Here is a 108,975-nt window from a genome sequence, read left to right as displayed (position 1 = left end):
CAGGGGATTGAGGACCATACCATTTACTTGATTAACGACATTGGTCAATATGAAATTTTAAATGAAGATTTAAGTGGTTTGGAAGCCGCCGAAACCATTCGGGAGGTGCCGACCGAGCTAGAGGCTATTGTCGATCAGATGGACGCCTTGACTAAGTCGCTGGGCATTGCGGAATTGCCGCAACCATGGCTGCCTCCACTTGCGGAGCGGATGACCTTGGAAGAAATTCGTCCCCTATCCTTTGAGCAGGCTTGGCAGGAGAAGAAGCAAAGCGTTTCTATCCTCCTTGGGGTGGCGGATATTCCTCAGGAACAAAAGCAGGAGCCGGTGTCAATTAACCTGACCAAGGACGGCAATGTCCTGCTTTACGGGGCACCCGGGACAGGAAAGACCACCTTCCTACAAAGCGTGGCCATGGACTTGGCCCGCAACTACTCGCCTGAAGAGGTGGTGCTTTACCTCCTTGACTTTGGGACCAATGGACTGGCCCCACTGGGAAGCCTGCCGCATGTGGCAGACCTCATGCTTCTGGACCAGGGAGAAAAGATTGCCAAGTTTGTGCGGATTTTAGAACAAGAATTAGCTAAACGCAAGAAACTCCTATCGGACTACGGTGTGGGGACCATGGAGCTTTACCGCCAGACCAGTGGCAAGGAAGAGCCGACCTTGGTGATTCTCTTGGATAGCTTTGAGGCCATGCGGGATGAAGCCTTTGAGCCGGCCCTTCAGAGCCTGCTTATGCGGGTCTCTCGTGAGGGACTTTCTATCGGGGTCCATCTAGTCATGACGGCTGGTCGCCAAAGCAACCTAAGAGCGACCCTCTACAGCAACTTCAAGCACCAGCTGACCCTCAAGCAAAATGATAGCAGTGAGGTCCGCTCGATTGTGGGCTCCACCCCACTTGCGACGACCATGGAAGATATCAAGGGTCGGGCACTCATGAAGCGCCATGAAGTGGATGTGGTTCAGTTTGCCTTGCCGGTTGCTGGACACAATGATATCCAGGTGGTCGAAAACCTACGAACCGAAGCCCAGACCATGCGGGAAGCTTGGCAGGTCAGTCGCCCAAGCGCCATTCCAATGGTACCGGAGGAGTTGGAGGCGTCCGCCTTTTACCAAATGCCGGCTGTCAAGGAAGCCTATGCGGCAGGTCAGTTGCCATTGGGTCTGGATATGGAGACTGTCGAGACAGTGACTTGGCAAGTGGCTAAGGGCAATCTCCTTTATCTGACCGATAAGGAAAGCCAGATGACCAGCTTTATGGAACAAATTGCCAAAAGTCAACATAAATTGGTTGTCCTGGCCCCTCGGCTGCATAGCTTAAGTAAGCAAGAGGGAATGGAATTGGTCAGTGGTGAGGAGGCCGTTGCCAATATGATTGAAGCCTTGGCTCAACGAGTGGAAGAACGCTTGACTGAGCGCAAGAGCCAACATGATTTGACCTTGCTGGTCTATGACTGGGGAAGCCTAGCAGACGAATTGGACGCCAATAGTATCAGTAGCTTGACCTTTATCTTGGATAAGGGCCGCCGGGCTGGTTATCATGCCATCATCATGAGTGACCTCTCCTTGGGTCGCCGAATTGATAGTATGTCCAAGCTTCTCAAGACCTACAAGTATGGTCTATCTGCGGTTCGCTTTAGCGACCAGACAGTTCTCTCACCGATTAACAAACCACTCCGCGAACAACCGCTGGAAAGTCAGGTCCACTACTATATTGAAGACAATATCGCATCTAAGATAAAAGTCATTATGGAATAAAGGAAGGAAGAAGATGGTAAAAAAAGCAGAAGTTCAGGGCAAAATTAACGCTGTGAACGCCAAACTAACAGCTGCCAATGCAAAGCTTGAGGCTTTGACAAGTGCTCACAGCACCCTATCGGGAACCAATACATCTATTGAATATGTGTTGAAAAGCCATGAAAATATCAAGGCAACTTATCATTTAGCAGGAACTCCTTATCTAAAAGAAACAGAAGATGAAAAGGAAAATTTAACAACAACTACTGCTCAGTTTGATACCCAAAAAACAACCGTATTGGAGCAGTTGCAGACTAAGATTAACCAAATTAGAATTCAAATTGCTGGCTACAATGACCAGCTTAAATGGTTGAGTTTAGATTTACGTTATGCGGAGGATTAAGCAATGGGAGATACGATTAAAATAAAAAACATACCTGGAATTTCTGATGCAGGTACGGCTATCAAAAACTTCGCCGACTCTGTCGAAGCAGCAGGAAATGAAACACAGCGCTCCTTTGCGGCTAAGACTCACGGAGCAGAAATGGAGGCGCTGAATGCTTTTTTAGAAAAGCTCAATCAACTCCAAAGTCAAGTGTTAGACCAAGCACCTGAGGCACTCCGTTCCTATGCGACCTTAGTTTCCAATCTCTCAGATAGCTTGAAAGGAGCAGGCTTTAATGTAAAAGCCTGGACTAGTGCCAGTGGGGTGGAAACCGTTAAGTCTAAATTGACCGGTGAACAGGCGACCAAAATTAGTGATGTGAAGAAGTCCTTGCAGGATGCCTTGAATACAGCTACAGCACTTTTAGAAATAGATGATGTAAATCTTGATGGCATAGTCACAGCAGCGGAGTCTGCCTTGCAGGATGAGTCAAATACTCGTCAACGTATCCACGATAGTGTTCAAAGCGCCCATGATAGTTTTGAGTCAGGCCTCAATGATGTGATTGCCCAATTACAAACTTTGAAAGCCCAAACCGAAGCTGCCCAAGGGTTGACCTTGGTTTCCGCTAAAGTCATTCTCAACAGTATCCGAAGTGGGGTTTTATCTGCGGATAAACTGTATTATTTGGATGTTATCAGAAATGAAGCCGATGCCAAGATGATTAGTGTGATTATCAGTGAGGGAGAGGATAAGAAGAAGTTCTTTGAGAAAATAGCTCAAACGCCAGTGAATGATGTTAATAAGCCTGTTATGGTCATTTTGGCTCAGAGAGTCTATCAAGAGATTGTCAATGCAGAGAACGGGGATGGTGAACTCCCTAATGTCGAAGCCTTTATGAATATGGTAGGGCAGCATGACAAAGGTTATGTGAATATCTATGCGGCCAAACTATCAGCTGCGACCGACGACATTGTCAAAGGGCTCTCTGCCCAGGCGGAGGGGCTCTATCCTCCAATGCCTGGAGCAGGCTCTAGTCCAGAGGCTTATAAAGCTTGGTACCAGCAGATAACTAGTAAGGAAAATCAACTTGCCCTTAGCACCCTTAATCGCATTATCCAGCGCTATGGGAAGTTAAACACTCTCTATCAATATATGACGACGAGCCAGTTCGGGCCTCAGACAACTACTTTACGAGTACCGAATATGAATGGTGGTTATCACGATGAGACCTATACTACCTCTTATGCACTTCTTAAAAAAGGGAGTTTAAAGTTAGTTGGCAACGAACTTTCTTTTACCCAGCTAAGTCGATATGGAGCAAGTTCTACAGATGTCAGTGCCAAGCATTATAATAATGTTAGTGATATAAAAAATGCGAGTAATTTGAAAGAACTAGAAGACTTTAGGAATAAGAAGGAGAATTTGTGGGCAGAGAAGGCTTATAACATCGGAAAAAGTTTCATCAAAGACCCAGCCCTTAATGCTTTAATTGGCATTGTAGAGACTTCTATTCAGTCAGATGATCAGGGACAGGCTACGCTTGATATAATCAAAGAGGGAGCAGGTCTATCGGATGACAAGTACTCTAAACTCGCAGGTAATACTGTCGGGATTGGAAAAAATATTTTGGATTACTTTGTCGAGTCCAATGAGCTGGATAAGAAGATTGAAGCTAAGGAATTAGAAGTTCAATCCAATGTGACCGATGCCGGTGGTTATACCATTGATAAGGAGGGCAAAGTAGACAGTTCGACCTATACTCCAAACTACGATTTAGGGGCCCACTTAAGAACCAAGGATTTGGAGGACAATGGACTGCGTGGAGATATCTATCGTCAGGCTTATATGGATAGTCAGTCTACGAACGTAGATAAAAGATTTGAAGAGGCTGAGAAAGAATTACGAAAATTTGATAATGAAATGAAAGCATACAAGGATTGGAAGAATGCACCAGAGGGCTACACAAAGAAAATCCATAACTTTTTCGCCGGTAGCAGCAAGGATAGTCTAGCCGATATTGGCTATGACAACTATAGTAAGGTAATTGGCGATATGATAGGGAAAGATAGTAATCCAAACTATCCAGCAGGATTAGATGAACACTATACCAATGATAGTCGTAGCTCCTTTGATAAATTTCTATTTGGTAGAGGGAAGAACTAGGGGGGAAGGTATGAAGATAAATAAGAGTTTCATCATTCGGATTTCAGTTATCCTCCTTCTCCTTCTCCTTACACTTGTTGGTTTCTATTTGTATCAAATCTCAAACAAGGTGACCTACTATATTCGAAAAAAGGATGACATCAAAAAGGTCTATCAGCCCCTAGATAAGGAAGGCAAGTATGTATTGTATGATCCGAAGGTTTCTTCGGAAGGTTATGGGCATGATGGAGATCTAGGTGGACGCTATGTAGCTAGTATTGAGGGAAAATTTGAAAGAGAAGTTGGTGGAAAAGAAGTACAGTCTCATACCCAACGTAAGGGGGAATACTATCATCTTGTTCTTTATGATTTAGATAAAAATTATCAGGAAAGCAAGGTTGACCTCTACCAGCTCTTTCGAGACCAAGCCCCGGACTATGTCCCGTCCGCCTATTATCGAATGGTCTATTATAAGAATCAAGAATATGCTTGGTTAGGAGGCAAGAAAATTAGTGGTCAACAGGTAACAAAGACAAGAAAAAACTTTTTTTATAATTTAAAGACCAAGAAGTTAGAGGCTGCACCAGAAAAGTTTAAAGCCTATAAAGCAAATGTTTCTTTTTCTCCCTTGCGGTATCCTCTAAATTGGACAACCTTTAACAAAGTCGTTAACAAAGCCGTCGGAGAGGGAATCTATACTTTAGGCGGAACTGTTGAAGCATCTGATTACAAAGGGAGTGTCCTCAATACCAATGTTAATCTCTTTGCGGACTACCCTGAGCTTGAAACTAAACTCAAGGAGGACTGGGTTTTATATCCTCGTCCAGACCGGGTATCTGAGGAAGAGTGGGCCAATCAGTTACTTTATTGGTTTGCGCCCAAGGGAGAGGAAGTCTTAGAGGTGTATGGAGTGTTACGAAATTCAGAGAAAGGGGGAGACCCTATTGTTACAGACACTCCGATTCGCAGTTATCAGGACTACCAAGCCTGGCTTAAAGCTCATCCGGAGCTTACAAAATAGAAAGTTCACCAAATAAATTAAAAATACTAAAGAAAGGGAGAACCTTATGTCAAGAAAACGTATTACCCCCGAGAAAATGAAAGGGGTTAAAGCCTCCTTTAAGGCGGTAGGAGAAAATCTGAAGGATAACGCTTCAGACTTGATTGACTCCAGCGCGACAGAGAGCTTTTCAACGGCCACAAAAGAGGCCAAGGAACTTAGTCAAACTTTAGAATCGACAGTGGATTCTTTGGACCAGTTCCTCAATAGTATGGCCGATGAAATTCAGACCATGGACGCGGAACTGGCTCGCAATATCAAATATACCATGCCTCATGTTATCTCGGAGGCAGACAAACGAGCTAATGCCAAGCGCTTCGCTCAAAAACAAGTTGATTTAGATAAACAACGGCTACCCTAGGAAGATTTCCTAGTCAAAGACAGAAAGTTTTTAAAACTTTCTGTCTTTTTCTACTTTAGGTCGGCTTATATCTTTAGGAGTAGAGGCCTAGTCTTAGTCACTTAGCTGTCCGCCTCATCAAGCCAAGTAAAAACCCACACTGCAAATGTCCTAAAAATGGTGGTTTGTCGTGTGGGTTTTAGCTTATTCTTCTAATTCTGGAAAGAGTTTGGCCAGGATTTTTGGAGTCAAGGCTTGGCCAGGTCCTTGGGCGCAGTAGGTGTGCATGTACATGGAGGGGTTGAAGTTAAGCTCGATACAGGTGGAGTGAGGTTCCTCTTTGCTGGCAGCGAGGCTACTATCGGGAATGATAAGGTCAACCCCGCAGGCCCAAACCTTCATGGCCTGAGCCATTTGGGCAGCTAGTTCCTTATAGGAAGGGTGCATATCCTCGGTCACATCGACCGAGTCGCCACCGGTTGAGATATTGGAGTTGCCTCGCAGGTAAACAGTGACTCCCTTTTCTAGGACATCCTCTGCTTGATAGCCCTGCTGTTGGAGCATGAGTTGCTCGATTGGCCCGAGCTGAATTTTTTCCAAGGGAGAGCGGTGGTCGCTCCCCCTAAGGGGATTGGCATTTTTTTGCTCAACCAGTTCTCTGATGGTCTTTTGACCGTCTCCCTGGACATTGGCTGCTAGGCGCAGTAGGACTGCTTCACACTTTCCATCTAGGATAAAGAAACGGTATTCGGTCCCAGGGATAAATTCCTCAACCAGGACAGAGCTATCCTCAGAAAAGGCCAATTCCAAGGCTTTTTGATAGGCTTCATAGCTAGCAGCTTCTTGGAAAATTGAAATTCCCAGGCCAAAGTTGGTAGACTTGGGCTTGACAACGATAGCTTGGTCCTTGATTCTAGAGAAGTAGGCAAGGGCTGGACCTAACTGGCTAAATTCGGCCCCTTGGGGAACGCGAAAGCCTGCTGCAGCTAAGATTTTCTTGGTTACGGTTTTATTGGCCATGGCTAGGGGCATGACGTAATCGTCCTTGGAGGTCATATTGCCGTTTTTGACATACTCGATATGGTCCTTGTGCCAGAGTTTGAGGAACTGGTCCTCCTCGTCCAGAATTTCAAAGGAAAGTCCCTTTTGAATGACATCAAAGAGTAGCATCTGGGTGGAAAGCTCCATTCCCTCATAGCCCTTTAGGGCATAGGGGGCTTGCCAGGCATAGTCATGATAGACCTGGGCTTGCTTTTGGCCAAAGGCTTGGAGGGACTGGTTGTCGATATGGGGGAGGAGTTTGCCAGCCAGGGTCTCTCTAGGGTCTTGCAGGGCCCTTTTGATTTGCTGGACTAGGTCCTGGTAGTAGCTATCTAGCTGGAAATGCTGGATCAGCTGGTCCAGGGCAGTGATAAGTGGTTGGGCCTGGGCTTGCTCTGGTAGGGGAGAGAGGGGGTGACTGAGGGCAACCTGGTTATTGATTTGCTGGGCTTGGGTCAAGTCTTCTGTGACGGTCTCCTCTGAATCATCTAGCCAGAGCAGGGCCAAGAGGAGCAGGTGGACGCTATCCAAAGTCTCTTGGTTTATGCCCAAAGCCTCAAAGGGATTGAGGTCAAAAGAGCGAAATTCGAGGTAGGTCACTCCCTGACTGAGGTAGTCGCGATTTTTCTTTTGTCCCCGAAAGCGGACAGGGGCATAGCATTCCTTCTCGGCAATCAACCTTTCCTGCTGGACATAGTTTTCAATGCTAGTGATATAGGCCTCTAGTGAAGTATAGGGGAAGTGGAGGTCGCTCTCATTGACATAGCCTAGCTGACTATTGCGAAAAGAGCGGACGGGCTGGGAAATATCGCTAGTTAAAAAGCCTGCTTCAGCCAGAGGGGCTGCTCCGTAGAGGTAGGTAAAGAGCCAGCGGTAGCGAAGGAAGTTGCGGGCCAGTTTGAGGTAAAGCTGGTTTTTGAACTGGCTAAAATCGGTCTCCTGGCTCTGCTCAAAGATTTGCTGGAGCAGGTCTGCTCCCAGGCCGAAATTATAGTGGATACCCGAGATGGCTTGAAGTTTCTTGCCGTATTTTTGGGCCAGATAGTGGCGGTAGTTAAGCTCAAATTCATCATCGAGCTGGGCGATTTGGATATCTTTTTCTTCCAGTTTTGGTGGCATGGACAAGGGCCAAATTTGTTCGTCTGGCTCTAGGCTACGCTGGCTAACATCGGTAATGGCTCCCAGGATTCGCAGGGCTTCCTTGCTGGAAGTGGTGGCGGGCGTGATAAATTCTAGTTGTTGCTCGCTAAAGTCGGTCTGAATGTAGGGGTGAAAGTTGCGGGAGCCTAGATTGCGAGGATGCTGGCTTTGGGTCAGCTGACCGTCTCTTTTTACTCGTAGGCCCTCGCGCTCTAGCCCAAAACTAGCTTCTAAAATGGGAGCTGTCTTGGCTAGTTTTTGTAGTAGTTGGTTGGTTGTCATGCTTAATCCCCAGTCTCTTGTAGTCTTTGACTATAAGTCTATTATAAAAAGGGCCGGAAAACAAATTTTCGCTACGTTTATCAAGGATTTCCGAACGTTTTCATCTTTAATAAATTCATTTAAGCGGAAAAACAGATATTTTTAACTCATTTAGCTTTTTTGTAATCATTTTCTTAGCCAGCCCAGGGTAGCACCTTGAAAAAAAGCTAAAATTCTCTTATAATAGAAGGTGAGATATGCCCGCAGGTGAGAGTCCTGCCACCCAATAGTCGTTGGAGTTAGCCCTCCTTCTTGTGGCCTCTTTAGCCTTAGCAGAAGGGGGGACTTGAAAGTCAGCCTAGCTGTGACTGCTATTTACAGAAAGGAAGAGCGGAAGGCTCAGATAAAATCATGACATCAGTAGTTGTTGTAGGAACCCAGTGGGGAGATGAAGGTAAGGGGAAGATTACCGACTTTCTCTCAGCCAATGCAGAAGTAATTGCCCGTTATCAAGGGGGAGATAATGCTGGTCATACCATCGTGATTGATGGCAAGACCTATAAGTTGCACCTGATTCCATCAGGAATTTTCTTTCCAGAGAAGATTTCAATCATCGGAAATGGAATGGTGGTCAATCCTAAGTCCTTGGTCAAGGAGTTGGATTATCTTCATGCAGAAGGAGTTAGCACGCAAAATCTGCGGATTTCTGACCGGGCCCATATTATCCTGCCCTATCACATCAAGCTTGACCAACTGCAAGAAGAGTCCAAGGGGGCCAATAAGATTGGGACCACTATTAAGGGAATCGGCCCAGCCTATATGGACAAGGCTGCCCGAGTGGGGATCCGAATTGCTGATCTTTTGGACAAGGAGATTTTCCGGGAACGCTTGGAGCGTAACTTAGCAGAGAAAAACCGGCTCTTTGAGAAAATGTATGAGTGCGAGGCCATTGACTTTGAAGAAATTTTTGAGGAATACTATACCTATGGGCAAAGGATTAAGGACTATGTGACTGATACTTCTGTTATCCTCAATGATGCCCTAGACCAGGGCAAAAGGGTCCTCTTTGAAGGAGCCCAAGGGGTCATGCTGGATATTGACCAGGGAACCTATCCTTTTGTAACCTCTTCAAACCCTGTGGCTGGAGGGGTCACTATCGGATCAGGTGTCGGTCCAAGTAAGATAAATAAGGTCGTCGGAGTCTGCAAGGCCTACACTAGTCGGGTCGGAGATGGACCTTTCCCGACCGAACTCTTTGATGCAGTCGGAGATCAAATCCGCGATATTGGCCATGAATACGGAACGACTACCGGTCGTCCCCGGAGGGTTGGCTGGTTTGACTCGGTCGTGATGCGTCACAGCCGTCGGGTTTCCGGTATCACCAACCTTTCTCTCAATTCGATTGACGTCCTAACAGGACTGGACACAGTAAAGATTTGCGTGGCCTATGATTTGGACGGGGAGCGGATTGACCACTATCCAGCTAGCCTCGAGCAGCTCAAACGTTGCCGGCCCATCTATGAAGAACTACCGGGCTGGTCAGAGGACATTACTGGCGTTCGGAGCCTAGAAGATCTGCCAGAAAATGCTCGCAACTATATCCGCCGAGTATCAGAACTAGTAGGTGTTCGCATTTCTACCTTCTCGGTCGGACCGGGCCGCGAACAAACCAATATTCTGGAGAGTGTGTGGGGTTAAAAAGAGTCTGACGGCTCTTTTTAAGCTGTGGATAAGAAGTTACGCTGTAGCTTGTTCATGTCTAATAAAAATTTTCAAGTCGTTGATTCTTCAATGGCTTTTTTATTGGAAATTTTTTATAATGGTTATAGTAAATAGAAAAGAGGGGTATGGAGTAAAATGACGGAATTCGATAAAATGTCACGGAGTGAACAAGAACGAATTATGATTGTAGAGATTATTCAGCATTTAAAGGAGTTAGGAGGATATGCTACAAAAAACGAACTAATGAATTCTATAAGATTAGCAAATAATGGGATTTCTGAGGCTTTCTTTGATGAAGTTAAAATCTCAGGAAGAAGCGGAAATGAATACCATCCCAGTCACTACGTATTTAACTTTGCAATAAAAAATCTAATCCTTTTAGGTTATGTCAACAAACCAAGGCTTGCAAATTTTGAATTAACAGATTTAGGACGGAAAGTAAACTTATCTGCAGATTTTGGCAAGCAAGTACAATTTGAGGCAAGACCGCTATGGAAAAGCGTAAAAAATGCAAACAATAAGTCGAATGGAGCAGTACAAGAAGTTATTTCTGAAATGAAGGACGATAAAGAGGCGGACTGGCGCATTCAATTATCGAATGCTTTGAAGGCTATGTCCCCTGAGAAATTTGAGGAGTTTTCTCGGGCGCTTGTTAAGGAAATGGGAGTGAAAATTGATAATAAAATTGGGGTAAGCTACACCAACGATGGTGGTTTGGATGGTTTTGGATATATCACTAGTAAAGATGACTTTCGAACAAATAGAGTGGCAATTCAAGCAAAAAGATGGGAGAGAAATATTCAGGCACCAGAAATTGATAAGTTTAGGGGAGCTATGGACAAACATAATGCGGAATATGGAATTTTTATCACTACTTCTGATTTTAGTAAGGGAGCAGTGGAAGCGTCTCGTCTTGGAACACGTGTAATTACTCTTATCAATGGTGATGATATTTGTGATTTAGTGGCGCGCTACAAGTTACATGTTAGAGAAGTTGTGACTTATGAGCTAGGTGATTTTTATCAATCAGAAAATAAATAAATATGAATTACACACAAGAAGAAAAAGAAGCCTTTATGCGTGAGGCCCTGCGTGAGGCGGAGCTTGCCCTTAGTCACGATGAGATTCCCATTGGTTGCGTCCTTGTCAAGGACGGCCAGATTATCGGGCGGGGCCACAATGCGCGTGAGGAGCTGGAGCGGGCGGTCATGCATGCAGAGATTATGGCTATTGAGGAGGCCAATGCACATGAAAAGAGCTGGCGCTTGCTGGATACGACCCTTTTTGTCACCATTGAGCCCTGTGTCATGTGTAGCGGTGCTATCGGCCTAGCTCGCATTCCTCAGGTTATTTATGGGGCTAAAAATCAAAAGTTCGGGGCGGCAGGTAGTCTCTATGACATTTTGACCGACGAGCGGCTCAATCACCGGGTCCAGGTCGAATCAGGAGTTTTAGAGGAAGACTGTGCCAAAATCATGCAAGATTTTTTCCGTCAGCGGAGGAAGAAAAAATGAAAAACAGGACCAAGCACATCTTACTAGCAGCTTGCTTTTTGCTTTTAAGTTTAGTATTTGCCTTGTTTTTAGTCAAAAATATTCCCTTTCAAACCTGGGCCTTTGAGCGTCATCAAAATCTCTTGAGCTGGTATATCCGGCCTATTTTGATTGTGCCAATCATCTACTTTTCCTATAAGAGGCAGCTAGTCGGAATCACAGCTAGCATTTTTGCCCTCTTTACCAGCATGATTTGGTTTCCAGTGCCCAGCCAAACTCCGACCTTGGTCGAGGAGTTTTTGACCTATGAACGCCAGTTTCTGCAGGCGACTTGGAGTATTAAAGAATATCTTTTTACCTTTCTGGTCGTCAGCTTTTTTATCCTAATCGTGAGGGCAGCTTGGCTCCATAGCTGGAAGTTGGTCGGCTTGATTTTGATTGCGACGGCCTTTCTGAAAATGCTTTGGTCTTACTTGGATAGTGGCTCGGCAGGCTTGACCATTGTCTTGCCAGCAAGCTTGGGCCTCATCTTTTGCTTACTGGCCCTAGCTTTTTTGAAAAGGAAAAAATAAGGCTTGGCTTCCCTTCTATTTTATGTTATAATAAATATTGGAGCAACAGTTCTGCGTGAAGTGGGTCAGGGGAGGAATCCAGCAGCCCTAAGCGAGTGTGGATTGTGTGCTCTTTTTTTGTTTGTCGACCTAAAAATTATAGGAAGTATTTGCCCTCTAAAAAGCTTTTTGGATTCAAATTTAGTCAAAAGTATTTGTAAGCGTTTTTAAATGTAAAATTACTTGCTAAAAAGACTCTAAAGCGTTATCATAAGAGGTAAGAAAAAACGGAGGATAAAAAATGACCCATATTAAATTTGATTATTCAAAAGTCTTGGATAAATTTGTCGCCCCTCAAGAGGTAGACTTTATGCAGGCCCAAGTAACGGTAGCTGATGAGCTCTTACGCCAGGGAACAGGAGCTGGTAGCGATTTTCGTGGTTGGTTGGACTTGCCAGAAAACTACGATAAGGAAGAATTTGCCCGTATCCTAAAGGCGGCAGAAGAAATCAAGGAAACTAGCGATGTCTTGGTGGTTATCGGTATCGGTGGTTCTTACCTAGGAGCCAAGGCAGCGATTGACTTTTTGAACAACCACTTTGTCAACTTGCAAACCAAAGAAGAGCGCAAGGCGCCACAAATTTTGTACGCTGGAAACTCTATCTCCTCTACTTATCTAGCCGATCTAGTGGACTATGTAGCTGACAAGGACTTCTCAGTCAATGTTATTTCCAAATCAGGAACCACTACCGAACCAGCTATTGCCTTTCGTGTCTTTAAGGAACTCCTGATTAAAAAATATGGAGTAGAAGAAGCCAACAAGCGCATCTATGCGACAACTGACCGAGTGAAGGGAGCTGTTAAGGTCGAGGCTGACGCTAATGGTTGGCAAACCTTTGTAGTTCCAGATGATGTCGGTGGACGTTTCTCCGTCTTGACAGCTGTTGGACTCTTGCCAATCGCCGCTTCTGGTGCAGACATCAAGGCTCTGATGGAAGGAGCTAATGCAGCGCGTAAGGACTATACTTCTGATAAGATTTCTGAAAACGAGGCCTACCAATATGCGGCGATCCGCAATGTCCTCTACCGTAAGGGTTATGCGACTGAAATTCTGGTCAACTATGAGCCATCTCTTCAATACTTCTCTGAATGGTGGAAGCAGCTGGCAGGGGAGTCAGAAGGAAAAGACCAAAAAGGAATCTATCCGACTTCTGCTAACTTCTCAACTGACTTGCACTCCTTGGGTCAATTTATCCAAGAAGGGGCTCGGATTATGTTTGAAACAGTTGTCCGGGTTGACAAGCCACGTAAGAATATCCTGATTCCTGAATTTGAGGAGGACCTGGACGGTCTTGGTTACATCCAAGGCAAGGATGTCGACTTTGTCAATAAAAAGGCAACTGACGGTGTACTTCTAGCCCATACTGATGGAGATGTGCCAAATATGTTTGTCACTCTGCCTGAGCAAGACGCCTATACCTTGGGCTACACTATCTACTTCTTTGAACTAGCGATTGCGATTTCTGGCTACCTCAATGCAATCAATCCATTTGACCAGCCAGGTGTAGAGGCCTACAAGAAAAATATGTTTGCCCTGCTTGGCAAACCAGGCTTTGAAGATTTGAGCAAGGAACTCAATGCTCGCCTATAAGCCAGGCTGGCCTGGAAGTTTGATAAGGTAAAGAGATTTGCCATTAGAAATACTTTGTCTTTTATAAAGTGATAAGATAATAAAAGCGAACAAGTTAGAATTCTGGTCGACAGAAGACTAATCTTGTTCGCTTTTTATAGTTGGTTAGCTTGTTGTTTTAGCTTTTTTAAATTTATATAGAAGTTAAAATTTATTCATAAAACGCTGTATTTTTTCGAGGTTTTATAATATAATAATATTATAAAAATTAAAGGAGATTTTTATGAAGAAGAAAATACGTGATGAAAAAGGAAATGTCTATGTGCAGAAAAAACCTTTTTACAAAAAATGGTGGGTTCTTGCCCTCCTAGCTCTATTTGTGGTATCGGGGGTGAAAGCTATCATTAGCCCAAGCTCAGTAGAAAAGTCAACAGTTGCTTCGTCTTCTGAGCAAACGAGTGTTTCAACTACTTCATCTACTAGTACGAGCTCTAGTGAGTCAACTGTAAGTAGCAGTAGCAGATCACAAGAAGAGCAAGTAGATGAGGGGACCGCTTTTACACCTCAAGATGTATCGGATGCTACTATTGAATCAATCAGAACATATGGTGATTATCTGATAATGTATAAGATGATTATAGAGGATTACTATGCTCAATATGAAGCTGCTATAAAAGATACTGTTTTATATGACCAAGCAACATTTGAAAGTACAAAGAAACAATATGATGAAGCCTTTGCGCAACAAGAAAAACAATATGGAGCAATGAAAAATAAACGACTTATCGGGAAGGCTGATTTAGTCCAATTTTTAAAAGAATACCGTGATGAATTAAAAAAATTCGTTGAAGAAATGAAAACAACTATTCAATAAGAATGTAAAAAGCCCCTAGGGGCTTTTTCTATTAGCATAAAATATCAAACTTATAAACATTTTATAATGCAATGTACTGTTAAGGAATAGCTGTATATTCTACTAAATCGAATATACTTAGTTTAACTCAATTTATTGCAAGTGCTAAAAATTAAATAGTATCCTCAGTTACTTCTGACTGGTAAAACGTCCTCTCGCCTAGACTTGCTCAGCTAGTTCTAGTTGATAGAGGCCCCGCACAGCATTGCAGGCATAGACTTGCTCGGCCTGGGCTAGGTCCTCTAGCTGGAGGATTTTTTCTTGGACTTGGCCTTTTTGAAGGAGGCTTTGGCGATAGATACCGTCCAGGAGGCCTAGCTCCACTGGCGGGGTATAGAGCTTGCCGTCCAGTTTTAAGATGAGGTTACCGATAGAGGTTTCTAGAAGCTGGCCTTGGGAATTATAGTAAATCTGCTCCTGCTCGCCCAGGCTTAAGTGGGGCCGGTGGCTGGTCTTGAAGTAGGTGAAGGGGCTAGCTAGCTCCTTTTTTTGCTGGACCAGACGGGCTTGTTGAAAGGTCTTGCTCAAGGCTTTGAGTGGAGCCAGTTCAAACTGGAAGTCGCCTTTTTTGTCCAGGGATATTTTAAGGCGCTGGTTCTCCTTGTCTTGAACGCTTTTTAATAATTCTTTCAGTTCTTCTTCTAATTTTTTCTGGTCAAAGGGAAAGGCGAAGTAGCGAGCGGCTTCTTCTAGGCGCTTGAGGTGCTGTTGGTAAAAGCTTAGTTGGCCCTGACTGACCTTGCCAGTGGTAAAGAGCTGAAATTGGGGATTGGTCCGATAGAGGACGGCAGCTTTTTGCTGGGCTTCTTGGTACTCTGATTGCCAGTTGCTGTCCCAGGTAATGCCCCCACCCGCCCCATAAATGGCTTGATTTTGGTGGATTTGGAGGGTACGGATGGCTACATTGAAGATTCGCTCCCCGCTAGGTAGGCAAAGGCCAATCGTTCCACAGTAGAGGCCCCGGGCCTGGGGCTCGAGCTGTTTGATGATAGCCATGGTTGAGATTTTAGGAGCCCCGGTAATCGAGCCGCAGGGAAAGAGGGCCTGAAAGATTTGTCTTAGCTTACAGTCGGCTTCAATTTCTCCCCTAATGGTGGAGGTCATCTGCCAGACGGTGGAATATTGTTCGACCTGACAGAGTTTTTGGACTTGGACACTTCCCAGGCGACAGATCCGATTCATATCATTGCGGAGCAAATCGACAATCATCATATTCTCTGCCCGATTTTTGCTGTCTTGGGCCAGCCAGTCAGCCAGTTCTAAATCCTCCTTGGTCCTAAGGCCTCGGGCAACAGTCCCCTTCATGGGTCGGGTTATCAATTGCTGGTCTTGGGTCTTGAAAAAGAGTTCTGGACTGATGGACAGGACAGCAAAATCATCGTGCTCAATGTAGGCATTATAGGCTGCATTTTGCTCGACAACCAAGCGGTTATAAAGGGCCCAGTAGTCTCCCTCGACCTGCTCACTTAGTTGCAGGGTATAGTTGACCTGGTAGGTATTGCCCTGGCGGATTTCTTGGTGAATTTTGGCGATGGCTGCTTCATAGGCCTGGGCGCTGATTGTGCTCTGCCAATCCTCTGCTAGGTAGACTGGCTCATAGCTTAAGGGAATCTCGGTTACTTGGGCTTCCAGGTGAACAGTGAAGTAGGCTAGATATTCCGCAGTGAGTGGTCCTTGGTGGACCTGAAATTTTTCTTCAAAGGCAGCTCCAGCTTCATAGCTTAGATAGCCTACTACATAGTAGCCGGCCTTTTGATAACAATCAACTTGGTCCAGGATAGGTTGGATCTGGCTAGGCTTTCGGGTCTTTAATTCCTTGATGGGCTGGGTAAAAATATAGCGTTGCCCTAGCTCTTTAAAATCAATAACTGTTTTCTTGTGCATAAGTCTAGTATAGCATAAAATGCTTGAGGCCAGGACTGGAAGCGCTTAAAAATAGAGACAAAATAGCTCGTTTTTGGTAGAATAAAGAAAAAGATGGGAGGTCTTTATGTTAACAAAAGTAGAAATGCGCAATACTGCTAGAGAATTGCAGGAGAACTACCGCCGTTTGAACTATTCAGAGGAGCGGGTCTTGGCTGATTTGGGCTTGTCGGCAGAGGATTTAGAGCGGGTCCTATCCATGCGCCACCCCAAGCCGAGTCATGTCTGGATGCTTAGGGAGTATCTGGAGGATATGTTGCTTGAGGAAGGGCAGGAGGTCTATCCTTTCAGCAAGCTAGCCGACCCCAGTGTCAATCTCTGGTATGACTATGAACGTCCCTGGCGCAAGAGCAAGGCAGATTAGCTAGATAAGGAATCTTTCAAGTCTCTTGCTACTGGCTTTAGGAAAGCAGTTTTTCTTTCGAGGCTAGTCTGATAAGGCAAGTTTTACTTATATTTATACGCAAACCTCGAGACTGGGAGACAGTCGGATTAAGACTGTTTTCCTAGCTTACGAGTATAAGACAGGCGTGAAATCGATATTTTGAACTGCACTCCAAAAGTTGGACAAGCAAAATCTAACTTTGGGGTGCAGTCCAGTTTTACACTAGGATTTCAGGCCTTTTACTTTAGCTGGGAGTGATTTCTCAGCCCCTTTGTTCAAGTTTTGAGGTCTTAGCTAGACTGCTAGCTGCTGGAGCCAGGAGCGCTTGAGTGGGGCTTTCTAAATTGACCCTAGGGGGCTTTTGTGGTAGAATAAGTCCTTGTTATCCCTAGTTTTTAAGGCTGGGGACCTTAGTTTATAGAATGTAGGAAGTATGATGAGAAACTTATTTAAGAGCCAGTATGGACTGGTATTTTTTGCGGCCTTGTGCTTGGCTGGAGTCCTTTATCTGGGTCAGATTTGGGCTGGAATCAATCACTTGATGACGGTCTTTTCTCCTATTCTTTTAGGAGGGGCCATGGCCTTTGTCTTTAATGTGCCCATGCGCAATATTGAGAATTTTCTCCAAAAGCGAAAACTTTTCAAGGGTTTGGAGCGGACCCTGGCCATTCTGCTCGTCCTAATCTGCTTTAGTCTGATTGTGGCGGGAACTTTAGCCATCGTTATCCCGACCCTATCTACAGCGGTGGCTTCTCTGTCTAAGACTATTAATCAGTTCCTGCCCCAGTTTAACCAGTGGTTGGCAAAGATGGGTATCTTCAAGGCGGCCCAGCTCAATAAACTAACTACCCAGCTCAACCAGAGCGGGATGGTCAATAAGGGAGTTCAACTTTTGGCTAGCTTGACAGGCAATATCGGCTCTGTCTTTGGCAACTTTTTTACAGTGATTATGGCAGTCTTTATCATGTTTTCCATGCTGGGAAGCAAGGAATTTTTGATGGAGACGACAACGCGAATCATGCGGATTTGCCTGCCTGATAAGCTGACAGACTACCTGCGCTATGCTGGCTCTGTTGCTGTTGATACCTATAATAATTTCCTGATGGGCCAAATCATGGAGGCCTTTATTGTCGGTCTGCTGGTCTTTCTATCCTACAGTTTGACTGGCTTGCCCTATGCGGCTATGATTGGGGTCCTGGCTGGGATTCTCTCCTTTATTCCCTATATTGGTCCCTTTACGGCCTGTGGTTTGGGAGCTATCTTTATCTTTACTCAAAGTCCAGTCAAGGCCCTGATTTCTATATTGGTCTTTCAGTTGATTCAGCTGGTGGAGGGCAATCTGATTTATCCAAGAGTAGTCGGCTCTTCTGTCGGTCTACCGGTCCTCTTTACCCTATCAGCCGCCCTTATAGGGGGCAACCTCTTCGGTCTGGTCGGGATGATTTTCTTTACCCCTCTCTTTGCGGTCATCTATCGCTTGACCAAGGAGTTTGTTAAATCTAGAGAAGCAAAAGAGGGGACTGGGGCAGAAGTCATTTCTAAAAAGGAATAGTTCCCAATCTCAATCTCGCAAGGAGTTTTAAAGAGAGTTGACAAGTTTTTATAAGTATTTAAGGGTTGGAGCCTGGCTCTGGCCCTTAGTTTTTATATATAGGGGGTTATAGGTTGGACTTATAAGAGTCTAACCTATTTATTTTGCTCTTTTCGGCTAGACTAGGCGAGGCCTGCTTTCGCGGGGTATAGTCTGGGGCTATAACTTAATCATCAAAATTCCAATTATACAGGGCGGCATTTTTCTGTTAAGATATAGGCAAGTAAAAATTGGAGGAAGAATATGACAACGACAATTATTGGTTTCCCACGTTTGGGTGAGTTTCGTGAATTGAAATTTACAACGGAAAAATACTTTAGAAATGAGCTTTCTGAGGCAGAACTTTTAGAAGAAGCCAAGGCTTTGCGAAGCAAGCACTGGCAAATCCTCAAGGATAAGGGTCTGACCGAGATTCCTAGCAATGACTTTTCCCATTACGATAATGTGCTCGATGCAGCCTTTCTCTTTAATGTAGTTCCTCAAGAGGTTCAAGATTTGGAACTCAGTGATTTGGGCCGGTATTTTGCCCTGGCGCGTGGTTACCAAGGGGACAAGGGTGACGTGAGAGCTTGGCCGATGAAGAAATGGTTTAATACCAACTACCACTATATTGTCCCTAAGTTTGAAAAGGGGACCCAGGTCAAGGTCGCAAGCCAGAAGATTTTTGATGAGTTTAGTCAGGCCAAAGAGCTAGGTATCTTGACTCGGCCGGTCTTAGTAGGTCCCTTTACCCTCTTGCAGCTATCAGACTTTGAAGAGGGTCTTGAGCCAGCTGACTTTCTGGAAGACTTGGTCTCAGCCTATCAAGCAGTCTTTGCTCGGTTGGCAGAGCTGGGTGCCAAGAAGATTCAGCTAGATGAGCCGAGCCTGGTCAAGGACCTATCAGCCCAAGAAAAGGAACTCTTTTTGGGTCTTTACCAAAGACTTTTGGCGGACAAAAAGGGTCTTCAAGTCCTGCTAGCAACCTATTTCGGTGATGTACGGGACATCTATCAAGATTTGATTGCCCTGCCTGTGGATGCCCTGGGCTTGGACTTTGTCGAGGGAAAGAAGACCCTGGACTTGGTTAAGTCTGGTTTTCCAGAGGATAAGACCCTCTATGCTGGAATTGTCAATGGTAAAAATATCTGGCGCAATAACTATGCCAAAAGCCTGGCTATTTTAGAGCAAATTCCGACAGACAAGCTTGTCCTTTCAAGCTCTTGCTCCCTCCTCCATGTTCCTTTTACAACTGCTAATGAGGACTTTGGTCAAGACATTTTAGAGCACTTTGCCTTTGCGGTTGAGAAATTAGATGAGCTGCGCGACCTGGAGGCTATTCGTCAGGGAGAAGAGGAGCTCTTGGAGGCCAATCAAGCCCTCTTTGCCAAGGAAAGGGTCGGTCAAAATAAAGAGCTGGCTCAACGCCTGGCAGGTTTGACAGAAAAAGATTACACTCGCCTGCCAGCATTTGCTGAGCGGGAGCAGATTCAGGCTCAAGCCCTCAAACTACCTCTTCTGCCTACTACAACTATCGGTTCTTTCCCGCAAACTAAGGAAGTCCGGAGCCAACGCTTGGCCTTTCGTAAGGGGGAGCTATCCCAAGAAGCCTATGATCAATTTTTGGCCCAGCAGATTGATGATTGGATCAAATGGCAGGAAGCAGTTGGTTTTGATGTGCTGGTTCATGGAGAATTTGAACGCAATGACATGGTAGAGTACTTCGGTCAAAATCTATCAGGCTACCTCTTCTCCAAGAATGGTTGGGTCCAATCCTACGGTTTACGGGGAGTTAAGCCACCGATTATCTGGGGGGATGTAACCCGACTAAATCCGATTACGGTCAAGTGGTCCAGCTATGCCCAAAGTCAAACGAAAAAGCCAGTCAAGGGTATGCTGACAGGGCCGGTTACTATTTTAAACTGGTCCTTCCCAAGAGAGGATATTTCCATTAAGGATTCAACCCTGCAAATCGCCCTAGCTATTAAGGACGAAGTCTTGGACCTAGAAGCAGCTGGAATTAAGATTATCCAGATTGATGAGGCGGCCCTACGGGAGAAACTGCCCCTACGGCGCAGTGACTGGTATGAGGATTATCTGGACTGGGCTATTCCGGCCTTCCGCTTGGTTCACTCTAGTGTAGCAGCGGATACCCAGATTCATACCCACATGTGTTACAGCGAATTTACTGATATTATCCCGGCTATTGATAATATGGATGCGGATGTCATCTCCTTTGAGGCTAGTCGCTCTAATCTAGTAATCCTAGATGAACTCAAGGCCAAAAACTTCCAAACCCAGGTTGGTCCTGGTGTCTACGATATCCACTCTCCACGAGTACCCGCAGCAGGCGAGATTGACCAGACTATTGCAGCCATTTTAGCCAAGGTTCCAAGTCAAAAGGTTTGGATCAACCCTGACTGCGGTCTCAAAACTCGGGGAATTAAAGAAACAAGAGAAAGTTTAGTCCGTTTGGTAGAAGCGGCTCAAGCAGCAAGAAAGGAACTATAAGTCATGGTCTATAACCCTAGTCTCTCCTTTGAAGTTTTTCCTCCTAATCCGGCAGTAGGCAATGAAAAGATTTTCCAGACTTTGAGGGAAATGCAGGACCTTGCACCCCACTTCATCAGTGTGACTGCGAGTAACAGTAAGTTCAATATTGAAGAGACGACGGTGCGACTGACGGACTTTATTCGCAATGATTTGGCGGTGCCCACCATTGCCCACCTTCCTGCCATTTATCTGACCAAGAAGATGGTTTCCTCTATCCTGCAGGCCCTGGATAGGGCAGATGTGCATAAGATTTTGGCCCTGCGGGGGGATAGAATCCCAGACTTAGCGCCCAAGGGAGACTTCCGCTATGCCACAGACTTGATTGAATTTATCAGAGAGGAGGCCCCTCATTTTGAGCTGATTGGGGCCTGCTACCCTGAAGGTCATCCAGACTCGGCTAGCCAAATCGAGGATATTCAATATCTTAAGAAAAAGGTAGATGCAGGCTGTTCCAGCTTGATTACCCAGCTCTTCTTTGACAATGAACGTTTCTACGATTTTCAGGAAAAGTGTATCCTAGCAGGGATTGATGTTCCCATCTATGCGGGGATTATGCCCATCATCAACCGTAATCAGGCTCTCCGGCTCTTGCGGACCTGCGAAAATACCCATCTCCCTAGAAAGTTTCGGACTATTTTGGATAAGTATGAGCATGATTCAGAGTCCCTACGAGCAGCAGGCTTGGCCTATGCGGTAGATCAGATTGTCGACCTAGTGGCCCAGGATGTGGCCGGTGTTCACCTTTATACTATGAACGATGCAGCCACTGCCTATCATATCTACAAGGCTACCTATCCTCTCTTTCACGACCAGGGAGCTGTTCTCGGCCACTAGGAGCCCGGACGGTCAGCCTTTATAAGCAAAGAAAAAGTTCTCCTCGGAGGACTTTTTTGTGTAGGATAGTATCAGGATTGGCCAGTATTCTATTGGAAAGGCGGGGAGGTCCATTATATAATAGGGTTAAAAGAAGAGGGGGACAGAAATCACTTCTGAAAGGGTTGAGGTAGAAGCTAAAAGGCTAACGCATTTTGCTCTTTTAGCCAAAGACTTTTAGAGGCTCGAGCTTTTTTCAGCCCCTGCTTGAAAGGAGAAAGAGATGCGCAAGAAACTGATTTTTCTAGATGTAGATGGGACCCTGGTTGACTATGAAAATCGCCTGCCGACATCAGCCATCAAGGCCATTCAGCAGGCCCGACAAAGAGGGCATTATGTTTATGTTTGTACGGGTCGCAGTCGGGCAGAAATGCCCCAGAAGATATGGGATATTGGCCTGGACGGCATGATTGGTGGTAATGGTTCTTATCTGGAACATCATGGGAAGGTAATCCATCATCAGGTCATTCCCTTGGATCTGGAGAAGAAGGTAGTAGACTGGCTTCAGGAGCGAGGCTTGGAGTTTTACCTGGAGAGTAATGAGGGCCTTTTTGCTAGTCCAAATTTTCGGGAAGCAGCCCGTCCAGTCTTGAGGGCTTATGTCAGAGGTAAGGGGCTCAGTCAAAAGGAAGCAGAGAATTTGGAGGCTGAGGATGCCCTCCATGGTCTGGTCTACGGGGCAGAGCTTTATCGTTCTGACCTCAATAAAATCAGCTTTATTCTTCATAGCTACCAAGACCATTTGGATTCAAAGTCGGCCTTTCCCGAGCTTAAGGCGGGCACTTGGGGCGGTCGTGGCGAACAGGCCCTTTTTGGCGACTTGGGGATTAAAGGCATGGACAAAGCCCAGGCTATTGAACTTTTGCTTGACTATCTAGGTGAGGAGCGGACGGACACCATTGCCTTTGGTGATGCCAAGATTGATATTCCCATGCTGGATTATTGTGAGGTCGGGGTGGCCATGGGCAATGGCGGAGCGGAAATTCTAGCTATGGCCGATATGATTACCGACGATGTCGAAGCGGACGGGTTATATAAGGCCTTTGAAAAATTAGGGCTGATTTAAAAAAAGGAGAAAACAGATGACAAAAAGACTCTATCTCATGCGGCACGGGGAAACCCGCTTTAATGTTCAAAAACGAATTCAAGGCGCTTCAGATTCTCCTTTGACAGAGTTAGGAATTGAACAAGCCAAAATGGCAAGGAAGTTTTTTGAAAATCAAGGAATAAAATTTGATAGAATTTATTCTTCTACTCAAGAACGAGCTTGCGACACAGCCGAAATTGTTTCAGGGCGAAGGGATTATATTCGATTAAAAGGTTTAAAAGAATGGGATTTTGGTGCTTTTGAAGCCCAGAGTGAATATTTAAATCCTCCCCTTGATTTGGAGCACATCGGGACAGCATACGGGGATTATTTTGTAACCTATGGTGGAGAAGGAGCCAGACAAGTTCGTCATCGTATGATAATGACAGTGGAAGAAATTATCAGTCAGGCAACTGAAGGTGAAACTATTCTTGCAGTAACTCACGGTGCTGCTATTTCTCAGTATTTTCGGGAAGTTTTAGCCGTTTATCCGGATAATTTGACTACTCCAAATTGTTCAATTTTCAACTTTATCTTTGACGGAGGAAAGGTTAGTATGCCTTTGGTTTATGACCCAATCAATGATAAGATACTTTACAAGGAGGAAGACTAGTGGTAAAAAAACTCTATCTCATGCGGCACGGGCAAACACTTTTTAATCTGCGCCACAAGATTCAGGGCTGGTGCGATGCGCCCTTGACTGATTTCGGGATGTATCAGGCCCAGGTGGCGGGGGCTTATTTTAAAAAAGCAGGGATTGTCTTGGATGATGCCTATAGTTCAACTTCTGAGCGGGCCTGCGATACCTTGGAAATCGTGACCGAGGGGAAAGTCCCCTACCAGCGGGTCAAGGGGTTGAAAGAATGGAATTTTGGCACCTTTGAGGGCGAGAGCGAGGATTTAAACCCGCCTCTTCCTTACGGGGATTTCTTTGTAGCTTATGGTGGCGAAAGCCAAGAAGAGCTGATTGAGCGGATTAGGACGACTATTTTTGATTTGATGGTGAATAGCCCAGGCAAGCAGGTCTTGATGGTCTCTCATGGTGGTTCTCTGGGCAATTTTGCTCGTGCCTGGAAAAAGAACTGGGAGCTGACTAGTTTTGGTCGGATGTCCAATTGTTGTATTCTGGTTTTCCGTTTTGAAAACGAGGAATTTTACTTGGAAGAAGTTGTTGAGCATGATTTTTCTGATTGGAGGGGCAAGCAATGATTCATTTATACCTTATGCGGCATGGCCAGACCTATCTCAATCAAGACCGGAGGGTCCAGGGCTCCTATGACTCTCCCTTGACGGATTTGGGCCAAAAACAGGCTAGAAAGGCTAGAGCCTATTTTCTCAAAGCGGGAGTTAGCTTTGATTTGGTTCTTTCTTCTAGTCAAGAGCGGGCTTGTGACACAGCTGAAATCGTATCTGAAAAGAGGGACTACCTTCGATTAAAGGGGCTTAAGGAGATGAACTTTGGCTCTTTTGAGGGAAAGGAAGAGAAGCTCCTTCCAAAATTTCGGCCGGGAGCTATTTCTTTTGAGGATCTCTTGGTGCCCTATGGTGGAGAGTCCATTGAGCAGGTGGGGGCGCGTGTGAGCCAGACCTTGGAGGAGCTGCTGCTAGCTGGTCCGTCTGACCAGACCGTTCTAGCAGTCTCTCATGGGGCAGCCATGTGGGCCTTTATCTTAAATCAGGGCCTGAGTATCCCAGCTTCTAGCCGCTTTGGCAATCTTGCCATCTGCCACTTGACCTATGAGCAGGGGAAGTTTGACTTGTTGGAGGTCATTGACCCCCTCAGCTAATTAGGGAAATAAATAGAAAGGGGGTTCCCAAACAAAAAGTCCATGGTCAAAGTGTTTTTTAGCTATTTTTCACCTATAATCCTTTGACTTTAGAGTTCTTTCTGTGGTAAAATATCTATTGATGGTTTAAGCTTTCTTTAAGCCTAACTATACAAATATAAAATAATAAAAGGAGTCAAAAGAATGAAAAAATGGCTAGGCCTATTTTTTACCTTTCTTTTTCTAGCAACGGCTAGTCTTTTTCTCTTTCATAAGCCTGTCCAGGCCCAGGAGCTGAAAAAGGCGATTACAGATGTCAAAGTCTGGGACGTTAACAATGGAAGAGAAGCGACCAAGAAGGACGATTCTTATCAACTCACCCAGGGAGTCAACTATAAGTTTGATCTTTCCTTTGATTTAAAGGAATATGATAACAAGATGAAGGACGGGGATACCTTTAAGTTTACCATTCCTGCTCCCTTCACCGTCGCAGCTGACCAATTTGAGTTGGTCGATAAGGCCACCAATATCCCTATCGGTGATGTTGTCACTGTTACAAATGGCGCCGAAAAGGGAGCTGTGGTCACAGTTACTCTGAAAAATCTAAAGAAATATGCTGATGCCAAAAATGCTAGCAGCGTAGAAGACGTCAAGGGAAGTTTTTATATCGGCTTTGTGGCCAACAAAATCGGTAATAATCAAGAGATAACCTTTAAGGACGACGAAACTAGCACACCAATGAAGCAGAAAATAACAGTGGCTGAGCGCAAGGCAAGCGACTATTCTGGTAGCATTGGCATTGAAAACTTGGCTAAAATTGGTGGAGTTTTATCAAAAACTTCTTATAATTCAGATGCCTTAGGCAAGTCTGGCACCTACCTCCACCCTTGGCATGTGCGGCTGAACGCTCGCCAGGAAACCTATAATAGCCCTCTGGTACTGAAGGATACTATCTCCAATGAAGGTGGTCCGATGCAGTATATCCCAGAGACCGTCAAGGTGGTAGCCGGTTACTATAATCCAGCTTCCTTTGGGATGACCAAGCCTAAGACCTTAGAGGCAGGTAAGGATTATACGATTACCTATAACTCATCTTATACCACCTTTGAGCTAACAATCACTAATCCAGCCTCTATCATGGCTGATAATGGCAAGCCAGCAGCCTTCTCTGTTTACTATAGCACCACCTCGCCAACAGATGGAACGACTGTCGGCAATAGTGTTTCTGTCTCAAATGATGGCAATAAGATTCCAAGTCGGGTAGGCCATCCAGGTACGGATATTTTGGTCAACCGCTCAAGTAAGGTCACAGATGGAGGAACTATCTCGATTGATACCACCCAGCGTCTGGTCCTCTATAAGCGTGATGAACTAACTGGGAAAGTGCTGGCTGGGGCAATCTTTAAGGTAACTACACCTAGCGGTCAGGAAGTTACCCTGCCAGCTACAGACAGCGACGGCCGGACCATGTCCGAGCAATTTTCAGCTGAAGAAATCGCCAAGGGTGACTTTACAGTAACTGAAGTCACAGCTCCTAAGGGCTACAAGAAGTTAGATGCCCCAATTACTGTGACTGTTAAAAAAGAAGGAACTATCCGAATTATCAATAATGACAAGGCCCAAGAGACAGATATTTCTGTCAAAAAGGTCTGGGAGGATGCAGATAATAAGGAAGGCCTAAGACCTGAGAGTGTGACTGTTAAGTTGCTGGCTAATGGTGCAGCAACCGATAAGACCCTAACTCTGAACCAAGATAATAACTGGCAGGCTGACTTTACCCAACTAGCTATCAATGATGACAATGGTCAGGCTATCCAGTACACTGTGGCTGAGGATACAGTAGCCAATTATGAGCCAGCAGTTATCAGTGGTGACCAAGAGAATGGCTACACCATCACCAACAAGCGGACTCCAGAAACCTTAACCGTAGCTGGGACCAAGACTTGGGACGATGCTAATAACCAAGATGGCAAGCGACCAGAGAAAATCACTGTCAACCTCTTGGAAAACGGTCAAAAACTGGACAGCAAAGAAGTAACAGCGGCCGACAACTGGGCCTACAGCTTTGACAATCTGCCTAAGTATAAGGCTGGTAAGGAAGTTAGCTATACTATTGATGAAGATGAGGTGGCAGGCTATACCAAGGAAGTCAAGGGCAATGACCTGACCAACCACTACCAACCAGAGACCCTAACCATAAGTGGAACCAAGACCTGGGATGATGCTAACAACCAAGACGGTAAACGTCCGGAAAAAATCACCGTCAACCTCTTGGAAAACGGTCAAAAACTGGGTAGCAAAGAAGTCACAGCAGCTGACAACTGGACCTACAGTTTTGACAATCTGCCTAAGTATAAGGCCGGTCAAGAAGTGACCTATAGCCTAACAGAAGAGCCTATCCCAGGCTATGAAGTCAAGGTCGATGGTTACAATATCACCAACACCCATACACCAGAAACCGTGGATATTGAGGTGAGCAAGAACTGGGATGACGCCAATAACCAGGACGGTATTCGCCCAAGTGAAATTGAAGTATCCCTGATTGCGGATGGTGATAAAGATAAGGCTGTTGATACAAAGAAAATCACAGCTGACGCTAATGGTAAGTGGACTGCTAAATTTGAGAAGGTGCCTAAGTACAAGGACGGAAAAGAAATCAAGTATAGTCTGATTGAAAAGGGTGTTGCCAACTACACCAGCAAGATTGAGGACTTCACCCTTACCAATAGCTACAAGCCAGCGACAGTTGATTATAAGGTTACCAAGAAGTGGGACGATGCCAACAACCAAGACGGCAAACGCCCAGACAAGATTAAGGTTCACCTCTATAAGACTGTCGGAAACGTAGAAAGTCTAGTTGAAAGTCGAGAGCTAAGCGCAGCAAACAAGACAGATGATAATACTTGGGAAACCAACTTTACCAACCTGCCGAAGAATGAAGCAGGAAAAGAAATCAGCTACTCTGTCAAGGAAGATGCGGTTGATGGCTACACTAGCAATATCCAAGGTAGTGAAATCACCAATAGCTACACTCCAGAGATGATTACTATTTCTGGTAAGAAGGTTTGGGACGACGCCAATAACCAAGATGGCAAGCGCCCAAGCAAGATTACTGTCGTCATCAAAAATGCTAGCAATGAGGTTGAACGCATCGAGGTTGCACCAGATGCAGCAGGAGCTTGGTCCTTCACTTCCAAACCATTACCTAAGTACGCTAATGGAAAAGAAATTGATTATCAAGTAACAGAAGAAGCAGTACTTGAATATGATAAGACAGACATTAGCTTGACAGATACAGATAGTCAAGGTAATAAGCAATACACCATTACCAACAAGCGGACTCCTGCAAAGAAGACTGTTTCAGGTAGCAAGACCTGGGTCGATGACGACAACAAGGACGGCAAGCGGCCAAGTCAAGTCACTATCCACCTCTTGAAGGATGGCAAGGACACTGGCAAGACAGCGACCCTGTCTGCTGCTAATGGTTGGAAGTATGAATTTACCGACCTAGACAGCTATGAAAATGGGAAAGAAATTGTCTACAGCATTTCAGAAGATCCGATTGAAGGTTATGAAAACAAGATTGAAGGTTTCAACACTCGCAGTGTTCGTCTTTCTGCAAGCAAGTCAGATAAAAAAGCTGACCAGTCTTCAGCAAACGATGGAAACGATCCAGAGGTCGATGCCTCTACAGGTAGAGGAAGTGGCAGTCAAAAACGGATTCTACCGAGAACCGGTCAAGCTTGGTCCGGCCTCTTAGAAATGGTGGGACTTGTCCTAGCCCTAGGAAGTGCGACCTACTACTTTAAGAAGAAACAAGCCTAAGCGAATAAGATAGAGACCTTGGTCTCTATCTTTTCTTATTTTGTGGTAAAATAAGAAAAGAATAAAAGGAGCTTATCACTATAGAAGAATTAAAATTAGTTCAGCCGAGCTTGGCCTTTGAGCAGCAATTATTGACTTATAAGGCTGCCTTTTCTGAGGAGCATTTGTATGGTGGCTGTGATTTGGCAAAATATGATGATATGCTTGATTGGTTGCGTCATACTGAGCGCCTTTCAAACAAGGAGACTTGCGATAAGGGCTCTTCTCCATCCTCTACTTTTCTCTGTATCCGTCAAAGTGACCAGAAAATAGTTGGTATTTGTAATATCCGTCACGACCTTAATCAAGATTTTTTTCTTAATATTGCAGGGCATATCGGCTACTCTATTTGTCCCAGCGAGCGGGGGAAGGGCTATGGGCAACAGCAACTAGCTTTGGCCTTGCAAGAAGCCAAAAAACTTGGTCTTAATAAGGTACTTGTGACTTGCGCTGATTGGAATAAAGGCTCGGAAAGAACGATTCTTGCTAATGGTGGAATCTATGAAGATAGTAGACTTAATAAGAAGGACGGTTTCTACATGAAGCGCTATTGGATAGAAAACAACTAAAGACCAAAGAGGCCTAGCTTGTATAGCTAGGCCTTTAATTTATATTTCATCCTCCTCCCAAACACTGCGGGTGAAGAGAATAGATAGGAGGGTCAGACCTGCAAAGGCGAGGCCTGCATAGAGATAGACTTGGTCCAGTGTGGTGGAACGGCCCGAGAGATTGACAATGCCTCTGAAAAGGACACCTGCGCTGAAAATAGCGACAGCAGAGTTCCAGAGATTGAGGCTGAGCCGTGAGAGATTGGGAATTATTTTCATGATGAGAAGGAGCCCCAGCCCCCCGATAAGGGTCACGCTAAAGAGCCAGTGCATGTAAACGGAGGTTTCTCCAAAGCTGAAATGCTCGTAGATACGGCTAAAGGCAAAGAAGAAGATGGTGACTAGGCTATAAGTGATGGCTGTTTTTTTCAAGCGTTTTTTTCTTGGATTAGTAACCGATGTAGACAATGTCGCTCACCGCCCTTTCTGATATATTTCCGTTGGTTGTTGGTTTATTGATAACTTTACCATTGAAGTAGAGGGTGGACGAGCCGCCGCCATCGAGATTATAGGCGGTTTTGACCCCATAAGATTGCATGACCTCAGCTAGCTGATAGAGAGAGAGGCCCTTGCTTTCAGAGGTTCGTCCATCTGAAACAACGATGATATAGTGGTTTTCATCAATGATACCAATGGCCGTCCGAGGGTTGGAGGCCATGGACTGGCCGACCTCAGAATTTTCTGAGACACTAATTTTGCCATTTTCTACCAGAGAGGGGCCAAAAGCTAGCAGATTGACTACCCCTTGCTTGACTAAATCCTCGGCGCTGGTTTGGTTTTCATAGACGATGCCAAAGCTCCCGTCCTTGTAGATGGCCAAATCTCCATTGTCGGCGTCTTCGCGAATGCTATTCCGATAAATTTGGCCATTGCGGATGACATAGCCTGTCCTATTGGCGCCATAGTAGTCGCCGTTGATGGCTAAAATGGCGCTATTGTTGGCTGCGGTGACCGAGGTTTTGGCGGTGACATTGTTGCCGTAGGTGTTTTGGGCCAGGGCTGTTTTGAGGTATTCAGGCGAAGAGACCGTGACATCTGCCACATAGACCTGGGTATTTGCCACCGTTTTTTCGGTCAAGTTAATAGAAATGTTGTCGTCCTTGTAGCTGTTGTCGCTCCTGCTAGCATTCTGGGCCGCCTGACTAGCCTTGCTTGAAGTCTGGCTGGCTGTTTGGCTACTAGTGACCTTGGAAATAGTTTCTGAAATGACAAAGGTCTTAAGGAGGGAGTAGCTAAAGGAAGCCAGAAGCAAGCAGCCAAAGACAGAGGCGTAGGCATAGGGTTTTCTAAAAAATTTCATGTAAATAAATCAATCCTTTCTAAGGGGAAATCTTAGCAAAATCCACTTGTCTCTTAAACGACTAGGATTTTGTTGCTAGTCCCTCCTTGTCTATGCTTTTACTTCCTGCTTGCTGCTTTTAAAGATGATTTTCTTTTGAACCAGCCAGGAAAGCGAGAAAAGGAGGAGGCTGACTAGAACCTTGGTCACTAGTAAATCAAGACCAAAGAGACTGTAAAAAATGCGGATAAGAAGGGTGTCGAGGATAAAGAGACCCAGGGCTAGACCCAGGTAGCCTGTTCCCGTCTTTATCAGGCTGTCCTCATTTTTAAAGACCATTTTTTTATTGGTCCAGTAATTAAAACTGGAGCTGACTAGTCTGGCTGTACTATTGGCCAGTAAAATTTTGAGACTGCTAGGAGCGGTTCCCATGAGAAAAAGGACCAGGGCATAGACCAGATAGTCAACCACAAAGCTGCTAAGAGAAGCTAGGGCAAAACGAAAGATATCCTTGTAAATCAGGAGACCGTCTCTTAGGGGGCGGAAGTGAGAGGCTTGATTATCATTGATATAAATGGTTTCAATGGGGACCTCGCGAATCGGATAGACCTTGGCGGCCCTCAGTAGCATATTCATTTCATACTCATAACGTTGCCCCTCGATTTCTAGTAGAAAGGGGAGTAGATTGCTGGTGAAGGCTCTTAGGCCCGTCTGGGTATCAGAGAGGGCTAGACCCGTCTGTTGCTTAAAGACCAGACGGGTGAGCTGGTTGCCAAAGCGGCTCCGCAAGGGGACCTTGCCAGAAAAGGCACGGACTCCTAGGACTAATTCCTGGGGATGCTTGCGAGCACTCTCGGCCACGCGCAAGATGTCGGTTAGCTGGTGCTGACCGTCTGCATCAGCAGTTACAATAACCCCATATTGACCGATTAAGTGGAGATAGTCAAAGGCCGTTTTGAGGGCTTGACCCTTGCCCTGATTTTCTCGGTGTTCAAGGAGGGTAGCGAAAAATTGAGCTTCTTCAAAGATGGGCCGGGAGGCTGGCGAACTTCCGTCGTTGACCAGGATAATCTGAAAGTCAGTCTCTTGCCTAATTTTTTTTAATAGATGGATGAGATTTAAGTCGGGCTCATAGGCCGGGATTACGATATAGTCCATATCCATACCTCTTTCTTAGATAGTTTGTAGAAAAGTTATAGATAGTATAAAGACAGGAGCTTAAAGCTAACTGATATCAGCTTTGTTTAAGAAAAAGTTTGGCTTTCTTTAAGAAAAGCTGGAGCAATGAAGTCCTATTTTTAAGTCCTAGAAGGGGGATTTTAGCCCTCTTGAAAACCCATAGTTCAAAGCTACTTCAAGTAAATTTAGAAAACTGGTTAAGGAAGGATCTTAACAAAGGGTGCCTCCTTTTTATTGCTGCTAGACTAGGGCACCCTTTTTAAGTTCAGGTTTTGAGCATGACAAAAACCCTGACTGGTCTGCAAGCAAGTCAGGGTTAGGGCAGTTTGATATAAGTTAGCCCTTATTTTTTAAGAGCTGAATCTGGGCCTCAAAGCTAGCTGAGGGAGCTTCGAGGCAGATTTCTTTTTGACTAAAAGGATGGATGAAGCGAAGTCGGTGGGCATGAAGCATAAGGCGGGGCCCCTTATGGGGATTGTAGAGGGGGTCTCCGACTAGGGGGTGGTCATGGTGGGCCAGGTGGACTCGGATTTGGTGGGTCCGGCCGGTTTCCAACTGACACTTAAGCAGGGCTTGGTGGGGAAAGTTTTTCAAGCGACTAACCCGGGTCAGGGCCCTTTTTCCTTGTTTGGGGTCAACCCGTCTTTTCCTGCGGTCGTGGCGGTCGCGGCCAATCGGTTCTCTAAAAATTGCTTCCCTTTGCTGGAAGGCTTGCTCGACTAGGGCCCAGTATTCCCGCTTGATTTGTCGTTTTTCCAAGAGGCGGTTGAGAACAGGCAGGACAAAGGGATTTTTGGCAAAGAGAACAGCCCCGCTGGTCTCCTTATCCAAACGGTGGACCACATAGCAGGTCTGGCCGACATAGGCCGAAACATGATTGAGCAGGGCCAGCTCGGTCGGTTGGTTGGCATGGGTTTTCATCCCCTCGGGCTTATTGACGACAATCAGGTGCTGGTCTTGATAGAGCTCCTCTACCAGATTAGCTTCTCCTAAGAGTAGGTCCTTGTCTGGATAGTCCTGGTCGTCGAAAAAGAGGGTCAGTTCATCGCCCGGCTGGACTAGACTTTGCCAGTTGACCTCTTTTTGATTGACCCAGAGGTGTTTTTTAGTGCGCAGAAAGTGACGAATCTTTCTAGGGATCAGAAAATAGTCCTCCAGCAGCCTCTTAACGGTCATGCTTGGCAGGGACTCAGGTAGGATAAAGCTAAATTTCATACTGCTATTGTAGCAAAAAAGTTGCCAAGTGAAAATACAAACTCGGACTTAAGACGGATTTTTCGAGTTTTGCCCAAAATAAGAGGGGAAAAACAGGTCCTTTCTTGTCTGGATAAATAGAAGGTGATAAAATAGGGTTATGAAGAAAGTAAATGAAATTTTTGAAAAACTCATCAATCATTTTAAGAAGGACGAGTCCAAGCGAGGCAATCGCGATCAGGAAGACAATGAACAGGCGTCTGGTTTGAGTCGGACTGGTAAGAAGCACAAGCCAGTCTCCCAGCACCCATTTCGTCGCTTCTGGCGCAAGTATCATCTGACTAAGATTTTCCTGATTATCGGGTTGACCTTTAGTCTGATTACTGGTGCCTATCTCTTTTATGTGGCCAAGACCACCAATGTCAATGATTTGAAAAACGCCCTCAAGGCCAAGACCCTAATCTATGATAAGGACAACAATGAGGCAGGCAGTCTGTCCGGCCAGAAAGGGACCTATGTCGAGCTGGATGCCATTAGTAAGGATTTACAAAATGCCGTCATTGCGACAGAGGATCGGACCTTCTATAAGAATAGCGGAATCAACTATGGTCGCTTTATCATGGCCATCTTGACCGCCGGCCGTTCAGGAGGGGGGTCGACCATCACCCAGCAGCTGGCCAAGAATGCCTACCTATCTCAGGATCAGACTATTGAGCGTAAGGCCAAGGAGTTCTTTCTAGCCTTAGAGCTGACCAAGAAGTACAGCAAGGACGAGATTCTCACCATGTACCTCAATAATTCCTATTTTGGAAATGGGGTCTGGGGGGTCGAGGATGCCAGCAAGAAGTACTTCGGAGTTTCGGCCAACCAGCTGTCGCTGGACCAGGCCGCTACTCTAGCCGGTATGCTAAAGGGACCCGAACTCTATAATCCCCTGGCCTCGGTTGAAAATGCCACCAATCGCCGCAATACCGTCCTCCAAAATATGGTGGCGGCTGGCTATATTGAGCAAGGGGCAGCCGACCAGGCTGCTACCGTGGGCTTGGGTGGCCAACTCATAGATGCCTATGCCGGTAAGTCTGAAGACTATCGCTATCCTTCCTACTTTGATGCCCTTATCAATGAAGCCATCAACGATTATGGCTTGAGCGAGGAAGAAATCGTCAATAATGGCTACAAAATCTATACCGAGCTGGACCAAAATTACCAGGCCAGCCTACAAGTTATCTACGATAATGATAGCCTCTTTCCAGTATCAGAAGCGGACGGAACCTCGGCAGAGTCTGCTAGTGTAGCCCTGGATCCTAAGACAGGTGGCGTCAGGGCCCTGGTCGGGCGCATCAATAGTGATGAGGACTCCAGCTTTAGAACCTTCAACTATGCGACCCAGTCAGCCCGCAGTCCAGGTTCTACAATCAAACCTCTGATTGCCTATAGCCCGGCCGTTGCCGCAGGCTGGTCTACGGATAAGGAGCTGGATAATACGACGACGACCTATGGGGGGTATACTGTCAACAACTATGGCAATATCCAGAGCGCTCCTCAGGTCCCTATGTATCAGGCCCTGGCTGACTCGCTCAATATCCCAGCAGTTGCCACTGTAAATGAAATTGGCCTCAATAAAGCCTTTGAATATGGCCAAAAATTCGGCCTTAATATGGACAAGGTTGATAAGAGTCTGGGTGTCTCTCTAGGTGGAGGGGTCACAACCAATCCCCTGGAGATGGCTCAGGCCTACTCCACCTTTGCTAATGGTGGTGTCATGAACGATGCCCACCTGATTACTAAGATTGAAAATGCTTCAGGCCAGGTCGTCAAGACCCATAAGGCTACTTCTAGTCGGGTCCTCAGCCAGTCGGTGACCAACAAGATGAACAGCATGATGTTGGGAACCTTTACCAACGGGACCGGGATTTATGCGGCTCCTTACGGCTATACCATGGCCGGTAAGACCGGGACTACTGAGACCGACTTTAACCCAGATGTATCAGGAGACCAATGGGTCATCGGTTACACCCCAGATGTGGTGATTAGCCAGTGGTTAGGTTTTCCCAAGACCGATGAAAATCACTATCTGACAGGAACTAGTGCCAATGAAGCTTCGGCTATTTTCCGAACGGTGGCCAATAGTATCCTGCCTTATACGGAAGGTTCGACCTTCTCTGACAAAAACTCCTATGCCCAAAACGGCATTGCTCCGGTCGATGTCTATGGGACAGAAGAGACCAAAGAAGAGTCTCAGGAAAATTCAGATGTCCTCAAGGACATTCAGGACAAGGCGAAAAATTTGGTTGATCAAGCCAAGGACGCCATAGATCAGGCTGATATTCCAGGCAAGGCCAAAAACCTTTGGGATACAGTCAAGAGCTGGTTTGGTGGTTAGGACTGGCTGATTGATAGCTAAAAGGGGAAAGAAGGAGGTTCTGATGTTAAAAAACAGAAAACTACTACTTTCAATGCTCGGGGCTATCTTGCTCTATGCGATTATCCAGCTAGCTAGCCTGCCCCAGTTAAGCCAAGCAGCAGCGGGCATCAAACTACCCGAAAGCGCCTGGTTGGGCTATGATAAGGACTATATCTTGGCCTTTCTGACCCAGTTGGGAGCTGCCGGGCGCAGCTACTATCTCTACATCCAGCTGCCTCTGGACACCCTTTTCCCTCTGACTTTAGCCTATATGAGTTTAGAGGTCTTTAGGACCTACTTGCCCGGCAAGACCTATCTTTCGCTTTTACCAATCCTGGCTTTTTCAGCAGACTATTTGGAAAATGGAGGCCTTCTCCACTGCCTCCTCTCCTTTCCCAACCTTTCTCAAACAGTGGTCGGCCTGGCTAGTGTAGCCAGCGTCATCAAACATCTGACCCTGACTTTACTCTTGCTTTTGGTTTTGTTTGTCCTAGGAAAGACTTTCTTTCGCTTCCTTTTTCTCAGGTCGGATACTTAGGGAAGGAATTTCTAGCAAGTAAGTCTTGTAATATCCCACGTTTCTTGTTATAATATGAAAGATGGAGGCGTTATGGCATTAAAAAAAGCAAGTCTGGCGTGTGCGGTTTGTGGTTCGAGAAACTATTCAATAAAACTAAGTAGCACTCCAAAACCTAAACGCCTGGAAGTTAATAAGTATTGTAAGCATTGTGGCAAGTACACAGTGCATAAAGAAACCAGATAGGAGATTCTTGTGAAGTTTATTAGAGACACCTTTAAGGTCTTGAAAGATACAACTTGGCCAACAAAAAAACAAAGTTGGGTCGATTTTATTTCTGTTTTGGAATATACTGCCTTCTTTGTTGTCATTATCTATGTCTTTGACCTACTTGTATCAAGTGGCCTTGTTCGCTTACTAAATATTTTTTAAAGAGAGCCCAAGGGCTAGTGAGAAGAGCAGTTTTCCTGCTCTTTTTCTGTGAAAAAGACTTGAAATATCTTGGCTTTCTCCATTTTTATGGTATAATGGAGCTAGGAAAACTAAAAGCCCCAAGGCTTTTTTATTATGAAAGGACCAACTCATGGACAGTTTTGACAAAGGCTGGTTTGTGCTACAAACCTACTCAGGTTATGAAAATAAAGTAAAAGAAAATCTCTTGCAGCGGGCCCAAACCTATAATATGCTGGAAAATATCCTGCGCGTGGAAATTCCGACCCAGACCGTACAGGTAGAGAAAAATGGTAAGAAAAAAGAGGTTGAGGAAAATCGCTTCCCCGGTTATGTCCTGGTAGAGATGGTCATGACCGACGAGGCTTGGTTTGTTGTCCGGAACACTCCTAACGTTACAGGTTTTGTCGGCTCTCACGGAAACCGCTCCAAACCAACCCCCCTCTTGGAGGAGGAAATTCGAGCTATTCTTATCTCTATGGGTCAAACTGTTCAAGAGTTTGACATCAATGTCAAGGTCGGTGATACCGTGCGGATTATCGACGGGGCCTTTAAAGACTATACAGGTAAGATTACCGAAATCGATAATGGCAAGGTCAAGATGATGATTTCCATGTTTGGAAACGACACTATTGCCGAGGTAAATCTCAGCCAGATTGCGGAGTTATAAAAAATATCGCTTAGCCCCAAGGTTAAGCGATATTTTTATGGAAAATTTCTGATTAAATATTAGCAGCTGGCTTTTATTCTTGGGCAGTTGCCAACTCTGCTGGTGTCAGAAGCTTAGCGACTGTGTCTTTGCGGAAGAGGACATGATATTCTTCGCCAGCTTCATTGACCCAAGACATTGAAGTAGAGGCACTGGTTAGGCTGACAGTGTGCGGGCGCCCAAGCTTGTTGAGCACATTTTGGGCCTTGTCTCCTGCTTTGACATTAGCCACCTCGTTGGTGTTTGTTGTAAAATCATCGAAACGAAGGGCGGCTTGTTTGGCCGAATTTGTATCGGTAAATTGAACGATGATGGTGGCAGTTGGTGATTGCCAAGTATAGACGCGGTTTTGCTCGTCTGCATGAAGCGGGCTACCAAATTTATTGACGATTTCATCATAGCTGGTGGCCGAATCTGTCTTTAGGGAACCTTGCTCATCTTTGAGTAGTTGGGGGCTAACAACTTTAATGGTCTTAAAGGACTCCCATTCAGGGACGCCGGCTGTATCTGGAACTAGATTTAGGGAGGAGGCGTCATCGCCCATATTCTTAAATGTTTCTAGAATTTTTTTGCGATTTTCAGCCTTTGTCTTTTCATCTACCTCCGAAGAAGAACTAGACGATGAAGATTGGCTAGCTTTTGAGGAACTAGAGCTCTTGCTGGTTGAAGAAGATGGCTTAGTGGCTGTCTTGTTTTTGGCCTGTGAGCAGGCCGCTAGACTAAGACTGGCTAAAAGAACTAGGCAGATACTAGTAAATTTTTTCATAATGAGAACTCCTTTTATTGGCTTATTTTTAGCTAAAAAAGCCCCAAAGGGCTTTTGCTCTATTATTCAAGGCGGTAGACGGATTTGAACCGACGATCAAGCTTTTGCAGAGCCGTGCCTTACCACTTGGCTATACCGCCGCAACGTTTACTATTGTACCCTAAAAAAAGCTTTTCGTCAAGAGGAGAGGCAAAGAGGCTCCTTTATTTTTTGGTCAAAATTTTTTATAAGAAGAAGGAGACTTGCTTGAAAAATCAAGAAAACTCCGTCTAGGTTCTTGTCAAAGCGGCTAAAATTTGATACAATAAAGATTGTCGTGTGAACGGCAAATACTCATTTTAGATGAATTGTGGAATGGTTGCCTACGGGTTGTTCTGCAAGCTGAAATCTAGAAGAGGAAAAAAACAAAAAGGAGACATTACTCATGGCAGTAATTTCAATGAAACAACTTCTTGAGGCTGGTGTTCACTTCGGTCACCAAACTCGTCGCTGGAACCCTAAGATGGCTAAGTACATCTTTACAGAACGTAACGGTATCCACGTTATCGACCTTCAACAAACTGTAAAATACGCAGACCAAGCTTACGACTTTATTCGTGATGCTGCTGCAAACGATGCAGTTATTCTCTTTGTTGGTACTAAAAAGCAAGCTGCTGAAGCTGTTAAGGACGAAGCAGAACGTGCAGGTCAATACTACATCAACCACCGTTGGTTGGGTGGAACTCTTACTAACTGGGAAACTATCCAAAAACGTGTTCGTCGTTTGAAAGAAATCAAACGCATGGAAGAAGAAGGAATTTTTGATGTTCTTCCTAAGAAAGAAGTAGCGCTTCTTAACAAGCAACGCGCTCGTCTTGAAAAATTCTTGGGTGGTATTGAAGAAATGCCTCGCATACCAGATGTGATGTATGTTGTTGACCCACATAAAGAGCAAATCGCTGTTAAGGAAGCTAAGAAACTTGGTATTCCAGTGGTTGCTATGGTTGATACAAATACTGACCCAGACGATATCGATGTAATCATCCCAGCTAACGATGACGCTATCCGCGCAGTTAAGTTGATCACTGCGAAAATGGCTGACGCGATTATCGAAGGCCGTCAAGGTGAAGACTCTGTTGAAGCAGTAGAAGCAGAACTTGCTGCAAACGAAGGCCAAGCAGAATCAATCGAAGAAATCGTTGAAGTTGTAGAAGGTTCAAACGAAGACTAAGTAATGAGGACGTGAAAAAAACGCCTGAAAATTAGGAAGCTCGACGAAGAATCCATGATTCTAGGAGAGATTATCTATTTTCCAAGTTTTTAGTCCGAATACAATTCTAAGTAATGAGACGTCAAAAACGTCTAAAAAGTAACATTAAATAAGTAAAAAATCCTAAAGGGCAGGGCTCAGCCCGTCCTTTTTTAAAAACTTTGGAGGAAATCTAAGATGGCAGAAATTACAGCTAAGCTTGTAAAAGAATTGCGCGAAAAATCAGGTGCTGGTGTCATGGACGCTAAGAAGGCCTTGGTTGAAGTAGACGGAGATATCGAAAAAGCGATTGAATTGCTTCGTGAAAAAGGGATGGCTAAGGCAGCTAAAAAGGCAGACCGTGTCGCTGCTGAAGGTTTGACTGGTGTTTATGTAGACGGTAATGTTGCTGCTGTGGTAGAAGTAAACGCTGAAACAGACTTCGTGGCTAAAAACGCTCAATTCGTTGAATTAGTAAATACAACTGCTAAAGTAGTAGCAGAAGGTAAGCCAGCTAATAACGAAGAAGCGCTAGCTTTGACTATGCCTTCAGGTGAAACCTTGGAAGCGGCTTATGTTTCTGCAACTGCAACTATCGGTGAAAAAATCTCTTTCCGCCGTTTTGCAGTGATTGAAAAGGCAGATAACCAACATTTTGGTGCCTACCAACATAATGGAGGCCGTATCGGTGTTGTTTCTGTGATTGATGGTGGAGATGATGCCCTTGCTAAGCAAATTTCTATGCACGTTGCCGCTATGAAACCAACTGTCTTGTCTTACAAAGAGTTGGACGAGCAATTTGTCAAGGATGAGTTGGCTCAACTCAACCACGTTATCGATCAAGACAATGAAAGCCGGGCTATGGTTGGTAAACCAGCTCTTCCCCACTTGAAATTTGGTTCAAAAGCTCAATTGTCAGACGAGGTAATCGCTCAAGCAGAAGCGGACATCAAGGCAGATCTTGCTGCCGAAGGTAAGCCAGAAAAAATCTGGGACAAGATTATCCCAGGAAAAATGGACCGCTTTATGCTTGACAACACTAAAGTTGACCAAGCTTACACACTTCTTGCTCAAGTCTACATCATGGACGATAGCAAGACTGTTGAAGCTTATCTCGAATCAGTTAATGCTTCAGTAGTTGAGTTTGTTCGCTTTGAAGTAGGTGAAGGTATTGAAAAAGCAGCCAACGACTTTGAATCAGAAGTAGCCGCAACAATGGCTGCAGCACTTAATAACTAAGATAAGAATAACACAAGAAATCGATAATCAGTCGATTTCTTTTTTTGATAATAGCTAGGCTCTTGTTGGAAGAGGATTCTTGCGAGTTTTGCTTGCCAGGAAAAATAAGGCAGACTTATTGGAGGAGGGGAAAGGAATTGCTCTGGAATTTCCCTGACTAAATGGTCTTTTTTCCTTTTAAAAAAGCTGATTTTTCGGTATAATATTAGTCAAAGATAGTCAATGTCAGAAAGGATTGCCATGGGTATTAAAAACACATCGGATAGTATAGAAGAATACATCAAGGCGATTTTGGCCCAGTCAGGTATTGCAGAGTTAAAGAGAAGTGAGCTTGCGGATGTTTTTCAGGTGGTGCCAAGTCAGATTAACTATGTGATTAAGACTCGTTTTACTGAAAGTCGAGGCTATATTGTCGAGAGTAAGCGGGGAGGCGGAGGCTATATCCGGATTGGCAAGGTGACCTTCTCCAACAAGCACCAGATGCTCTGTGATTTGCTAGACAATCTAGGAGAGCGAATCAGCCAGCAGGTCTTTGCGGATCTTATTCAGCTTTTATTTGACGAGAATTTGATGACAGAGCGTGAGGGCAACCTTTTTTTGGCTACAACTAGCGACCAGGTCTTGGGGCAGGATGCTCCTTATTTACGGGCCAATATTTTGAGAAAATTACTACAACAACTGGATAGAAAAGGATAAAGAAGATGAAACATTCAAAAGCACTAATAGAGAGTCTAGAAGCAGCCCAACTTTTGGCTGGTCATTTTGAGACCTCCTATTTAGAATCTTGGCACTTGCTGATTGCTATGGCCAATAATCCCTATAGCGTGGCAGGTTCTGTCTTAAATGACTATCCTTTGGAAGTAGATGATTTTGAAGTGGCAGCCTTTCATATCACAGGTAAGGCCTATCAAAAAGAAGGACACTTTGATATTTTACCCTTTTCCCACCGTTTGGAAGAGCTCTTTGCCAGGGCTGGGGCGATGGCTGAAGCAACTCATGCCAAGAAACTAGGAACCGAGCACCTGCTTTTGGCCATGATTCTTGATAGAGGGACTCTAGCTGCTCGCATCTTAGAATTTACTGGCTTTAGCTATGAGGACAAGGAAGGGGTTACCCGAATTGCCGATTTACGGAAAAACCTAGAACATAGGGCGGGTTGGGGCAAGGAAGAGCTAAAGGCCCTGCGCAATCTCAATAAGAATACGGCGGCAGCCAAGCAAACTATGGCTAATATGATGGGCATGCCGGCTTCGACCAGTGGAGGTCTAGAGGACTATACCCGGGACTTGACTGAATTGGCTCGTAGTGGCCAGCTTGAGCCGGTCATTGGTCGGGAACAAGAAATTTCTCGGATGCTCCAAATCTTAAGTCGTAAGACCAAGAATAATCCAGTCCTAGTCGGCGATGCTGGGGTCGGAAAGACCGCCCTAGCTTTAGGCTTGGCCCAAAGAGTGGCTAGCGGTGATGTGCCGGGCGAACTAGCCAGGATGCGGGTATTGGAGTTGGATTTGATGAATGTGGTAGCTGGGACTCGTTTCAGGGGAGACTTTGAGGAGCGGATGAACAATATCATCAATGATATTGAAGAGGACGGGCATGTCATTCTCTTCATCGATGAATTGCATACCATTATGGGCTCTGGTTCGGGTATCGATTCTACGCTGGATGCTGCTAATATCCTCAAACCGGCCCTAGCTCGTGGAACTCTAAGGACGGTTGGGGCTACCACCCAGGAAGAGTACCAAAAGCATATCGAAAGAGATGCAGCCCTTTCTCGTCGCTTTGCTAAGATTAGCATTGAAGAACCCAGTGTTAGTGATAGTATCTTGATTTTACAGGGGCTCAAGGAGAGCTATGAACAGCACCATAAGGTTAAAATTAGTGACCATGCTATCGAAACAGCTGTTAAGTATGCCCACCGCTATTTAACCAGCAAGCAGTTACCAGACTCGGCTATCGATCTTTTGGATGAGGCCAGTGCTACTGTGCAAAATAAAAATCCAGAAACCTATATTGAAAAAGATCTGAGCCCGGCAGATGAGGCCTTGATGGCGGGGCAATTTGGTCGAGTAGCTAGTCTCTTGGCCAAGGAAGAAAAGACTCCTAGCTTCAAACTAAAGGTAGAAGCAGGGGATATTCTGACCACTCTCAGTCGCCTATCTGGCATTCCTGTCCAAAAGCTTAGCCAGACAGATGCCAAGAAGTATCTGAACTTGGAGAAGGAGCTCCACAAGCGGGTGATTGGGCAAGACCAGGCCATTTCAGCTATTAGCCGGGCAATTCGGCGCAACCAATCTGGTATTCGGACCAGCAAGCGGCCGATTGGTTCCTTTATGTTTTTGGGGCCTACCGGAGTCGGTAAGACCGAGCTGGCCAAGGCCTTGGCCCAGGTCCTTTTCGATGATGAGTCTGCCTTGATTCGCTTTGATATGAGCGAGTATATGGAGAAATTTGCTGCCTCCCGTCTAAATGGAGCCCCTCCGGGCTATGTGGGCTATGAAGAAGGGGGAGAGTTGACCGAGAAGGTGCGCAACAAACCTTATTCCGTCCTGCTTTTTGATGAGGTGGAAAAGGCTCACCCAGATATTTTCAATGTTCTCTTGCAGGTCTTGGATGACGGTGTCTTGACGGATAGCAAGGGGCGTAAGGTTGACTTCTCTAATACCATCATCATTATGACCAGCAATCTAGGTGCAACTAGCCTGCGTGATGACAAGACGGTTGGTTTTGGGGCCAAGGATTTGCGCTTTGACCATGAAAATATGGAAAAACGCATCCTGGAAGAATTGAAGAAAGCCTACCGACCAGAATTTATCAATCGGATTGATGAAAAGGTGGTCTTCCATAGCTTAACTAGCGAAAATATGCAAGAGGTTGTGAAAATCATGGTACAGCCACTGGTTGCTAGCTTGGCTGAGCAAGGAATTGAACTTAAGTTCCAAACTAGTGCCCTCAAATGGCTGGCCCAGGCTGGCTACGATCCAGAAATGGGGGCAAGACCCTTGCGCAGATTGATTCAGACAGAGGTGGAAGACAGGCTGGCTGAACTCCTTCTTTCAGGTGAACTCAAGCCAGAAAGTCAATTAAAAATCGGCCTAAAAGCTGGTCAATTAAGCTTTAAACAAGCAGACCTAGTCCAGGCCTAGGACCCTTAAAATATAACAGTAAAACCAATCCTTGAAGGGATTGGTTTTTAGTCTGTCTCGCTTGCAAGGTCCTGAGACAGTCACTTTCTTTAGACGGATAATTATGATTAGAAAATATTTTTATATTTTTTTATAAAAACCCTTGACAAAATAAATTTATAGTTTATAATAAAAACATAGAGCATTTATAAAAAACAATAAAAAGGTGGAAATAAAATGAAGAAAGAAATTGCGGTTGTCTTTGGAACCTTTGCTCCCCTACATCAGGGGCATATTGACTTGATTCAAAAGGCCAAGCGGCAATATGATAAGGTCAGGGTAATCGTTTCGGGCTATGAGGGAGATCGGGGAGAGACGGTTGGGCTCAATCTACAAAAGCGTTTTCGCTATATTCGGGAGACCTTTGCCGATGATGACTTGACCGAGGTCTATCGTCTAGATGAAACGGACCTGCCTCGCTATCCCCAAGGCTGGGAGGCTTGGTTAAATCGGCTCTTAGAGATGATAGCTTATCAGGCAGACGAGGAGGACTTGGTCTTCTTTGTGGCTGAAGCCGATTACCAGAAGGAATTGGCCAAGCGGGGCTTTCGCTCCGTTCTAGAGGAAAGACAGTTTGGAATTTCAGCTAGCATGATTCGAGAGCAGCCGGTCAAATATTGGAAGTACATGGCCCAGGCCTTTCGGCGGCAGTTTACAAAAAAGGTCCTGATTATCGGAAGTGCTAGCAATGGGAAAACAACTCTGGCCAAGGACTTGGGGCGTTTCTATGATGCGCCAGTCAGTCTAGAATACGCCAGAGAGTATCAACTACAAAACAATGTTCGTGATGATGAACTGACGGCCAAGGACTATTACTATCTCCTCTTGGGTCAGTATGCCCAGACCTCCCAGCTGATCGATAGTCCGGTCAATCGGGGCCTGGTTATCGCAGATACTAATTCCTTGGTTACCAAGGCTTATTATGACTACTATTTGGAAAATGAGCTAGAGCCTAGCGAAGAGAGCCAGACCTTTGATCATCTCTTCGCCAGTATTCTGGCCAAGGAAAAGTGGGACTTGATTCTTTTCATCAAGCCAGTCGGCTCTTATGTCAATGATGGTTTTCGAGATATGACCATGGCTGATGACCAGATTCGTGAGGACTTTTCTAACTATTTGGAAGGATTAAAAAGTGACTATCTAGCTGATATTCCCCTGGTTTATCTGGCTAGTGACTACCTAGGAAATTATCAGGCAGCTAAGACTGCCATTGAGCAAATTTATCAAGCAGATTAAAGTAGAAAGTGGTAAAATAGATGTTAAGCATAAAAGAAAAACTAAGCACCTTAAGCAGGAATTATCAAAATGTTCACCGAGCAGCCAGGGAGATTGGTCTCAGAGGGATTTTAAAGCTCCTCTATCGGGATCTCTTTTGTAATCGTAGCCTACTCCAGTGGTTCTATCTCATCTTGCTCTCTAGTGCTCCCTTATTCTTGGAGTTTAGTCAACAGGGAGCTGAGCATGACTGGCTGGGTCTCTTTGCCTCTTGGACAGGGATTGTCTGTGTGATATTAGTTGCTGAAGGAAGGGCCAGCAATTATCTATTTGGGGCCTTAAATTCAGCTATTTACCTGATTCTCTCTTTTAAGGCCAGCTTTTATGGAGAGGTGCTAACTACCATTTACTTCTTTGTCATGCAGCCTATCGGTCTTTATACCTGGCTCTCTAACCGAATCAATGGTCAGCCTCAAGAAGAAAGTCATTTTGAGGCCAAGCGTCTGGGCTGGTTGGACTGGCTCAAGTACCTGGCCTTGACAGCTCTTATCTGGCTTGGTATGGGCTTTGCCTATCAAAGTATTGGTAGTCACAGGCCTTTTAGGGACAGTGTGACAGATGCAACCAATGGTGTCGGTCAGCTCTTAATGACCCGCCTTTATCGGGAGCAGTGGCTTTTCTGGATTGCGACCAATCTCTTCAGTATCTATCTCTGGTGGGGCAGCAATCTCCATATCCAGGGCATGTACTGGGTTTATACAATCAATAGCCTGGTCGGTTGGTACCAATGGACCAAGGCTTTAAAAAGAAAGGATTAACCATGACTAAGCGTGACCTAAGTTCAGGCATGTCAGAAAAAGAATACTATGAAACCAGAGCCAGCGAGGCTGAATTTTTAAGCTGGTACCAAAAGCAGGATTTGCCCAAGTATGAGAGGCCTAGTGTGACAGCAGACATGGTGGCCTACTGCTTTGTAGAAGGGCAGATGAAGTTGCTAGTTATCAAGCGAAGAGCCCATCCTTATCAAAATCGCTTTGCCCTGGTTGGAGGATTTTTAGAAAAGACAGAAGATGCCTATGAGGCCTGCATTCGTGAGGTCAAGGAGGAGGTCAATCTAATCATTCCAAGAGAGAAGGTTGAGCAGTTGATGACTGTATCCAGTCCCCAGCGGGACCCGCGGGGCTGGGTCATCACGATTGCCCATCTGGTCTATCTGCCCAAGGAGGCCATAGAGGAAGTAGAGGCTGGTGATGATGCCAAGGAAGTCCTATTCTTAGATGTAGACTTTAAAAAAGCGAGCTGTAGCTTAGAGGGACGGGAATTGACGGCAGAGGATTTTGCCTTTGACCACTACCAGATTATCCAGGAGTCTATGAGACGTATCCAGGGCAGGCTAGACTGGAATCCGACCTTCCTTTATCTATTAGAGGAGCCTTTTACTGTTTATGAGGCGACCGATTTGGTCAATACCATCAGCTCTCGCCGCCCCATCGTCAGCAATAACTTCCTCGTCAAGTATAAGGACTTTGTTGAGGAGGCAGGCGTCAAGCGGGTTCCCAAGAAAAAACCCAAGAAGGTCTATCGCTTGAAGAGAGATATATGAAAATAAATAAACTACAAACGGCTCTTTTAATCACTGTCCTAGCTCTTGCTCTAGCTTCTTTTAGTTGGTTTATCTGGAAGTTTCAGGCAGAGAAAAATTTAGCTGTCCTTCCTGACTTTAAGTGGCAAGTTCCAAGGACCAGTCCTGAGCAGAATTATGAGCAGAAATGGACGGAGACCAATTCTGGTTCCAGCTTTACGACAGAGGATACGGCTGCCAAGGAAGCCTATCAAGCCCTGCAAGAGAAAAAGAAAAGCATCACCAACAAGCAGGTTTTGGCTGCCTTAGAATTGGCGGACGCCACCTATATTGACCCCAGCAAGATGACGACGGTCATCAAGGCCAATGGTCGGAAAAATGAGCGATCCCTCTACCAGGGGCTCTGGCACTATATGGCGACCTCTTACCCTCATGCCAAGATTCAAGAGGACTATGTTTTGACCTTTCAGGGCAAGTCTTATCCGCTTAAAAGCTATGCTCCCATGGCCTTAAAAATCAATACAAATGCACTTCAGCGAGCTCATGCTTATAATTTGAAAGGCTACAAGGTGGAGGGAAATAAGATTACTTTTAAGCTTGGTGTTCGCACAGTTGATGAATATCAATATTTCGTACATGCAAGTTATGAGTCAAATTTTTCTTCTTTTTTTGAACCATTAGCAGAGTTTACTAATAGCTCTTCCAAGACAAAGGATGTTAGTCCGCGGATAGCTGCGAAATTTCTTTACTGGCTAGCAGCAGTGGGGTATAAAGAAGATGGTTCTGTCGATCTTTATGGTATGGGCTATGGTTCACTGCGCAATCTCTATTTTCAAGTGACAATCGAGGAAGGGCAAGTCAAGATTGATGATAAAAATTTGGGTCGCCTCTTCCAGTTAGGCATGGGAGAAAAGGAGACTGGTCTCGAAAAATTTTTTGAAGATGAAAGCAAAAAAGCTGATTGATGTCAGCTTTTTATTTTTTCTATTTGCAAGAGTTCTTCGATTTCGGCCAGGGACTGGGCTTGGGAGATTTTGCCCCGCAGTTTGGCAGCTCCCGATGTACCTCTTAAATAGTGGGGAGCTAGGCCTCGAAACTCGCGGATAGCGATGTATTCTCCCTTGAGCTTAACGAGGCGGCTCAGATGGTCATAGGCGATTTGCATCTTGTCCTCAAAGCTTAAGTCTGGTAGGACTTCCCCTGTTTCCAGATAGTGATTGATTTGATTGAAGATATAAGGGTTGCCCATAGCTGCGCGGCCCACCATAACCGCATCTGCTCCGATTTCTTCGATTCTTTGTTTGGCATCTTGAACGGTCCGAATATCCCCGTTAGCGATAAAGGGAATCTTGGTTAGGGCTTGGGAGACCCGATGGAGAGTCTCCAAGTCAGCTTGACCTGTATACATTTGTTCCCGAGTTCGGCCGTGCATGGCTAGGGCAGCAACACCAGCGCTTTCAGCAGCCAGGGCATTTTCTACCGCTAGGGAACTATCGGCCCAACCTGTCCGCATCTTGACCGTTAAAGGAATATCTAAGACGGATTGGACCTTATTGATGATATGGTAGATTTTATCAGGGTCCTTGAGCCACTTGGCCCCAGCTTCATTTTTAACGATTTTATTGACTGGGCAGCCCATATTGATGTCTACAATATCGGTGCGCGTGTTTTCTTGGATAAATTCGGCTGCCCGAGCTAGGCTGTCTGCATCGCTCCCGAAAAGCTGAATGGAGACAGGATTTTCCCCCTCGTCGATGTGGAGCATGTGGAGGGTTTTTTCATTATTGTATTGAATCCCCTTGTCAGAGACCATTTCCATCACAACTAGGCCGGCACCCAGCTCCTTGGCAATGGTCCGAAAGGCTGAATTGGTCACGCCAGCCATGGGGGCTAGGACGGTGCGATTGGGAATTTCAACATTGCCAATCATAAAGGGGCGATTAAGATTTGTCACGAATGAGTTCCTCCAGGTCATTTTCATCAAAGTTATAGGTTGTTTGGCAGAATTGGCAAATGATTTCAGCGCCCTTATCCTGCTCTTTCATTTCTTCTAGGTCTGCTTGCGGTAGACTAGCTAGGGCATTCATAAAACGCTCCTTGCTACAGTCGCACTCAAAGCGGAGCTCCTCTTCGGCCAAGCGTTTATAGGGCTCATCTCCATAGATAGCTGCTAGCAGGGCCTCGATATGGTCTTCGGAGGCTAGGAGGCTGGAAATTGAAGGCATGGATTCAATCCGCTTTTCAAAGCGGGCAATATCCTCTTCCTTGGCTCCCGGTAGCACTTGCAGGAGAAAACCGCCAGCCACCTGGACCTTATCTTCCTGGTCTAGTAAGACATTGAGGCCGACAGCCGAAGGGGTCTGCTGGCTTTCGGTTAGATAAAAGGCCAGGTCCTCTCCGATTTCACCAGAAATCAGGGGAGTCATAGAGTGATAGGGAGTGCCTGTCCCATAGTCAGTAATCACTAGAAATTCACCTTGGCCGACAAAGGGGCCGACCAGAACTTCACCGGTGGCTGTTTTTTTAATGTCAACACCGGGGTTTTGCACATAGCCCTTGACGCGACCTTGGCTATCGGCCACAGTGATGATGGCTCCGATAGAACTTTGACCCAAGACCTTGAGGGTTAGCTTGGTTGGCCCTTTTTCATTGGCCGCTAAGATTTGGCTGGCGATTAGGGTTCGGCCCAGGGCAACGGTGGAGCTGGCCTGGGTCTGATGTTTTTCTTGGGCGACTCGAACGGTTTGGCTACTATCTAAGACGTAGGCCCGAAAAGCCCCGTTTTCAGCTATTGTTTTAATAATCTTGTCCATGCCTTCTATTTTAACACAAAAAAAGAAACAAGCGAAGAGTCGCGCTTATTTCTTGGGGGATTTTCTGGGATAAAAGAGGCAATCAGTCCTTAGGCCTCTTGGTCCATAAAGTCTTGGTAGAGGGAGAAGAGTTGATCTCTTTTACGGATATTCATCTTGATGTAGATATTATGGACATGGGTCTTGACTGTCCCGACAGATAGATAGAGGTCCTGGGCGATTTCCTGATTGCGCTTTTGCTCAAGGAGGAGCTGGCAGACTTCTTCTTCTCTGGCGGTGAGTTGGTAGTCTTTGAAAAAGGCTTTTGATGGAGGTTGCCCCTCCTTTTTCTTAGTGACCAGGAGGGGAGAATGGCGGAAGAAATAGTTGAGGCTCAGGATACAGACACTGATGGAAAAGAGGTCTTCTGATAGGTTTCGATTGATAATTTTACTGTTGAAAGCCTTGTATTGGTCTAGATGAAAGATGATAATGGAATCTTCAACCAGAATGAGGAGGCTAAAGATAAGGGCTAGCTTTCCGATGATTTTTAGATAGTCTCTTCGAAGCGGAGAAAGAGCAGTCTTTTGGCTATTTAGGAGGGCTTTGAGGCCGATGTAAAAGAGTAGGATTTGGTTGGGTAGGTAGTAGAGATAGACCTTGAGCGGGGAGGTCGGAAGCAGAGGTAGGAGCATGAAAATAAAGATAGCAAAGAGACTGAACCTTTCCCAGGAAGCTATCTTTTGCTTGCTGATAAAGTTCAGGAGCCAGAGTTGGCAGAAATTATTGACCAGAAAGATACAGGTCTTGATGAAGGAGGTACCTTGAAAGAGTTGGTTATAATTAGTCGCAAAATGACTGATGAGCTCGGTCATGGAAATGATGGAATTATCCAAGATAAAGAAGGCGAAATAGAGGGCTAGGACCAGATAGAGGGTCTTTTTCTGGCGTTTTCCCTCTTTAAGGCTAGTGGCTAGAGCTAGAGCCAGGCTGACAGAGTAGAGCACGATTAACGAAGTATTATAAAGGTAGAGCGCTTCTGTAAACATAAGACTTCCTCCCGTCCGCTATTTAAAAAGTATAAACCATATAGGTCCATTATATCATCTAACTAAACTTTTTTTATGATAGCCTTGTGACAAAGATATAAACCTTGGGTTTATTTTTGATTAAAAAACACTCTGAGTAAGGGTTTAGTTGACTAAACTCGCTTCTTTTTTGTTTGGACCCTAAAGTTGATAGTCAACTAGGGGCTAGTTTTTTTACAATTAAGTATAAATTTTTACTCTTAGGAGGTTGGAGACAGGTCCTTTCATTATTTGGACCGCCTAACTTTCACGGAGCATCATCAATTTAAGAGGAGGACTCACAATGAGCAAATTAGACTACATCACAACTGAGAACTTCAGTAAGGCAGAAATCCTGCACCTAGTTGACCTATCCTTAAAAATTAAGGCCTGCATCAAAAATGGTTACTATCCTCCCCTCCTAAAGGATAAGACCCTGGGAATGATTTTTCAGCAATCTTCCACTCGGACTCGGGTGTCCTTTGAGACAGCCATGACCCAGTTGGGAGGTCATGCCCAGTATCTGGCTCCTGGTCAGATCCAGCTGGGGGGCCATGAAACGATTGAAGATACCGCCACTGTGCTGTCTAGGCTCAATGATATTTTAATGGCTCGGGTCGAACGTCATAAGAGTGTGGAGGACTTGGCCCGCTATGCTTCTATCCCCGTCATTAACGGCATGTCTGACTATAATCATCCGACCCAAGAATTGGGAGACCTTTGTAGCATGATAGAGCATTTGCCAGAAGGAAAGAAGCTGGAGGATTGCAAGGTCGTCTTTGTGGGCGATGCGACCCAAGTCTGCTACTCACTCGGTTTGATTACGACTAAAATGGGTATGGAATTTGTCCACTTTGGTCCTCAAGGTTTCCAACTAAATGATAGGCACAAGCAAAAATTAGCAGAAAATTGTGCGGTGTCCGGAGGTTCTTATCTGGTGACAGATGATGAAGAAGCCATTATCGGGGCAGACTTCCTTTATACAGATGTTTGGTATGGTCTTTATGAGGCAGAATTATCAGAAGAAGAAAGAATGAAGGTCTTTTATCCTAAATATCAGGTGGATGAGGCCATGATGGCAAAGGCAGGTAGCCGCTGTCAATTTATGCACTGTCTGCCGGCCACTCGTGGTGAAGAGGTGACAGACCAAGTCATGGACGGTCCTAACTCCATCTGCTTTGACCAGGCTGAAAATCGTCTAACTTCTATTAGGGGGCTCTTGGTGTATCTCTTACAAGATTATGAAGAAAGACACCCTTATGACCTTCTGAAACAGGCTGAAGCCAAGGCCCAGTTGGAGGAGTTTTTACAAAAAGCTTAAAAGGCCGGATTGACTTGTTTGATAAATGCTTGGACTGGCAAAGTCGTCGGCTTTTGCAAGGAGAGGGGAAATAGTTTGCTGAAAGGCAGCCTCAAGTGCTTTACTTGTCAAGTTTTTTAAACTAATTTTATTGAACTTGGAGGGGTCCTAGCTTTGCTTCCTCGTCTTCTAGAGCCGAAAGTCCCAGCTTCCAGATTTCTGAAAGGATGAGAAAGATGGAAAAAAAGAAGAAATTTAGCTTATTTACTGCTGTTTTATCAGTAATTTGTGTTGTTTTTGTGGCAGAAGCAGCAGCTCCTGTAGCTGCTATTGGAAATTCCCAATTTTTTTGGTGGCTCTTCTTACTCTTGGCCTTTCTTTTACCTTATGGTTTGGTATCGGCAGAGTTGGGGACAGCCTATATCGGTGACGGGGGGATTTACGACTGGGTGACCAAGGCCTTTGGGCACCGCTGGGGGGCCAGGGTCTCTTGGTATTATTGGATTAACTTTCCCTTATGGCTCGCTTCCCTAGCGGTTATGACCCCCAGTCTTTTAACTATGATTACGGGCAAGACCTTTCCTTTTTGGTTGAGTTTGCTCCTGCAACTTGCCTTTATTTGGCTGATTATTTGGATTAGTTTTTATCCGGTTAGTGACAGTATCTGGATTCTAAATGGAGCAGCAGTTATCAAGATGCTCTTGGCTATTTTAGTCGGAGGTCTAGGGCTATATGTGGCCTTTAGTAAGGGCATGGCCAACCAAATGACCCTTAAGTCCCTCTTGCCCTCCTTTGACTTAAATAGTTTATCTTATATATCGGTTATTATCTTTAACCTCTTAGGTTTTGAAGTGATTTGTACCTTTGCAGATGATATGGAAAATCCTAAAAAGCAAATTCCCCAGTCTATTATTGTAGCGGGGTTGGTGATTGCGGCCATCTATATCTTTTCAGCCTTTGGGATTGGTGTGGCGATTCCGGTGGATAAGATTTCGACCAGTAGCGGGATGATGGATAGCTTTAAGCTCTTGACAGGTTCAAGTGGTGGTTGGTTTATTATGGCTATGGCCTTCCTCTTTCTTTTAACCCTCTTTGGTAATATGCTATCCTGGTCCTTGGGAGTCAATAATACAGCTTGCTATGCAGCTGAACAAGGAGATATGCCTCGTTTCTTTGCGAAACGTAGCGCCAAAAATGATATGCCCATTGGTTCGGCCTTGGCCAATGGCTTTGTGGCTAGTTTCGTTGTTGTTCTAGCTCCCCTCCTTCCTAACCAAGACCTCTTTTGGGCCTTTTTCTCCCTCAATCTGGTCATGTTCCTCCTGTCCTATATCCCGGTCTTTCCAGCTTTTTATCGCTTGAGAAAGACTGATAGTGCAACTCCTCGGCCCTTTAAGGTAGCAGCAAGTGGCTGGTTATTGAAAGTTTTGGTTATTGTTCCGATGATTTTAATTTTCATATCCCTGATTTTTACAGCTCTGCCTCTTTCTCTGGATGCCCAGACTCTGGCTGAGAAGCTACCAGTCACAATCGGTTCAGTTGTCTTTATCCTTTTAGGTGAGGTTTTACTCCTGGTCAAAAAAATAAAAAAGAATTGAGGTAAAAATATGGCAAAACGGATTACACATACAAGTCCCAAGCAAGATGGTTTTAGGATGCCGGGCGAATTTGAAGAACAAAAACAAATCTGGATGCTCTGGCCATGGCGCAATGATAATTGGCGCCTGGGAGCCAAGCCAGCTCAAAAAGCCTTTCTGGATGTTGCTAGAGCCATTAGTGAATTTGAGCCGGTCTCCCTCTGTGTGCCTCCCCATCAATACGAGAATGCCTTGGCTCGAGTTGCGGCGGTCAATGATTATGAAAATATCCGGGTTATTGAAATGACCAATGACGACTCCTGGATTCGTGATAGTGGCCCAACCTTTCTAGTCAATGACCGAGGCGATTTACGGGCTGTTGACTGGGATTTTAATGCCTGGGGTGGTCTAGTAGATGGTCTGTATTTTCCTTGGGATCAGGATTCTCTGGTCGCTCGGAAGGTATGTGAGCTTGAAGGAGTAGACTCCTATAAGACTGAGGGCTTTGTTCTAGAGGGAGGATCGATTCATGTGGATGGAGAGGGAACAGTCCTCGTGACTGAGATGTGCCTCCTACATCCCAGTCGGAATCCTCAACTCTCCAAGCAAGAAATCGAAGATAAGCTCAAAGCCTATCTCAATGCGGACAAGGTTATCTGGGTCAAAGATGGAATTGACCCTTATGAAACCAATGGCCATATCGATGATGTCGCCTGCTTTATTCGGCCGGGTGAGGTGGCCTGTATCTATACAGAAGATGAAAATCATCCCTTCTATCGTGAAGCCCAAGCTGCCTATCACTTCTTAAGTGAGCAGTCGGATGCCAAGGGCCGCCGGCTTAAGGTCCACAAGCTTTGTCTAACAGAAAAGCCTTGTTATCTAAAGGCTGCTGACAGTATTGACTATGCAGAAGGGACTATTCCGCGGCAGGAAGGTGAGGTAGCTATTGCTTCCTACCTGAATTTCCTGATTGTCAATGGCGGGATTATTCTTCCCCAATATGGTGATGTCAATGACAAGATGGCCCTGGAACAGGTAAAAGCTATGTTTCCAGAGCGTAGGGTTGTCGGGGTTGAAACGACAGAAATTGCCTACGGTGGAGGAAATATCCACTGTATCACCCAGCAAGAGCCCAAGGTCTGAGGGATAAGGTTTCTGAATTTGGGTCAAGAAATTATGAGAGTCAGTTTTTAACTATTGCTTAACTATATTCAGAAGTTAGTAAGTTCTTGGACTAGTTTGGTTTAACTCGCTATGATTAAGAATGAGGCAGGACTTTTTCCTTTAGGGAAGGAGTCCTGTTTCGCTCTTTTTAACAATATTTTTAGACAGATGAAAAGTATTTGCACATTTTTATTCTTCGTGTTATGATAGAGATGAACAATTATATATAAAGTACTTATCTCATAACTTCTTGGCAGTGGGGGGACCAAAGAACACAGCACAAGGAGGTTTCAGATGAAACAAGATGAGAAACAAAGAGAGTATTTGATAATCAAAAAGGGAGCCGGTTATTGGCTTCTTTAATGAGGTTTAGTCTAGCTTTTTGCTTGGTTAGAGCTTGTTTGATAAAACAAGATCTGATAGAAGGGGAAGGAGCTAGATTAAGTCTGGGATTATCTTGCTCTCTTTTTGTTTTTTCCTAAAAAGGAAGGGCAAAGAACAGGGTGTTCTAGTTTATAGATGAGCAGGAAAATATATGTTGGTAATGAGGAAAGGAGACTGAAATGGCTGAAAATGATGCAGAATTAAAAGATCAATTTGCTACCTTTAAAGAGGAAAAAGCAAGATGTGAGCGAATTAGAAATAGGATTCGAGACCGTAACCTGAATTACATGCGGGGCATGGATAATATGAATAATTTTATTGATTATTGTGAGGCGATTGTGGCCATCGTTGACAACGATGCCGGCTATCATTATGTAAATAATCTAGCCAGCAACCTCAAGGAGGATCTCAAGGTCTTGAAGGACTATCGAGATTATGCTCGTGATGCCAATAATTCCTTTGTTGAGCTCTATGAGAAGCTAGAGGCAGAGATTGCGAGGTTTGATCGTCAGATTGCTGCCGTTAAAGACGCCTATAATGAAGGCAAGCAATTCTGGGAAAGGATATAGTAGCTAGAAAGGATGAAATAGATGAATACAAATATCAATGATATACAGGGTCGCTACAGCGCAGATACGATTGAATACGAAAGCAGCAATATTCAAGCTGTTTTGGAGTCTCTTAAGGCAGCAATGACCTTGATTGAAACGACCATCCCGGCCGATATTGCTAAGATGTCGCAGAGTGAGCAACTTTGGGAGGGGCAAGCCAAGGAGCAATATTTAGGACTCAAGGATTTTATCCAGCAGTATCAGGGGGACTTTTTGAACAGTATCAGTATTTTGCAGGCCGCAGTGGAGGGACTGGAAACTCTGTTAAATAGTACTTCTGAGTCAGAGGTTGTAAAGGAGATAGATAACGCATGATGACTTTTAGTTTAGAGGCTCTCTATGCCTTACATATCTTTAATGAATATTCGGATGACCTATTCCTGCTCCCCTTGCCTCATCAAGAGGGCAAGTCACGTTTGGATGATTTGCGTCGAACTCTGGAGCAAGGCTATCAAGACTTGGCGGCTATGGGCTTGATTGTCGACCACAAACCTAGCCAGGCCTGTGCCTATTATGGAGCCTTTTTGAAAGGCTATCATAGGGCCTATTATCATTGCCAGGTCGACAACAATTATTTCTGTGCCCAAGAGACCGATAGTAACAAGTGGAATAGTATCGTGATTAAGAAAATTGGGGATAATCGCTATGTCCTAGAAAATCTCCATAGCCTGATTTTTCTAGCACACCTCAAGGAGATACATCCATTACTAGAGGATTTGGAGAAGAAGCGGAAAAATTATGCCTACTATACTTGGGAACCTTTTTCCAGCTTTCGTTTGCAAACCTATTATCGAAATAGGGAAGCTCTACACCTCCAGACCTTTCGGAGAAGGGAATTGATAAAGGACAGCCTCTTTTTTGAAGCTCCTTCTGGTATCTATGAGTTTGATTATTCAAAAGAGATGATTCGTTCCCTATCTGGCTCAGAGTTAAGGGACCTAGTAATTGCAGACTTGAAAGTGAGGGTCTAAGATGGTTGAAAAAATTAGTATTAACCTTGAAAAGCAAGAGCAGCTCCTAGTGGATATTCGCCTCTTGAGCAGTTCTACTACCCAGTTGGTCGGCCACTTACAGCAAGTAGTAGAGGGGCTGCCCTCTCTCACCTCGCATGGAGAGGCCCACAATCGAATGATTCCCGAAGGGGGCGGTCAATTAGCCAGTTATGTCAGCAAGGCCCAGACCATGCAAACCTTAACCGAGGTACTCTTTAAGCATACCCTAAACACTCATAGGGCCATGATTGATACCGATAAGCTACTGGCCATGGATATTGCTAATAGCATTTTGAACAGTCCAGAAGCTCCGGAAGAAGACAAGCAAGCCCTCAGGGATAAGCCAGACGAGAACTTCAATAACTTGAAAAAATCCATTCAGACCCAGGGCCAGGATGCAAATGGCCAGGATACGATTGGTGAAAATATGCGCAAGGAAAATCGAAGCTCTGCCGATATTCTGTCAGGAACAGGCGGAGCTTGGGACCGGGAGGGACGAGATGGCTAGATATTATTCTTATAAGGAAGACTTTAAAGACGGGAGCAAGTCAGGAATTGGTCACAGTAATATCGACTGTGTCAAGCAAATCTTGAGCGATATTGATGATGTGGTTCCTAGACTGAGAGAGGAAGGCTTGGACTTCATGTACAGCCCTACAGGAGATGCTACTTTGGGTCGGGACATGCCTCATAATACTTTAGAAGATGCTAACCAGCGGGCTTGTAGGCGTTTAGACGCAGCCAAGAAAATTCACCATCACATTATGGAAAATATTGATGGTAAATTTTTTGAGGGCTTGGACGATGCCCTAGATAGCCTAAATAAGATTAATGAAGGGGACAATACTTATAAAAGTGAACATTTTACCTATACGGATGTGCGTCGGGTCAGAATAAACTCTACCGTAGGGAATCCGGGTGGCGGTTACATGGAAAGTGTTGAGAAAAAGTATCTTACTCTTTCAGATATTCTCAACAATAAAAACAGTCCCATTAAGGGGGCGCAAGAACTCTATAAGCAGCGTTTGGACCTAGCCAATAATGCTCTAAAAAAACTGGAAACGACCAATAAAGAGCAGTATGATAAGCTGAATAATCTAAGTGATCAAGAGCTGATGGAAACCATGTTTCCAACTAAGTTAGGGGAGTACGAGCGGGCTCGCTCGACCTGGAAGGAAAATAATAAGGGATGGCTGACGTGGGTCGAAGTTGGTGGTCGATTCGTGGCAATTGGGGCCATTATCACAGGGACTATCCTTAGTGGAGGACTGGTCGGTGCCGGCCTGGCTCCTTTCTTGATTGCGGGAGGGACCGGCCTTTTGGTAGCTGATAGTGGCTATCAGGCTATATCAGGTGAAACTATATCAGGGAAACGTCTGACGGTTGAGGAGCGTATCTGGGCAGGTGCAGATGCCTTCTTGACCGCAGCAACAGGTGGCTTTGCGACCTATTCAAGTGTCCTAGCTAAAACAGGAAAAGCAGCCTCTACGACAGTACAGACGACTAGCAAGGTCTTTAACTATGCTGATGATGTCAACGATTTTGCCCATACTGTGGTGTCTATGAAGGATGACCCTTTGGGTGCGGGCCTCCAGTTTATCGCAGGTCGGACAATCGGAATAGGTACGAGAGCTATCAATAAGAGGATGCAGGCGCGCAATAATCAGGTTCCCCAACCCGATTTAGATACTAAACCTGGCAAGGACCTACCAACTGAAATAAATCTTAATAAGAAGCCCGATCTTGATTTAGATGGACTAGGAGCCAAGATTCCTAAAACAGAAATTCCTAAAACAGAGATTCCTAAAACAGAAATCCCTAGAACGGAAATTCCTAGGACAGAAATTCCTAGTTCGAGCCGACCAGATTTGGACCTGCCAGAGACTAAGAAAGTAGATGTAGCCCCTGATGCTGGTAAGAAAGTACAGCAGCTAGATGAAGTGGATACCAAATCCACTAAGACTGGTATAGGAATGTCAGAAGATGCAAATTATGCACAAAAGACATATGGTAACTCGTTCAGTCCAGAAGGACAGAAAATATATTCCGAATTAGCAGGGGAACCTATAAAAACAATTGATGATTTGATTGATGCAATAAAATCAGGTAAAATAGATATTAAAGACTTACCGGTTGAATATATCAACCGCGATGGAAAGACTTTGATATTGAATACCCGTACATCACAGGCTTTAACTCAATCAGGTATTCCTAGGAGTGATTGGCATACGATTGATAGGACGGGAGAAAAGTTACACGAGACTTTGCTTGACGGACAACTACAAAGAAACAAACTTACTTCGGAAGGTATTAAAGAAGTTAGACCAAGTAACAGAAAAGGATAAAAAATATGACCTACAAAACAGAATATATTTTACCTATGTTTTCTTCAAATTTAGAAAAAGAGCCTGAAATTCAGCTAACAGGTTTAGAGGTGGCGATTCGGATTTCAGGTTATGATGATGAGGAGCAGTTTAGCGAAGTTCTACTAAAATTTCAATCCGTCTTGGAATTTACTCGGACCTCCTCAAAATTTGGAATAACGGAGGGCTCTTATGATACCGTCATTAAAATTGAAAATTCTAAAAGATTAACGGAGCTAAAAGAAACAAATGAAAGAGACTATGCCTTGTGGTCTCCTAATCACTATGCTTTTTACTTGGACGGCTCAGGTTTCTTTCAAGTCATTGCTGATAGTTTTGAGGTGGAAAGACTTGCTTGATTATACAAAACTCAGTAGAGAAGTATCCTATATATTAAGGCATAATCCAGATAAATATGGTATAAAGCTAGATGCAGAGGGTTGGTGTTCAGTTGACGATTTAATAGATAAATTATCAGAAACTCCTTTATGGAAAGGACTTACAAGAGCTGACCTCGAAACAATGATAGAACTATCTGACAAAAAACGCCATGAAATCAAAGCTGAAAAGATTAGAGCTTTTTATGGACATTCCATAAAAAACAAATTATCTAAAACAGCCAATAAACCACCGAAAGTTTTATATCATGGAACAGTTGAAAGATTTTTAAATCAGATTTTACAAACGGGGCTAATTCCAAAAGAAAGACAGTATGTTCATTTGTCTTCTGATGTAAATACGGCGCAGCAGGTAGCTTTGAGAAGGGATGACAGAGCTATCATTTTAGAGGTTGCTGCCCAGTCTGCTTGGGAAAATGGTGTAAAGTTTTACATTGGAAATGAGGATATATGGCTTTCAGATCCAATTCCTAGTGAGTATATTTCTATTATAGAAGATAAATAATTTTTATGTTATGGATGGAAAATAATGGAAGAAAATAGACAGTTAATCATCTTAAACGATACTTTTGGAAAAGAGGGGTCAGATGAGGAAATTGCTGGGCTTACGATTTTGGTGGACGGCACGATTAAAATTGCCTTTGACAAAATCCAAGAAATGCGCCAGTATGACAGTTACAATGAAGTCTTGCGGGATGTCATTTTTGAAGGTTTGGAAAAGATATTCACAGAAAATCGATAATTTAGTTGGAACAGAGACTACTATTTTAAGAGGACAATCGTCCTCTTTTTGCTATATTATTTTCATACTTTGGGAAATATAAAGAACTGTGAAAAGTTTAGACTTATTGAAGGATGATTTTATGACTAATAACATGAAATTTTTAACAAATATTCTATATTCTGAAGACATAACAAAAGCATTAGAACAAGTTCAAAGTATAAATAGTTCCGAACAACTGTTCATTTTGCTAGATAATTATAATTGGGACAATGGTTTTGAACTTCCGCAAGCAGTGCTTGATAACTCAGCTTGTACCAAAGCAACGGCCTTGCTTGCTTTTGATAGAGCTGATGGCTACCGCTTCCTTTTTGAGGGTTTCGGAGAGTATTCCTCCCCTGTTTGGAAAGCGTTTATAAGGTCTTTATATAAGAATTTGTTCGAAGACAAATTCCCCGACGGAGAGCTTGGTTACTTACCTGAACTTAGCAAAGTACAAAAATTTAGGTTGAAAAAACAAGAACCAGATTTACCAGCTATATTTCTTGACGGAGTCGAGGGAGAGGATGTTCAAGTAAAAAACTTAAATAAGAAAAGCAAGGTCGATGACGACACTTGCTTTTTTTGCCAAAATAGACATTATTAGAAGATTTGCTTATTTTTTTTCTTCGTGTTATCATAAAAAGTAGATAATTTTATACCAATACTCATAAAAAATTGCCAAGCTTCACTTGTGCTAGTTAGGATAAGCTCTTCTTTTAACCAGCATGTTAGCGATTTAGGTTGATTTTCATTGGGTATTAAAGTTTATCTCATTACTTCTTGACTGGGGAGACAAGAGTCACAAGACAAGGAGGATTCAATGGAACAAAATGAGCAACTTAGGGAGTATTTGATAATCAAAAAAGAGGCTTATAGTTGGCTTCTTTGGTGGGGATTGACTTACCTGATTGGTTTAGTTGGAGTTTTTGTATTAGTTTACAATCAACTGCCTTCTTACAATCGGTATTTTTCAATCCTGACGGTTATCATGCTCCCTATTTGGTTTGTCGGAGCTTTTCCGCTCTTCACTTCAAAAAATCAAATCGAAAAAGAGCAGCCTGAGCTGAAAAAGACAAAGACCACAGGGACCAAGGTGCCCATGTCCATGAGACAAAAACGCTACATCAGTCTTTTTCCGGCCCTGCTGGTAATCATCTTTGTCTTTGTACAAAGCTACCAGTCAGGCATGGCTGAGAAGAAGAAAAGGGAAGCCTATGAGATTATCCAGCAGTATCGCAATTAGAAAAGGAGAATAGTATGGCAAGTGATGCAGAATTAAAACAGGCCTTTAATGACTATAAGGCGGAAAAAGAAAAATACGAACGGGTACGAAATAGTATCCGCTCGCATAGTCTTAACTATATGCGGGGCTTGGATAATATGAATCAATTTATCGAATACTGTGAAAAAATCATTGGTATTGTAGATGGAGAGCCAGGCTATCACTATATCAGTAACCTGTCTGAACATCTCAAAGAAGATGTTAAAATGATGACCAAGTACCGTGATTATGTACGCGACGCTAATAATTCCTTTGTCAATCTGCACAATCTCTTAGAATCTAAGATTAGTAGTTTAAATAGCCAGATGGACCGTGTTAAGGATCAATATAATGAAGGGAAAATAAATCCTTTTGAGAGAATATGGTGGTAAGGAGGACATGGCATGAATACAGATATCAATGAAATTCAAGACCGTTATACTGCACCAACGGTTCAATATGAAAGCAGTAATATCTCTGCCGTATTAGAGCAACTCAAAACGGCTGTGACCTTAATTGAGACAACCATTCCGGCTAATATTTCTAGTGTGGAAAGTAGCGACAGTCTTTGGAGTGGACAAGCTAAGGAGCAGTATCTGGGCTTGAAAGATTTTATCAAGCAGTACCAAGGTGATTTTTCTACTAGTGTCAAAGAATTAAAGGAGGCTGTTGAAGGACTAGAAACCCTGCTTAATTCAACTTCCCAAGCCAATGTGAGAAAGGAGATTGATAACGGATGAAAATCTTTACTTTGGAGGCAATTTACGCCTTGCACCTCTTTAATGATTATTCGGACGACCTTTTCTTGCTGCCCCTGCCCAGTCAAGAGGGCAAATCTCGCTTGGAAAATCTGCGCCTGGTGCTGGAAAAAGGTTACGAAGACTTAGGCAAAATGGGACTAATAGTGAATGATGAGCCGACTGAGGAATGTGCCTACTATGGTGCCTTTTTAGAACGTTATCATAAGGCCCTTTACCATTGTCAGGTGGACAGTAATTATTTCTGTGCCCAGGAAACTGACAACAATAAGTGGGTGACAACGGTTATCAAGCAGATTGACGACAATCAATATGTGATTGAAAACCTGCATAGTCTCATCTTTCTAGCCCATCTCAAGGATATCCATCCCCTGCTCAAGGATATTGAAAAGAAGCGTAAGAATTATAGATACTATGGCTGGGAACCATTTTCAGCCTTTCGCTTGCAGACCTACTATGCCGATAATGAATCCTTTCGTTTACAGACCTTTCGGCGCAAGGAGCTGATGAAGGACAGTCTCTTTTTCGAAGCACCATCAGGTTTGTATGAGTATGATATGGCGCGTGAGCTTGTTCGCTCAATTGATGGCGAGGAATTACGCGATTTGATTGTCAACGATTTGAAAGTGAGGGTCTAGTATGGCAGATAAGATTAGTATTGATTTAACCCAGCAGGAGCAACTTCTGCTCAATATTCGGACCCTGGTGACCTCTGCTACTCAACTAAGTAGCACATTAAAGGTAGGAGTTGATGGACTGCCAAATCTTAGTTCACAAGGCGAAGTACATAATCGCATGGCAGGAGAAGAGAATCAGCTGACTCGCTTTGTGACCAAGGCCCAGACCTTTCAGACCTTGACCGAAGTGCTCTTTAAGCATACTCAGGGGACCTATAGCCAGTTTATTGATACCGATAAGATATTGGCCATGGATATTGCTAATAGTATTTTACACAACCCAGAGGCCTCTGCCGAGGATAAGCAGGGCATCAAAGACGATCCTAAAGGATCAGTGGATAAACTAAAAAAATCCATTCAGGATGAGGACGGCGAAATTCATCAGAAGATGAGTGGAGCTAAGTCTTCCGATATGATTATTGGTACGGGTGGAGCCTAAGAGAGGAGTTATCATGGCTAAATATTATACGCATGAAGATGATTTTAAAGAAGGCTCTAAGACAGGTTTGTTTCACAGTAATATCGACTGTGTCAAGGACCTGTTAAAGGACATTGATGAAGTGGCCAAAAAGGTCAATTCGGAAGGGATAGCTGACCTCTATGTAGCAACTGGAGAAGCGACCTTGGGACGTGATATGCCAGTCTCACCTTTTGAAGATGCCGAACATCATGCCTTGAAACGCTTAGAGGCTGCTAAGAAGATTCATAAAGAGATTGTCCAAAATATTGACGGCAAATTTTTTGAAGGCCTGGATAATGCTCTAGACAGCCTGAATAAGGTTAATGAAGGTGACCATAAATATAAAAGCGAACATTTAACCTACGAAAAAACTCATACCTATAACAATTATGGTTACGGTCCCTACAGTTCGGGCAGACCTCAGACTTATACTACTACCGAGCACTATAGTATTTCCGATATTGTCAATAGCGACAAGACCCCGATTCCTGCAGCTAAGGAGCTCTATGATGCCAAACTTAAATTAGCCAAAGAGGGTCTAGCTAAGATTGAGAAAGAAGACCATGAGAAGTATGAAAAACTTAAAGGCTTGAATGATCATGACCTTATGGAGGCCATGTTCCCTACCCAGATTGGGGAGTATCAGCGAGCTCGTTCAACTTGGAAGGAAAATAACAAAGAATGGTTGCAGTGGGTTGAAATTGGTGGTAAAATTATAGCAGTCGGTGCTATTATTGCCGGAAGTGTTCTGAGTGGGGGAACCTTAGCTCCTCTCTTGATTGGAGGAGGGACCCTTCTCTTGGTAGCTGATAGCACCTATCAAGCAGCTAGTGGAGAAACTATTTCTGGGAAGCGTCTATCTGATGGAGAACGAGTCTGGGCAGGTGTCGATGCGGTCTTGACCGCAGCGACAGGAGGACTTGCGACCTATGCCAGTGTCCTCGCAAAGACCGGAAAAACCGCAACCACAACAGTCCAGACAGTAACTAAGGCTGCCAACTATGCTGATGATGCCAATGATATCATACATACAGCAACAGCCATGAAAGATGACCCCTTAGGAGCCATGGCTCAGTTTATTGGTGGTCGTGCCTTGGCGCATGGGACCAGTTTTGTTGGCAACAAAGTTCGGGCAAGATCAGGCAAGGGTGGTGGAGCAGCCGATGTTGACTTGCCGACTAGTGGCAAGGGAGGAGATCTACCGTCAAGTGCTAGACCGGATTTAAAGACAAGCTCGGCTACTGATGTAGACCTCTCGGCTCTGGGTTCAGGTAAAAAGGTTAAACCCGAAATTGAGACACCAAGGACTCAAGAAGTATCTGGCCCAAGTAAGAAACCAGAGCTTGATTCATCAAAGACAAGTAAGCCTGAGATTAATCGCTCAAGCAGTCCAGAAGTGACCGGTCCAAGCAAGAAACCCGAAATTGATGTCTCTAAGACAAGCAAACCCGAGATTGACAATCCGAGTCGTCCAGTGGTGGATAAGACCAAGACCAATCCGAGCGATGTGGATACTAGCAAGCCGGTAAAAACAGAGGTTACAAACTCTCGTCCGGCAGAAGTGGATTCGCCAAACAGCCGTCCAAAAGATGTGGATGTGACTAAGAAACCGGAGATTGAAAACAGCCGTCCATCCGAAGTCAATCCGACCAAGGTCAAACCAGAGATGGAAACCAAGGTCAAACCAGATATTGATGCTGCGGCAGCTAGTGCCAGTGCTGTTCCTCATGTCAAGGCACAAGAGCCCGACCTACCAAAGGTCGAACAAGTCGATGTAACCCCTGATGCTGGCAAGAAGGTGCAGAAGCCGGAAGAAGGCTCTTCTCTCACATCTCGTCAAGTTGTTGAAAAAACTTTACAAGATCAAGATATGTCCGTTGATGAATTTAATAAATTAAAAGTGACCCATATTGACGATATGACTGATGAACAATTGAAAATTATGAAGCAAATTAGGGATTCAATACCAAATCCTGAATCAGATACACTAATGCAGAAAGTCATACCATCTAGTGACTTAGATAAATATCTCAATGGGGACTACAACCAACTTGGTGGATACGTTGCTAAGTATGATGATGTTAGTCATATTTGGCAGTATGGTAATGTTCGGGAATCTATGAGACTTGACTATGAGTATTTTGATGGTAATGGAAATCTTATTAGACCATTTCCTAAAGATGGTGATACTTATGGGCGAATTGTATTTGAAGCATCTGAGCCATCAAGTTTAGAAATTCCTTATGGAAAGAGAATGGGAGGGACTAGCACAGATGCTCCACCAGCTACGCAAAACGGTTTTCTTAGTTCGCGTAACGGACAAATTATTCCTGAGTGGAAATATAATAATCGCATTGATATTCCAGATGGATCCAAGCTTTATGTCCGAATGGGAGATGAAGAAGTTCTGTTTGGAATAGCTAAAGATGGCGTATTTAAACCTGTTTAACTAATTAGGAGAATTATATGTATTATGCAGTCTATCATGGTAAAGAATTTCAAATTTGGAGACAACCTGGAGGAAAGACTTTTCGTTTGTCAACTTCAAATAAAAATTTAGCCGAAGGGGATTTTAAATACGATGATTATACTAAGAGATATGATAAAATCCTTACTAAGGAAGAGTTGTCATATTTAGATGAGTACTTTGAATTAACCTTTCTGGCTCGTTATCAGGGAAGAATATTTCAACTTGCATCACAAAGTGATGAAAAATTAGATAAAGAAGATAGTTGGGTTCGATTGTATACAGATGATCTTGGTTTTATGAAGGAGTATAATCTGGCTGAGGATTCAGATGTTGTAGAACATACTTACGGACATGTTTACTATGCAACAGCTAAAATTCCAGTAAGTAAGTTAGAAATCATTCGCGAAAGAAAGAATCTTCCTATCAACTCAACGGTATAGAACGGTGAAAAGATGAAAAATAGAAATTTTCAAATAAAAAGTAAACAGGAGTTCTTAATTGAGGATTTTCTTTCAAATAATTTGTTTGAATGTTATTCAGTAAAGTTAAGAGAAGGCGCACAACAGACTACTAATACAGAAGAAAAGAATTTTATTTCTTCCTTTTCTTCTGTGCATTTTGGGGTTAAGGGACAAAGTGCATTTGGTTTTAGAGTCTCTTATATCCAAGAACAAGGAATTTATCAGTTGAGTGTACCGCCAATGGCAACGTCATCAGATTGGGCTGGCGCGCTTATGTTTATGAAGTTGTTAGTGAATCTTACCAAGGGGGAAATATATGCTGATGATAATGAAAAGGTTTCAGTTGAAAATATTACTGCTAGCTTTTATATTTCCTATATTCTTGAAGATTTACAAGTGCTTTCTAGTCTGCTAAAAAGTACTAGTGATGTTATAAAATTCTTGGGAGTTCGTCGTCCTATTTACTTTAATCAGAGCTTTTTGTCTATGATTTTAATGGTTGAGGATAATGAGATTTTGGAAAATTACGATAAACGAATCCTCCTAACTCAGAATGTTCAAGCATATTTTTCAGAACAAAAAATTTATAAACTAGAGGTAGGAGACAAAAGTAGTTTTTTGGGTGTTGCTTATTTGAATATGGATACCCCAACAGTCCTACCTTTTAAACCTACTTTGACACAAGAGGAACAAAAGTATTATAAAGAGGATGAAATTTCAGAATGGAGATTATTTATCATGAATTCTGAGGATAAAAAGAAGGCTGAAGTAGAGTATGAGTCGTTTTTATCCAATCTCCCGACAGGGAAACTTTATATGCTGGATGCAGTATACGCATTGATACCACCATTCTCAATTAGTGATTTAGGATAATAATATTTATAATTTTTGAGTATAACCTATTCTTATTGTGGGACAAAGCTCCATTTTAGGGGCATTTGTCTTTTTCTTTACGATCCTTTATAGACAAAACCAGAAGTCGGAAGTACCTAAGCCGTCCGGCAGAAGTGGATTCGCCAAACAGCCGTCCAAAAGATGTGGATGTGACTAAGAAGTCGGATATTGAAAATACTCGCCCAGCCGAAGTCAACCCGACCAAGGCTCAGCCAGAAATGGAAACCAAGGTCAAACCGGACATTGACGCAGCGGCAGCTAGTGCCAGTGCTGTTCCTAAGGTCAAGGCACAAGAGCCAGACCTACCTAAAGCCGGACAACCAGAAGTTAAACCAGACGCTAGCAAGAAAGTGCATAAGCCGGAAGAGGTGGATACAGGTCAGACTAAGGATAGTGGAACGAATGAGACATCCGATTTAAAGACTAAATTTGAATCGAAAGTTCAAGAAATTCGTCAATCAATGCCAAATTCTGCCTTAAGAAACCGAGGTAACATGGCAATTGCAGATGTTCAAATTGAAGGGCTGAAGTCAGAATTTGTAGCTCATAGTAGAGTTCATTCCGATACAAGTAAAGGGGCAAATGTTGCTGACTTCTCAATGAGCAAAGAGAATAAAATATTCAAAACATATGTTGAGGATAAATTTCCTAGATACAATGATACAGAAGCTAAGATATTAGAAGATATAGCTTCACAAATTACAGACCCTCAAATTAAAGGGAAACTAACTCTCTTTACGGAACTTCCTCCCTGTGATAGTTGTAGTAATATTATTGAAGAATTCAAAAGGATGTTTCCTAATATCCAAGTTGATGTATTATGGAAATGAGGTTTTTAAATGACAGACTATAAAGAAACAAAAGAAATGGTTTTAGAAAGTTTTCAAGATTTTACAGAAGAAGGCTTTACAAGCAGTCAAGCGCTTGCTGCCGCTCTTGAAGATTGCGCTGTATTTATGAGAAAAAGCGAAACTAACTTTGCCGGTGCTACCATTGCTTTGTCTTTGATTGGTTTAGATAATGGCTTGTTTCCGGATTATTTAGAATATTTGTTGAAAAAAGTGGAGAGAATAACTTTATCTGATGATTTGAAAAAGGATATGGATAAAGTAAATACCATGCTTGCGGTCGGTGATTTTTCGGTTGAGAAAGACCCCAAATATTTAGAGCGGATAAAGTTGATTTTTGATGAATAGTATAATATCGATGAGCTTTTGATTGCCACCTTTCTTTAATTAGACGATAGTGGTGAAATCTGAGAGCTGTGGCTTTAGCCAGATACAGTTATAGCGAGTTGAATGATGACCCCAAAACAAAAAGCCTATTTAATGCTGATTTATAGCGAAGCGATTTTTAAAACGATGACGACAACTTACAGGGAGCAAATTAGGATAGCTCTTGATAAGAGTTGGCAGTGGTTGGAAAGTCAAAGCGTCTCGGCCGATGAGCTTTATAGTGATTTAGATGACGGTACGGAGCTACATGGCCTTTATATCTATATGCAAATGGATAGCAATGAGGATAATGTATTGAAATGGGATAATCTGTCTTACGCCTTGTCTTATGTAGTCAAATTGGCTTATGATAAGGAGGGCGCGGACTATCTGCCCGAGCCAATAGAAAATGTTTCTGATGAGATTTTTGATTTGTTTGTAGAAAATTTACAAGCCTTAAATCCTAACTATAATACCTGTCTTCATCAGGTGGATAATTTCGTTCAGAAACAGGAAGTTATCACAAAGGAAGAAGCGATAAAAGAGTTGTCAGTATTTGGTTTATAGTATAAATAATGTATAAAAATTTTAGTTTAGCAAACTTCATGCAAATCTTGACGGAATGTTTACCGTTATATTTGAAGAAAAAGGATGATATTGTTTTTGTCCAAAAGACGCTTGAGATGACGCAAGATTTTCTTTTAGAAAAGGCGGTATCTCCTGACACTTTATATGATCGCTTGGAAAATATCAACGAGGAAGACATTCTCACTTATTTTGACCTTGACAAGGAAAGTGCTTCGTCAGTCTGGGTTTGTATTGCAGACTTTGTGGCTTATATTTGTAAATTAAGCTACGACGAAAGTGGTGAACAGTATCTACCCGAAACGATTGAAGCAGTAGATGACATGACCTTGACAGAGTTTTTTACTCAGTATAAGGAAAATCTTTCTCTGTTTTCAGATTTGTCAGTAGTAGCTACGACTGCTTTGCAGGAGAAAAAAGTTGATTTGACAGACAAAGCTGTTAAGGCTTATTATATACAGCTGTTTGGAGATGATAAATATGGAACTAAACCCGATTGTTAAACAAGCTCTTATAGATATTGATTTTGTAGGGCGTTATGAGAAATTGTCAGAGGAATATAATGAAGCTCGAACGCCAGATAATAAACGGTTAGATATTATTGACGGTGAACTAATAATGGATATTATTTCCAATTTAGGCTATCAGCCTAGTTTTAACGCTCGAGAGAAGTTTTTTAAAATTAAGAAAGAAAAAATTCAAGACTATAGTTTTGGGTTTCATATTGCCATGTCTTATGGGATGGTGGAGCTTATCTGGGTTGTTGAACAAGGCAAAGATGTTCTGCTAGGCTCTCCTTGGTCAGTCTATTCTAGGAGATTGATAAATCCAGACTATCGTATCAAAATGCCTGTTTGTGGCGACTATGACGAACTGGAGGATGTTTTAATGAAAGCCTTTAAGATGTATGAGGATTTCAAAAATGCCTTTTTGGAAATCGCTGAACAAAAATAGATGTCAAAAGAGGACGAGCGTCCTCTTTTTTGCTATACTGGTTTTAGGTAAGTACACTGGAGATATAACCTGAGCTTGATAATCCGAGTCGTCCAGTGGTGGATAAGACCAAGACCAATCCGAGCGATGTGGATACTAGCAAGCCAGTAAAAACAGAGGTTACAAACTCTCGTCCGGCAGAAGTGGATTCGCCAAACAGCCGTCCAGCCGCAGTCAATGTAAGCAAGGCTAAACCAGAAATTGACAACAAGGTCAAGCCAGACATTCACGAAGCAACAGCCGCTGCGAGCGCCATTCCTAAGGTCAAGGCACAAGAGCCCGACCTACCAAAAGCCGGACAACCCGAAGCTAAACCAGACGTTGGCAAGAAAGTGCAGAAGCCAGAAGAGGTGGATACCGAAGCCAATAAGGCTGGGAAGGTTGAGGAAGAGCCACAATCTCGCTTAGAATACTTAAGAAATAAATATGGTCGTCTAAGTATGAACGAAATCCACCTTCTTTGGAAGATTTACATCCGCTATTGAAAGAAAGAACTCTCAATGCTTCTCAGGAAGTAAAAGATTCTTATTTGTTTACAAAGGGGTTTGCTTCGCATGCAGAAATTTATGCAGTTAATGAAGCTTTGAAAGCTAATCCGAATGCGTCTATTGACGATCTATTAGTCAATGTCATTAGAACAGGTCAAAACAAAAACTACCCTCTAGGACTACCGTTTAAACGTTGCCCACATTGTGCCTATATTTTAGACGGTTTCCATATGGTTTGGAGGTAATAAAAAATGATTGAAAGTGTTTATACGAAAGAAGCAGTGTTACGCTATGGCGTTAATTTTGAGGAAAAGTTAGATTGGGGCGGACCCTATGGTGAAGCCATTGTTTTTTATGATGAAAATGAAGAGGAACATTTGTTCAGCGGCTTGACCTATGACTTGTTCCCTAATGGAGAAATCGATTCTTATGATTTTGTCTTAAATGGGGTACGTCATGGGCAACAAGTTAAATTTTATCCAAATGGAAATGTGCAGTATATCAATTATCAAGATATGGGAGCAGCGAATGGCGCACGGAAAAATTTTTACGAAGACGGGAAATTGCAAGCTATTGAATATCGGGTTGCAGGACAGTTAATCAATTACAAACGTTATGACCGTGACGGGAATATTGTGGAACAAAAGACAAGTATTACAGAGGATGAAGAAAGATGGGCTAGCAAATTTGGAATGAGAATTCTTTATGACGACAACATTTAAAGAAGAACAAGAACGCTGGCAAGGCCAGATTTCTTTGCAAAATAATTTTAGCGTAGAAGACTTACATACAGTGGCGGGAGTTGACATTGCTTATTGGCAACGAGACAGCAAGGAATACGGGGTGGCTTGTATCGTCGTTTTTGATAACCAGACGAAAGAAGTTCTTGAAGAAGTTTCTGCTTCGGCTCAGATTGAAGTCCCTTATAAGGCGGGCTATCTGGCTTTTCGAGAACTTCCTTTGGTTTTAAAAGCAGTTGAGAAGTTACAAACCGATGTTGATTTATACATGTTTGACGGCAATGGTTATCTGCACCCTAGACATATGGGGATTGCGACGCATGCTTCTTTCTACTTAGGAAAACCGACGATTGGGGTTGCCAAGCAATTTTATAAGGTAGAAGGTGTTGATTTTCAGCTTCCGACTTCTGAAAAAGGTTCTTTTTCGGAAATTAAAAACGCGAGTGAAACCTATGGACTTGTTGTCAGAACGCGCAGCCAAGTAAAACCTGTCTATGTATCTTGTGGAAATTGGATTGATTTAGAAACAGCTTATCAGATTACTATGCACTTTGTGAAAGACGATAGCCGCTTGCCAGTCACTACTAGATATGCGGATATTAGGATCCATCGTGAACGACAACGTTTGATAAAGGAAAAGGTGGATCGATAACTATGTTTAAGCAAACCGCCTATCAGGTGAACAAGAAAATGGTTTCAGAAAGTTTTCAAGATTTTAAAGAAGAAGGCTTTACAAGCAGTCAAGCACTTGCTGCCGCTCTTGAAGATTGCGCTATATTTATGAGAAAAAGCGAAACAAACTTCGCCGGTGCTACCATTGCTTTGTCTTTGATCGGTTTAGATAATGGCTTGTTTCCGGATTATTTAGAATATTTGTTGAAAAAAGTGGATGTACCGTCTTTATCTAGCGATATAAAAAAGGATATGGATAAAGTCAATATCATGCTTGAAGTAGCTGATTTTTCGGTTGAAGAAGACCTCAAATATTTAGAACGGATAAAGTTGATTTTTGATAAATAGCAGAATAAGGGTAATCTTTTCCCCATTATTGATTTGAACGAGAGCAGTTATTTTTAGCCGATAGAAAATATTTCTGATAAGATTTTTGACTTGTTTGCAGAAAATTTACAAGCCTTAAATCTTAACTATAAGAACTGCCTTTTCTTATTTTTCCCAAAGGAGGCCTATCTAAGGTCTCTTGTTTCTTAAAGGTCTAAGTTATGGTATAATGTCCAGTGTAATAAATTTTTTACTTAAAGATTAGAAATGAGGACTTCCTATGTCAGCAACTAAAATGAATGCACAAGAAATCATCCAGTTTATCGCTAATGCTCAGAAAAAGACGGCTGTTAAGGTCACCTTTGAGGGAGACTTGGCGGGGGCTGTTCCTGCTTCTGTCATCAAGCTCAATAATGTCTTGTTTGGAGACTGGTCTGAGATTGAGCCCCTCTTGGCTAATCTAAAGGAAAATAAGGACTATGTGGTAGAGCAAGACGCCCGTAATTCAGCAGTGCCCTTGCTTGATAAGCGGGCCATCAATGCGCGGATTGAGCCAGGAGCTATTATCCGCGACCAGGTTGAAATTGGTGACAATGCTGTTATTATGATGGGAGCTGTTATCAATATCGGGGCCGAAATTGGTTCAGGAACAATGATTGATATGGGGGCTGTCCTAGGTGGCCGGGCCATCGTTGGGAAGAATAGCCACGTAGGAGCTGGCGCTGTTCTGGCTGGTGTGATTGAGCCTGCTAGTGCAGATCCAGTCCGGGTTGGTGACAATGTTTTGATTGGGGCTAATGCGGTGGTTATCGAGGGAGTTCAAATCGGTCATGGCTCCGTTGTAGCTGCGGGGGCTATCGTTACTCAGGACGTGCCAGAAAACGTTGTTGTAGCAGGAGTTCCAGCCCGGGTTATCAAGAAAATCGATGAAAAGACCCAGCAAAAAACAGCCCTGGAAGATGCCCTTCGGACCCTATAAGCAGGTAAAACTATGATTGATTATCTAAAGATTCGTCGCGATTTGCACCAAATTCCAGAAATTGGCTTGGAGGAGTACAAGACTCATGCTTATTTGATGAAGGTCTTGGACGACTTGACTGGCCAGCTAGACTATGTCCAAATTCGGACCTGGCAGACAGGGATTCTGGTCTTTTTCAAGGGAACTTCCCCGACCAAGACAATCGGCTGGCGGACAGATATTGACGGACTGCCCATTGTCGAAGAAACGGGGCTGGACTTTGCCAGTCAACACGAGGGGCGGATGCATGCCTGTGGTCACGATATGCACATGACCATCGCTTTGGGCTTAGTAGAGCAATTTTGCCAGCAGCAGCCCAAGGATAACCTGCTCTTCTTATTTCAACCGGCTGAAGAAAATGAAGCGGGGGGCATGCTCATGTATGAGGACGGAGCCTTTGGTGACTGGTTGCCTGATGAATTTTATGGTCTCCATGTCCGACCAGATTTGCAGGTGGGGACTATTGCGACTAACCGAGGAACTCTCTTTGCCGGGACCTGTGAAGTCAAGTTGACCTTTAAGGGTAAGGGAGGCCATGCGGCCTTTCCTCATCAGGCCAATGATGCCCTAGTAGCGGCCAGCTACTTTATCACCCAGGTCCAGACTATTGTCAGCCGCAATGTGGATCCGATTGAAGGAGCTGTTGTGACCTTTGGAGCCATGCAGGCGGGGACAACCAATAATGTGATTGCTGAGACGGCCTTTTTGCATGGAACGATTCGGACCTTGACCATGGAGATGAACCTTTTGACCCAGGAGAGATTGAGGACCTTAGCCCAAGGTGTGGCCCAGGCCTTTGATCTGGAGCTGGACTTGGAACTTAAGCAAGGAGGCTACCTCCCAGTGGAAAATAATCCAGACCTGGCCCAGGAGCTGATGACCTTTTTTGAGGCTGAAGCTGGAGTAAATCTACTAGATATTTTACCGGCCATGACTGGCGAGGACTTTGGTTATCTGCTCAGCAAGGTCAAGGGGGTCATGTTTTGGCTAGGAGTGGACAGTCCTGCTCCCCTACATAGTCCCCAGATGAATCCAGATGAGGCAGCCCTGCCTTTTGCCATTGAAAAAATCGGTAAATTCTTGGCCTACAAGGTCAATGGCCCAGCCTAGAGGGATTTGCTAGGCCTCGTCATCTCATCTCTAGCGAATACAAAAGAAGAAGCTGCTTGATGTTTTTGGAAGGAGAGAAAGAGTATGAAAAAAGAAAAAAGGCAGGAGGCCCTAAAAAAGCTGCGTTCTCTGCCTAGTCCATTAAAGAACAAGCTGGATCAGCAACTAACCCAGGCCCTGCTTGCTACTCCTGCCTATCGAGAGGCTAGGGTCGTGGCTAGCTATTTATCAATGGAGCATGAATTTGACACCCAGGCCTTTATCCAGCAGGCCCTAGCTGATGGAAAGAGTTTGCTGATTCCCAAGACCTATAAGGGAGGACGCATGATTTTTGTGGTCTATGATCCGGCAGATTTAGAAAAGAGCTCCTTTGGCCTGTTGGAGCCTAGGAGTCAGTTGGAAGTAGCTAAGACAGAGATTGATCTTATCCATGTACCTGGTCTCCTCTTTAATCGAGAGGGCTATCGAATTGGCTATGGCGGTGGCTATTATGATCGCTATTTGGCTGACTTTGAAGGAGCGACCATCAGTACCATTTATCCCCTACAACTGGCTGATTTTGAGGCTAGCCAGCACGATGTAGCAGTCAAGGAGGTCTTACTTGCCCAAGAAAGCTAAAATTTTTTCCAGTCCAGTAACTGCCCTACTGACGCTAGTGACGGCCCTGGTCTTTCTGGCTATGTTTTTAGTCAGAGGGCAGGACTATAGTAGTGGCCAGACTCTGGTAGACTTCGGAGCTGTCTGGGGGCGCTTGATTCAGTACTCTCCCCAGCAGCTTTGGCGCTTGTTTTCGGCTATCTTTGTTCATATTGGTCTGGAGCATTTTGTCCTAAATTGCCTGACCCTTTACTTTTTAGGGCAGGAAGTAGAGCAGGTCTTTGGGAGCCGGAATTTTTTCCTGCTCTACCTTATGTCGGGGCTGATGGGCAATATTTTTGTCCTGCTCTTTACTCCCGAGGTAGTAGCGGCAGGGGCTTCGACAGCTCTTTTTGGTCTTTTTTCTGCCCTAGCTCTCCTAAGCTATGTGGCCAAGACCCCCTACATTAAGCAGTTGGGCCAGCGCTATCTGCCCCTCTTAGTCCTCAATCTAATTATGAGTTTCCTGCCAGGAGTCAGTCTGGCAGGACATCTCGGTGGGCTACTAGGAGGCCTACTGGCTGCCTTTATCCTGCCCTTAAAGGTAGAGCCTACGACCTTTAATAAGGAGCAGCGCCTGGTAGCCCTGGTCCTCTATCTCTTATTGGCTGTCCTCTTAACAGGAACAGCCCTAGCCCTAGGAAGTGGCAGCTAAAAGACAGACTTTTGAGTCTTATTGGGTCGGCTTGAGAGCATTTGGTCCATATTTTTTAAAGAATAGAAAAAGGGTGGCAGACCTACTTGAATCAAGAGGCCTGCTCCCTTTTTATTTTTCCTTATGTGTCTTGTCTAGTTTCTTACCTAGATCAATAATGTATTGCTTCAAATTATCCTTGATTTGAGGGTGGTTGAGGCCATACTCAATCGAGGTCTTCATATAGCCAAATTTGTCACCGACATCAAAGCGTTTACCCGTAAATTCTCGAGCAAAGACCCGCTGGGTTTTGTTGAGGGTATCGATGGCATCGGTCAACTGAATTTCATTGCCAGCGCCAGGTGCCTGCTTGTCCAGAATATCAAAGATTTCAGGGGTCAAGAGGTAGCGGCCGATAATAGCCAAATCGCTCGGTGCCTCTTCTGGTTTTGGCTTTTCAACAAAGTTCTCAACGCTGTAGAGACCATTCAAGCCCCGTCCTTGAGGAGCGATGACCCCATAGGAAGAAACTTCCTCATGTGGGACCTTCATGACCGCAATCGTTGAGGCGTGGGTTTTGTCATAGTCCTCAATCAACTGCTTGGTCAGGGGAGTTTTATCTTCCATTAGGTCATCACCCAGCATGACCACAAAGGGCTCATTTCCCACGAAGGCCTTGGCTTGTAAAACAGCATCTCCCAAGCCTCGAGGATGGCTCTGGCGAATAAAGTGGAGGCCGATACCAGTAGTTTCATCAACTAGTTTTAAGAGGTCATGCTTGCCCTTTTCTTTGAGGTTGTATTCTAATTCAAAGTTTGAGTCAAAGTGGTCCTCAATCGAGCGTTTGGACTTACCAGTGACGACCAAGATGTCTTCAATTCCTGATTTAAGGGCTTCTTCAACGATAAATTGAATAGTTGGTTTATCAACTATGGGCAGCATTTCCTTGGCCAAAGCCTTGGTGGCTGGTAGGAAGCGAGTTCCTAGACCAGCAGCGGGAATGACTGCTTTTCTTACTTTAGGCATAAATTTCTCCTTAAAAATAAAATGATTTTCTGATTTCTTGTATGGGACCAGGTAGTCCAGTATAAGACGAAGCTAACTCTAAAGATTAGAATGGCGAGAGCCTTTCTGATGTTAGAGTGTTAGCCTGATTAGCTTATTTGTGGCAAGCTAAGTATAGATGATTGATAGTCGTTCCTTTCAGTCAAAGTGGTCTTTATTTGAGCCTATCATAGATGACTTTTTTTGTCAAACTTAATTTTATATTTTAGGTTTGAGTAAGAATTATTGGGATAGTTGGAATTAGCTGTGTCCTAGATGCTAGTATATAGCATATATTTTTATGTCCATACTCGGTCCTTTAACTTTAAAATTCTTTATTGTCAAATAACTTACAGCTGAGAATAAAAATAATGGTTGAATAGATAAGGACTAAAACAAGTTGTAAGAGGTATCCACTTATAGCTTGGGTGCTCGTTAAGGGATTTAAGATGTTTAGCATTCCAAGTGGGCTATAGTATAAGAAAGCATTATGATGTGCTAGCAGGCTTCTTGAAATCAATTCCCCCAGACCTTTTGCTAGTAGTATTCCTATTAAAGTAAAGGATAGGGAGTTTGTTATTAAAAACAAGCAAAGAATTAGACAGCTATAAAAGATAGTGGTGAAAAAAGCAGTAAGCATTTGCACTAATCCAGCGGAAAAGGCCTGGATATTTTCACCAGAGGAGGAGTAAGCTCCTTCTGTAAAAAAGCCAAATAGTAAGGAGGTTGCCAAAAATGAAGTACAGGCTAAAATAATAAGGATTGAAAATGAAACCGACAAGGAGACAAGCAATTTGGAGAATAAAATCTCTGACCGCTTTATGGGTGTAACTAAAAGTGTCTTGATTGTCTTTTGCTGGATTTCTTGATTGAAGGACACTAGAGTTAGGACCACTCCGACCATTACAGCAAAAATAGAAAAGGTGTCGCTAGTTGATTTAAAAACATTGCCAAAAGATGATTCAGAAGCAAATATCCTTAAAAATGATACTAATAGGAGCACAAGGAGGGCAAATAGACCATACAAGAGGTAGGGAGTTTTTCTCCCAGAGAAAAGTTTTAGGAACTCAATTTTTATTAACTTTATCATAGTCTACCTCCCCAGTAGTTTGAATGTTAAGGAAAATATCTTCAAAATTATTTTGCTGTTCGGAAATTTTCAAGATAGATACTTTCTGCCCTAATAGTTCGCTTAGAAGCTGGTTTCTTACCTCTTCTGCCTTTTCCTTGGGTAAGGAGAGCTCAAAGTGTTCATCCTTGGTCTTAAAGGAGATATTTAGAGCTTTCAAAATATCTTCGGTCAAGAGCTTATTATCCGTTTCTAGTAGCCAGGTATTTTTTTCAGCTCCTAGAGCTAGATATTCGGCTTTCTTTCCTTGAAAAATCAGTTTACCTTGATTGATAATGGTGACGGTATCAACTATCTTATTCAACTCTTCTAGCGAGTGGCTGGAGATAATGATAGCAATTCCTTTGCCTGATAATGAGGACAGGAAGTCTCGGAGCTCTTTTATTCCCTTAGGGTCTAAACCGTTAAAGGGTTCATCTAGCAGCAAAATGCTTGGTTGATGTATCAATGCTTGAGCAAGCCCCAAGCGTTGCTTCATACCCAAGGAGAAGCTGGCAACTTTACTATCACCCTCCCCTTCTAAACCGACTAGCTCAAGGTAGTTTAGAATATCTTGCTTGGATAAATCAAGCTCATCATAAAGCTTGGAGGTTATCGCTAAATTCTGACTAGCGGTTAAGGATTCATAAAAGGTAGGGTATTCAATAATGGACCCAATCGTATTCAAATAAGCCTTTGACTTTTCCTTTGTTTGTTGCTGATTGACAATAATGCTACCAGAATCTCTTTTGACTAAACCTAGGATAGATTTGAAAATCGTGGTTTTTCCAGCGCCATTTGCACCAATTAACCCCATGATTTCTCCTTTGTTTAGTTCCAGTGATAAATCCCTTATTACCTTTTTACCCTTATATGATTTATTTAAACCAAGGACTTGTAAGACTGCCATAGCATGCTCCTTTCTTATTGATGATATTTTTATGCAGACGAACCGATGATGTTGAGTAATTTAATTTTGTCAGAACCTCCCTCATAAACGATTTTTCCCTCTATTGCAAATAAACCAATCATCTTCTGGGCTAGGTAATAAAAAGAGACTCTAGTCTAACAAGAATAGAGTCCCCCTGACTTACCTTTTTCCCTTTAAGTAGAGGGGAATAAGAGTGCTAGATAAGGTTATAAGACAAACTGGCTTATCTGTTTAGTGGCTACAGTAGTTAAGACCATTCATTTTCAGCTTTAAATTCGTTGTTCATAATATCGTGGATGGCTTCCTTGATATCCAGGTCCTCATAGATGACCCGATAAATAGCCTGGGTAATGGGCATGTAGACACCCAACTCCTGGGCCAGTTCATAGGCTGCCCGAGTGGTTGAGATTCCTTCTATCACCATGCCCATATTGGCTTCAATATCGGCTAGTTTTTCACCGCGACCGAGGGCATCGCCAGCCCGCCAGTTGCGGGAGTGGATAGAGGTTCCGGTGACAATGAGATCTCCCACACCAGATAGACCGCTATAAGTCAGGGGGTTGGCTCCAAGTTTGACCCCTAGACGGGTAATTTCAGCCAGGCCCCGAGTGATGATGGCTGCTTTAGCATTGTCTCCAAAGCCGAGACCATGCAGGGCACCTGCTCCAACAGCAATGATATTTTTAAGGGCGCCAGCCGTTTCGACCCCAACGACATCGGTATTGGTGTAGAGGCGGAAGTAGTGGTTGCTAAAGAGGGTCTGCACATACTTGGCTGTTTCCAAGTCCTTGGAGGCTGCGGTGATTAAGGTGATGTCGCGGACAATGGTCTCCTCGGCATGGCTAGGACCTGATACAACCACGATTTCACTGCGTTTGTCAGCAGGGATTTCCTCCTCAAGGATGAGGGAGAGACGCTTGTGACTGTCTGGCTCTAAACCTTTGGAAGCATGCAGGACCGTGACCTTATGGTCGAGAACAGCCGCCACCTGCTGGGCCACTAGGCGGGTCACCTTGGTTGGGACTACAAAGAGCACGGCATCGACTCCATCCAAGGCCTGGCTTAAATCATGGTAGGCCTTAATCTTTTCATCGAGGACAATATCCTTAAAATAACGTTTATTGGTATGGTCTTGATTGATTTCATCAATCTGGTCAGCCAGATTACCCCAGATACGGACTTCGTGACCATTGTCATTCAAGACTTGTGATAGGGCTGTTCCCCAAGATCCTGGTCCGAGGACGGCAATTTTTTGTTTTTCCATCTCAGTCATCCTTTTTCCTATTTAATGAGTAGTAGAGGCAATTTTTTCAACTGCTCAACCTTAATCCTATTTTACCATAGAAAGAAATAAATTTCTCGCTTGACATTGATTTTATCTATGATATAGTAATAGGACCAAAACAAAGTTTGTAGAAATTAGGAGGAAGGGATGTTTTTAAAGATTTTAGGTCCTTATAAATGGCAGGCCCTTAGTTCGCTTGTCATGACTTCTTTAATGGTGGCTAGTGCTCTTTTGCAGCCCTATTATCTAAATCGAATCTTAGATGCCCTCAGAGAAAATCAGCAAGATGTGATTTATCAAATCGGGCCTCTTTTGATTGTCATCGCTCTGGTTGGACTTCTGGCCGGTGGGGTCAATGTGGTCTTATCAGCCTATATCGCTCAAGGAGCTTCTTCGGATTTGAGAGAGCAGGCCTTTCGTAAGATTCAAACCTTTTCTTACGCTAATATCGAGGAGTTCAATGCTGGAAATCTGGTAGTCAGAATGACCAATGATGTCAATCAGGTTCAAAACCTACTGATGGTCCTCTTTCAGGTCCTCTTTCGGATGCCCATTCTATTTATTGGTTCCTTTTTTATGGCGGTGATGACCCTGCCAGCCTTGTGGTGGGTCATTGTCCTCATGGTCCTTCTGGTCTTCTTGATTACGGGTGTCATGATGGGCTTGATGGGGCCGCGTTTTAGCGTCTTTCAGACCCTGCTGGAAAAAATCAATGCCATTGCCAAGGAAAACCTCAGAGGGGTCCGAGTGGTCAAGTCCTTTGTCCAAGAGAAGACCCAATATCAGAAGTTCCAAAAGGTATCAGATGACCTCTTGAAGCAAAATCTCTTTATCGGCTATGCCTTTTCAGTGGCAGAGCCCCTGATGATGATGGTCGGCTTTGGAGCGGTTTACTTATCTATCTGGCTGGTAGCTGGTATGGCCAAGTCCGATCCCAGCCTGATTGGGAGTATCGCTTCTTTTGTCACCTATCTCAACCAGATTATCTTTACCATCATCATGGTCGGCTTTTTGGGAAATACAGTTACCAGGGCCCTAATTTCCATGAGACGGATTAAGGAAATTCTTGATACCGAGCCAGCTATGGCCTATCAAAATCAAGACTTGGAAGACTTAGAAGGCTCTATTTCCTTTGAAGGCGTCTCTTTCACCTATCCCAAGGATCAAGAGCCCATGCTCAAGGATATTAGCTTTGACATCAAGCCCGGTCAAATGGTCGGGGTGGTCGGAGCTACGGGAGCTGGTAAGTCTACCCTAGCCCAGTTGATTCCTAGGCTCTTTGACCCCGATCAGGGGCGGATTCTGCTAGGAGGCAAAGACCTTAAGGACCTAAGTGCGGCTACTATTCGCCAGCACATCTCTATCGTCTTGCAGCGGGCCATTCTCTTTAGTGGGACCATTGCTGATAATTTGAGGCAAGGTAAGGCTAATGCCAGTCTACCAGAGTTGGAGCGGGCAGCTCGGATTGCCCAGGCCAGTGAATTTATCAATCGCCTGTCAGACACCTTTGACAGTCCTGTAGAAGAGCGCGGTAGCAATTTCTCAGGAGGCCAAAAGCAACGGATGTCGATTGCGCGTGGTGTAGTCAGCCATCCCAAGGTCTTGATTTTGGATGATAGTACCTCGGCCCTAGACGCTAAGTCTGAAAAACTGGTCCAAGAAGCCTTGAATAAGGACCTAAAAGGGACCACAACCATTATCATTGCCCAAAAGATTAGCTCGGTTGTCCATGCAGATACCATCTTGGTTCTGGACCAGGGACGCTTGATTGGCCAGGGCAAGCACGCCGACCTAGTAAGGGACAATGCCATCTATCGGGAAATCTATGAAAGTCAGAAAGGAAGGGAGGAAGAAAATGAAAACGATTAGCTTTTTCTGGCAATATTTTAAACGCTATAAATTCTCATTTGTGCTAGTTGTCCTGCTCATTCTAGTAGCAACTATTTTGCAGGCCATCTTTCCGATTTTTATCGGTCAGGCGGTAGACGAGCTAGCAAGTCTGGTTACAAAAGCAGATTTACTCCAATCCTCTCCCCATGAAAAACTAGTCTCTATCATGATTAACCTGGGTCTGGTCTTTCTGTCTATCTCCATTTCAAGCTTGATTTATATGGTCCTGATGAGCCGGATTATTGCGGCTTCAACCAATGAGATGCGCAAGGGCCTCTTTGCTAAGCTAGCCCGTCTAACTGTCTCCTTTTTTGACAGCCACAAGGACGGGGATATCCTTTCACGCTTCACCAGTGACTTGGATAATATCTTGCAAGCCTTGAATGAAAGTATGATTCAGGTCATGAGTAACATTGCCCTTTACCTCTGTCTTTTGCTGGTTATGTTTCGTTATCATTGGACCCTGGCCCTAGTGACGGTGGCTAGCACCCCGCTGGCCCTTCTGGTCTTGGTTTTGATTGTGCGCTTTGCCCGCAAATACACCAACCTCCAGCAAAAAGAGGTCGGCAAGCTCAATGCCTATATGGATGAGACCATTTCTGGTCATAAGGCTGTCATTGTAGAGGGCCTACAAGAAGAAATCATTGCTGGCTTTGTGGAGCAAAATCAGAAGGTCAGAAAGGCCACCTTTAAGGGCCGCATGTTTTCGGGCTTACTCTTTCCGATTATGAATGGGATGAGCCTAATCAACACAGCCATTGTCATCTTTCTAGGCTCAGCCCTAGTATTACAAGACAAGAGCCTACCTGTCTCAACAGCCCTAGGCTTGGTCGTCACCTTTGTCCAATATTCCCAACAATACTATCAACCCATGATTCAGATTGCTGCTAGCTGGGGGAGCCTCCAGTTGGCCTTTACAGGGGCTGATCGGATTCAGGAAATGTTTGATGCACCCGAAGAAGTTCGCCCTGAGTCGGGTCAAGTCTTTACTGACTTGAAAGAAGGGGTCCAAATCGAGCATGTGGACTTCTCTTACCAAGTGGGCAAGCCCATCCTCAAGGATGTCAGCATTACAGCTCCCAAGGGCAAGATGACAGCAGTAGTCGGGCCAACCGGCTCAGGTAAGACGACGATTATGAACCTGCTCAACCGCTTTTATGATGTGGATCAAGGAAGTATTCGCTTTGACGGTCGTGATATCCGCGACCTTGATTTGGACAGCCTGCGCCAGAGGGTCGGGATTGTCCTGCAAGATTCGGTCCTCTTTGAGGGAACGATTCGAGACAATATCCGCTTTGGCCTACCTAGTGCCAGCCAGGAAATGGTGGAAACAGCCGCTCGCGCAACCCATATCCATGACTTTATTGAGAGCCTACCAGACAAGTATGATACCATGGTTGATGATGAACAAAATATCTTCTCAACAGGCCAGAAACAACTTATCTCAATCGCTCGAACCCTCTTGAGTGACCCCGAAATTCTCATCTTAGATGAAGCTACTTCAAATGTAGATACGGTGACCGAAAGCAAGATTCAGCAGGCCATGGAGGCCATTGTAGCAGGAAGGACCAGCTTCGTCATTGCCCACCGCCTCAAAACTATTCTCAATGCCGACCAAATCATCGTGCTCAAAGATGGCCAAGTCATCGAACAAGGTAGCCATCAAGAATTATTAAAACAAAAAGGCTTCTATGCCGAACTCTACCATAACCAATTTGTTTTTGAATAAGATACAAAGGGCGTCAAACGTAAAGTAAAAATAGGCGACCGAGCTGGACTTGCTTGCAAGTTCTTAGTGAGACCCCCGCAAGGACAACTAGCTTGGAGGCAAGCTCAAGCGTAGCCTCCAAGCAGATGTCTACTGCGTCTAGTGTTTTACTAGTTTTTAGCTTGCAGATTTTTTACTAGGATTTTAGCCCGTGTTCAATTACAAGATACAAATGGCGTCAATTGCAAAGAAAAATCATCAGGCTGAGCAGAAATTCGCTAGAATTTCCTTGAGAAACCTAGGTAAGGACAACTAGCTTGGAGGCAAGTTTAAGCCTAGCCTCCAAGCAGATGTCTACTGCGTCTAGATATTCACTGGTTTCTAGCTAGCGGATTTTTCCGAGCCTTTTAGTCCGTGTGCAATTATAAGACACAAGCTACTCACAGGCTATTTCAAACTATTGAACAAAAGATGAATCAAACACCTCCAGGCCTTGAAAGCTTGGAGGTGTTTTTTATCTTAAGGACTTAGTCTGCCTTTCCTCCATAGTAGAGGTAAAGTCCATAGGCAGCCAGACTAGTATAATAGATTAGCTCTCCTAGCAGGTTGATTTTCACGCCGAAAAAGTAATAAACCTGGTTATGAAAACCATGAAAAATCATAAAAATCAGACTGGATTGGGTTTTTTTATAGATTCCTGCCGTACAAAGGGCAAGGGCAGGACAGCTAAGAAATAGAAACCAAAAACTATCAGAGCGCAGGTGAAAGAACCACAGGGGGAGATGCCAGACAATCCAGATAATGACTGTGAGCCCCAGACCCTTAAGAAAGCCCAGGTGTTTTATAAATCGAGGCTGCATGTAGCCCCGCCAACCAATTTCCTCCCCATTGATTAAGATTTGGACCAATAAGCCCAGAGGAAAGATGAAAAGACTACTCCCATCCAAGCGATTACCTGAAGCCAACAAAAAACTGCAAAATGCAAGGATGCAGGCACCAAGTAGATAGAGCCAATCTTTCTTTTTAGTTTTAAACTGGGCCAGCCATTCTTGACGCGAGGGGCGGGTGGCCAGATAAGCCCCAATAGTCGGTCCGTAAACCCCCAGAATTTGCAGGAAATTATTTAGAATATTATTTTTTATCAGGCTTGCTAGGCCCCAGGCCGTCCAAGTAAGGGCAAAAGTCCAAAATAGAAAGCGCAGCATGCTTGTAGTATCGAACGTTTGCTTTGCTTGTTTTTGCATGATTGACCTCCTTGTAGATAAGTGCCTTTTAATATATATTTTATATATATGTTTTGTTTTATTATATAACTTTTATATATAATTGTCAATGATATGTCAACACTATATAAAAACCATTTTTCACAGCCTCATTCTAAGAAAAGGCCAGTACCAGTCTTTTTGCTTTTAGCTAAATTTAAGGAAGTTGCTTTATACTATATTTATCCTAAAACTTTTTCATAATAATCTCCCGTAAGACGCATCAAGAAATCGGTGCGTCTTACTTTTTGTCTAAGAAGGTAAAGTATGGTCTGTATCTTAGTCAAGAGCCAAGGCAAAATGGTCCGAATAGGTAAAGTGAAAGCATGTTTTTTGATAAAAAACTTTTATCGGGCGGATAAAAAATAACTATTGGACCTTGGGCAGAAAGGGTGGTAAGATAGGGATAAGAAATTGATAGAAGGGAGATAGCCATGGCTAAAACAATTGTCGGACTTTCTGCTAGTCTACAAGCGGTTGATCAGGATGGAAAAAATATTCACTCAACAGTATCTCGTAAATTTTCAGATGCCATTCAGCAGGTCGGAGGTCTGCCCTTTATTATTCCTGTAGTTGATAGAAGCCTAGTCAAGGCCTATGTGGATAGTATCGACCAGCTGATTTTAACCGGTGGTCAAAATGTTCATCCCCAGTTTTACGGCGAAAATAAAACCATTGATAGTGATGATTATGACCTGGAGCGTGACCGTTTTGAACTGGCACTACTTGAGGAGACCTTACGCCAGGATAAGCCGGTAATGGGAGTTTGTCGGGGCATGCAGCTACTTAATGTAGCCTTTGGTGGTAGCCTCAACCAGCATATTGACAACCACTGGCAGGGGCTGCCTTTTGGGACTTCTCATTCTATTCAAGCGCAAGAAAAAAGCACCATTGAGCGTTTGTTTGGTGCAGAAAGCCGAATCAATTCGGTGCATCATCAGAGCGTCAAGCGCCTAGCTAGCGGTTTTAAGGCGACAGCTTTTGACCCGCGGGACACCACCATTGAAGCGATTGAGTCCACCGATAGCCACCGGATTATCGGTCTTCAGTGGCACCCGGAATTTCTCATCAATGAGGAAAAAGGCAATATCGAGCTCTTCCAGTATTTTCTAGAGGAGCTTTGAGGTCGGCTTGATTGGTCTTAGGAATCGAATTAGACAGAAAAACAGGAGGCGCCTAGAAGCGCCTCCTGTTTCCTGTTTGAAGTCTTAGTGAGGTTCCTCTTGAAAGGGGACAAGACTTACTTGGCCTTTTCTTGTAGAACAGCACCGCTATTGGCATCAAGGGTCATTTTAATTTTTTGCTGACCATTGAGGGCCTTAACTTGATAGACGATTTGGCCGGCCTTGATGTCTAGCTCTTCGTCGTAAATCTTAGCCTGTGGGTATTTTTGTAGCAGGATGTTTTCTGCATCTTCAAAGCTGAGTTTGAGATTGGCTTGAACAAGCTGGCTGTCCTCGTAATCATCGATAGCTTCTACCTTTTGGTTGAGGATAGAAGCTGTCCGAGCATCAATCTTGTATTCCTTTTCGCTGTTGCCTTCTAAAATGGTTACCTCATAGTAGAGACGGCCATCTTTTTTAGCCTCAAAGTCAACAGAAACTACCTTACCGGCTGGAGCAGCTTCTAGGGCTACTTTTTTAGCTTGGGCTACACTAACGCTAGCTGCTTGAATCTGGCTAGGGCTTTCTGCGGAAACGACTGAAATCGCTGTTCCACCAGCTACCAAGCTTACTGCCAAAGCAGTTAAAAGACGATATTTGAAGTTTTTCATGAGCTGTACTTCCTTTCTTCTCATTATCAAATATTTATTTGATAAATATATTCTACATTTGTAGAATGAACATAAGATGAATTTAGCCCAGAATTTTTATTATTTTAGATAACAAGGTTTTTACAATTTGATAAAGGGCAGGTAACAAGGCCTGGTCTCACTTATTGGTCTTGCTTGCGGGGCCTATTTTTAAGCCTTATCTTAAGGAGGAAACGGCTGCCCTGGCCCGGTTTTGACTGGACATCTATGGTCATATCAGGAGCGTGGAGGGCGATGATTTGTTTGACCAGGGCCAGACCGAGACCGCTTCCTTCCTGTTCATTTTTATTGCGGGCAGGATTGATTTGATAAAAGGGTTGCCAAATCTTATCCAGCTCTGGAGCTGCTATTCCTGGTCCATCATCGCTAATGGTTAGATAGGCCAGGTCTTTTTTCATGCTTAGCTGGATTTCTACTTTATTTTGGGCAAATTTGAGGGCATTGCTGAGGAGATTATCCAGCAAACGATGGGTTAGGAGTTGGTTGGCCTCAATCTGGCAGTCTGGTATTTCCTTTAAGAGGAGCTCTTTTCCTAGTTCTTGGCTCAACCTTTCTAGGTCCTGGACCTTGTCTTGGAGGAGCTGGCTGAGAGAAAAGACCTGTTTTTCAATCTGCTGGCGATTTTCTAGACGGTTTAACTCTAAAATTTCACCAATCATCTCCCTCATCTTTTGGGTCTGATTCTTGATGATTGCAAAGGATTCTTGGGCTTCTGCTAGATTTTCGGCATAGGTCAGGCCATACTCGCTTTCAGAAAGAATAACTGCTAGGGGTGTTCGGAGTTCATGGGAGACATTGCGACTAAAGAGCCTTTCTCTTTGCAGGGCCGCCTGGATGGAGTCCAACATCTGGTTAAAGGCCCCGGTCAGGCGATGGACTTCATCGTCCTTGGCAGGAAGGTGGAGGCGCTTGGCCAAATCACCGCTCTTTTGGATGTCTAGGACTGTTTGGGAGAGCTGCTCAATGGGATTGAAGGCATTTTTTAAGAGCAGGTAGCCTCCAAGGATAATGATGATAAGCAGTAGAGGAGAGATGATAAAGATAGCTAGGAGAAAGTCGGTCAACTCATGATTGGAGTGGGCGGTTAAGGTGACGGCCCTTAGCCATTGTTTGCGCTCCTTGATTTCAATATCGTAATAGAGATAGGTCTTTGGTCCAAGTTGAATTTCTTTGGCCTCTCCCTGGCTAAAGGCTAGCTGGGCATCGAAGTCCCGAGGCAGGCTTTTTTTAAGCAGTTTTCCTTCTGAATCGTAAAGAGAATAGTAAATCCCATCATCGATCGCTTGATAGCTAGTCAACTGGTGGCTGACCTTATTGGCCGACTCAATCAAGTCCTTTCTTTGGGCGGTTTTTGAGAGGGTATGGGAGAAAAAGAAGGCCAGGCCCAAAAGGAGGAGGATAAAGAAGAAGAGAAAGATACTGTACCAAAGGGTGACCCGAAAGACGATTTTTTGCTTTTGAAAGCTAGCTTTTATCCCGGATAACATAGCCGACCCCCCTCTTGGTTTCTATGATGGACTGTTTGGGGTCATCATCAAGTTTGCGGCGAATATTGCGAATTAGGACATCGATGATATTGGACTCGCCCTCATAGTCAAAGTCCCAAACATGATTGCGAATCTGCTCTCTGGATAGGACCTGATTTTTATTGCGGGCCAGATATGCTAAAATATCAAATTCCTTGGCAGTGAGCTGGATGCTTTCTTTGTCCTTGAAAACTTCTCTTTTGTTGAGGTCTAGACTAATCCGACCCAGAATTAGTTCTTGGGGCAGGAGTTCTTTTTGCTTGCGGCGCAAGAGAGCCCGAATGCGGGCCAGTAATTCCTCAAACTCAAAGGGTTTGACCAGGTAGTCATCGGCTCCCAAGTCCAGCCCTCGAATCTTATCCTCCAGCTGATCTCTGGCGGTCAGAATGAGGACAGCTAAAGAGTAGCCCTCTTGGCGGATTTTACTAAGAAAGGTCCAACCGTCCATGTTAGGCATCATCAAATCGAGAATAATCAAGTCATAATCGCTTATCTCGAGCAAATCCAAGCCTTCCTGGCCGTCAAAGGCACTGTCTACGCGGAACTGTTCTTTTTTGAGCAGCTTGGTCAAGCTACGATTCAAATCCAGCTCGTCCTCAATTACAAGTAACTTCATTTTTCTTGAGAGCCCTTTCACTTTTTATCTTGGTCCTAGTGTACCCTTTTTAGAAAGGCCTTGTCAACTTATAGACGGTTGCTAGAAAGGAAGCTAGAATTTTGCTTCCTTGACGAATAATAGTATAATAGGGGAAGTATCTTAAAGGAGCAAACTAGATGAAAACACGTGGTTTTGAGTTGGTTTCTGATTTTAGAGACCAAAAAAATTTATTACCAAAGAGAGAGACCGCTCATGCGGCAGGTTATGACTTGAAAGTGGCAGAGGCTACTAGGATTGCGCCAGGAGAGATTAAACTGGTTGCTACGGGGGTCAAGGCCTATATGCAGGCGGGAGAGGTCCTCTATCTCTACGATCGGTCTTCTAATCCCAGAAAGAAGGGTCTAGTCTTGATTAACTCGGTTGGGGTCATTGATGGAGACTATTATAATAATCCTGCTAATGAAGGGCATATCTTTGCCCAGATGCAAAATATCAGTGATGAGCCGGTTGAATTAGTAGTAGGAGACCGGATTGTGCAGGCGGTCTTTGCCCCCTTTTTGCTGGCAGATGGCGACGAGGCGACTGGTCAGCGAACAGGTGGCTTTGGCAGTACAGGACACTAAGCCTAGAGGAGAAAGATTATAGCTAAGAAAAAAGCGACATTTATTTGTCAAAATTGTGAATACCATTCTCCCAAATACCTGGGGCGCTGTCCCAACTGTGGGGCCTGGTCCTCTTTTGTAGAGGAGATTGAAGTAGCCGAGGTCAAGAATGCGCGGGTCTCCTTGACTGGCCAAAAGAGTCGGCCCATGAAGTTGGCCGAGGTGACCTCCATCGATGTCAATCGGACCAAGACCCAGATGGAAGAGTTTAACCGCGTCCTAGGAGGTGGGGTGGTGCCGGGCAGCCTCGTTCTAATCGGCGGAGACCCTGGGATTGGGAAATCGACCCTGCTCCTGCAAGTCTCTACCCAGCTGGCCCAAAAGGGAACGGTCCTTTATGTCAGCGGAGAAGAGTCGGCCGAACAAATTAAATTGCGGGCGGAGCGCTTGGGTGATTTGGATAGTGAATTTTACCTCTATGCCGAGACCAATATGCAGGAAATTCGGACAGAGGTTGAAAAAATCAAGCCAGATTTTCTGATTATTGACTCGATTCAGACCATTCTCTCGCCTGAGATTTCCAGTGTTCAGGGCTCGGTCTCCCAGGTTCGAGAGGTAACGGCTGAGCTCATGCAGCTAGCTAAGACCAACAGTATCGCCTGCTTTATCGTCGGCCACATGACCAAGGAGGGGACTCTGGCTGGTCCCAGGACCCTGGAGCACATGGTCGATACCGTTCTCTACTTTGAAGGGGAGCGCCAGCATACTTTCCGCATTTTGCGGGCGGTTAAAAACCGCTTTGGCTCTACCAATGAAATCGGCATTTTTGAGATGCAGTCGCAAGGGCTGGTCGAGGTCCTCAATCCTAGTCAGGTCTTTTTAGAGGAAAGATTGGACGGGGCGACAGGTTCTTCGATTGTTGTCACCATGGAGGGAACTAGACCCATTCTAGCTGAGGTCCAGGCCTTGGTGACTCCAACTATGTTTGGCAATGCCAAGCGGACAACGACGGGCCTAGACTTTAATCGGGCCAGCCTCATCATGGCCGTTTTGGAAAAAAGAGCAGGCCTGCTCTTGCAGAACCAGGATGCCTATCTCAAGTCGGCAGGAGGAGTCAAACTAGATGAACCAGCTATTGACCTGGCTGTGGCGGTAGCCCTAGCTTCTAGCTATAAGGATTTGCCGACCAATCCCCAGGATTGCTTTATCGGGGAGATTGGCCTGACCGGTGAGATTCGTCGGGTTAACCGAATCGAACAGCGAATTAGTGAGGCGGCCAAGCTCGGTTTCCGCAGGGTCTATGCGCCCAAGAACTCCTTGACCGGCATTTCTGTAAACAAAGATATCGAGGTCATCGGAGTCACTACCTTGGGGGAAGTTCTAAAAAAGGTGTTTGGCTAGTCAGATTTTGGCCAATCGAGCCCATTTTATATAAAACTTGTAAGCCTACTTGCCCTTTCGAGTAGGCTTTTGCTATCTTCTCTTTCTTAGCTGTCAGAATTTTCAGACCCCACTTCTGACAAATCCTCTAAAAAATGCTAAGATAAAACTTGGAAACTTTGAAAATCAAATAATTTTTTGATTAGAAAAGAGGAAAGCATGTCTTATTTTGAGAATTTTATGAAGGCCAATCAAGCCTATGTCGAACTGCATGGAACCCTTAATCTACCCATTCGGCCCAAGACCAAGGTTGCAATTGTGACCTGTATGGACTCCAGGCTTCACGTGGCCCACGCCCTGGGTTTGGCCCTGGGGGACGCTCATATCCTGCGTAATGCTGGTGGTCGGGTGACCGAGGATATGATTCGCTCCCTGGTCATTTCCCAGCAGCAAATGGGAACCAGAGAGATTGTGGTCCTCCACCATACCGACTGCGGGGCACAGACCTTTAAAAATGAAGAATTTCAGGCCCACTTGGAGCGGACCTTTGGTCTTGACGTATCCGACCAGGACTTTCTGCCTTTTACCGATGTGGAAGAAAGTGTCCGCGAGGATATGGAACTCTTGCGTCAGTCACCACTGATTCCTGCTGATGTGGTTATTTCGGGGGCTGTCTATGATGTGGATACTGGCCGGATGACCGAGGTTCAGTAGGTGTTGGCCTAAGTGAGGGTTGCCAGTTTTTCGTTGACAGTCCTTGATGAAAATTATATAATTAGCTTGTAATGGTTGATAACTTTGTTATCTGGATGTTTGGATGATTTTTAAGGAGGAAGACATGCCTGACAATCGAATGAAATACAATATTGATAGTAATATGCAGTTTCCCTTGGTGGAGATTGCCCTAGAAACAGGTGAATCCGCCTTTATCCAAAGGGGGAGCATGGTTTATCATACGCCGAGTGTAACCCTAAATACCAAGGTTAATGGTCGGGGTTCTGGTCTGGGAAAAATGGTCGGTGCCCTAGGTCGGGCCATGACCTCTGGTGAGAGCTTCTTTATCACCCAGGCTGTTTCGAATGCTGACAATGGCGTGATTGCTCTGGCTCCGACCATGCCTGGTCAGGTTATCGCCCTGCATCTAGGGGCCAAGCAATATCGCCTCAATGATGGGGCCTTTCTGGCCTTGGATGGTTCTGCCCAGTATAAGATGGAACGGCAAAGTATCGGTCGGGCCTTCTTCGGTGGGCAAGGTGGTCTCTTTGTTATGACGACAGAAGGGGAAGGAACCCTGCTGGCTAATAGCTTTGGCTCAATCAAGAAGATTGAACTCTTTAACCAAGAAATTACTATTGATAATGCCCATGTTGTGGCCTGGAGCAGGGATTTAAACTACGACATCCATCTGGAAAATGGCTTTATGCAGTCAATTGGTACAGGTGAGGGCGTGGTCAATACCTTCCACGGTACGGGAGAAATCTATGTGCAAAGTCTCAATATCGAAACCTTTGCCAATGTCGTTGGAAGCCATATCGTGACCGGCTCCAAGGGTGATTCGGGGTCATTTTTAGGCGACTTATTCTAAAAAATCAGAGATTTTATCAACTTTGAAGGCTGGGAGGTTTTTCCCAGCCTTGGTTTGTGTTATAATGGTACTGTTTGTTATGCTGGGAAGAGCAAAAAGGACTTTTGATTTCCTTGGCTCTTTCTAGACAGGAAAAAATTGACAGGAGAAAAGACTTGACTAAGAAGATTCGTGTGCGCTATGCACCTAGTCCAACGGGACTTTTACATATCGGAAATGCGCGGACTGCGCTCTTTAACTATCTTTATGCCCGCCACTACGGCGGTACCTTTATCATTCGGATTGAGGATACCGACCGCAAGCGCCATGTGGAGGACGGGGAACGTTCCCAATTGGACAATCTACGTTGGCTAGGGATTGACTGGGACGAAAGCCCAGAGACCCATGAAAACTACCGCCAGTCCGAACGTCTGGACCTTTATCAAAAGTATATCGAAGAATTGCTAGAAAAGGGCCTAGCCTATAAGTCTTATGTAACAGAAGAAGAATTGGCAGCCGAGCGTGAACGCCAGGAGGCAGCCGGGGAAACTCCTCGCTATGTCAATGAATTTTTAGGCATGTCTGAGGCAGAAAAGGCCAGCTATATCGCTGAGCGTGAGGCAGCGGGGATTGTACCGACGGTGCGTCTAGCGGTCAACGAAGCGGGTATCTACAAGTGGACAGACATGGTTAAGGGCGAGATTGAGTTTGAAGGAGCCAATATTGGTGGCGACTGGGTTATCCAGAAAAAGGACGGCTATCCAACCTATAATTTTGCGGTTGTGATTGATGACCATCTGATGGAAATTTCTCATGTTATCCGTGGAGATGACCATATCGCCAATACCCCTAAACAGCTCATGGTCTATGAGGCCCTGGGCTGGGAGGCGCCAGAATTTGGCCACATGACCCTGATTATCAATTCAGAAACAGGGAAAAAGCTGTCCAAGCGTGATACCAATACCCTGCAATTTATCGAGGATTACCGCAAGAAGGGCTATTTGCCAGAGGCAGTCTTTAACTTTATTGCTCTTCTGGGCTGGAATCCAGGGGGAGAGGAAGAAATCTTCTCTCAAGAGCAGCTGATTGAGCTCTTTGATGAGGCGCGACTCAGCAAGTCACCTGCTGCTTTTGATCAGAAAAAACTGGACTGGATGAGCAATGACTATATCAAGAATGCTCCTTTGGATTTGATTTTTGACAAGGCCAAGCCTTACTTAGAAGAAGCAGGTCGCTTGACCGATAAGGCCGAAAAAATGGTGGCCCTCTATCAGCCACAGATGAAGTCGCTCGATGAAATCGTCCCTCTGACAGATCTCTTCTTTGAAGCCTTCCCAGAGTTGGGGCGGGCCGAGCAAGAGGTCCTGGCTGGAGAAACAGTGCCCCTGGTTTTAGAAAGTTTCAAGCAAAAATTAGAGGCTATGGATGAGAGTGATTTCCAACCGGAAAATATCTTCCCTCAAATCAAGGCTGTCCAAAAAGAGACCGGCATCAAGGGGAAAAATCTCTTTATGCCAATTCGGATTGCGGTTTCAGGGGAAATGCACGGACCAGAACTACCTAATACCATCTATCTCTTGGGCCGGGAAAAGTCCATCCAGCATTTGACCATGATTTTAGAAAAAATTCAATAAAGGTATATTTTTAACCCTTTAAAGGGAAAGTGGGACTCGGAAGTTTTCCTCTTGAGGAGGACCTGGGTCCCCTCTTTTTTATTTTTAGGGGCTAATTTACTATATTTGCATAATAATCTATCTCTTTTGAAAATTTTAGAAATATCAGGAAAAACCTTGACATTTGTTATTTCATACAGTAGAATGTATAAAAATAAATAAGGAAGAAAGATTGAGGTGCTTGCATGGTAAAAGAAAAAATGATTTTGGCTTATTCAGGCGGTTTGGATACTTCTGTGGCGATTGCCTGGCTGAAAAAAGATTACGATGTAGTAGCGGTTTGTCTGGACCTTGGAGAAGGCAAGGACTTGGACTTCATTCATGATAAGGCGCTCCAGGTTGGGGCTGTCGAATCCTATGTCATTGATGTGAAAGAAGAGTTCGCCCGAGATTATGTTCTCATTTCCCTGCAAGGCCATACCATGTATGAGCAAAAATACCCCTTGGTATCCGCCCTCAGTCGTCCCTTGATTTCTAAAAAATTGGTCGAGCTGGCCCACAAAACCGGGGCTAGCACTATTGCCCATGGCTGTACAGGAAAGGGCAATGACCAGGTCCGTTTTGAAGTGGCCATCGCTTCTTTAGACCCCAATATCAAGGTGGTTGCCCCCGTTCGGGAGTGGCAGTGGTCGCGTGAAGAGGAAATCCGTTATGCCAAGGAAAATGGAGTCCCCATTCCAGCAGACCTGGATAGTCCCTACTCGGTCGATCAGAATCTCTGGGGCCGGGCCAATGAATGCGGAATTTTAGAGGACCCTTGGAATGAGGCACCAGAAGATGCCTTTGGTATTACGGTCAGTCCAGAAGCTGCTCCCGATAGTCCCCAATATATCGAAATTGACTTTGAGGCTGGGGTGCCGGTTACCCTAAATGGGGAGCGCTTGAGTCTGGCTAGTCTGATTGAGGCGGTTAATGACCTAGCTGCTAAGCACGGTATCGGTCGGATTGATCATGTAGAAAATCGTCTGGTTGGTATCAAGTCGCGGGAGGTTTATGAGTGTCCTGGTGCGCTGACCTTGCTTGCGGCCCACAAGGAAATCGAAGATTTGACCCAGGTAAGGGAACTGGCTCATTTTAAGCCGATTATTGAAAATGAGCTATCCAACCTGATTTATAATGGTCTCTGGTTTAATCCGGCGACCCAGGCCTTGATTGCCTATTTGAAGGAGACCCAAAAAGTGGTGAATGGTCGGGCTCGCGTCAAGCTCTACAAGGGTCAGGCCCAGGTGGTGGCTCGTAAGTCTGACAATTCCCTTTACAATGAAGATTTGGCTACCTATACCAGTGCTGACACCTTCGAGCAGGAGGCGGCTCTTGGCTTTATCAAACTTTGGGGGCTCCCTTCCAAGGTGGCAGCAGAGGTTCAGGCTCAGTTTAAGCAGGATTAAGGAGGCCCTATGGCAAATCAAAAATTATGGGGGGGACGTTTTGAGGCAGCCCTCGAGGATTGGGTGGAAGAATTTGGAGCCAGTATCAGCTTTGATTATCGCCTGGCCCCCTATGACTTAAAGGGGAGTCTAGCACATGTTCAAATGCTGGGAGCCCAAGGGATTCTTGCGCCAGACGAGGCAGAAAAGATCAAGACAGGCCTTGAGGAACTACTGGCCCAGTATGAGGCGGGTCAACTAGAATTTGATGTCAATCACGAAGATATTCACATGAATCTAGAGGCCCTCTTGACCCAAAAAATCGGTCCTGTGGCTGGAAAACTGCATACGGCTCGTTCCCGTAACGACCAGGTGGCTACCGATATGCACCTCTATCTTAAGGAGGAGTTGGGGCAAATCCTAGAAAAAATCAAGCGCCTGCGCCAGGTTCTCTTAGCGGTGGCCGAGGAGAATGTAGAGACCATTATGCCGGGCTATACCCATCTCCAGCATGCCCAGCCCATTAGCTTTGCCCACCATCTCCTGGCCTATTACCAGATGTTCAAGCGGGACTTTGAACGGATGTCCTTTAACTTGAAGCATACGGACTTGTCTCCTTTAGGGGCGGCAGCCCTGGCTGGGACGACCTTTCCTATTGACCGGGAGTTGTCGGCAGAGCTCATGGGCTTTGCCGACCTCTATCATAATTCGCTGGACGCTGTTAGTGACCGGGATTTTATCCTAGAATTTTTGGCTAATAGTAGCATGCTGATCATGCACCTGTCTCGCCTTTGTGAGGAGCTGATTAACTGGTGTAGCCACGAGTACGGTTTTGTCAGCCTGTCGGACACCTTTAGTACCGGCTCTTCCATCATGCCGCAGAAGAAAAACCCGGATATGGCTGAATTGATTCGGGGCAAGACCGGCCGGGTCTACGGCCACCTCTTTAGCCTTTTGACGGTCATGAAGTCCTTACCTCTGGCTTATAATAAGGATTTGCAGGAGGACAAGGAGGGCATGTTTGATACGGTGACCACCATCAAAACCTCTCTTGATATTATGGCTGGTATGTTGGCTAGTATGACTGTTCAAAAAGAGAGGATGTTGGCAGCCAGCCAGAAGGATTTTTCCAATGCGACAGAACTGGCTGATTATCTGGCCAAGAAAGGCCTGCCTTTTAGGGCGGCCCATGAATTGGTCGGTAGTCTGGTCTTGGAATGTAGCAAACAAGGGATTTACTTGCAGGATGTAAGCCTAGAGCGCTACCAAGAATTGTCTGACTTGATTGGGCCCGACATTTATCAGGCCCTGGAATCCGCGACTGCGGTAGAAAAGAGAAATTCTCTGGGGGGGACTGGCTTTGAGCAAATCAGTCTAGAGCTCGAACGGGCCAAGCGAGAACTTCAAGAAGATGAAAAATAGAAAGGTGACAGAGACCTGCCAGCCGTAGTTGGCCATAGACAGACAGTTAAAAGCCAGATAAAAAGCCAAGGTTCGCTAGGTCTTGGCTTTTAGCTTGAAGCCTTGGAGTAGCTCAGATTTGGCTGCTATTAGCGAGGAAGATTTAGCAGATGCCTTATATGCAATCAATAGTCGACCACGAAAATGTCTTGGGTACAAAACAGCTTTAGAGGCACTTTTAGATGAGGTTGAATAAAAGTTGCACTTTTTCTTGCAATTTATCATATAAAAAAGGGTACTCCTCCAGGGTGCCTTTTTATATAGGAATTTGGTCTGGATAATCCTTGCCCTTATTGGCTTTTTTCAAAATTATGGTATAATAGAGATAATTTTGGTAGATGGAGTTGAGTTTTGAAGAAAAGCTATCGCGTCAAGAGCGAAAAAGATTTTAATGCGATTTTTAAAAGGGGACAGAATTTTGCCAATAAAAAATTTGTCATCTATAAGCTAGAAAAAGGGGAACAAAGGCATTTTCGAGTCGGTCTTTCGGTCAGTAAGAAACTGGGAAATGCTGTTGTTCGCAATCGAATTAAGCGTCTGATTCGCCATGTTCTTCTGGCCCATAAGGCCAGCCTAGAGCAGGAGCTTGACTTTGTTGTTATTGCCCGCAAAGGAGTTGAGAGCTTGGACTACCAGGGCCTTGAAAAAAATTTACTCCATGTACTAAAAGTAGCAAAAATCTATCAGGAAGGTCTTATTTGTGAAACAAAAAAGTAAACTAGTGGGATTGCTAGCCCTTTCCTCACTAGTCCTAACGGCTTGTGGGACCAGTCAGGTAACAGAAAAGTCGCCCGATTTATGGGAGAAATTCGTCTATTTCTTCGCTGAAATGATTCGTTTCTTGTCCTTCAATATCAGTATAGGACTAGGGATTATCCTTTTTACCCTGCTGATTCGGACAGTACTTCTGCCGGTCTTTCAGTATCAGATGAACTCGACCAGAAAGATGCAGGAGGCCCAGCCCCTCATCAACGCTTTGAAAGATAAATATCCCGGTCGAGACTTGGAGAGTCGCAATCGTCTGGCTGAGGAGACCCAGCGGGTCTATCAGGAACTGGGAGTCCGGCCCCTTGCTTCGGTCATGCTTCCGCTTCTGGTCCAGATGCCCGTCCTCATAGCCCTCTATCAGGCCTTGACCAGGGTGGACTTTTTAAGAACAGGCCACTTTCTCTGGCTCAATCTAGCTGAGAAAGATCCCTACTTTATCCTACCGATTCTGGCGGCTGTCTTTACCTTCCTCAGTAGCTGGTTGAGCAGTAAGGCCATGCCTGAGCGGACCGGCATGACCCAGGCCATGTCCTTTGTTTTGCCAATTATGATTTTCATTTTTGCCTTGAATGTAGCTAGTGGGGTCGCTCTTTACTGGGTGGTATCCAATGCTTATCAAGTCTTTCAAACCCTAATCCTCAGCAATCCCTTTAAGATTATTGCTGAGCGGGAAGCTAAGTTAGCGGCCGAGCGGGAATTGGAAGAAAAGAAAAAACGTGCCTTTAAGAAGGCCCGGAAAAAGAAGAAATAAGGAGGAATCTTGCAAATGGTAGTATTTACTGGAGCAAGTGTGGAGGAAGCTATTCAAAATGGCTTAAATAAATTAGAAATTCCGCGGATGAAGGCCCATATTACGGTCATCTCCCGGGAAAAGAAAGGTTTTCTAGGGCTTTTTGGTAAGAAACCGGCCCAGGTGGATATTGAGCCGATCAATGAAACAACCATGATGAAGGCCAACCAAAAGGCTGTCAAGGGGGTTCCTCAAGCCATCAATGAACAAAATGAACCGGTCAAAAGTGTCAGTGAGGCCACTGTGGACTTGGGCAAGGTTGTGGCAGCTATCAAAAAGGTAGAAGATGGTGGAGAGGAAATCTCCGAAGAGGTCAAGGCTGAAATTCTTAAAAATGAAAAGGAAGCCAGCACGATTTTGGAAGAGACTGGAACTATCCAACTTCTCAAGGAGGACAGACCAGTAGAGGATGAGCAGTCCCCAACTACTAGTGAGAGCAAGGTTATTGACTTTCCAAGCTCCAGCAAGCAGCTCCCAGAGGACCAGGAGCCTGCTGGGTCAGGTCAAACCTTTGCTGATTTAGGGATTGAAGTAGAAGAAAGCTACCAAATCGATGAAGTGGTGGAGCATGTTCGTGACTATGTGCAAAAGGTTGTGGATGAGATGGATGTGGAGGCTAGCATTAGTAGCAGCTATAACCGTCGGACTATCAATATGCAAATCGATACCAATGAGCCAGGGCGCGTGATTGGCTACCATGGTAAGGTCCTAAAGGCCCTGCAACTGCTAGCTCAAAACTATCTCTACAATCAGTATGCCAAGAGTTTCTACATCTCTATCAATGTAAACGATTATGTAGAGCACCGGGCAGAGGTCCTACAAAGTTATGCGCAAAAATTGGCCAATCGGGTCTTGGAATATAGACGCAGCCAAAGGACAGATCCTATGAGTAACAATGAACGCAAGATTATTCACCGGATTATTTCCCGCATGGAGGGAGTTACCAGCTATTCAGAAGGCGACGAACCCAACCGCTATGTGGTTGTAGATATTGACCGCGAATAAGAAGGGACTGGGCCAAAAGGCCCGTCTGAAAAGGTCAGGCGAAAAGCCTAAGAGCCTGGTCCATTTACAATAGACTTGAGAGGTTTGAGACTTTTGTTTCGGCCTCTTTCGTCTATCAAAAGAGAAAGGAAGCATGATGACAATTTTACCGGCTATTGAGGCCTATCTGGCTCAGCAGGGAACCAAGTATCTGGCGCCAGCCAAGGCTGGTCCAGAGGAGGCCCTAATGGTGGATTTGAAAAGGCAGGGACAGGCTGCTCGCCAGGAATTTACCAGCTTGGCTCGCTTGGTGCAGGAGCATTTACCGAATTTGAGCTTGGAGCGGACCAGCAACTGGATGAACCAGGCTCAAATCTTGCGGCCGCATTTTTGGGCCTATCTCAAGGGTTTTGGAGATTTAAGCGAGCCCATGTTTGCCCTACGTTTGTATGGAGACACGACTGACTTTGGGGTTTCGGTCGAGGTGAGTTTTATCGAGCGCAAAAAAGATGAGCAGAGCCTAATCAAGCAGAATCGGATCTTAAATCAGCCCTTGACTGACCCGCTCTATTATCTTGCCCAGATTGAGGGAGAAAGTCAGGTTCTGGAAGGGACTGAGGCCAATCGCCAACTCTTACAAAAAGGGGTCAAAGAAGGCAAGGTCCGCAAGGTCTTGGTCAAGTATAATGTGGCTCAGAGTCAGGCCGATTCTCTGGAAGACTTGGCAGAAAGACTAGCTCAGGCCCTCAAGGCCCTGGTTCCTTATTATGAATTGACCAGAGATTTTTAAAATAAATGTTTGTTATAGATGAAAAATCTTATTTTTCGTCTATTTTTTATGGGCTATTGGTTGACTTTACTCGCTATTCCACTTATAATAGACTCAGACAGTAGGTGGCTAGGTCTTACTTATCTATCTATTTTCACATGCTATATGGGAGATATGGCATGCTAGCTTATTTGTTGAAATAAGTTATTTTTTAATGCCCAAAAAAGAAGAAAAATATTTTAGGAGGATACCTTATGTTTTGGAAGAAAGCCAAACAGGTTCAAGAGCAGAAACGGGAAAAAGTAACCCGTTATTCCATCAGAAAATACAGCTTTGGTGCTGCCTCAGTTGCAGTAGCCATGGGCTTTTTCGCTGTGGGAGCTCCGGTACAAGCAGACGCAGTAAGTGAGCAGGATGTAATTGATTCAGCCAAGGAGGTCAAGGAGCCGGAGCTCGCTAGCCAGACCTCTAGTCAGCAAGAGCCTGTAAATTCTCAAGTTGGCCTAGAAGATGCTAAAAATCTCTACCAAGCTCCAGCTGCTGAAAAAGTAGAGCCAGCCAAGGCTGATACAGACAGTCAAGCAGGACTAGTAGAGGTTCAAAACTCAGAACCTAGCAAGGAAGTTCTTCCTGTCAAGGAAAAGCCTGTTAGCTATCCGGCTAGTCCAGTTGAAAAGCCTAAGACAGCAGCTATGCCTCGTTCTGCCAAGGAAGGTCAAGCTATACCGACCGGAACTGGATTTAGGGCGGATGCCAGCCAAGACTTGGATGTCAATGGACCAGGGATTGAAGATGCGACAGAGACACCAAAGGTTGAGAAGCCTAAGCAAACAAATGACCGTTCAGCAGAGCAGTTGAATAAGCAAATTTCATGGCTAGATTTTGGTGATACAACTGCTTGGACAGGGCTAGGAAATGATAGGGAATTGAAAGTAGGGGCTACCTACAAAAAAGTAATTTCACCTGATTATGAAGTTACCCTAACTGTTAAATCATTAAAGCCATTCCAGGCAACCGATGTCTATAAAAAGAGGGTTGAGGGAACAGATAAGGCAGGGACTTACGATTCTGATGCTAAAAATAGTTTTTTACATTTCGATGGAAAAAATTCTAACGACGAAGCATTTTTTAAAGCATTTAAACAAAACCAATGGGCAAAAATTAAAGATTCAGGTTTCTCAACGGGTGAAAAGGAAACCGTTATTCGGACAACTGTTGATGGTGCCAATGCCGGTGTTCAATTTACCATCTCTGCAACCTATAAGGGAAAGGCAGTAAAGCCAACCATGGTGGTGGCTGATGGAGAAGAAGCTAGCCCTGGTGAATTGATTAACTATATTACCAATGGTGGAGCCTGGGAGCATATTGGTGAATGGGAAAAGCCAAACGAGCCTTGGCAATATGTTCCACAAGATCCAAATACTATGCTGACGAGTCAGGGTAACGGAACTGAGTTGGCTCAAGATACTCGTTTTAACTGGAAGTATTTCACTAGCAAGGATCAGACAACAGCTGGTCTAGGTACCCAGGTATTTGGTCCGGTGGTCTCTCGTGGGAATACCATTCCTTTGCTTATGACTCGGGGAGCTAGCCAACTGGGTGTCTATGTAACTACAACCGGTCAGCAAGGCTTTATGCTGGGCTTTATGATGACAGATACTGGTGATGCTCCAGAATCCTACGGAAAAGCCTCACATGCGATTAACCAAAAAGCATCAACAGATGATTCATCTATCCAGCAACCCTTTATCGGAACAACTGCTCCAGATCCAGATAACAGTAGTTTAGCTGGTGCTGACTGGACAGCCGATGATACAGATCATGAGGCAGATGAAAAGGTAGAAGATTTACTGCCAGCCGACCAAAAGGGTCAGACCAATGGTTTAATCAAATTAGAGAGAAGCGCCGATGGTAAGTATAGTCTGAAAGTAAAGGCCAACAATAATGGTACTGCTCCAGCCTATCTGCGGGCCTGGGTTGACTTCAACCAAGATGGAAAATTTGATGAAAATGAAGCCTCAGACTTCGTGACAGTTGATAAGGACGGTGAGTATGAGCTAGTCTTTAGCCAGGCTCCAGAAGTTCAAAAAGAAAAAGATGATAAGGCAACTGCTGATTTGGCTACCCGGGTCCGGATTGCCATGGACCAAAACGATATTCAAAATCCAACTGGCCTAGCCTACACCGGTGAAGTTGAAGACTTCCAAAGCCGGATTACCTTCCCACCTGTTGGTCTGACTCAAACAGCCTATGGTGAGAAAAATACATCTGTGACCGCTGATGTGGAATTTGAAGCCTACGGTGAAGAATCCTACAACAAGGGTGTTAAGGCGACAATCAATCAAACAGCTACACCGAAAGTATTTGATAATAGTGGCAATGAAATTCTACCAAATGCAGCAGGTGCTTATGAAACCGAAGACGGCACCTACAAGCTGACCCTTAAGGGAGACAAGGTTGAAGTCACCTTTACTCCTAAAAAAGACTTCGTTGGTCGTGCTAAGGGAATCAATATCCGTCGTGTGGACAGTAATGCTGCTGACACAAATTGGAAGACCAGTGTAGTAGGCAAGCACAATACCAATACTGTCCTTGACAACAATGACGGTCGCTTTGTACCTTATATCTTTGATACCAGTGAGGAAACAACTAGCAATATCCAAGGTTTGGAGCATAGTCGGGACTTGACCTTTACCACACCAGAAGGTAGAGATATGACTCCGTCTGCAACTAACAAGGTTATCTTCTTTGACGCTACAGGTAAGGAAATTACAACTGATACTGTTGATGCCAAAGATGGTGATAAGGTTGTTGGTAGCTATGAGTTAAATCGAGAAATTGGTAAAGTGGTCTTCAAACCAAACAAGGACTACCATGGAACACCAGCTCCGATTACTGCTTACTTGCTTGATGATCAGGGAGATGCGGCACGAGTTATCTATACACCAACAGTTACTCCGGTAAATCCAGTCGGTCAGTCAGCCGAGTCTACTGGTCTACAAGGCAAGATTCAAACAGGTAAGCCAAACTTTGAGCCAGGTGACACACGGATTGCCCTAAGTGATGATCCGGCTAAGTTGGTGGACCCAACTAGCCAAGCGGAAGTAGATGAAGTAATTATTGCTAATCAAGGTAAGTACAGTATTGCCCCTGACGGCACTGTGACTTTCACTCCGCTAGCAGACTTCCATGGTCCTGCAACTGCGATTAAGGTAGTTAAAAAAGACATCAATGGCACCAAGGCTGAAACCACTTATAGCCCAACAGTTACCCAAGTAAGCCCAACTGCAAAAGAAGCGGTATCCGAAGGCAAGCAAGGCCAGCCTCAAACTGGTCAGCCAGAATTCCAGCCAGGTCATCCAGATGTGGCCTTGAGTTCAGACCCAGCCAAGTTAGTGGATTCTAAGACTGGTCAAGAAGTGGATCAGGTGACAATTGATGGCCAAGGAACCTATACAATTGATAGCAAGGGTCTGGTAACCTTTACCCCAGAGAAGACCTTCTTTGGTAAGGCAACTGCTGTTGAAGTGGTTAAAAAAGATATCAATGGTACAAAGGCAAGCACTACCTATACCCCAACCGTAATCAAGGTGACGCCAACTGCACAAGAGGCAGTCTCCACCGGTAAGCAAGGTCGTCCGCAAACCGGGACACCTGTCTTTACACCGGGTGATGATCAGGTGCCATTTGTTGAAGGTGCTAAATTGGTTGACCCAAGCAGCAAGCAACTAGTGGATAAGGTTGTCGTTGATGGTCAAGGAACCTATACGATTGATGACAAGGGTCAAGTAACCTTTACTCCAGAGCCACAATTCAAGGGCAAGGCAAGTGGTGTGACCCTTATCCGCAAGGACGAAAATGGTACGCCAGTCGAAACAACTTATACCCCAACTGTTGAGGAAGTCACTCCAACAGCAACAGCGGCAGTTTCCACTGGGAAGCAAGGAAAAGAGCAGACTGGAACTCCTGTTTTCCAAGCGGGTGATCCAGAAGTGGCCCTAAGCTCAGACCCAGCCAAGCTAGTTGATCCTAAGACAGGTCAAGAAGTAGACGAACTAAGGATTCCAAATCAAGGAACTTACCGGATTAAGGATGGTCAAGTGACCTTCACTCCAGACAAGAGCTACTTTGGCACTGCGACTGCTGTTGAGGTGGTCAAGAAAGACGTCAATGGAACTAAGGTAACGACTACCTATACTCCAACCGTCACTAAAGTCACTCCAACCGGTCAAGATGTCCTTTCAGAAGGCCTACAAGGAGAACTTCAAACCGGTAAGCCAATCTTTAAGGCGGGAGATGAAGAAGTAGCCTTGAGCGACGACCCTGCCCAATTAAAAGACCCTGTAAGCGGCCAGCTTTCTAGCCGAGTAAGCGTTCCAAATGAAGGGGTTTATAGCATTGAGGCTGATGGTACTGTTAGCTTTACTCCAGAGAAAGACTTTGTGGGACAAGCCAAGGGAGTTACAGTGGTTAAGCATGATGTCAACTTGACCCAGGCTGAAGCTACTTACAAACCAAAAGTGTTGTCTGCTAAACCATCTGCCAAGGATGCAGAAACATTTGGCAAGCAAGGTCAGGAACAAAAGGGTGATTTAAGCTTTAGTCCAGGCAAGGTTCTAGTCAATGGTAAGGAAGAAACCATTCCATTTGCAGCAGATGCTTTTGCCTTTCTGGTCAATGGTCAGGCGATTGCGGACAAGACCCTGGCAGCCAAGGATCAAACTGGAAAAGTAGTCGGAAGCTACCAGCTCAATAGTGATGGTACAGTCAGCTTCCAGCCAAATAAAGACTTTATTGGAGACCCTCTAGCAGTCGAAGTTCTTGTTAAGGACAGCAAGGGCAATACAGCCCAAGCCAGCTACCAACCGCATGTGACCGGGGTTGTCCCAAGTGGTCAGTCGGTTGAGTCTATTGGTAAGCAAGGGCAAGTCCAAACTGGAAGTCCAAGCTTTGAAGCGGGAGATCCTTCTGTACCCCTTAGTGCAGACCCAGCAAAATTAAAGGATCCGGTCAGCGGTCAGTTGGTTGATGAAGTAACTATTCCAAATCAAGGAACCTATCGGATTGCGGCTGATGGTCAGGTAAGCTTTACCCCGCTCAAGACCTTTGTTGGTCAGGCCCAAGGGGTGACAGTGGTCAAGACAGATGTCAATGGTAGTCAAGCCCAAGCCACCTACACCCCAACTGTCGAGCCGGTGACTCCAACTGCCAAGCCAGTGACTTCTGTAGGCAAACAAGGTCAGGCCCAAACAGGAACTCCAATCTTTGAGGCAGGAGATCCAGCTGTGGAAATTCTGATTGATGCGGACCACCCAGCCAAATTGATTGATCCAAGGGCTAATCAAGTAACCGATCAGCTAAGCGTAGATGCTCTGGATCAAGATGGTCGAGTGATTGGGACCTATACCCTCAATCCTCTGACTGGTCAGGTTACCTTCCAGCCAAATCCAGACTTTGTCGGCAATCCAAGAGGTGTCCAAGTCTTAGCCCAGGATGCTAATGGCAGTCAAGTGCTTGGACTTTATACTCCTCAAGTCTTGGCTGACCCAAGTCAAGAGCCAAAAGACAGCCCTCAAGAGATGAAGCTTGAGCAAAAAGTAAGTCATACTAGCCCAAGGTCCTATCCAAAGGCGGACGCTAAGAAGCTGCCAGAGACAGGAAGCAGAACAAGCAATCTCTTCCCAGCAGCTAGCCTCCTCTTGATGACTGGTCTAGGCCTCCTTGCTTCTGCTCGTAAGAAAAAGGAAGACTAAAGAAATAAGGTCAGCTCTTAAATGACCCATAAGAAGAACCTCCTCTAGCTCATGCTAGGGGAGGTTTTTTTCCGTTTTTTTGTTGGCTGCCTGGAAGCAGGATTGGGTTCATTTTGTCCGATAGTTGTTGATGAGGTCTTCTGATTTTTGGAGCAAAAGGTCAAATTTCAGGTCTCTTGAAGTCAGTTTTTTCCTTTATTCTCATGCTTTTCAGCTCTTGTTTGATTTTTGGTCAGATTTGTCTATCTTGTATCTTTTTTGAGGTTTTATTTGTTGACTTTCTATGAGAGCCTAACTATAATAAATTTAGTATATAAATAAGCTAATTATTTATAGGAATAGGAGGCCAGAAGGGCTAAATGAGTCTTTGGCTCCCTTTCATTTGACTTCTTTAATCCAAGTTGTTTTTGGGGAAAATAAGGACAAAACTAATAGGAGGATAAACAATGTCTTGGAAAGATAGGAAAAAAGTCAACCAATATAAGCGGGAAAAGGTAACCCGTTATTCGATTAGAAAGTACAGCTTTGGTGCAGCTTCGGTAGCAGTAGCTATCGGCTTTTTTGGGATTGGGCCGGTCGTGCAGGCGGATAGTCTATCAGAGCAGCCAGTTAATGAGCTAGGAGGAGGTCAAGAACAGCTGGACCAGGCTTCAAGGGAGGAAGCTAGTTCTCCACAAGCGGAAGGAATCGCTACCAATCAAGCTTCTGCTTACGGAGCACCGGCAGCGGAGGCTCCCCTTACAGAAGCTCCTAGCTCGGTGGTAGAGGCCACTGATAAGAGCCAACCAGAGCTTGAAAGTCCAGTCACCTCAAAAGAGGTCGCTTCAGCTCAAGTAGAAGCTAGCCAGCCAGAGACAGCAGACCAGGCTACTCCAGCTCCTAAGGAAGAGTCTAGCAAGCCTCAATCAGCCGCCATGCCTCGCCCAAGCCGGCAAGGTCAAGCCCTGACGACTGGGACAGGCTTTCGAGCAGCTCCCAATAAGGACCTGGATGTCAATGGCCCAGGGATTGAAGATGCTAGTGAGCAGCCCAAGGTAGAAAAGCCAGCCCTGACTGAAAATCGTTCCCCTGAGGACTTACAAAAGCAGGTTTCTTGGTTGGACTTTGGCGATAGTAAGGCCTGGACAGGCTTGTCAGCAGATGGGGCCCTACAAGTAGGCTCTACCTATACCAAGGAGCTGACACCCGGCTACATTGTTCACTTAAAGGTCAAATCTCTAAAGCCATTTCAGGCGACTGAGGTTTATAAAAATCGGGTTGCAGGTAGCGGTTATGAAGGAAGCTATAATCCAAATGCAGAAAATCACTATTTAGCAGATAGTCAGGCCAGCAAGGACGGAGAAAGCACAGTCAAGCTCAAGGCCTACAAGCAAAACTATTGGTCTAAGATTAAGGAAGAAGGGTTTGATACAGGTGAGCGCAAAACGGTCATTCGTCCAGAAAAGGACGGAGCCAATGCCGGCGTTCAATTTGAGTTGTCAGCGACCTATAAGGGGGTCAAGATTAAGCCAACTGTGGTCATTGCCGATAGCGAGGAGGCCAGTCCTGGAGAATTTATCACCTACATCACCAATGGAGGTGCCTGGGAGCATGTGGGCGAATGGGCCAAGGGAAAGGTTACCACTCCCTATGTCCCTCAAGATCCCAAGCAGGTCTTTTCAGAAGCTGGAAATGGGGCAGCCCTAGCCGGTGATAAGAGTCTACCCTGGTCTTACTTTACCAGCAAGGATCAGGTAACGGCTGGACTTGGTAGCCAGGTCTTTGGACCAGTCGTTTCTAGGGGCAATACCGTTCCCTTGATTATGACTCATTCTGCTAGCCAGCTGGGAGTCTACATTACGACTTCTGGGCAGCAGGCCTTTATGATGGGCTTTTTAATTGCTGACTTTGGTGATGCACCTGCATCTTATGGAGCGGCTTCTCACGCCATCTCTAAGAAAGACCAGCATACTGGAGAGAAGATTCAGCAGCCCTATCTTGGCGATACTGAGCCGGATATGGACTTTGAGGCAGAGCAGGCTTGGACTGGTGACGATCAAACCACAACAGCAGATGAGGGGATTGATCAGCTCCTGCCTAATGACATGAAGGGCCAGACCAATCAGATTATTAAGCTAGACCGCCACGATGACGGTAGTTTCAGTCTTAAAGTCAAGGCCAGTGCCAGCGGGACCAAGCAGGCTTATTTGCGGGGCTGGGTTGACTTTAATAATAATGGCCGTTTCGATGAAAATGAAGCCTCCGATTTAGTGACCGTAAATGGCCAGGGTGCCTATAGTCTTGTATTCCGCCAGGCTCCAGCCATGATGGATCCATCCTTGGATCATCTGGGAGCCCGCCTGCGGATTGCCATTGATGAGGATGATATTCTCAAGCCTATCGGCCTGGCCTATACGGGTGAGGTTGAGGATTTTCGTGTGCAGATGACCTATCCACCCAAGGGAGGTCGTTTGGAAACCTTGGGCGACAAGGGCCAGACCCAAAGAGGGCTTTTGAGCTTTGAAGCTCAAGGTAAATCTAAGTATGATTACCAGACAGCTGCGAAGATTGATGAAAATCGAGCTCCTCAGATTGTTCTGGCGAATGGTCAGGCTGCTCCTTTAGATAAGGACGGCTATTACACAGTAGCTAATGAAGGGAAGTATAAGGTTACTGGTCAGGGCAAGGACGTTCAAGTAGAGTTTGTTCCAGCTGCTAACTTTGAAGGCCAAGCTCAGGGAATCAGTGTCCGTCGTTTTGATAGCAATGGCGCTTCAACGGCTTGGAAGGATCCTCAGGAACAAGTGGCCCCAATTAGTCAGCAGACTGGCATGATGGACGCTTATTATGCTCCGATTGTTATGGCTCCTCAAAAGATAACAAGCTCAAACCTGCAAGGTTTAGAGCAGGTAAAAGACCTGGATTTTGTAAATGCCAATCAGAAGCTTGAGCCAAGCGCTAGTAATCCAGCCACCTTTGTTGATAGTCAAGGCCAAGTTATCAAGGCAAGAACTCTGGCTGCAACCAAGGATGGCCAGCAAATTGGGGTCTATGAGCTAGAAGCTGAGACTGGTCGAATTCACTTTAAACCAACCAAGGATTTTGTAGGGCAGGTTGACCCGATTAGCCTTCTCTTGCGTAGTCCAGAGGGCAATGCAGCCAAGATTATCTATCAGGCAGAAGTAATTGAGGTCAAACCAAGGGGCCAAGAGGCTCGCAGTCAAGGCCTGCAAGGGCAAAGACAAACAGGACGGCCCCTCTTTCAAGCAGGAGCTAGTCAGGTCCCTCTTAGCCAAGAGCCGATCCAACTCAAGGATCCAAAAACTGGCCAGTTGGTTAGCGAGCTAAGGGTTGAGGGTCAAGGAACCTATCGAGTGGAGACTGATGGGGAAGTCAGCTTTAGTCCTGAAAAGAACTTTATAGGTCAAGCTTCTGGTGTGACTGTCGTTAAGACAGATGTCAACGGTACCCCAGTAGAAGCCACCTACACCCCAAGCGTCGAAGCGGTTAAACCAAGCGCTGAGAATGTAACCTCAAGTGGTAAACAAGGTCAGGTGCAGACAGGAACCCCAGTCTTTAAATCGGGTGATGACTCGGTAGCTCTAAGCGACCAGCCAGCTAAATTGAAAGACCCAGCAAGTGGCGAATTGGTTGAAAACGTAACAATTCCAGGTCAAGGAAGTTACCAAATCAACGACCAAGGTCAAATTACTTTCACCCCCGAAAAGACCTTCACCGGTCAGGCAACCGGAGTAACTGTTGTTAAAACCGATGTCAACGGGACACCAGCTGAGGCGACCTATACTCCAAGTGTTGAAGCTGTTAAACCAAGTGGGGAGAACGTGACCTCAACAGGCAAACAAGGTCAGGTGCAGACAGGAACCCCAGTCTTTAAGTCAGGCGATGACTCAGTT

The 108,975-nt window shown here is 44.7% G+C and carries 102 protein-coding genes, 1 tRNA gene, 1 other RNA gene and 1 pseudogene; 86 read left to right on the top strand and 19 right to left on the bottom strand.

The features are described from left to right. The 5 genes from C4K46_RS08145 to C4K46_RS08125 all read left to right on the top strand — a co-directional run. Positions 1-1,761 (top strand): FtsK/SpoIIIE domain-containing protein (locus C4K46_RS08145; protein WP_245335167.1); only part of this gene is annotated, 1,761 nt, incomplete at its 5' end. 13 nt (positions 1,762-1,774) lie between these two features. Continuing rightward, complete coding sequence (locus tag C4K46_RS08140; RefSeq protein ID WP_209628389.1) at positions 1,775-2,143, top strand: hypothetical protein; 369 nt, start codon at positions 1,775-1,777, stop codon at positions 2,141-2,143. A gap of 3 nt (positions 2,144-2,146) precedes the next feature. Continuing rightward, complete coding sequence (locus C4K46_RS08135; RefSeq protein ID WP_209628388.1) at positions 2,147-4,291, top strand: hypothetical protein; 2,145 nt, start codon at positions 2,147-2,149, stop codon at positions 4,289-4,291. 10 nt (positions 4,292-4,301) lie between these two features. Beyond that, positions 4,302-5,291, top strand: a complete 990-nt coding sequence (locus C4K46_RS08130; protein WP_209628387.1) for a hypothetical protein — start codon at positions 4,302-4,304, stop codon at positions 5,289-5,291. 46 nt (positions 5,292-5,337) lie between these two features. After that, the gene (locus C4K46_RS08125) at positions 5,338-5,691 is read left to right on the top strand and encodes a hypothetical protein (protein WP_209628386.1); all 354 of its coding nucleotides are present in this window, start codon (positions 5,338-5,340) and stop codon (positions 5,689-5,691) included. A gap of 183 nt (positions 5,692-5,874) precedes the next feature. Here C4K46_RS08125 and gshAB read toward each other — a convergent pair whose 3' ends face one another. Beyond that, the gene (gene gshAB, locus C4K46_RS08120; RefSeq protein WP_209628385.1) at positions 5,875-8,133 is read right to left on the bottom strand and encodes a bifunctional glutamate--cysteine ligase GshA/glutathione synthetase GshB; all 2,259 of its coding nucleotides are present in this window, start codon (positions 8,131-8,133) and stop codon (positions 5,875-5,877) included. Positions 8,134-8,523: 390 nt separating this feature from the next. On the opposite strand from gshAB, the gene C4K46_RS08115 reads away from it, so the two are divergent. The 7 genes from C4K46_RS08115 to C4K46_RS08085 all read left to right on the top strand — a co-directional run bounded on the left by C4K46_RS08115 (position 8,524) and on the right by C4K46_RS08085 (position 14,382). Then, positions 8,524-9,810: an adenylosuccinate synthase gene (locus C4K46_RS08115; RefSeq protein WP_209628384.1), complete on the top strand. Its 1,287-nt coding sequence runs from the start codon at positions 8,524-8,526 to the stop codon at positions 9,808-9,810. Positions 9,811-9,969: 159 nt separating this feature from the next. Then, positions 9,970-10,875 (top strand): restriction endonuclease, encoded by a 906-nt coding sequence (locus C4K46_RS08110; RefSeq protein WP_209628383.1) that lies wholly within the window; start codon positions 9,970-9,972, stop codon positions 10,873-10,875. Positions 10,876-10,877: 2 nt separating this feature from the next. After that, positions 10,878-11,348 (top strand): tRNA adenosine(34) deaminase TadA, encoded by a 471-nt coding sequence (gene tadA / locus C4K46_RS08105; RefSeq protein WP_209628382.1) that lies wholly within the window; start codon positions 10,878-10,880, stop codon positions 11,346-11,348. After that, entirely contained in the window at positions 11,345-11,899 is a 555-nt protein-coding gene (locus C4K46_RS08100) for a hypothetical protein (protein WP_209628381.1), read from the top strand. Before tadA ends, C4K46_RS08100 begins: the two co-directional genes overlap by 4 nt. Before the next feature lie 29 nt (positions 11,900-11,928). After that, an RNA gene (ffs, locus tag C4K46_RS08095) (signal recognition particle sRNA small type) lies at positions 11,929-12,028 on the top strand. A 151-nt stretch (positions 12,029-12,179) separates the two neighbouring features. Further along, positions 12,180-13,529 carry a glucose-6-phosphate isomerase gene (locus tag C4K46_RS08090; RefSeq protein WP_209628380.1) on the top strand — a complete coding sequence of 450 codons (1,350 nt, stop codon included), beginning with the start codon at positions 12,180-12,182 and terminating at the stop codon, positions 13,527-13,529. Between the two features lie 262 nt (positions 13,530-13,791). Then, on the top strand, positions 13,792-14,382 hold the full coding sequence (locus C4K46_RS08085; RefSeq protein WP_209628379.1) for a hypothetical protein: 591 nt from the start codon (positions 13,792-13,794) through the stop codon (positions 14,380-14,382). A gap of 198 nt (positions 14,383-14,580) precedes the next feature. Here the strand turns inward: C4K46_RS08085 and pabB are convergent, their stop codons facing one another. Continuing rightward, entirely contained in the window at positions 14,581-16,305 is a 1,725-nt protein-coding gene (gene pabB / locus C4K46_RS08080; RefSeq protein ID WP_209628378.1) for an aminodeoxychorismate synthase component I, read from the bottom strand. Positions 16,306-16,411: 106 nt separating this feature from the next. Between pabB and C4K46_RS08075 the strand changes: the two genes are divergently transcribed. From C4K46_RS08075 to C4K46_RS08030, 10 genes are all read left to right on the top strand, one after another. Beyond that, a complete protein-coding gene (locus C4K46_RS08075; protein ID WP_209628377.1) occupies positions 16,412-16,708 on the top strand; it encodes a DUF2316 family protein in 297 nt (98 codons plus the stop codon). A 457-nt stretch (positions 16,709-17,165) separates the two neighbouring features. Continuing rightward, positions 17,166-18,281: an AI-2E family transporter gene (locus C4K46_RS08070; protein WP_209628407.1), complete on the top strand. Its 1,116-nt coding sequence runs from the start codon at positions 17,166-17,168 to the stop codon at positions 18,279-18,281. Positions 18,282-18,563: 282 nt separating this feature from the next. Next, a complete protein-coding gene (metE, locus tag C4K46_RS08065) occupies positions 18,564-20,810 on the top strand; it encodes a 5-methyltetrahydropteroyltriglutamate--homocysteine S-methyltransferase (protein WP_209628376.1) in 2,247 nt (748 codons plus the stop codon). 3 nt (positions 20,811-20,813) lie between these two features. Then, positions 20,814-21,686, top strand: a complete 873-nt coding sequence (gene metF, locus C4K46_RS08060; protein ID WP_209628375.1) for a methylenetetrahydrofolate reductase [NAD(P)H] — start codon at positions 20,814-20,816, stop codon at positions 21,684-21,686. 262 nt (positions 21,687-21,948) lie between these two features. Next, complete coding sequence (locus C4K46_RS08055; RefSeq protein WP_209628374.1) at positions 21,949-22,791, top strand: HAD family hydrolase; 843 nt, start codon at positions 21,949-21,951, stop codon at positions 22,789-22,791. Positions 22,792-22,807: 16 nt separating this feature from the next. Next, positions 22,808-23,425, top strand: coding sequence for a histidine phosphatase family protein (locus tag C4K46_RS08050; RefSeq protein WP_209628373.1), 618 nt, complete (start codon positions 22,808-22,810; stop codon positions 23,423-23,425). Next, positions 23,425-24,021, top strand: coding sequence for a histidine phosphatase family protein (locus C4K46_RS08045; RefSeq protein ID WP_420853780.1), 597 nt, complete (start codon positions 23,425-23,427; stop codon positions 24,019-24,021). Before C4K46_RS08050 ends, C4K46_RS08045 begins: the two co-directional genes overlap by 1 nt. Continuing rightward, positions 24,018-24,599, top strand: coding sequence for a histidine phosphatase family protein (locus tag C4K46_RS08040; protein ID WP_209628372.1), 582 nt, complete (start codon positions 24,018-24,020; stop codon positions 24,597-24,599). Before C4K46_RS08045 ends, C4K46_RS08040 begins: the two co-directional genes overlap by 4 nt. A gap of 183 nt (positions 24,600-24,782) precedes the next feature. Next, positions 24,783-28,403 carry a Cna B-type domain-containing protein gene (locus tag C4K46_RS08035; protein WP_209628371.1) on the top strand — a complete coding sequence of 1,207 codons (3,621 nt, stop codon included), beginning with the start codon at positions 24,783-24,785 and terminating at the stop codon, positions 28,401-28,403. An 80-nt stretch (positions 28,404-28,483) separates the two neighbouring features. Beyond that, entirely contained in the window at positions 28,484-29,011 is a 528-nt protein-coding gene (locus tag C4K46_RS08030) for a GNAT family N-acetyltransferase (protein ID WP_209628405.1), read from the top strand. Positions 29,012-29,050: 39 nt separating this feature from the next. Here the strand turns inward: C4K46_RS08030 and C4K46_RS08025 are convergent, their stop codons facing one another. The 4 genes from C4K46_RS08025 to C4K46_RS08010 form a co-directional block, all read right to left on the bottom strand. After that, positions 29,051-29,458 carry a hypothetical protein gene (locus C4K46_RS08025; protein WP_209628370.1) on the bottom strand — a complete coding sequence of 136 codons (408 nt, stop codon included), beginning with the start codon at positions 29,456-29,458 and terminating at the stop codon, positions 29,051-29,053. Beyond that, on the bottom strand, positions 29,439-30,350 hold the full coding sequence (locus C4K46_RS08020) for a phosphodiester glycosidase family protein (RefSeq protein ID WP_209628369.1): 912 nt from the start codon (positions 30,348-30,350) through the stop codon (positions 29,439-29,441). Before C4K46_RS08020 ends, C4K46_RS08025 begins: the two co-directional genes overlap by 20 nt. Positions 30,351-30,440: 90 nt before the next feature. Continuing rightward, positions 30,441-31,493 (bottom strand): bifunctional glycosyltransferase family 2/GtrA family protein, encoded by a 1,053-nt coding sequence (locus C4K46_RS08015; RefSeq protein ID WP_209628368.1) that lies wholly within the window; start codon positions 31,491-31,493, stop codon positions 30,441-30,443. Positions 31,494-31,844: 351 nt separating this feature from the next. Further along, a complete protein-coding gene (locus C4K46_RS08010) occupies positions 31,845-32,723 on the bottom strand; it encodes an RluA family pseudouridine synthase (protein ID WP_209628367.1) in 879 nt (292 codons plus the stop codon). Between the two features lie 139 nt (positions 32,724-32,862). On the opposite strand from C4K46_RS08010, the gene pbp2a reads away from it, so the two are divergent. The 5 genes from pbp2a to nusG all read left to right on the top strand — a co-directional run bounded on the left by pbp2a (position 32,863) and on the right by nusG (position 36,743). Further along, positions 32,863-35,085 (top strand): penicillin-binding protein PBP2A, encoded by a 2,223-nt coding sequence (gene pbp2a, locus C4K46_RS08005; protein ID WP_209628366.1) that lies wholly within the window; start codon positions 32,863-32,865, stop codon positions 35,083-35,085. Positions 35,086-35,128: 43 nt separating this feature from the next. Continuing rightward, positions 35,129-35,644, top strand: a complete 516-nt coding sequence (locus C4K46_RS08000; RefSeq protein WP_209628365.1) for a hypothetical protein — start codon at positions 35,129-35,131, stop codon at positions 35,642-35,644. A 72-nt stretch (positions 35,645-35,716) separates the two neighbouring features. After that, on the top strand, positions 35,717-35,869 hold the full coding sequence (rpmG, locus tag C4K46_RS07995) for a 50S ribosomal protein L33 (protein WP_209628364.1): 153 nt from the start codon (positions 35,717-35,719) through the stop codon (positions 35,867-35,869). A 9-nt stretch (positions 35,870-35,878) separates the two neighbouring features. Further along, on the top strand, positions 35,879-36,055 hold the full coding sequence (gene secE, locus C4K46_RS07990; RefSeq protein ID WP_209628363.1) for a preprotein translocase subunit SecE: 177 nt from the start codon (positions 35,879-35,881) through the stop codon (positions 36,053-36,055). Between the two features lie 151 nt (positions 36,056-36,206). Next, positions 36,207-36,743, top strand: coding sequence for a transcription termination/antitermination protein NusG (gene nusG, locus C4K46_RS07985; RefSeq protein WP_209628362.1), 537 nt, complete (start codon positions 36,207-36,209; stop codon positions 36,741-36,743). A gap of 73 nt (positions 36,744-36,816) precedes the next feature. On the opposite strand, the gene C4K46_RS07980 is transcribed toward nusG, so the two are convergent. Together C4K46_RS07980 and C4K46_RS07975 are read right to left on the bottom strand one after the other, a co-directional pair. Beyond that, positions 36,817-37,548: a hypothetical protein gene (locus C4K46_RS07980; RefSeq protein ID WP_209628361.1), complete on the bottom strand. Its 732-nt coding sequence runs from the start codon at positions 37,546-37,548 to the stop codon at positions 36,817-36,819. A gap of 69 nt (positions 37,549-37,617) precedes the next feature. After that, positions 37,618-37,688: transfer RNA gene (locus C4K46_RS07975), tRNA-Cys, on the bottom strand. Positions 37,689-37,972: 284 nt separating this feature from the next. On the opposite strand from C4K46_RS07975, the gene rpsB reads away from it, so the two are divergent. The 8 genes from rpsB to C4K46_RS07935 all read left to right on the top strand — a co-directional run bounded on the left by rpsB (position 37,973) and on the right by C4K46_RS07935 (position 46,962). Then, the gene (gene rpsB / locus C4K46_RS07970) at positions 37,973-38,758 is read left to right on the top strand and encodes a 30S ribosomal protein S2 (protein ID WP_209628360.1); all 786 of its coding nucleotides are present in this window, start codon (positions 37,973-37,975) and stop codon (positions 38,756-38,758) included. 216 nt (positions 38,759-38,974) lie between these two features. Then, positions 38,975-40,015: a translation elongation factor Ts gene (tsf, locus tag C4K46_RS07965; protein WP_209628359.1), complete on the top strand. Its 1,041-nt coding sequence runs from the start codon at positions 38,975-38,977 to the stop codon at positions 40,013-40,015. Between the two features lie 240 nt (positions 40,016-40,255). Continuing rightward, the gene (locus tag C4K46_RS07960) at positions 40,256-40,711 is read left to right on the top strand and encodes a CtsR family transcriptional regulator (RefSeq protein WP_209628404.1); all 456 of its coding nucleotides are present in this window, start codon (positions 40,256-40,258) and stop codon (positions 40,709-40,711) included. A 5-nt stretch (positions 40,712-40,716) separates the two neighbouring features. Continuing rightward, on the top strand, positions 40,717-43,161 hold the full coding sequence (locus C4K46_RS07955) for an ATP-dependent Clp protease ATP-binding subunit (protein ID WP_209628358.1): 2,445 nt from the start codon (positions 40,717-40,719) through the stop codon (positions 43,159-43,161). A gap of 216 nt (positions 43,162-43,377) precedes the next feature. Next, positions 43,378-44,436 (top strand): AAA family ATPase, encoded by a 1,059-nt coding sequence (locus C4K46_RS07950; RefSeq protein WP_209628357.1) that lies wholly within the window; start codon positions 43,378-43,380, stop codon positions 44,434-44,436. A 20-nt stretch (positions 44,437-44,456) separates the two neighbouring features. Beyond that, on the top strand, positions 44,457-45,233 hold the full coding sequence (gene pnuC, locus C4K46_RS07945; RefSeq protein ID WP_209628356.1) for a nicotinamide riboside transporter PnuC: 777 nt from the start codon (positions 44,457-44,459) through the stop codon (positions 45,231-45,233). 2 nt (positions 45,234-45,235) lie between these two features. Then, a complete protein-coding gene (locus tag C4K46_RS07940) occupies positions 45,236-46,018 on the top strand; it encodes an NUDIX domain-containing protein (protein WP_209628355.1) in 783 nt (260 codons plus the stop codon). Further along, the gene (locus tag C4K46_RS07935; protein ID WP_209628354.1) at positions 46,015-46,962 is read left to right on the top strand and encodes a hypothetical protein; all 948 of its coding nucleotides are present in this window, start codon (positions 46,015-46,017) and stop codon (positions 46,960-46,962) included. The genes C4K46_RS07940 and C4K46_RS07935 overlap by 4 nt, the downstream gene beginning before the upstream one ends. A gap of 2 nt (positions 46,963-46,964) precedes the next feature. Here the strand turns inward: C4K46_RS07935 and dusB are convergent, their stop codons facing one another. The 3 genes from dusB to C4K46_RS07920 all read right to left on the bottom strand — a co-directional run bounded on the left by dusB (position 46,965) and on the right by C4K46_RS07920 (position 49,838). Beyond that, on the bottom strand, positions 46,965-47,951 hold the full coding sequence (dusB, locus tag C4K46_RS07930) for a tRNA dihydrouridine synthase DusB (RefSeq protein ID WP_338059787.1): 987 nt from the start codon (positions 47,949-47,951) through the stop codon (positions 46,965-46,967). After that, positions 47,938-48,810 carry an Hsp33 family molecular chaperone HslO gene (gene hslO, locus C4K46_RS07925; RefSeq protein ID WP_209628352.1) on the bottom strand — a complete coding sequence of 291 codons (873 nt, stop codon included), beginning with the start codon at positions 48,808-48,810 and terminating at the stop codon, positions 47,938-47,940. The genes dusB and hslO overlap by 14 nt, the downstream gene beginning before the upstream one ends. 89 nt (positions 48,811-48,899) lie before the next feature. Beyond that, entirely contained in the window at positions 48,900-49,838 is a 939-nt protein-coding gene (locus C4K46_RS07920; protein WP_209628351.1) for a helix-turn-helix transcriptional regulator, read from the bottom strand. Positions 49,839-50,160: 322 nt separating this feature from the next. Between C4K46_RS07920 and ptcA the strand changes: the two genes are divergently transcribed. From ptcA to C4K46_RS07745, 34 genes are all read left to right on the top strand, one after another. Then, positions 50,161-51,177: a putrescine carbamoyltransferase gene (gene ptcA, locus C4K46_RS07915; protein ID WP_209628350.1), complete on the top strand. Its 1,017-nt coding sequence runs from the start codon at positions 50,161-50,163 to the stop codon at positions 51,175-51,177. A gap of 215 nt (positions 51,178-51,392) precedes the next feature. Then, positions 51,393-52,754 (top strand): APC family permease, encoded by a 1,362-nt coding sequence (locus C4K46_RS07910; protein ID WP_209628349.1) that lies wholly within the window; start codon positions 51,393-51,395, stop codon positions 52,752-52,754. Positions 52,755-52,763: 9 nt separating this feature from the next. Continuing rightward, positions 52,764-53,876 (top strand): agmatine deiminase, encoded by a 1,113-nt coding sequence (aguA, locus tag C4K46_RS07905; protein ID WP_209628348.1) that lies wholly within the window; start codon positions 52,764-52,766, stop codon positions 53,874-53,876. 584 nt (positions 53,877-54,460) lie between these two features. Continuing rightward, positions 54,461-54,850 (top strand): hypothetical protein, encoded by a 390-nt coding sequence (locus tag C4K46_RS07900; protein ID WP_209628347.1) that lies wholly within the window; start codon positions 54,461-54,463, stop codon positions 54,848-54,850. Between the two features lie 21 nt (positions 54,851-54,871). Continuing rightward, positions 54,872-55,207 carry a hypothetical protein gene (locus tag C4K46_RS07895; protein WP_209628346.1) on the top strand — a complete coding sequence of 112 codons (336 nt, stop codon included), beginning with the start codon at positions 54,872-54,874 and terminating at the stop codon, positions 55,205-55,207. Next, entirely contained in the window at positions 55,204-55,863 is a 660-nt protein-coding gene (locus C4K46_RS07890) for a hypothetical protein (protein WP_209628345.1), read from the top strand. Before C4K46_RS07895 ends, C4K46_RS07890 begins: the two co-directional genes overlap by 4 nt. A gap of 1 nt (position 55,864) precedes the next feature. Further along, positions 55,865-56,392 (top strand): hypothetical protein, encoded by a 528-nt coding sequence (locus C4K46_RS07885; protein ID WP_209628344.1) that lies wholly within the window; start codon positions 55,865-55,867, stop codon positions 56,390-56,392. After that, entirely contained in the window at positions 56,385-58,229 is a 1,845-nt protein-coding gene (locus tag C4K46_RS07880; protein ID WP_209628343.1) for a hypothetical protein, read from the top strand. The genes C4K46_RS07885 and C4K46_RS07880 overlap by 8 nt, the downstream gene beginning before the upstream one ends. 5 nt (positions 58,230-58,234) lie before the next feature. Next, positions 58,235-58,606, top strand: coding sequence for a hypothetical protein (locus tag C4K46_RS07875; RefSeq protein WP_209628342.1), 372 nt, complete (start codon positions 58,235-58,237; stop codon positions 58,604-58,606). Further along, entirely contained in the window at positions 58,599-59,150 is a 552-nt protein-coding gene (locus C4K46_RS07870) for an RNA 2'-phosphotransferase (RefSeq protein WP_209628341.1), read from the top strand. The genes C4K46_RS07875 and C4K46_RS07870 overlap by 8 nt, the downstream gene beginning before the upstream one ends. Positions 59,151-59,174: 24 nt before the next feature. After that, positions 59,175-59,387, top strand: coding sequence for a hypothetical protein (locus C4K46_RS07865; RefSeq protein WP_209628340.1), 213 nt, complete (start codon positions 59,175-59,177; stop codon positions 59,385-59,387). Between the two features lie 121 nt (positions 59,388-59,508). Next, entirely contained in the window at positions 59,509-60,012 is a 504-nt protein-coding gene (locus C4K46_RS07860; RefSeq protein ID WP_209628339.1) for a DUF4274 domain-containing protein, read from the top strand. 216 nt (positions 60,013-60,228) lie between these two features. Further along, positions 60,229-60,651: a hypothetical protein gene (locus tag C4K46_RS07855; protein WP_209628338.1), complete on the top strand. Its 423-nt coding sequence runs from the start codon at positions 60,229-60,231 to the stop codon at positions 60,649-60,651. A 14-nt stretch (positions 60,652-60,665) separates the two neighbouring features. After that, entirely contained in the window at positions 60,666-61,061 is a 396-nt protein-coding gene (locus tag C4K46_RS07850; RefSeq protein WP_209628337.1) for a hypothetical protein, read from the top strand. 12 nt (positions 61,062-61,073) lie between these two features. After that, positions 61,074-61,409, top strand: coding sequence for a hypothetical protein (locus tag C4K46_RS07845; protein WP_209628336.1), 336 nt, complete (start codon positions 61,074-61,076; stop codon positions 61,407-61,409). After that, positions 61,406-62,065 (top strand): hypothetical protein, encoded by a 660-nt coding sequence (locus C4K46_RS07840; protein WP_209628335.1) that lies wholly within the window; start codon positions 61,406-61,408, stop codon positions 62,063-62,065. Before C4K46_RS07845 ends, C4K46_RS07840 begins: the two co-directional genes overlap by 4 nt. A gap of 1 nt (position 62,066) precedes the next feature. Then, a complete protein-coding gene (locus tag C4K46_RS07835) occupies positions 62,067-62,543 on the top strand; it encodes a hypothetical protein (RefSeq protein WP_209628334.1) in 477 nt (158 codons plus the stop codon). Between the two features lie 13 nt (positions 62,544-62,556). Beyond that, complete coding sequence (locus C4K46_RS10575) at positions 62,557-65,013, top strand: hypothetical protein (RefSeq protein WP_245335165.1); 2,457 nt, start codon at positions 62,557-62,559, stop codon at positions 65,011-65,013. A 17-nt stretch (positions 65,014-65,030) separates the two neighbouring features. Continuing rightward, positions 65,031-65,474: a hypothetical protein gene (locus C4K46_RS07825; protein WP_209628333.1), complete on the top strand. Its 444-nt coding sequence runs from the start codon at positions 65,031-65,033 to the stop codon at positions 65,472-65,474. A 12-nt stretch (positions 65,475-65,486) separates the two neighbouring features. Continuing rightward, positions 65,487-66,368 (top strand): DUF4299 family protein, encoded by an 882-nt coding sequence (locus tag C4K46_RS07820; RefSeq protein ID WP_209628332.1) that lies wholly within the window; start codon positions 65,487-65,489, stop codon positions 66,366-66,368. 170 nt (positions 66,369-66,538) lie between these two features. Beyond that, positions 66,539-67,219 (top strand): deaminase domain-containing protein, encoded by a 681-nt coding sequence (locus tag C4K46_RS10615; protein ID WP_338059786.1) that lies wholly within the window; start codon positions 66,539-66,541, stop codon positions 67,217-67,219. A 9-nt stretch (positions 67,220-67,228) separates the two neighbouring features. Next, positions 67,229-67,585, top strand: a complete 357-nt coding sequence (locus C4K46_RS07805; protein WP_209628331.1) for a hypothetical protein — start codon at positions 67,229-67,231, stop codon at positions 67,583-67,585. Between the two features lie 102 nt (positions 67,586-67,687). Then, a complete protein-coding gene (locus C4K46_RS07800; protein ID WP_209628330.1) occupies positions 67,688-68,170 on the top strand; it encodes an Imm6 family immunity protein in 483 nt (160 codons plus the stop codon). 8 nt (positions 68,171-68,178) lie between these two features. Continuing rightward, on the top strand, positions 68,179-68,691 hold the full coding sequence (locus tag C4K46_RS07795) for an Imm6 family immunity protein (RefSeq protein ID WP_209628329.1): 513 nt from the start codon (positions 68,179-68,181) through the stop codon (positions 68,689-68,691). After that, on the top strand, positions 68,669-69,142 hold the full coding sequence (locus C4K46_RS07790; RefSeq protein ID WP_209628328.1) for a hypothetical protein: 474 nt from the start codon (positions 68,669-68,671) through the stop codon (positions 69,140-69,142). The genes C4K46_RS07795 and C4K46_RS07790 overlap by 23 nt, the downstream gene beginning before the upstream one ends. Before the next feature lie 98 nt (positions 69,143-69,240). Next, a complete protein-coding gene (locus C4K46_RS10570; protein WP_245335164.1) occupies positions 69,241-69,666 on the top strand; it encodes a prolipoprotein diacylglyceryl transferase in 426 nt (141 codons plus the stop codon). Further along, positions 69,642-69,914 (top strand): YwqJ-related putative deaminase, encoded by a 273-nt coding sequence (locus tag C4K46_RS07780; protein ID WP_209628327.1) that lies wholly within the window; start codon positions 69,642-69,644, stop codon positions 69,912-69,914. The genes C4K46_RS10570 and C4K46_RS07780 overlap by 25 nt, the downstream gene beginning before the upstream one ends. 6 nt (positions 69,915-69,920) lie before the next feature. After that, on the top strand, positions 69,921-70,391 hold the full coding sequence (locus C4K46_RS07775) for a toxin-antitoxin system YwqK family antitoxin (protein WP_209628326.1): 471 nt from the start codon (positions 69,921-69,923) through the stop codon (positions 70,389-70,391). Next, complete coding sequence (locus C4K46_RS07770) at positions 70,375-71,061, top strand: endonuclease V (protein ID WP_209628325.1); 687 nt, start codon at positions 70,375-70,377, stop codon at positions 71,059-71,061. The genes C4K46_RS07775 and C4K46_RS07770 overlap by 17 nt, the downstream gene beginning before the upstream one ends. Before the next feature lie 2 nt (positions 71,062-71,063). Next, a complete protein-coding gene (locus C4K46_RS07765; protein WP_209628324.1) occupies positions 71,064-71,429 on the top strand; it encodes a hypothetical protein in 366 nt (121 codons plus the stop codon). A gap of 259 nt (positions 71,430-71,688) precedes the next feature. After that, positions 71,689-72,387 (top strand): 2,3,4,5-tetrahydropyridine-2,6-dicarboxylate N-acetyltransferase, encoded by a 699-nt coding sequence (gene dapD, locus C4K46_RS07760; protein WP_209628323.1) that lies wholly within the window; start codon positions 71,689-71,691, stop codon positions 72,385-72,387. 12 nt (positions 72,388-72,399) lie between these two features. Beyond that, positions 72,400-73,536, top strand: a complete 1,137-nt coding sequence (locus tag C4K46_RS07755; protein ID WP_209628322.1) for an N-acetyldiaminopimelate deacetylase — start codon at positions 72,400-72,402, stop codon at positions 73,534-73,536. Between the two features lie 84 nt (positions 73,537-73,620). Next, positions 73,621-74,154 (top strand): 5-formyltetrahydrofolate cyclo-ligase, encoded by a 534-nt coding sequence (locus C4K46_RS07750; protein WP_209628321.1) that lies wholly within the window; start codon positions 73,621-73,623, stop codon positions 74,152-74,154. After that, positions 74,138-74,827: a rhomboid family intramembrane serine protease gene (locus C4K46_RS07745; RefSeq protein WP_245335163.1), complete on the top strand. Its 690-nt coding sequence runs from the start codon at positions 74,138-74,140 to the stop codon at positions 74,825-74,827. Before C4K46_RS07750 ends, C4K46_RS07745 begins: the two co-directional genes overlap by 17 nt. A 111-nt stretch (positions 74,828-74,938) precedes the next feature. On the opposite strand, the gene galU is transcribed toward C4K46_RS07745, so the two are convergent. From galU to C4K46_RS07725, 4 genes are all read right to left on the bottom strand, one after another. Then, on the bottom strand, positions 74,939-75,832 hold the full coding sequence (galU, locus tag C4K46_RS07740; RefSeq protein ID WP_209628320.1) for a UTP--glucose-1-phosphate uridylyltransferase GalU: 894 nt from the start codon (positions 75,830-75,832) through the stop codon (positions 74,939-74,941). Positions 75,833-76,175: 343 nt separating this feature from the next. Further along, complete coding sequence (locus C4K46_RS07735) at positions 76,176-76,940, bottom strand: ABC transporter permease (protein WP_209628319.1); 765 nt, start codon at positions 76,938-76,940, stop codon at positions 76,176-76,178. Beyond that, a complete protein-coding gene (locus C4K46_RS07730; RefSeq protein ID WP_209628318.1) occupies positions 76,918-77,868 on the bottom strand; it encodes an ABC transporter ATP-binding protein in 951 nt (316 codons plus the stop codon). The genes C4K46_RS07735 and C4K46_RS07730 overlap by 23 nt, the downstream gene beginning before the upstream one ends. A gap of 268 nt (positions 77,869-78,136) precedes the next feature. Continuing rightward, the gene (locus C4K46_RS07725; protein WP_209628317.1) at positions 78,137-79,153 is read right to left on the bottom strand and encodes an NAD(P)H-dependent glycerol-3-phosphate dehydrogenase; all 1,017 of its coding nucleotides are present in this window, start codon (positions 79,151-79,153) and stop codon (positions 78,137-78,139) included. Between the two features lie 168 nt (positions 79,154-79,321). On the opposite strand from C4K46_RS07725, the gene C4K46_RS07720 reads away from it, so the two are divergent. After that, positions 79,322-81,043: an ABC transporter ATP-binding protein gene (locus tag C4K46_RS07720; protein ID WP_209628316.1), complete on the top strand. Its 1,722-nt coding sequence runs from the start codon at positions 79,322-79,324 to the stop codon at positions 81,041-81,043. Further along, on the top strand, positions 81,030-82,793 hold the full coding sequence (locus C4K46_RS07715; RefSeq protein WP_209628315.1) for an ABC transporter ATP-binding protein: 1,764 nt from the start codon (positions 81,030-81,032) through the stop codon (positions 82,791-82,793). The genes C4K46_RS07720 and C4K46_RS07715 overlap by 14 nt, the downstream gene beginning before the upstream one ends. Before the next feature lie 506 nt (positions 82,794-83,299). On the opposite strand, the gene C4K46_RS07710 is transcribed toward C4K46_RS07715, so the two are convergent. Further along, positions 83,300-84,016 carry a CPBP family intramembrane glutamic endopeptidase gene (locus tag C4K46_RS07710; RefSeq protein ID WP_209628314.1) on the bottom strand — a complete coding sequence of 239 codons (717 nt, stop codon included), beginning with the start codon at positions 84,014-84,016 and terminating at the stop codon, positions 83,300-83,302. Positions 84,017-84,468: 452 nt separating this feature from the next. On the opposite strand from C4K46_RS07710, the gene C4K46_RS07705 reads away from it, so the two are divergent. Then, the gene (locus C4K46_RS07705; RefSeq protein WP_209628313.1) at positions 84,469-85,158 is read left to right on the top strand and encodes a gamma-glutamyl-gamma-aminobutyrate hydrolase family protein; all 690 of its coding nucleotides are present in this window, start codon (positions 84,469-84,471) and stop codon (positions 85,156-85,158) included. A 116-nt stretch (positions 85,159-85,274) separates the two neighbouring features. On the opposite strand, the gene C4K46_RS07700 is transcribed toward C4K46_RS07705, so the two are convergent. From C4K46_RS07700 to C4K46_RS07690, 3 genes are all read right to left on the bottom strand, one after another. Continuing rightward, the gene (locus C4K46_RS07700; protein ID WP_209628312.1) at positions 85,275-85,808 is read right to left on the bottom strand and encodes a PepSY domain-containing protein; all 534 of its coding nucleotides are present in this window, start codon (positions 85,806-85,808) and stop codon (positions 85,275-85,277) included. Between the two features lie 161 nt (positions 85,809-85,969). Then, the gene (locus tag C4K46_RS07695) at positions 85,970-87,334 is read right to left on the bottom strand and encodes a HAMP domain-containing sensor histidine kinase (protein WP_209628311.1); all 1,365 of its coding nucleotides are present in this window, start codon (positions 87,332-87,334) and stop codon (positions 85,970-85,972) included. Continuing rightward, positions 87,312-87,989 carry a response regulator transcription factor gene (locus C4K46_RS07690; protein WP_209628310.1) on the bottom strand — a complete coding sequence of 226 codons (678 nt, stop codon included), beginning with the start codon at positions 87,987-87,989 and terminating at the stop codon, positions 87,312-87,314. The genes C4K46_RS07695 and C4K46_RS07690 overlap by 23 nt, the downstream gene beginning before the upstream one ends. Before the next feature lie 158 nt (positions 87,990-88,147). On the opposite strand from C4K46_RS07690, the gene C4K46_RS07685 reads away from it, so the two are divergent. The 14 genes and pseudogenes from C4K46_RS07685 to C4K46_RS07625 all read left to right on the top strand — a co-directional run. Next, positions 88,148-88,594, top strand: coding sequence for a dUTP diphosphatase (locus C4K46_RS07685; RefSeq protein WP_209628309.1), 447 nt, complete (start codon positions 88,148-88,150; stop codon positions 88,592-88,594). 15 nt (positions 88,595-88,609) lie between these two features. After that, positions 88,610-89,974, top strand: a complete 1,365-nt coding sequence (gene radA / locus C4K46_RS07680) for a DNA repair protein RadA (RefSeq protein WP_209628401.1) — start codon at positions 88,610-88,612, stop codon at positions 89,972-89,974. 198 nt (positions 89,975-90,172) lie between these two features. Further along, positions 90,173-90,667 carry a beta-class carbonic anhydrase gene (locus C4K46_RS07675; RefSeq protein WP_209628308.1) on the top strand — a complete coding sequence of 165 codons (495 nt, stop codon included), beginning with the start codon at positions 90,173-90,175 and terminating at the stop codon, positions 90,665-90,667. A gap of 124 nt (positions 90,668-90,791) precedes the next feature. Further along, a complete protein-coding gene (locus C4K46_RS07670; RefSeq protein ID WP_209628307.1) occupies positions 90,792-91,538 on the top strand; it encodes a TIGR00266 family protein in 747 nt (248 codons plus the stop codon). A 155-nt stretch (positions 91,539-91,693) separates the two neighbouring features. After that, positions 91,694-93,151 carry a glutamate--tRNA ligase gene (gene gltX / locus C4K46_RS07665; RefSeq protein WP_209628306.1) on the top strand — a complete coding sequence of 486 codons (1,458 nt, stop codon included), beginning with the start codon at positions 91,694-91,696 and terminating at the stop codon, positions 93,149-93,151. Positions 93,152-93,375: 224 nt separating this feature from the next. After that, a complete protein-coding gene (locus C4K46_RS07660; protein WP_209628305.1) occupies positions 93,376-94,578 on the top strand; it encodes an argininosuccinate synthase in 1,203 nt (400 codons plus the stop codon). 9 nt (positions 94,579-94,587) lie between these two features. Then, positions 94,588-95,979 (top strand): argininosuccinate lyase, encoded by a 1,392-nt coding sequence (gene argH / locus C4K46_RS07655; RefSeq protein WP_209628304.1) that lies wholly within the window; start codon positions 94,588-94,590, stop codon positions 95,977-95,979. A 112-nt stretch (positions 95,980-96,091) separates the two neighbouring features. Then, positions 96,092-96,214: pseudogene (locus tag C4K46_RS10565) on the top strand (IS30 family transposase); the annotation flags it as partial. Between the two features lie 155 nt (positions 96,215-96,369). Further along, a complete protein-coding gene (gene rnpA / locus C4K46_RS07650; RefSeq protein WP_209628303.1) occupies positions 96,370-96,735 on the top strand; it encodes a ribonuclease P protein component in 366 nt (121 codons plus the stop codon). Continuing rightward, positions 96,719-97,537, top strand: a complete 819-nt coding sequence (locus tag C4K46_RS07645) for a YidC/Oxa1 family membrane protein insertase (protein ID WP_209628302.1) — start codon at positions 96,719-96,721, stop codon at positions 97,535-97,537. Before rnpA ends, C4K46_RS07645 begins: the two co-directional genes overlap by 17 nt. Positions 97,538-97,552: 15 nt before the next feature. Beyond that, positions 97,553-98,581, top strand: coding sequence for an RNA-binding cell elongation regulator Jag/EloR (gene jag / locus C4K46_RS07640; protein ID WP_209628301.1), 1,029 nt, complete (start codon positions 97,553-97,555; stop codon positions 98,579-98,581). 136 nt (positions 98,582-98,717) lie between these two features. Beyond that, positions 98,718-99,350 (top strand): ribonuclease P, encoded by a 633-nt coding sequence (locus tag C4K46_RS07635; protein WP_209628400.1) that lies wholly within the window; start codon positions 98,718-98,720, stop codon positions 99,348-99,350. Positions 99,351-99,583: 233 nt separating this feature from the next. Then, positions 99,584-105,082: a CshA/CshB family fibrillar adhesin-related protein gene (locus C4K46_RS07630; protein WP_209628300.1), complete on the top strand. Its 5,499-nt coding sequence runs from the start codon at positions 99,584-99,586 to the stop codon at positions 105,080-105,082. Between the two features lie 446 nt (positions 105,083-105,528). Next, positions 105,529-108,975: CshA/CshB family fibrillar adhesin-related protein (locus C4K46_RS07625; RefSeq protein ID WP_209628299.1), on the top strand; the 3,447-nt coding region annotated here is incomplete at its 3' end.

This window comes from Streptococcus oricebi (genome assembly GCF_017883985.1).
In the GTDB taxonomy this organism is placed as follows: Bacteria; Bacillota; Bacilli; order Lactobacillales; family Streptococcaceae; genus Streptococcus; species Streptococcus oricebi.
Note: the sequence above shows the minus strand (reverse complement) of the source record. Positions and strands in the feature narration are given on the sequence as shown.

Excerpts from the sequence above, each read along its gene's own strand:
- C4K46_RS08140 (WP_209628389.1), top strand. The coding sequence starts at position 1,775 with ATGGTAAAAAAAGCAGAAGTTCAGGGCAAAATTAACGCTGTGAACGCC.
- C4K46_RS08135 (WP_209628388.1), top strand. The coding sequence starts at position 2,147 with ATGGGAGATACGATTAAAATAAAAAACATACCTGGAATTTCTGATGCA.
- C4K46_RS08130 (WP_209628387.1), top strand. The coding sequence starts at position 4,302 with ATGAAGATAAATAAGAGTTTCATCATTCGGATTTCAGTTATCCTCCTT.
- C4K46_RS08125 (WP_209628386.1), top strand. The coding sequence starts at position 5,338 with ATGTCAAGAAAACGTATTACCCCCGAGAAAATGAAAGGGGTTAAAGCC.
- gshAB (WP_209628385.1), bottom strand. The coding sequence starts at position 8,133 with ATGACAACCAACCAACTACTACAAAAACTAGCCAAGACAGCTCCCATT.
- C4K46_RS08115 (WP_209628384.1), top strand. The coding sequence starts at position 8,524 with ATGACATCAGTAGTTGTTGTAGGAACCCAGTGGGGAGATGAAGGTAAG.
- C4K46_RS08110 (WP_209628383.1), top strand. The coding sequence starts at position 9,970 with ATGACGGAATTCGATAAAATGTCACGGAGTGAACAAGAACGAATTATG.
- tadA (WP_209628382.1), top strand. The coding sequence starts at position 10,878 with ATGAATTACACACAAGAAGAAAAAGAAGCCTTTATGCGTGAGGCCCTG.
- C4K46_RS08100 (WP_209628381.1), top strand. The coding sequence starts at position 11,345 with ATGAAAAACAGGACCAAGCACATCTTACTAGCAGCTTGCTTTTTGCTT.
- C4K46_RS08090 (WP_209628380.1), top strand. The coding sequence starts at position 12,180 with ATGACCCATATTAAATTTGATTATTCAAAAGTCTTGGATAAATTTGTC.
- C4K46_RS08085 (WP_209628379.1), top strand. The coding sequence starts at position 13,792 with ATGAAGAAGAAAATACGTGATGAAAAAGGAAATGTCTATGTGCAGAAA.
- pabB (WP_209628378.1), bottom strand. The coding sequence starts at position 16,305 with ATGCACAAGAAAACAGTTATTGATTTTAAAGAGCTAGGGCAACGCTAT.
- C4K46_RS08075 (WP_209628377.1), top strand. The coding sequence starts at position 16,412 with ATGTTAACAAAAGTAGAAATGCGCAATACTGCTAGAGAATTGCAGGAG.
- C4K46_RS08070 (WP_209628407.1), top strand. The coding sequence starts at position 17,166 with ATGAGAAACTTATTTAAGAGCCAGTATGGACTGGTATTTTTTGCGGCC.
- metE (WP_209628376.1), top strand. The coding sequence starts at position 18,564 with ATGACAACGACAATTATTGGTTTCCCACGTTTGGGTGAGTTTCGTGAA.
- metF (WP_209628375.1), top strand. The coding sequence starts at position 20,814 with ATGGTCTATAACCCTAGTCTCTCCTTTGAAGTTTTTCCTCCTAATCCG.
- C4K46_RS08055 (WP_209628374.1), top strand. The coding sequence starts at position 21,949 with ATGCGCAAGAAACTGATTTTTCTAGATGTAGATGGGACCCTGGTTGAC.
- C4K46_RS08050 (WP_209628373.1), top strand. The coding sequence starts at position 22,808 with ATGACAAAAAGACTCTATCTCATGCGGCACGGGGAAACCCGCTTTAAT.
- C4K46_RS08040 (WP_209628372.1), top strand. The coding sequence starts at position 24,018 with ATGATTCATTTATACCTTATGCGGCATGGCCAGACCTATCTCAATCAA.
- C4K46_RS08035 (WP_209628371.1), top strand. The coding sequence starts at position 24,783 with ATGAAAAAATGGCTAGGCCTATTTTTTACCTTTCTTTTTCTAGCAACG.
- C4K46_RS08020 (WP_209628369.1), bottom strand. The coding sequence starts at position 30,350 with ATGAAATTTTTTAGAAAACCCTATGCCTACGCCTCTGTCTTTGGCTGC.
- C4K46_RS08015 (WP_209628368.1), bottom strand. The coding sequence starts at position 31,493 with ATGGATATGGACTATATCGTAATCCCGGCCTATGAGCCCGACTTAAAT.
- C4K46_RS08010 (WP_209628367.1), bottom strand. The coding sequence starts at position 32,723 with ATGAAATTTAGCTTTATCCTACCTGAGTCCCTGCCAAGCATGACCGTT.
- pbp2a (WP_209628366.1), top strand. The coding sequence starts at position 32,863 with ATGAAGAAAGTAAATGAAATTTTTGAAAAACTCATCAATCATTTTAAG.
- C4K46_RS08000 (WP_209628365.1), top strand. The coding sequence starts at position 35,129 with ATGTTAAAAAACAGAAAACTACTACTTTCAATGCTCGGGGCTATCTTG.
- rpmG (WP_209628364.1), top strand. The coding sequence starts at position 35,717 with ATGGCATTAAAAAAAGCAAGTCTGGCGTGTGCGGTTTGTGGTTCGAGA.
- nusG (WP_209628362.1), top strand. The coding sequence starts at position 36,207 with ATGGACAGTTTTGACAAAGGCTGGTTTGTGCTACAAACCTACTCAGGT.
- C4K46_RS07980 (WP_209628361.1), bottom strand. The coding sequence starts at position 37,548 with ATGAAAAAATTTACTAGTATCTGCCTAGTTCTTTTAGCCAGTCTTAGT.
- rpsB (WP_209628360.1), top strand. The coding sequence starts at position 37,973 with ATGGCAGTAATTTCAATGAAACAACTTCTTGAGGCTGGTGTTCACTTC.
- tsf (WP_209628359.1), top strand. The coding sequence starts at position 38,975 with ATGGCAGAAATTACAGCTAAGCTTGTAAAAGAATTGCGCGAAAAATCA.
- C4K46_RS07960 (WP_209628404.1), top strand. The coding sequence starts at position 40,256 with ATGGGTATTAAAAACACATCGGATAGTATAGAAGAATACATCAAGGCG.
- C4K46_RS07955 (WP_209628358.1), top strand. The coding sequence starts at position 40,717 with ATGAAACATTCAAAAGCACTAATAGAGAGTCTAGAAGCAGCCCAACTT.
- C4K46_RS07950 (WP_209628357.1), top strand. The coding sequence starts at position 43,378 with ATGAAGAAAGAAATTGCGGTTGTCTTTGGAACCTTTGCTCCCCTACAT.
- pnuC (WP_209628356.1), top strand. The coding sequence starts at position 44,457 with ATGTTAAGCATAAAAGAAAAACTAAGCACCTTAAGCAGGAATTATCAA.
- C4K46_RS07940 (WP_209628355.1), top strand. The coding sequence starts at position 45,236 with ATGACTAAGCGTGACCTAAGTTCAGGCATGTCAGAAAAAGAATACTAT.
- C4K46_RS07935 (WP_209628354.1), top strand. The coding sequence starts at position 46,015 with ATGAAAATAAATAAACTACAAACGGCTCTTTTAATCACTGTCCTAGCT.
- hslO (WP_209628352.1), bottom strand. The coding sequence starts at position 48,810 with ATGGACAAGATTATTAAAACAATAGCTGAAAACGGGGCTTTTCGGGCC.
- C4K46_RS07920 (WP_209628351.1), bottom strand. The coding sequence starts at position 49,838 with ATGTTTACAGAAGCGCTCTACCTTTATAATACTTCGTTAATCGTGCTC.
- ptcA (WP_209628350.1), top strand. The coding sequence starts at position 50,161 with ATGAGCAAATTAGACTACATCACAACTGAGAACTTCAGTAAGGCAGAA.
- C4K46_RS07910 (WP_209628349.1), top strand. The coding sequence starts at position 51,393 with ATGGAAAAAAAGAAGAAATTTAGCTTATTTACTGCTGTTTTATCAGTA.
- aguA (WP_209628348.1), top strand. The coding sequence starts at position 52,764 with ATGGCAAAACGGATTACACATACAAGTCCCAAGCAAGATGGTTTTAGG.
- C4K46_RS07900 (WP_209628347.1), top strand. The coding sequence starts at position 54,461 with ATGGCTGAAAATGATGCAGAATTAAAAGATCAATTTGCTACCTTTAAA.
- C4K46_RS07895 (WP_209628346.1), top strand. The coding sequence starts at position 54,872 with ATGAATACAAATATCAATGATATACAGGGTCGCTACAGCGCAGATACG.
- C4K46_RS07890 (WP_209628345.1), top strand. The coding sequence starts at position 55,204 with ATGATGACTTTTAGTTTAGAGGCTCTCTATGCCTTACATATCTTTAAT.
- C4K46_RS07885 (WP_209628344.1), top strand. The coding sequence starts at position 55,865 with ATGGTTGAAAAAATTAGTATTAACCTTGAAAAGCAAGAGCAGCTCCTA.
- C4K46_RS07880 (WP_209628343.1), top strand. The coding sequence starts at position 56,385 with ATGGCTAGATATTATTCTTATAAGGAAGACTTTAAAGACGGGAGCAAG.
- C4K46_RS07875 (WP_209628342.1), top strand. The coding sequence starts at position 58,235 with ATGACCTACAAAACAGAATATATTTTACCTATGTTTTCTTCAAATTTA.
- C4K46_RS07865 (WP_209628340.1), top strand. The coding sequence starts at position 59,175 with ATGGAAGAAAATAGACAGTTAATCATCTTAAACGATACTTTTGGAAAA.
- C4K46_RS07860 (WP_209628339.1), top strand. The coding sequence starts at position 59,509 with ATGACTAATAACATGAAATTTTTAACAAATATTCTATATTCTGAAGAC.
- C4K46_RS07855 (WP_209628338.1), top strand. The coding sequence starts at position 60,229 with ATGGAACAAAATGAGCAACTTAGGGAGTATTTGATAATCAAAAAAGAG.
- C4K46_RS07850 (WP_209628337.1), top strand. The coding sequence starts at position 60,666 with ATGGCAAGTGATGCAGAATTAAAACAGGCCTTTAATGACTATAAGGCG.
- C4K46_RS07845 (WP_209628336.1), top strand. The coding sequence starts at position 61,074 with ATGAATACAGATATCAATGAAATTCAAGACCGTTATACTGCACCAACG.
- C4K46_RS07840 (WP_209628335.1), top strand. The coding sequence starts at position 61,406 with ATGAAAATCTTTACTTTGGAGGCAATTTACGCCTTGCACCTCTTTAAT.
- C4K46_RS07835 (WP_209628334.1), top strand. The coding sequence starts at position 62,067 with ATGGCAGATAAGATTAGTATTGATTTAACCCAGCAGGAGCAACTTCTG.
- C4K46_RS10575 (WP_245335165.1), top strand. The coding sequence starts at position 62,557 with ATGGCTAAATATTATACGCATGAAGATGATTTTAAAGAAGGCTCTAAG.
- C4K46_RS07825 (WP_209628333.1), top strand. The coding sequence starts at position 65,031 with ATGTATTATGCAGTCTATCATGGTAAAGAATTTCAAATTTGGAGACAA.
- C4K46_RS07820 (WP_209628332.1), top strand. The coding sequence starts at position 65,487 with ATGAAAAATAGAAATTTTCAAATAAAAAGTAAACAGGAGTTCTTAATT.
- C4K46_RS07805 (WP_209628331.1), top strand. The coding sequence starts at position 67,229 with ATGACAGACTATAAAGAAACAAAAGAAATGGTTTTAGAAAGTTTTCAA.
- C4K46_RS07800 (WP_209628330.1), top strand. The coding sequence starts at position 67,688 with ATGATGACCCCAAAACAAAAAGCCTATTTAATGCTGATTTATAGCGAA.
- C4K46_RS07795 (WP_209628329.1), top strand. The coding sequence starts at position 68,179 with ATGTATAAAAATTTTAGTTTAGCAAACTTCATGCAAATCTTGACGGAA.
- C4K46_RS07790 (WP_209628328.1), top strand. The coding sequence starts at position 68,669 with ATGGAACTAAACCCGATTGTTAAACAAGCTCTTATAGATATTGATTTT.
- C4K46_RS07775 (WP_209628326.1), top strand. The coding sequence starts at position 69,921 with ATGATTGAAAGTGTTTATACGAAAGAAGCAGTGTTACGCTATGGCGTT.
- C4K46_RS07770 (WP_209628325.1), top strand. The coding sequence starts at position 70,375 with ATGACGACAACATTTAAAGAAGAACAAGAACGCTGGCAAGGCCAGATT.
- C4K46_RS07765 (WP_209628324.1), top strand. The coding sequence starts at position 71,064 with ATGTTTAAGCAAACCGCCTATCAGGTGAACAAGAAAATGGTTTCAGAA.
- dapD (WP_209628323.1), top strand. The coding sequence starts at position 71,689 with ATGTCAGCAACTAAAATGAATGCACAAGAAATCATCCAGTTTATCGCT.
- C4K46_RS07755 (WP_209628322.1), top strand. The coding sequence starts at position 72,400 with ATGATTGATTATCTAAAGATTCGTCGCGATTTGCACCAAATTCCAGAA.
- C4K46_RS07750 (WP_209628321.1), top strand. The coding sequence starts at position 73,621 with ATGAAAAAAGAAAAAAGGCAGGAGGCCCTAAAAAAGCTGCGTTCTCTG.
- galU (WP_209628320.1), bottom strand. The coding sequence starts at position 75,832 with ATGCCTAAAGTAAGAAAAGCAGTCATTCCCGCTGCTGGTCTAGGAACT.
- C4K46_RS07735 (WP_209628319.1), bottom strand. The coding sequence starts at position 76,940 with ATGATAAAGTTAATAAAAATTGAGTTCCTAAAACTTTTCTCTGGGAGA.
- C4K46_RS07730 (WP_209628318.1), bottom strand. The coding sequence starts at position 77,868 with ATGGCAGTCTTACAAGTCCTTGGTTTAAATAAATCATATAAGGGTAAA.
- C4K46_RS07725 (WP_209628317.1), bottom strand. The coding sequence starts at position 79,153 with ATGGAAAAACAAAAAATTGCCGTCCTCGGACCAGGATCTTGGGGAACA.
- C4K46_RS07720 (WP_209628316.1), top strand. The coding sequence starts at position 79,322 with ATGTTTTTAAAGATTTTAGGTCCTTATAAATGGCAGGCCCTTAGTTCG.
- C4K46_RS07715 (WP_209628315.1), top strand. The coding sequence starts at position 81,030 with ATGAAAACGATTAGCTTTTTCTGGCAATATTTTAAACGCTATAAATTC.
- C4K46_RS07710 (WP_209628314.1), bottom strand. The coding sequence starts at position 84,016 with ATGCAAAAACAAGCAAAGCAAACGTTCGATACTACAAGCATGCTGCGC.
- C4K46_RS07705 (WP_209628313.1), top strand. The coding sequence starts at position 84,469 with ATGGCTAAAACAATTGTCGGACTTTCTGCTAGTCTACAAGCGGTTGAT.
- C4K46_RS07700 (WP_209628312.1), bottom strand. The coding sequence starts at position 85,808 with ATGAAAAACTTCAAATATCGTCTTTTAACTGCTTTGGCAGTAAGCTTG.
- C4K46_RS07695 (WP_209628311.1), bottom strand. The coding sequence starts at position 87,334 with ATGTTATCCGGGATAAAAGCTAGCTTTCAAAAGCAAAAAATCGTCTTT.
- C4K46_RS07690 (WP_209628310.1), bottom strand. The coding sequence starts at position 87,989 with ATGAAGTTACTTGTAATTGAGGACGAGCTGGATTTGAATCGTAGCTTG.
- C4K46_RS07685 (WP_209628309.1), top strand. The coding sequence starts at position 88,148 with ATGAAAACACGTGGTTTTGAGTTGGTTTCTGATTTTAGAGACCAAAAA.
- C4K46_RS07675 (WP_209628308.1), top strand. The coding sequence starts at position 90,173 with ATGTCTTATTTTGAGAATTTTATGAAGGCCAATCAAGCCTATGTCGAA.
- C4K46_RS07670 (WP_209628307.1), top strand. The coding sequence starts at position 90,792 with ATGCCTGACAATCGAATGAAATACAATATTGATAGTAATATGCAGTTT.
- C4K46_RS07660 (WP_209628305.1), top strand. The coding sequence starts at position 93,376 with ATGGTAAAAGAAAAAATGATTTTGGCTTATTCAGGCGGTTTGGATACT.
- argH (WP_209628304.1), top strand. The coding sequence starts at position 94,588 with ATGGCAAATCAAAAATTATGGGGGGGACGTTTTGAGGCAGCCCTCGAG.
- jag (WP_209628301.1), top strand. The coding sequence starts at position 97,553 with ATGGTAGTATTTACTGGAGCAAGTGTGGAGGAAGCTATTCAAAATGGC.
- C4K46_RS07635 (WP_209628400.1), top strand. The coding sequence starts at position 98,718 with ATGACAATTTTACCGGCTATTGAGGCCTATCTGGCTCAGCAGGGAACC.
- C4K46_RS07630 (WP_209628300.1), top strand. The coding sequence starts at position 99,584 with ATGTTTTGGAAGAAAGCCAAACAGGTTCAAGAGCAGAAACGGGAAAAA.